Source organism: Mesorhizobium sp. Root157 (assembly GCF_001427385.1).
Classification (GTDB): domain Bacteria; phylum Pseudomonadota; class Alphaproteobacteria; order Rhizobiales; family Rhizobiaceae; genus Mesorhizobium.
In genome coordinates this window covers 81763-183338 of record NZ_LMGJ01000038.1, presented here as the reverse complement: position 1 = coordinate 183338, position 101576 = coordinate 81763, and the positions used below count along the sequence as shown (strand labels likewise).

111 protein-coding genes and 1 tRNA gene are annotated in these 101576 nt (G+C 62.5%); 63 read left to right on the top strand and 49 right to left on the bottom strand.

What is annotated here, in order from left to right:
* A partial coding sequence (locus tag ASD64_RS21515; RefSeq protein WP_210171817.1) for a hypothetical protein occupies nt 1-356 on the bottom strand: 356 nt, incomplete at its 3' end.
* Between ASD64_RS21515 and ttcA the strand changes: the two genes are divergently transcribed.
* Entirely contained in the window at nt 355-1215 is an 861-nt protein-coding gene (gene ttcA, locus ASD64_RS20075) for a tRNA 2-thiocytidine(32) synthetase TtcA (RefSeq protein ID WP_056109025.1), read from the top strand. The two genes, ASD64_RS21515 and ttcA, sit on opposite strands and share 2 nt — an antisense overlap.
* Before the next feature lie 19 nt (nt 1216-1234).
* Here the strand turns inward: ttcA and ASD64_RS20070 are convergent, their stop codons facing one another.
* The 10 genes from ASD64_RS20070 to purC form a co-directional block, all read right to left on the bottom strand.
* Nucleotides 1235-2476: a multidrug effflux MFS transporter gene (locus tag ASD64_RS20070; RefSeq protein WP_056109023.1), complete on the bottom strand. Its 1242-nt coding sequence runs from the start codon at nt 2474-2476 to the stop codon at nt 1235-1237.
* A gap of 103 nt (nt 2477-2579) precedes the next feature.
* On the bottom strand, nt 2580-2915 hold the full coding sequence (grxD, locus tag ASD64_RS20065) for a Grx4 family monothiol glutaredoxin (RefSeq protein ID WP_056109019.1): 336 nt from the start codon (nt 2913-2915) through the stop codon (nt 2580-2582).
* Nucleotides 2916-3057: 142 nt separating this feature from the next.
* Complete coding sequence (locus ASD64_RS20060) at nt 3058-3291, bottom strand: BolA/IbaG family iron-sulfur metabolism protein (protein WP_056109016.1); 234 nt, start codon at nt 3289-3291, stop codon at nt 3058-3060.
* Between the two features lie 14 nt (nt 3292-3305).
* Entirely contained in the window at nt 3306-5516 is a 2211-nt protein-coding gene (purL, locus tag ASD64_RS20055; RefSeq protein WP_056109013.1) for a phosphoribosylformylglycinamidine synthase subunit PurL, read from the bottom strand.
* Between the two features lie 119 nt (nt 5517-5635).
* Nucleotides 5636-5866, bottom strand: coding sequence for a hypothetical protein (locus tag ASD64_RS20050; protein WP_056109011.1), 231 nt, complete (start codon nt 5864-5866; stop codon nt 5636-5638).
* Between the two features lie 111 nt (nt 5867-5977).
* Complete coding sequence (locus ASD64_RS20045) at nt 5978-6397, bottom strand: hypothetical protein (RefSeq protein ID WP_056109223.1); 420 nt, start codon at nt 6395-6397, stop codon at nt 5978-5980.
* Nucleotides 6398-6540: 143 nt separating this feature from the next.
* Nucleotides 6541-7209, bottom strand: a complete 669-nt coding sequence (purQ, locus tag ASD64_RS20040; protein WP_056109009.1) for a phosphoribosylformylglycinamidine synthase subunit PurQ — start codon at nt 7207-7209, stop codon at nt 6541-6543.
* Nucleotides 7206-7460: a hypothetical protein gene (locus ASD64_RS20035; protein ID WP_056109006.1), complete on the bottom strand. Its 255-nt coding sequence runs from the start codon at nt 7458-7460 to the stop codon at nt 7206-7208. Before ASD64_RS20035 ends, purQ begins: the two co-directional genes overlap by 4 nt.
* A gap of 19 nt (nt 7461-7479) precedes the next feature.
* On the bottom strand, nt 7480-7722 hold the full coding sequence (purS, locus tag ASD64_RS20030) for a phosphoribosylformylglycinamidine synthase subunit PurS (RefSeq protein ID WP_056109220.1): 243 nt from the start codon (nt 7720-7722) through the stop codon (nt 7480-7482).
* Between the two features lie 30 nt (nt 7723-7752).
* On the bottom strand, nt 7753-8550 hold the full coding sequence (gene purC / locus ASD64_RS20025; protein ID WP_056109217.1) for a phosphoribosylaminoimidazolesuccinocarboxamide synthase: 798 nt from the start codon (nt 8548-8550) through the stop codon (nt 7753-7755).
* A gap of 284 nt (nt 8551-8834) precedes the next feature.
* Between purC and ASD64_RS20020 the strand changes: the two genes are divergently transcribed.
* A complete protein-coding gene (locus ASD64_RS20020; protein WP_056109003.1) occupies nt 8835-9155 on the top strand; it encodes a DUF1476 domain-containing protein in 321 nt (106 codons plus the stop codon).
* 120 nt (nt 9156-9275) lie between these two features.
* Nucleotides 9276-10055 (top strand): HpcH/HpaI aldolase family protein, encoded by a 780-nt coding sequence (locus ASD64_RS20015; RefSeq protein ID WP_056109210.1) that lies wholly within the window; start codon nt 9276-9278, stop codon nt 10053-10055.
* Nucleotides 10056-10101: 46 nt separating this feature from the next.
* Here the strand turns inward: ASD64_RS20015 and ASD64_RS20010 are convergent, their stop codons facing one another.
* Nucleotides 10102-10650, bottom strand: a complete 549-nt coding sequence (locus tag ASD64_RS20010) for an RBBP9/YdeN family alpha/beta hydrolase (RefSeq protein WP_056108999.1) — start codon at nt 10648-10650, stop codon at nt 10102-10104.
* A 158-nt stretch (nt 10651-10808) separates the two neighbouring features.
* Between ASD64_RS20010 and ASD64_RS20005 the strand changes: the two genes are divergently transcribed.
* A complete protein-coding gene (locus ASD64_RS20005; protein ID WP_413813621.1) occupies nt 10809-11711 on the top strand; it encodes a VOC family protein in 903 nt (300 codons plus the stop codon).
* A 68-nt stretch (nt 11712-11779) separates the two neighbouring features.
* Here ASD64_RS20005 and purB read toward each other — a convergent pair whose 3' ends face one another.
* From purB to ASD64_RS19990, 3 genes are read right to left on the bottom strand one after another with little or no spacing between them, the layout of a single operon-like run.
* The gene (gene purB, locus ASD64_RS20000; protein WP_056108996.1) at nt 11780-13087 is read right to left on the bottom strand and encodes an adenylosuccinate lyase; all 1308 of its coding nucleotides are present in this window, start codon (nt 13085-13087) and stop codon (nt 11780-11782) included.
* Between the two features lie 59 nt (nt 13088-13146).
* On the bottom strand, nt 13147-13695 hold the full coding sequence (locus ASD64_RS19995) for a hypothetical protein (RefSeq protein WP_320410215.1): 549 nt from the start codon (nt 13693-13695) through the stop codon (nt 13147-13149).
* Nucleotides 13692-14417, bottom strand: a complete 726-nt coding sequence (locus tag ASD64_RS19990; protein ID WP_056108991.1) for a DUF2259 domain-containing protein — start codon at nt 14415-14417, stop codon at nt 13692-13694. The genes ASD64_RS19995 and ASD64_RS19990 overlap by 4 nt, the downstream gene beginning before the upstream one ends.
* An 88-nt stretch (nt 14418-14505) precedes the next feature.
* Here ASD64_RS19990 and ASD64_RS19985 point away from each other — a divergent pair, with 88 nt between their 5' ends.
* Complete coding sequence (locus tag ASD64_RS19985) at nt 14506-14760, top strand: DUF2171 domain-containing protein (protein ID WP_056108988.1); 255 nt, start codon at nt 14506-14508, stop codon at nt 14758-14760.
* Nucleotides 14761-14827: 67 nt separating this feature from the next.
* On the opposite strand, the gene ASD64_RS19980 is transcribed toward ASD64_RS19985, so the two are convergent.
* Nucleotides 14828-15829 carry a P1 family peptidase gene (locus tag ASD64_RS19980; protein WP_056109205.1) on the bottom strand — a complete coding sequence of 334 codons (1002 nt, stop codon included), beginning with the start codon at nt 15827-15829 and terminating at the stop codon, nt 14828-14830.
* Nucleotides 15829-16902: a branched-chain amino acid ABC transporter substrate-binding protein gene (locus ASD64_RS19975; RefSeq protein ID WP_056108985.1), complete on the bottom strand. Its 1074-nt coding sequence runs from the start codon at nt 16900-16902 to the stop codon at nt 15829-15831. The genes ASD64_RS19980 and ASD64_RS19975 overlap by 1 nt, the downstream gene beginning before the upstream one ends.
* 169 nt (nt 16903-17071) lie before the next feature.
* On the opposite strand from ASD64_RS19975, the gene ASD64_RS19970 reads away from it, so the two are divergent.
* From ASD64_RS19970 to ASD64_RS19940, 7 genes are all read left to right on the top strand, one after another.
* On the top strand, nt 17072-17566 hold the full coding sequence (locus ASD64_RS19970) for a flavin reductase (protein WP_056108982.1): 495 nt from the start codon (nt 17072-17074) through the stop codon (nt 17564-17566).
* A 28-nt stretch (nt 17567-17594) separates the two neighbouring features.
* Nucleotides 17595-18524 carry an AAA family ATPase gene (locus ASD64_RS19965; protein WP_056108977.1) on the top strand — a complete coding sequence of 310 codons (930 nt, stop codon included), beginning with the start codon at nt 17595-17597 and terminating at the stop codon, nt 18522-18524.
* A 53-nt stretch (nt 18525-18577) separates the two neighbouring features.
* The gene (locus ASD64_RS19960; protein WP_056109203.1) at nt 18578-19780 is read left to right on the top strand and encodes a vWA domain-containing protein; all 1203 of its coding nucleotides are present in this window, start codon (nt 18578-18580) and stop codon (nt 19778-19780) included.
* A gap of 18 nt (nt 19781-19798) precedes the next feature.
* Nucleotides 19799-20140: an XdhC family protein gene (locus ASD64_RS19955; RefSeq protein ID WP_056108973.1), complete on the top strand. Its 342-nt coding sequence runs from the start codon at nt 19799-19801 to the stop codon at nt 20138-20140.
* Between the two features lie 132 nt (nt 20141-20272).
* On the top strand, nt 20273-20977 hold the full coding sequence (locus tag ASD64_RS19950; protein WP_056108970.1) for an XdhC family protein: 705 nt from the start codon (nt 20273-20275) through the stop codon (nt 20975-20977).
* Nucleotides 20974-22587 (top strand): NTP transferase domain-containing protein, encoded by a 1614-nt coding sequence (locus ASD64_RS19945; RefSeq protein WP_056108967.1) that lies wholly within the window; start codon nt 20974-20976, stop codon nt 22585-22587. Before ASD64_RS19950 ends, ASD64_RS19945 begins: the two co-directional genes overlap by 4 nt.
* A 145-nt stretch (nt 22588-22732) precedes the next feature.
* Nucleotides 22733-23569 (top strand): alpha/beta hydrolase, encoded by an 837-nt coding sequence (locus tag ASD64_RS19940; protein WP_056109199.1) that lies wholly within the window; start codon nt 22733-22735, stop codon nt 23567-23569.
* Between the two features lie 31 nt (nt 23570-23600).
* Here ASD64_RS19940 and ASD64_RS19935 read toward each other — a convergent pair whose 3' ends face one another.
* Nucleotides 23601-24641, bottom strand: a complete 1041-nt coding sequence (locus ASD64_RS19935) for a DUF1176 domain-containing protein (RefSeq protein WP_056108964.1) — start codon at nt 24639-24641, stop codon at nt 23601-23603.
* A gap of 139 nt (nt 24642-24780) precedes the next feature.
* On the opposite strand from ASD64_RS19935, the gene ASD64_RS19930 reads away from it, so the two are divergent.
* The gene (locus tag ASD64_RS19930) at nt 24781-25287 is read left to right on the top strand and encodes a DUF1993 family protein (protein ID WP_056108961.1); all 507 of its coding nucleotides are present in this window, start codon (nt 24781-24783) and stop codon (nt 25285-25287) included.
* Nucleotides 25288-25291: 4 nt separating this feature from the next.
* On the opposite strand, the gene ASD64_RS21430 is transcribed toward ASD64_RS19930, so the two are convergent.
* Nucleotides 25292-25456, bottom strand: a complete 165-nt coding sequence (locus ASD64_RS21430) for a hypothetical protein (protein WP_156460240.1) — start codon at nt 25454-25456, stop codon at nt 25292-25294.
* 249 nt (nt 25457-25705) lie between these two features.
* On the opposite strand from ASD64_RS21430, the gene ASD64_RS19925 reads away from it, so the two are divergent.
* A complete protein-coding gene (locus ASD64_RS19925) occupies nt 25706-26167 on the top strand; it encodes a hypothetical protein (protein WP_082550064.1) in 462 nt (153 codons plus the stop codon).
* 92 nt (nt 26168-26259) lie between these two features.
* A complete protein-coding gene (locus tag ASD64_RS19920; RefSeq protein WP_056108954.1) occupies nt 26260-27522 on the top strand; it encodes a cysteine desulfurase-like protein in 1263 nt (420 codons plus the stop codon).
* Between the two features lie 6 nt (nt 27523-27528).
* Here ASD64_RS19920 and ASD64_RS19915 read toward each other — a convergent pair whose 3' ends face one another.
* Genes ASD64_RS19915 through ASD64_RS19905 form a run of 3 tightly spaced genes read right to left on the bottom strand, consistent with a single transcriptional unit; the run spans nt 27529 to nt 30458 of the window.
* Complete coding sequence (locus ASD64_RS19915; protein ID WP_056108946.1) at nt 27529-28560, bottom strand: histone deacetylase family protein; 1032 nt, start codon at nt 28558-28560, stop codon at nt 27529-27531.
* A 10-nt stretch (nt 28561-28570) separates the two neighbouring features.
* Entirely contained in the window at nt 28571-29089 is a 519-nt protein-coding gene (locus ASD64_RS19910) for a GNAT family N-acetyltransferase (protein ID WP_056108943.1), read from the bottom strand.
* Complete coding sequence (locus ASD64_RS19905; protein ID WP_056108940.1) at nt 29082-30458, bottom strand: aspartate aminotransferase family protein; 1377 nt, start codon at nt 30456-30458, stop codon at nt 29082-29084. The genes ASD64_RS19910 and ASD64_RS19905 overlap by 8 nt, the downstream gene beginning before the upstream one ends.
* A gap of 171 nt (nt 30459-30629) precedes the next feature.
* Here ASD64_RS19905 and ASD64_RS19900 point away from each other — a divergent pair, with 171 nt between their 5' ends.
* The gene (locus tag ASD64_RS19900; RefSeq protein ID WP_056109197.1) at nt 30630-30878 is read left to right on the top strand and encodes a ParB N-terminal domain-containing protein; all 249 of its coding nucleotides are present in this window, start codon (nt 30630-30632) and stop codon (nt 30876-30878) included.
* Nucleotides 30879-31038: 160 nt separating this feature from the next.
* A complete protein-coding gene (locus ASD64_RS19895; RefSeq protein ID WP_056108937.1) occupies nt 31039-31275 on the top strand; it encodes a DUF1858 domain-containing protein in 237 nt (78 codons plus the stop codon).
* 265 nt (nt 31276-31540) lie between these two features.
* Here ASD64_RS19895 and ASD64_RS19890 read toward each other — a convergent pair whose 3' ends face one another.
* On the bottom strand, nt 31541-32245 hold the full coding sequence (locus ASD64_RS19890; protein ID WP_056108933.1) for a Crp/Fnr family transcriptional regulator: 705 nt from the start codon (nt 32243-32245) through the stop codon (nt 31541-31543).
* Between the two features lie 187 nt (nt 32246-32432).
* On the opposite strand from ASD64_RS19890, the gene ASD64_RS19885 reads away from it, so the two are divergent.
* Nucleotides 32433-32627, top strand: a complete 195-nt coding sequence (locus ASD64_RS19885; protein ID WP_056108928.1) for a hypothetical protein — start codon at nt 32433-32435, stop codon at nt 32625-32627.
* 12 nt (nt 32628-32639) lie between these two features.
* Here the strand turns inward: ASD64_RS19885 and ASD64_RS19880 are convergent, their stop codons facing one another.
* The 4 genes from ASD64_RS19880 to ASD64_RS19865 all read right to left on the bottom strand — a co-directional run bounded on the left by ASD64_RS19880 (nt 32640) and on the right by ASD64_RS19865 (nt 35654).
* The gene (locus tag ASD64_RS19880) at nt 32640-33524 is read right to left on the bottom strand and encodes an SUMF1/EgtB/PvdO family nonheme iron enzyme (protein ID WP_082550063.1); all 885 of its coding nucleotides are present in this window, start codon (nt 33522-33524) and stop codon (nt 32640-32642) included.
* Nucleotides 33525-33583: 59 nt separating this feature from the next.
* Complete coding sequence (nirK, locus tag ASD64_RS19875) at nt 33584-34702, bottom strand: copper-containing nitrite reductase (RefSeq protein ID WP_056108926.1); 1119 nt, start codon at nt 34700-34702, stop codon at nt 33584-33586.
* Between the two features lie 198 nt (nt 34703-34900).
* On the bottom strand, nt 34901-35254 hold the full coding sequence (locus ASD64_RS19870; RefSeq protein WP_056108924.1) for a YbaN family protein: 354 nt from the start codon (nt 35252-35254) through the stop codon (nt 34901-34903).
* Nucleotides 35255-35381: 127 nt separating this feature from the next.
* Nucleotides 35382-35654: a DUF2249 domain-containing protein gene (locus tag ASD64_RS19865; protein ID WP_056108921.1), complete on the bottom strand. Its 273-nt coding sequence runs from the start codon at nt 35652-35654 to the stop codon at nt 35382-35384.
* A 241-nt stretch (nt 35655-35895) separates the two neighbouring features.
* On the opposite strand from ASD64_RS19865, the gene ASD64_RS19860 reads away from it, so the two are divergent.
* The 3 genes from ASD64_RS19860 (at nt 35896) to ASD64_RS19850 (ending at nt 39805) form a co-directional block, all read left to right on the top strand.
* The gene (locus ASD64_RS19860; protein ID WP_056108919.1) at nt 35896-36090 is read left to right on the top strand and encodes a hypothetical protein; all 195 of its coding nucleotides are present in this window, start codon (nt 35896-35898) and stop codon (nt 36088-36090) included.
* A 264-nt stretch (nt 36091-36354) separates the two neighbouring features.
* Nucleotides 36355-37398 (top strand): GH25 family lysozyme, encoded by a 1044-nt coding sequence (locus ASD64_RS19855; RefSeq protein ID WP_056108916.1) that lies wholly within the window; start codon nt 36355-36357, stop codon nt 37396-37398.
* 511 nt (nt 37399-37909) lie between these two features.
* The gene (locus tag ASD64_RS19850; RefSeq protein ID WP_056108913.1) at nt 37910-39805 is read left to right on the top strand and encodes a bifunctional sugar phosphate isomerase/epimerase/4-hydroxyphenylpyruvate dioxygenase family protein; all 1896 of its coding nucleotides are present in this window, start codon (nt 37910-37912) and stop codon (nt 39803-39805) included.
* A 25-nt stretch (nt 39806-39830) separates the two neighbouring features.
* On the opposite strand, the gene ASD64_RS19845 is transcribed toward ASD64_RS19850, so the two are convergent.
* On the bottom strand, nt 39831-40514 hold the full coding sequence (locus ASD64_RS19845) for a TetR/AcrR family transcriptional regulator (RefSeq protein WP_056108910.1): 684 nt from the start codon (nt 40512-40514) through the stop codon (nt 39831-39833).
* 168 nt (nt 40515-40682) lie between these two features.
* Between ASD64_RS19845 and ASD64_RS19840 the strand changes: the two genes are divergently transcribed.
* The 5 genes from ASD64_RS19840 (at nt 40683) to ASD64_RS19820 (ending at nt 44985) form a co-directional block, all read left to right on the top strand.
* Nucleotides 40683-41591 carry a shikimate dehydrogenase gene (locus ASD64_RS19840; RefSeq protein WP_082550070.1) on the top strand — a complete coding sequence of 303 codons (909 nt, stop codon included), beginning with the start codon at nt 40683-40685 and terminating at the stop codon, nt 41589-41591.
* A 54-nt stretch (nt 41592-41645) separates the two neighbouring features.
* The gene (gene dctP / locus ASD64_RS19835; protein ID WP_056108907.1) at nt 41646-42632 is read left to right on the top strand and encodes a TRAP transporter substrate-binding protein DctP; all 987 of its coding nucleotides are present in this window, start codon (nt 41646-41648) and stop codon (nt 42630-42632) included.
* 80 nt (nt 42633-42712) lie between these two features.
* Nucleotides 42713-43234, top strand: a complete 522-nt coding sequence (locus ASD64_RS19830) for a TRAP transporter small permease (RefSeq protein WP_320410212.1) — start codon at nt 42713-42715, stop codon at nt 43232-43234.
* On the top strand, nt 43231-44532 hold the full coding sequence (locus ASD64_RS19825; protein ID WP_056108905.1) for a TRAP transporter large permease: 1302 nt from the start codon (nt 43231-43233) through the stop codon (nt 44530-44532). Before ASD64_RS19830 ends, ASD64_RS19825 begins: the two co-directional genes overlap by 4 nt.
* 15 nt (nt 44533-44547) lie before the next feature.
* Entirely contained in the window at nt 44548-44985 is a 438-nt protein-coding gene (locus ASD64_RS19820; protein ID WP_056108901.1) for a type II 3-dehydroquinate dehydratase, read from the top strand.
* Between the two features lie 833 nt (nt 44986-45818).
* On the opposite strand, the gene ASD64_RS19815 is transcribed toward ASD64_RS19820, so the two are convergent.
* Nucleotides 45819-46001 (bottom strand): YegP family protein, encoded by a 183-nt coding sequence (locus tag ASD64_RS19815; RefSeq protein ID WP_056108898.1) that lies wholly within the window; start codon nt 45999-46001, stop codon nt 45819-45821.
* A gap of 158 nt (nt 46002-46159) precedes the next feature.
* Here ASD64_RS19815 and ASD64_RS19810 point away from each other — a divergent pair, with 158 nt between their 5' ends.
* The gene (locus ASD64_RS19810; protein WP_056108895.1) at nt 46160-46447 is read left to right on the top strand and encodes a GIY-YIG nuclease family protein; all 288 of its coding nucleotides are present in this window, start codon (nt 46160-46162) and stop codon (nt 46445-46447) included.
* 260 nt (nt 46448-46707) lie between these two features.
* On the opposite strand, the gene ASD64_RS19805 is transcribed toward ASD64_RS19810, so the two are convergent.
* Both ASD64_RS19805 and ASD64_RS19800 read right to left on the bottom strand, forming a co-directional pair.
* Nucleotides 46708-47412 carry a hypothetical protein gene (locus ASD64_RS19805; protein WP_056108890.1) on the bottom strand — a complete coding sequence of 235 codons (705 nt, stop codon included), beginning with the start codon at nt 47410-47412 and terminating at the stop codon, nt 46708-46710.
* A 22-nt stretch (nt 47413-47434) separates the two neighbouring features.
* Nucleotides 47435-51277 (bottom strand): vitamin B12-dependent ribonucleotide reductase, encoded by a 3843-nt coding sequence (locus ASD64_RS19800; protein ID WP_056108887.1) that lies wholly within the window; start codon nt 51275-51277, stop codon nt 47435-47437.
* 776 nt (nt 51278-52053) lie between these two features.
* Here ASD64_RS19800 and cysE point away from each other — a divergent pair.
* Entirely contained in the window at nt 52054-52896 is an 843-nt protein-coding gene (gene cysE / locus ASD64_RS19795) for a serine O-acetyltransferase (protein ID WP_056109184.1), read from the top strand.
* 128 nt (nt 52897-53024) lie between these two features.
* Nucleotides 53025-53228, top strand: a complete 204-nt coding sequence (locus tag ASD64_RS19790; RefSeq protein ID WP_056108884.1) for a DUF3126 family protein — start codon at nt 53025-53027, stop codon at nt 53226-53228.
* A gap of 35 nt (nt 53229-53263) precedes the next feature.
* Here the strand turns inward: ASD64_RS19790 and ASD64_RS19785 are convergent, their stop codons facing one another.
* Complete coding sequence (locus tag ASD64_RS19785; RefSeq protein ID WP_056108881.1) at nt 53264-54004, bottom strand: hypothetical protein; 741 nt, start codon at nt 54002-54004, stop codon at nt 53264-53266.
* A 146-nt stretch (nt 54005-54150) separates the two neighbouring features.
* On the opposite strand from ASD64_RS19785, the gene ASD64_RS19780 reads away from it, so the two are divergent.
* Together ASD64_RS19780 and ASD64_RS19775 are read left to right on the top strand one after the other, a co-directional pair.
* Complete coding sequence (locus ASD64_RS19780; RefSeq protein WP_056108880.1) at nt 54151-54498, top strand: DUF6949 family protein; 348 nt, start codon at nt 54151-54153, stop codon at nt 54496-54498.
* Nucleotides 54499-54515: 17 nt separating this feature from the next.
* Nucleotides 54516-55043, top strand: coding sequence for a gamma carbonic anhydrase family protein (locus ASD64_RS19775; RefSeq protein WP_056108875.1), 528 nt, complete (start codon nt 54516-54518; stop codon nt 55041-55043).
* Between the two features lie 173 nt (nt 55044-55216).
* Here the strand turns inward: ASD64_RS19775 and ASD64_RS19770 are convergent, their stop codons facing one another.
* The 3 genes from ASD64_RS19770 to ASD64_RS19760 all read right to left on the bottom strand — a co-directional run bounded on the left by ASD64_RS19770 (nt 55217) and on the right by ASD64_RS19760 (nt 57518).
* Nucleotides 55217-55822 (bottom strand): transglutaminase-like cysteine peptidase, encoded by a 606-nt coding sequence (locus ASD64_RS19770; protein WP_056108872.1) that lies wholly within the window; start codon nt 55820-55822, stop codon nt 55217-55219.
* A gap of 321 nt (nt 55823-56143) precedes the next feature.
* Nucleotides 56144-56761, bottom strand: coding sequence for a PilZ domain-containing protein (locus ASD64_RS19765; RefSeq protein WP_056108869.1), 618 nt, complete (start codon nt 56759-56761; stop codon nt 56144-56146).
* Between the two features lie 118 nt (nt 56762-56879).
* Nucleotides 56880-57518 carry a PAS domain-containing protein gene (locus ASD64_RS19760; RefSeq protein WP_056108865.1) on the bottom strand — a complete coding sequence of 213 codons (639 nt, stop codon included), beginning with the start codon at nt 57516-57518 and terminating at the stop codon, nt 56880-56882.
* Nucleotides 57519-57912: 394 nt separating this feature from the next.
* Between ASD64_RS19760 and ASD64_RS19755 the strand changes: the two genes are divergently transcribed.
* Together ASD64_RS19755 and ASD64_RS19750 are read left to right on the top strand one after the other, a co-directional pair.
* On the top strand, nt 57913-58647 hold the full coding sequence (locus tag ASD64_RS19755) for a rhomboid family intramembrane serine protease (RefSeq protein ID WP_056109180.1): 735 nt from the start codon (nt 57913-57915) through the stop codon (nt 58645-58647).
* 237 nt (nt 58648-58884) lie between these two features.
* Entirely contained in the window at nt 58885-59316 is a 432-nt protein-coding gene (locus ASD64_RS19750) for a CBS domain-containing protein (protein ID WP_056108862.1), read from the top strand.
* Nucleotides 59317-59476: 160 nt separating this feature from the next.
* On the opposite strand, the gene ASD64_RS19745 is transcribed toward ASD64_RS19750, so the two are convergent.
* The 3 genes from ASD64_RS19745 to ASD64_RS19735 all read right to left on the bottom strand — a co-directional run bounded on the left by ASD64_RS19745 (nt 59477) and on the right by ASD64_RS19735 (nt 63370).
* Entirely contained in the window at nt 59477-61126 is a 1650-nt protein-coding gene (locus ASD64_RS19745; RefSeq protein ID WP_244480867.1) for an ABC transporter permease, read from the bottom strand.
* A gap of 70 nt (nt 61127-61196) precedes the next feature.
* Entirely contained in the window at nt 61197-62219 is a 1023-nt protein-coding gene (locus tag ASD64_RS19740) for an extracellular solute-binding protein (RefSeq protein WP_056108858.1), read from the bottom strand.
* Nucleotides 62220-62326: 107 nt separating this feature from the next.
* Nucleotides 62327-63370 (bottom strand): ABC transporter ATP-binding protein, encoded by a 1044-nt coding sequence (locus tag ASD64_RS19735; protein ID WP_413813623.1) that lies wholly within the window; start codon nt 63368-63370, stop codon nt 62327-62329.
* A gap of 154 nt (nt 63371-63524) precedes the next feature.
* Here ASD64_RS19735 and gatB point away from each other — a divergent pair, with 154 nt between their 5' ends.
* Entirely contained in the window at nt 63525-65024 is a 1500-nt protein-coding gene (gene gatB / locus ASD64_RS19730; RefSeq protein ID WP_056108853.1) for an Asp-tRNA(Asn)/Glu-tRNA(Gln) amidotransferase subunit GatB, read from the top strand.
* Between the two features lie 4 nt (nt 65025-65028).
* Complete coding sequence (locus tag ASD64_RS19725; RefSeq protein ID WP_056108850.1) at nt 65029-65517, top strand: GNAT family N-acetyltransferase; 489 nt, start codon at nt 65029-65031, stop codon at nt 65515-65517.
* Nucleotides 65518-65584: 67 nt separating this feature from the next.
* Here the strand turns inward: ASD64_RS19725 and panC are convergent, their stop codons facing one another.
* The gene (gene panC, locus ASD64_RS19720) at nt 65585-66433 is read right to left on the bottom strand and encodes a pantoate--beta-alanine ligase (protein ID WP_056108848.1); all 849 of its coding nucleotides are present in this window, start codon (nt 66431-66433) and stop codon (nt 65585-65587) included.
* A 2-nt stretch (nt 66434-66435) separates the two neighbouring features.
* Complete coding sequence (gene panB / locus ASD64_RS19715; RefSeq protein WP_056108844.1) at nt 66436-67266, bottom strand: 3-methyl-2-oxobutanoate hydroxymethyltransferase; 831 nt, start codon at nt 67264-67266, stop codon at nt 66436-66438.
* A 167-nt stretch (nt 67267-67433) separates the two neighbouring features.
* Here panB and ASD64_RS19710 point away from each other — a divergent pair, with 167 nt between their 5' ends.
* The 3 genes from ASD64_RS19710 to ASD64_RS19700 all read left to right on the top strand — a co-directional run bounded on the left by ASD64_RS19710 (nt 67434) and on the right by ASD64_RS19700 (nt 68988).
* Nucleotides 67434-67832: an NADH:ubiquinone oxidoreductase subunit NDUFA12 gene (locus tag ASD64_RS19710; RefSeq protein ID WP_056108840.1), complete on the top strand. Its 399-nt coding sequence runs from the start codon at nt 67434-67436 to the stop codon at nt 67830-67832.
* 112 nt (nt 67833-67944) lie between these two features.
* Entirely contained in the window at nt 67945-68388 is a 444-nt protein-coding gene (locus ASD64_RS19705) for a DUF2155 domain-containing protein (RefSeq protein WP_056108837.1), read from the top strand.
* Nucleotides 68389-68616: 228 nt separating this feature from the next.
* Nucleotides 68617-68988 carry a nuclear transport factor 2 family protein gene (locus ASD64_RS19700; RefSeq protein WP_056108834.1) on the top strand — a complete coding sequence of 124 codons (372 nt, stop codon included), beginning with the start codon at nt 68617-68619 and terminating at the stop codon, nt 68986-68988.
* A gap of 39 nt (nt 68989-69027) precedes the next feature.
* Here ASD64_RS19700 and radC read toward each other — a convergent pair whose 3' ends face one another.
* Both radC and map read right to left on the bottom strand, forming a co-directional pair.
* On the bottom strand, nt 69028-69789 hold the full coding sequence (gene radC, locus ASD64_RS19695; RefSeq protein WP_056108829.1) for a RadC family protein: 762 nt from the start codon (nt 69787-69789) through the stop codon (nt 69028-69030).
* Between the two features lie 51 nt (nt 69790-69840).
* Nucleotides 69841-70668, bottom strand: coding sequence for a type I methionyl aminopeptidase (map, locus tag ASD64_RS19690; protein WP_056108826.1), 828 nt, complete (start codon nt 70666-70668; stop codon nt 69841-69843).
* Between the two features lie 266 nt (nt 70669-70934).
* On the opposite strand from map, the gene ASD64_RS19685 reads away from it, so the two are divergent.
* The 17 genes from ASD64_RS19685 to ASD64_RS19610 all read left to right on the top strand — a co-directional run bounded on the left by ASD64_RS19685 (nt 70935) and on the right by ASD64_RS19610 (nt 86556).
* A complete protein-coding gene (locus tag ASD64_RS19685; RefSeq protein WP_413813622.1) occupies nt 70935-71198 on the top strand; it encodes a DUF982 domain-containing protein in 264 nt (87 codons plus the stop codon).
* A gap of 190 nt (nt 71199-71388) precedes the next feature.
* Nucleotides 71389-71724 (top strand): BrnA antitoxin family protein, encoded by a 336-nt coding sequence (locus ASD64_RS19680; RefSeq protein WP_200957855.1) that lies wholly within the window; start codon nt 71389-71391, stop codon nt 71722-71724.
* A 96-nt stretch (nt 71725-71820) separates the two neighbouring features.
* Nucleotides 71821-72174, top strand: coding sequence for a cupin domain-containing protein (locus tag ASD64_RS19675; RefSeq protein ID WP_056108820.1), 354 nt, complete (start codon nt 71821-71823; stop codon nt 72172-72174).
* Between the two features lie 239 nt (nt 72175-72413).
* The gene (locus tag ASD64_RS19670) at nt 72414-74117 is read left to right on the top strand and encodes a multiheme c-type cytochrome (RefSeq protein WP_056109178.1); all 1704 of its coding nucleotides are present in this window, start codon (nt 72414-72416) and stop codon (nt 74115-74117) included.
* A 13-nt stretch (nt 74118-74130) separates the two neighbouring features.
* Entirely contained in the window at nt 74131-75144 is a 1014-nt protein-coding gene (haoB, locus tag ASD64_RS19665) for a hydroxylamine oxidation protein HaoB (RefSeq protein WP_056108812.1), read from the top strand.
* Nucleotides 75145-75230: 86 nt separating this feature from the next.
* Nucleotides 75231-76760, top strand: a complete 1530-nt coding sequence (locus ASD64_RS19660) for a PLP-dependent aminotransferase family protein (RefSeq protein WP_200957854.1) — start codon at nt 75231-75233, stop codon at nt 76758-76760.
* A complete protein-coding gene (locus tag ASD64_RS19655) occupies nt 76753-78762 on the top strand; it encodes a heme lyase CcmF/NrfE family subunit (RefSeq protein WP_056108805.1) in 2010 nt (669 codons plus the stop codon). The genes ASD64_RS19660 and ASD64_RS19655 overlap by 8 nt, the downstream gene beginning before the upstream one ends.
* A complete protein-coding gene (locus ASD64_RS19650) occupies nt 78759-79319 on the top strand; it encodes a DsbE family thiol:disulfide interchange protein (protein ID WP_056108803.1) in 561 nt (186 codons plus the stop codon). The genes ASD64_RS19655 and ASD64_RS19650 overlap by 4 nt, the downstream gene beginning before the upstream one ends.
* Entirely contained in the window at nt 79316-79774 is a 459-nt protein-coding gene (locus tag ASD64_RS19645) for a cytochrome c-type biogenesis protein CcmH (protein WP_056108800.1), read from the top strand. The genes ASD64_RS19650 and ASD64_RS19645 overlap by 4 nt, the downstream gene beginning before the upstream one ends.
* The gene (locus ASD64_RS19640) at nt 79771-80739 is read left to right on the top strand and encodes a hypothetical protein (RefSeq protein WP_056108797.1); all 969 of its coding nucleotides are present in this window, start codon (nt 79771-79773) and stop codon (nt 80737-80739) included. Before ASD64_RS19645 ends, ASD64_RS19640 begins: the two co-directional genes overlap by 4 nt.
* A 4-nt stretch (nt 80740-80743) precedes the next feature.
* Entirely contained in the window at nt 80744-82033 is a 1290-nt protein-coding gene (gene hemA, locus ASD64_RS19635) for a 5-aminolevulinate synthase (RefSeq protein WP_056108794.1), read from the top strand.
* A gap of 32 nt (nt 82034-82065) precedes the next feature.
* Entirely contained in the window at nt 82066-82479 is a 414-nt protein-coding gene (gene ccmE / locus ASD64_RS19630) for a cytochrome c maturation protein CcmE (RefSeq protein ID WP_056108792.1), read from the top strand.
* A complete protein-coding gene (locus tag ASD64_RS21185) occupies nt 82476-82682 on the top strand; it encodes a hypothetical protein (protein WP_156460239.1) in 207 nt (68 codons plus the stop codon). The genes ccmE and ASD64_RS21185 overlap by 4 nt, the downstream gene beginning before the upstream one ends.
* Before the next feature lie 94 nt (nt 82683-82776).
* Nucleotides 82777-83907, top strand: coding sequence for a helix-turn-helix transcriptional regulator (locus tag ASD64_RS19625; protein ID WP_056108789.1), 1131 nt, complete (start codon nt 82777-82779; stop codon nt 83905-83907).
* Between the two features lie 213 nt (nt 83908-84120).
* On the top strand, nt 84121-84675 hold the full coding sequence (locus tag ASD64_RS19620) for a hypothetical protein (RefSeq protein WP_156460238.1): 555 nt from the start codon (nt 84121-84123) through the stop codon (nt 84673-84675).
* Entirely contained in the window at nt 84621-85175 is a 555-nt protein-coding gene (locus tag ASD64_RS21180; protein ID WP_056108782.1) for a transferrin-binding protein-like solute binding protein, read from the top strand. The genes ASD64_RS19620 and ASD64_RS21180 overlap by 55 nt, the downstream gene beginning before the upstream one ends.
* A 70-nt stretch (nt 85176-85245) precedes the next feature.
* On the top strand, nt 85246-86556 hold the full coding sequence (locus tag ASD64_RS19610; RefSeq protein ID WP_056108779.1) for a surface lipoprotein assembly modifier: 1311 nt from the start codon (nt 85246-85248) through the stop codon (nt 86554-86556).
* A gap of 280 nt (nt 86557-86836) precedes the next feature.
* Here ASD64_RS19610 and ASD64_RS19605 read toward each other — a convergent pair whose 3' ends face one another.
* From ASD64_RS19605 to ASD64_RS19590, 4 genes are all read right to left on the bottom strand, one after another.
* Nucleotides 86837-87565: an SEL1-like repeat protein gene (locus ASD64_RS19605; protein ID WP_056108777.1), complete on the bottom strand. Its 729-nt coding sequence runs from the start codon at nt 87563-87565 to the stop codon at nt 86837-86839.
* A 181-nt stretch (nt 87566-87746) separates the two neighbouring features.
* Nucleotides 87747-87821, bottom strand: a tRNA-Glu gene (locus ASD64_RS19600).
* A gap of 212 nt (nt 87822-88033) precedes the next feature.
* The gene (locus tag ASD64_RS19595; protein WP_056108774.1) at nt 88034-89230 is read right to left on the bottom strand and encodes a YcbK family protein; all 1197 of its coding nucleotides are present in this window, start codon (nt 89228-89230) and stop codon (nt 88034-88036) included.
* A gap of 214 nt (nt 89231-89444) precedes the next feature.
* Nucleotides 89445-91286: a PHA/PHB synthase family protein gene (locus ASD64_RS19590; protein WP_056108771.1), complete on the bottom strand. Its 1842-nt coding sequence runs from the start codon at nt 91284-91286 to the stop codon at nt 89445-89447.
* A 170-nt stretch (nt 91287-91456) separates the two neighbouring features.
* Here ASD64_RS19590 and ASD64_RS19585 point away from each other — a divergent pair, with 170 nt between their 5' ends.
* From ASD64_RS19585 to recJ, 7 genes are all read left to right on the top strand, one after another.
* A complete protein-coding gene (locus ASD64_RS19585) occupies nt 91457-91792 on the top strand; it encodes a hypothetical protein (protein WP_320410217.1) in 336 nt (111 codons plus the stop codon).
* A 46-nt stretch (nt 91793-91838) separates the two neighbouring features.
* Complete coding sequence (locus ASD64_RS19580; RefSeq protein ID WP_056108766.1) at nt 91839-93056, top strand: LL-diaminopimelate aminotransferase; 1218 nt, start codon at nt 91839-91841, stop codon at nt 93054-93056.
* Between the two features lie 145 nt (nt 93057-93201).
* Nucleotides 93202-94515: a homoserine dehydrogenase gene (locus ASD64_RS19575; protein WP_056108763.1), complete on the top strand. Its 1314-nt coding sequence runs from the start codon at nt 93202-93204 to the stop codon at nt 94513-94515.
* A gap of 108 nt (nt 94516-94623) precedes the next feature.
* Nucleotides 94624-94791 (top strand): Thivi_2564 family membrane protein, encoded by a 168-nt coding sequence (locus tag ASD64_RS21425; RefSeq protein WP_156460236.1) that lies wholly within the window; start codon nt 94624-94626, stop codon nt 94789-94791.
* Between the two features lie 62 nt (nt 94792-94853).
* Entirely contained in the window at nt 94854-95180 is a 327-nt protein-coding gene (locus ASD64_RS19570; RefSeq protein ID WP_244480865.1) for a hypothetical protein, read from the top strand.
* A 221-nt stretch (nt 95181-95401) separates the two neighbouring features.
* A complete protein-coding gene (glpX, locus tag ASD64_RS19565; RefSeq protein ID WP_056108760.1) occupies nt 95402-96385 on the top strand; it encodes a class II fructose-bisphosphatase in 984 nt (327 codons plus the stop codon).
* Nucleotides 96386-96443: 58 nt separating this feature from the next.
* Nucleotides 96444-98225 (top strand): single-stranded-DNA-specific exonuclease RecJ, encoded by a 1782-nt coding sequence (gene recJ / locus ASD64_RS19560; RefSeq protein ID WP_056108759.1) that lies wholly within the window; start codon nt 96444-96446, stop codon nt 98223-98225.
* A gap of 15 nt (nt 98226-98240) precedes the next feature.
* On the opposite strand, the gene ASD64_RS19555 is transcribed toward recJ, so the two are convergent.
* From ASD64_RS19555 to folE, 3 genes are all read right to left on the bottom strand, one after another.
* Nucleotides 98241-99212, bottom strand: a complete 972-nt coding sequence (locus ASD64_RS19555) for a patatin family protein (protein WP_056109176.1) — start codon at nt 99210-99212, stop codon at nt 98241-98243.
* A gap of 140 nt (nt 99213-99352) precedes the next feature.
* The gene (hisI, locus tag ASD64_RS19550) at nt 99353-99811 is read right to left on the bottom strand and encodes a phosphoribosyl-AMP cyclohydrolase (RefSeq protein ID WP_056108756.1); all 459 of its coding nucleotides are present in this window, start codon (nt 99809-99811) and stop codon (nt 99353-99355) included.
* 38 nt (nt 99812-99849) lie between these two features.
* Entirely contained in the window at nt 99850-100488 is a 639-nt protein-coding gene (gene folE, locus ASD64_RS19545) for a GTP cyclohydrolase I FolE (protein ID WP_056108754.1), read from the bottom strand.
* A 230-nt stretch (nt 100489-100718) separates the two neighbouring features.
* Between folE and ASD64_RS19540 the strand changes: the two genes are divergently transcribed.
* Entirely contained in the window at nt 100719-101165 is a 447-nt protein-coding gene (locus tag ASD64_RS19540; protein ID WP_056108748.1) for an iron-sulfur cluster assembly scaffold protein, read from the top strand.
* The last annotated feature ends 411 nt before the right edge of the window (nt 101166-101576 follow it).

The following is a 101576-nucleotide window of genomic DNA, read 5'->3' as shown; positions in this document are numbered from 1 at the left end:
CAGAAGCGATGCGAAGGATTATGGAGGCGGTGCGAAGGGGTGTGGAAAAAGGCGATGAGAGGTTTTGCAGGAAGTGAATGGGAACAAGGAGTTGGCGGCAGGGACGGGTGGCAGGTGCATGGATCGATCCCCATTCTCGGCCGCGGACGGGCCTTTTCCGGACCGCTGGCGTACTGCCGCCATGTCACGTCATCGATACCGGTTCGCTTCAGCGGTGACGCGGGTTGGAGTTCTCCCCGGCGTTCGGGAATTTCCACGCTGGCGCCCGGCATGCCTGCGAGCCGCGAAAAGCGCTTCGCATCACCGAGGCCGATGTTGTAGAGCGTTGCGCGACCAACCTGTGGGCCGAACGCCATGAACATGCTGTCCGAACCGATTGCCGACCCGGAAGGTGGATTTCATCCGCTGTTCAAGGACGCGCCGTCCTCCGTGGAGTTCAACAAGCTGCGCAAGCGGCTGATGAGGCAGACCCGGCAGGCCATCGAGGATTTCGCCATGGTGAAGCCCGGCGAACGCTGGCTGGTGGCGCTGTCGGGCGGCAAGGATTCCTACGGCCTTCTCTCCATGCTGCTCGATCTGAAATGGCGCGGGCTGCTGCCGGTCGAACTGCTTGCCTGCAATCTCGACCAGGGCCAGCCGAATTTTCCCAAGCATATCCTGCCGGATTACCTGAACGCCAACGGCGTTGCCCACCGGATCGAGTACCGGGATACCTATTCGATCGTGACCGGCAAGCTGGCCGAGAACAGCACCTATTGCTCGCTCTGCTCACGGCTGCGGCGCGGCCATCTCTACCGCATTGCCCGCGAGGAGGGGTGTTCGGCCCTGGTTTTGGGGCACCACCGCGAAGATATTCTCGAAACCTTCTTCATGAATTTGTTCCATGGCGGCCGGCTTGCCGCCATGCCGCCCAAGCTTCTCAACGACGACGGCGACGTGATGGTGCTGCGGCCGCTGTCCTACTGTGCCGAGAACGATCTGGAGCGGTTTGCGTCGGGCATGCAATTCCCGATCATCCCGTGCGATCTGTGCGGCAGTCAGGACGGACTGCAGCGCAACATCATGAAAGCGATGCTGGACGATATCGAAAAGAAGATGCCGGGCCGCAAGGACACCATGATCCGGGCGCTGACCAATGTGCGCGCCTCGCATCTGCTCGACCGCAAGCTGTTCGACTTCGCTGGCCTGGCGCTCGGCGCTGCCGCTTCGGAGTAACCCGGCGGGCCGTTGATGTTTAAACCGGCGGATTGTGCGGCTGGAACAGCTTGCCGCGCTCGGCGATCAGGACGAACAGGAGGCCGACCAGCGCGACGGCGAAGAAGCCGGCGCCGAGCGGCGTCGTGGTGCCGTCAAATGCCTGGCCAAGTCCCGCGCCGATCAAGCCGCCGCCGGCGGTGCCCATGAAACCCAGTACGGCTGAGGCCGTGCCGGCGACATGGCCGAGCGGCTCCATGGCCAGCGCATTGAAGTTCGAGCCGATCAGGCCGAACTGGAACATGGCCAGCGCAAACAGCAGCAGGAACAGCGCGAACGGGATGGTCCCGAACAGCGACAGGACAAACCAGGCGGCGCTCACCAGCATGAAGCCGATCAACGCGCCATGTGACAGGCGCCGCATGCCGAAGCGCCCGACGAGGCGGGAGTTGAGGTATGAGGCAAGCGACATGAAGGCCGCCACCGCGGCGAAGGCGACCGGGAACATCGTGCCGAGTTCATAGATGCCGACATAGATCTGCTGGGCCGAGTTGATGAAGCCGAACAGCGCGCCGAAGATGAAGGTCGAGGCCAGCGTGTAGCAAAGCGCGACGCGATTGGTGAGCACGATGGCGAAGGCCTGGCCGATGGAGCGGATGGTGAAAGGGCGGCGATCTGCGGGGTTCAGCGTCTCGGGCAGCCTCAACTGCATCCATATCACGACGGCGACCGCGGCAACCGCCATGAAGACGAAGATCAGGTGCCATTCGCCGAACAGCATGATGATCTGCCCGGTGCCGGGCGCGATGATGGGCACGATCATGAACACCATCATGACCAGCGACATCACTTCGGCCATCTGGCGGCCGCCGAAGACGTCGCGGATGATGGAGACGGTGATGACGCGTGTGGCGGCCGAGCCGACGCCATGGACGAAGCGTGCCAGAAGCAGCGCCTCGAAAGTGGGGGCGAAGGCACCGACAAGGGCCGCGACCACATAGATGCCGAGGCCGGCCAGCATGGGGGCCTTGCGGCCGAAGCGGTCGGCGAGCGGCCCATAGGCGAGCTGCGCCACCGCAAAGCCCATCAGGTAGGCCGAAATGACATACTGGCGATGGTTTTCGCTCTCCACGCCAAGGCTGGCGCCGATTTCCTGGAGGCCGGGCAGCATGATGTCGATGGCCAGCGCATTGAGGGCCATCAGCATCGCCATCATGGCGATGAATTCCATTTTGCCCATGCCGAGCAGGCGGGGCGGTGCCGTATTCGCGGTAGCGTCCATTTTTTCACCCGTAAGAGAGCAACAAAGGCGCTGGGGTGGCCAGCGCCTTCAGATGCGGTCCCGAACGGTGCCGGAACAGCGGAGGAAATAGGGCGGGGTGAGGTCAGGCAGTGCCTTTGACCTTGATGCCCTTTTCGTCGAAGAACGTTTGCAGTTCACCCGCCTGGAACATCTCGCGGATGATGTCGCATCCGCCGACGAACTCGCCCTTTACGTACAGTTGCGGGATCGTCGGCCAGTTGGAATAGTCCTTGATGCCCTGGCGCAGCTCGGTGGAATCGAGGACGTTGACGCCCTTGTAGTCGACCCCGACATAGTCGAGAATCTGGACGACCTGACCGGAGAAGCCGCATTGCGGGAAGCCGGGGGTGCCTTTCATGAACAGCACCACGTCGGTGTTCTTGACCTCACTGTCGATGTAGTCGTTGATGCCGCTCATGACTGATCCTTTCAAGGCCCGTGGGATCCAGGCCGCAAAACTTTGCCTTCAAATAACCCCGTGCGCGCTCTGAAACAAGACGTTTGCCGTCCGGTTTCGGAAATGGCGCATCGATTGGCCCGGCTTTGGGCCAAAGCCGACCTCAGTCTGGCGCGCTGGTCTGAAGCGCCAGCGCGTGCAGGACGCCGCCCATATTGCCGCCGAGCGCATCGTAGACCATCTGGTGCTGCTGCACCCGGCTCTTGCCGCGGAAGCTCTCGGCCACGACTTCGGCGGCATAGTGGTCGCCGTCGCCGGCAAGGTCGCGGATCGTCACCTTGGCGTCGGGGATGCCTTCCTTGATCAGCCGTTCGATGTCGCGCGCGTCCATTGCCATATCGTATTCCCCGTTCAGGTTCCCATGAATTTCGGGAACCACGATTCGTGAGCGGTGGTGAGTTCGCTTATGGATATGGCATGCGCCTCGCCAAGTTTCAATTCGCGCCCGCCGGTGGTGCCGATGCGGGCAGCCGCGACGCCGGCCTTCGTCGCCGCCTGCACGATTTCCTCTGCCGCCTCGGCCGCGACGGCGAGCACATAGCGGCCCTGGTCTTCGCCGAAGAAGGCCTCGGCGGGAGCGGCAGGGGGAGCATCGATGCGGGCGCCGATGCCCGACGCCATCGCCATCTCGGCCAGCGCGACCGCGAGCCCGCCGTCGGACACGTCGTGGCAAGCGGTGACGATGCCGGACGAAATCAGCGCGCGCACATGGTTGCCGACGCGCTTTTCATGCGCGAGGTCGACCGGGGGAGCCGCACCTTCAGCGCGGCCATGGATGTCGCGCAGGAAGACCGACTGGCCAAGATGCGTGCCCCAGGCTGACGGCGCGCCGACCAGAAGGATCGCTTCGTCCGCTGCGGCGAAGCCGATGCGGGCCATTTGCGACCAGTCTGCAAGCAGTCCGACGCCGCCGATGGTGGGGGTGGGCAGGATGCCCTGGCCGTTGGTCTCGTTGTAGAGCGAGACGTTGCCGGAAACGATCGGGAAGCCGAGTGCGCGGCAGGCCTCGCCGATGCCTTTGATGGCTGCGACGAGCTGGCCCATGATTTCGGGCCGTTCGGGATTGCCGAAATTGAGGTTGTCGGTGGCGGCAAGGGGCAGGGCGCCGGTGGCGGTCAGGTTGCGCCAGCATTCGGCAACCGCCTGCTTGCCGCCCTCGTAGGGGTCGGCTTCGCAGTAGCGCGGCGTCACGTCGGAGGAGAAGGCAAGCGCCTTGCTGGCGTGACCCTCGACGCGCACGACGCCGGCATCGCCGCCCGGCCGCTGCAGCGAATTGCCCTGGATCATGGTGTCGTACTGTTCCCAGACCCAGCGGCGCGACGACAGGTCCGGCCCGCCGAGCAGCTTGAGAAGCGCATCGGCGACATCGACCTTGGGCAGCGCGGAGACATCCAGTTCGGCCGGCTTCTTCGGCTCGACCCACGGGCGGTCATATTCGGGCGCCTCGTCGCCGAGTTCCTTGATCGGCAAGTTGGCAACCTCTTCGCCCTGGTGCAGCACACGGAAGCGCAGATCGTCGGTGGTCTTGCCGACGATGGCGAAATCGAGGCCCCATTTGGTGAAGATCGCCTCGGCCTCTTCTTCCTTTTCGGGGCGCAGCACCATCAGCATGCGCTCCTGACTTTCCGACAGCATCATCTCGTAGGCCGACATGCGCTCCTCGCGCACCGGCACCTTGTCGAGGTCGAGTTCGATGCCGAGGTCGCCCTTGGCGCCCATTTCGACGGCCGAGCAGGTCAGGCCTGCCGCGCCCATGTCCTGGATGGCGATGACGGCACCCGATGCCATCAGTTCGAGGCAGGCTTCAAGCAGGCACTTTTCGGTGAAGGGATCGCCGACCTGCACGGTCGGGCGCTTTTCGTCGATCTTGTCGTCGAATTCGGCCGAGGCCATGGTGGCACCGCCGACGCCGTCGCGGCCGGTCTTGGCGCCGAGATAGACGACCGGCAAGCCGACGCCCTTGGCTTGCGACAGGAAGATGGCGTCGGTCTTGGCGAGGCCGGCGGCAAAGGCGTTGACGAGGATGTTGCCGTTATAGCGGGCGTCGAAATTGACCTCGCCACCGACGGTCGGCACGCCGAAAGCGTTGCCGTAGCCGCCGACGCCGGAGACAACGCCTGCTACCAGATGCCTGGTCTTGGGATGATCCGGCGCGCCGAAGCGGAGCGCGTTCATTGCCGCAATCGGGCGCGCGCCCATGGTGAAGACATCGCGCAGGATGCCGCCGACGCCGGTTGCCGCCCCCTGATAGGGTTCGATGTAGGAGGGGTGGTTGTGGCTTTCCATCTTGAAGACGACGCAATCGCCGTCGCCGATGTCGACGACGCCGGCATTTTCGCCCGGTCCCTGGATCACGACATCGCCCTTGGTGGGCAGGGTGCGCAGCCATTTCTTCGAGGACTTGTACGAGCAATGCTCGTTCCACATCGCCGAGAAGATGCCAAGCTCGGTGAAGCTGGGTTCGCGCCCGACCAGATCGAGGATGCGCTGGTATTCGTCCGGCTTCAGGCCGTGCGCGGCAATGAGTTCGGGGGTGATTTGGCGGGTGTTGGAAATGGTCATCGAAAAGGTCGCGTCCAGCTTCGGTGTCGGCGTCCTATTAGCGCATGCACAGGGCGGTTACACCCCCGCCGGCCCGAGAAAAATAGCCGCAACTCAGCCTGTAGCCCGCTTTCGCCGATTCAACTGTTCTTGTGCATCCAGATGCCGAACGCGATCAGATAGAGATAGGCGAACAGCCCCAACGCGATCATCTCCGGCGTTTCGACCAAGCCGTTCTCGCTGAAGAGTGCGGCTTCCAGTTCAGGGTAGGGCTGATACCAAAGCCCTATCAGCAATCCGATGCCAAAAAGGATTGCCCCCGCGGCAAGCCACGGCAAAACTTTCGGATAGACGATCTGATTCGACTGCACCTTCAGCGATTCCCCTAGCCTGCAAACCCCGATGGAAGGTTTGCCCGTACGGGATTGATTCGAGAAGCCGGCAAAGCAGCTTATGCACGGGAGTGTCCCGTGCGCGGCAGGCTATCCCGTCGTGTTGCAGTCGCTGCTGCCGCCCTGCCATCGCGCAATGTCGGAACCGATGCGGGCACCGAGCGGTTCGCTCATCAGCGGCCCGAACGCATCGACGCGGCTGGAACTGCCGGTCGCCTGCACGACCAGAAGTGGCTTGCCACCGTAGTGCTTGGCCGGCACCAGAAGGAAGCGCGGCGTGCCGCCGAAATTGTTCAGCTCGTTGGCCATCTGGTAGGTCTTGAAGGCCGGATCCTTGCTGGCGATCCAGCATTTGTGGGCGGCGATGGCGACCTGTTCCATGGCGCGCAAGGAGGCGCTCTTGCCTGACGACGGGGCGGTGTTGCTTTTCGATCCCGACTGGCAGGAGGCGAGCGCAAGCCCGGCGAACGCAAGCATCGCGGCCCGGCTGATGAGAGATAGCTTTGTCATGCGCCCGTTCATCTCGTTTTGGGAGGAAGGTTTCGGACACGCGCCAAGCCGGAAAACGGCATGGCGGTTTAAGCCGGTTCTAGAGCGCGTCGCAATCTTTCAGATTCGCTGGCGCGCTCCAAGTGATTGTTTTTGTGCATGCATTAGGCAGCAATGCCAAGGGCGCTTTCGAACAAGCCGCGGCCGTCGCTGCCGCCATGAGCGGCCTCGATGAGGTTTTCCGGGTGCGGCATCAGGCCGAGCACATTGCCCTTGGCCGAGACGATGCCGGCAATGTCGTTGATCGAACCGTTGGGGTTGGTGCCTTCGGCGTAGCGGAACACCACCTGACCATTGCCCTCCAGCCGGGCCAGCGTTTCGGCATCGGCGAAATAATTGCCGTCGTGATGGGCGACCGGGCAGCGGATGATCTGGCCCGGCTGGTAGTTGCGGGTGAAGGCGGTGTTGGCGTTGGCGATCTGCAGCTTGACTTCGCGGCAGACGAATTTGAGCGAGGTGTTGCGCATCAGGGCGCCAGGCAGCAGGCCGGATTCGACCAGGATCTGGAAGCCGTTGCACACGCCGATGACCATGACGCCCTTGGCGGCCTTGTCGGCGACAGCCTTCAAGGCCGGCATGCGGGCGGCGATGGCGCCGCAGCGCAGATAGTCGCCATACGAAAAGCCGCCGGGGATGACGATGAGATCGACATCGGGGATTTCCGTGTCGGTTTCCCATACGGTGACGGGCGGCTTGCCGGAAATCTTGGTCAGCGCCGCGATCATGTCGCGGTCACGGTTGAGGCCGGGAAGAAGGACGACTGCTGATTTCATTTCGGCTCGTAAGGGTGTTGGGGTTCGGCGAGTTCGCGCAGTTCGAGGCGGTGTTCTATTCTTTCAAGGCGCTGATCGATGCGGCCAGTTATCGCATAGATGTTGCTGATGTCGGTCTGCGTGCTCAGGGCCTGCAGTCTCATCGCGACGATCTCGTGCTTGACCTCACCCAGACCGCTTTCAAGTCGATCCATTCGCTGATGAATTTTCTTCAGGAGATCATACATCAGTTCGTTGGTGACTTCGGTCATTCTGCCCTCCGGCACAACCCTAGATAAGCGTCACAGTATAATTCTCGATTACCGTGTTGGCGAGGAGCTTGTCGCACATCGCCTTGAGGTCGGCTTCGGCCTTGGCCTTGTCGGTCGCGTCGAGCTCGAGGTCGAACACCTTTCCCTGGCGCACGGAGCCGACGCCGCCAAAGCCGAGGCCGCCGAGCGCATGTTCGATCGCCTTGCCCTGCGGGTCGAGCACGCCGTTCTTGAGGGTTACGGTGACGCGGGCCTTGATCACGCTAGCCTTGCTCCGGTTCATGTTGATCGATCAGTGCGGCTTCGAGCCCTTCGGCGGCTCGGCCGAAGCGACCAGTACCGGCCCTGTCGGGCGCGGCGGCTCGTTCTCATTCATGATGCCGAGGCGGCGCGCGACCTCCTGATAGGCTTCGACCAGCCCGCCCATGTCGCGACGGAAACGGTCCTTGTCGAGCTTGTCCTGGGTGGCGACGTCCCAAAGCCGGCAGGAATCCGGCGAGATTTCGTCGGCCACGACGATGCGCATCATGTCGCCTTCGTAGAGACGGCCGCATTCCATCTTGAAATCGACAAGCTGGATGCCGACGCCGAGGAACAGGCCGGACAGGAAGTCGTTGACGCGGATGGCCAGCGCCATGATGTCGTCGATCTCCTGCGGGCTCGCCCAGCCGAAGGCGGTGATGTGTTCTTCCGACACCATCGGGTCATCGAGCGCATCGGCCTTGTAGTAGAATTCGATGATGGAGCGCGGCAGCACGGTGCCTTCCTCCATGCCCAGCCGCTTGGCCAGCGAGCCGGCGGCGACATTGCGCACAACCACTTCGAGCGGGATGATCTCCACTTCCTTGATCAACTGCTCGCGCATGTTGAGGCGGCGGATGAAGTGGGTGGGAATGCCCATACGGTTCAGATGGTTGAAGATGTGCTCGGAGATGCGATTGTTGAGCACGCCCTTGCCGTCGACCACTTCATGTTTCTTGGCGTTAAAGGCGGTGGCGTCGTCCTTGAAGAACTGGATCAGCGTTCCGGGCTCGGGCCCTTCATAGAGGATCTTGGCCTTGCCTTCGTAGATGCGGCGGCGTGACTTCATTTTCTTGTGTTTCTCTGGCTCGAGGGGCGGGCGTTGCAACCGGTCCCTTTTTCTCGCCGCAAAGGCGGCTACCATGGGGGCTCAATCGCGGTCTCTATCGCAATCGGACCTTTTTCTCAATCGGCAAAACCGGGCATTCACCTCTTTGGACGGGCAGGCTACCGCCGAAATGTCGCAGCGCTGCGATAAAACAAGCATATTGACCGGGCGGCGTCCTTTTGGTTTGTGCGTGGACACCACATATTCACCTTCACCGAATCGAACATCGACCTTGGAGGCACGGCATGACGAGCATGAAGGACCGGCAGGATGGGTTCGAACGCAAGTTCGCGCTCGATGAGGAACAGAAATTCCGTGCCGTGGCCCGCCGCAACAAGCTGCTTGGCCTGTGGGCGGCCGAAAAGCTCGGCAAGAGCGGCGCCGACGCCGATGCCTACGCCAAGGAAGTGGTGAACTCCGACTTCGAGGAAGCCGGCGATCACGACGTCTTCCGCAAGATCCGCAAGGATTTCGATGCGGCCAGCGTCGACCAGTCGGACCATCAGATCCGCCGCACCATGGACGAACTTATGGCGACCGCGGCCGAGCAGGTGAAGAACAGCTAAAGGCCTATCTGCCAAAGTTTTGGTCTGGACCAATCGACCGCCCGGACAATCCGGGCGGTTTTTCTTTGCCTTTCCATGCGTTTCCGGCTGAAACTGGATTCTTTCAATGAGGAAGTTGCCATGTCCCTGAAGGAACGGCTCGCAGCCGACGAAACGCTGATCACCGGCTGGTCGGGGGTGCCTGACGCGTTGACGGTGGAGATCATGGCGCGCCAGGGGTTCGATGCGCTGACCCTCGACATGCAGCATGGCGGCCACAGCGAGGACAGCGTGCTGCGCTGCATCGTACCGATACAGGCTGCGGGTAAGCCGGTGATCGTGCGCGTTCCGGTCGGCCGTTTCGACATGGCGAGCCGTGCGCTGGATTTCGGCGCCGAAGCGGTGATCGCGCCGATGGTGAACTCGGTCGCCGATGCCAGGGCCTTTGCCGCAGCGATGAAATATCCGCCGGTGGGGCAGCGTTCGTGGGGGCCGACGTTCGGCCATCCGCGCCACGGCAAGGGCGACCATCAGGACTGGCTGCGTGAAAACAACGCGCGCACGCTTTCCTTTGCCATGATCGAAACGCGCGCGGCGCTGGATGCCCTGGATGGCATTCTGGAAACGCCCGGCATCGACGCCATTTTCCTCGGGCCTGGCGACTTCTCCATCGCCTGGACGAACGGCGCGACGGTCAATTCGACGCTGGAAGACATGATGGAAACGGTGGCCTCGGTGGCCAAGCGCGCGCGGGCGGCCGGCAAGCATGCCGCCATTTATGTCACCGATGTGAAAATCGCCGGGCGTTTTGTGGAGATGGGCTATCGCCTGCTCGCCACCGGCCAGGAACAGCAGTTGATCGCCAGTGGCGCGGCCAGCCTGCTTGCAGGCCTCAAGGGGTCGATAGGGAATAGGGAATAGGGAATAGGGAATAGGGAATAGGATAAAATCCCTCTCCTGTCGTGCCCTATAGCCGCGTCATGAACTGGGCGAAGGTCAACGACCCTTCGGGCCACGGACCATGCCCGGATTTGGAATTGAGGTGCCCGACGTCTCCGGCGTCGATGAACAACGATCCCCATGCGCCTGCAATGTCTTCCGCGACATCGAAGGAGCAGTAGGGGTCGTTGCGGCTCGCGATCATGACCGAGGGGAAGGGCAGCGGATCGCGCGGGTAGGGGCCGAAGGTCATCAGGTGCTTCGGCCTGACCTTCGGATTGGCGACGTCGGGAACGGCGACGAAGAAGGCGCCGGCAACCGGCCTGGTGAATTTCGGCATGGCCTGGATGACGCTGGGGACGCCGAGCGAATGCGCGACGAAGACCACCGGGCGCTCGGCCTCGTTGACCGCCTTGGCGACCGCATCGGTCCAGTCTTCGCGCACCGGCTTCGACCAGGCCGCCTGCTCGACGCGCCGCGCCGTCGACAGCTTCGCCTGCCAGCGGCTTTGCCAATGGTCGGGGCCGGAATTGGTGTAGCCGGGGACGATGAGGATATCTGCGTCTTTAACTTTCATGACCCGCATTTAGCGGGATGGTATGGTCGCCGCAATGGCGGCCTTGCAGGGTGGGTGTCGAAATTGTGAACACGATGTTCGCTTTTTGCCTTCTTGTGTGAACGATCCCGTTGATCGATATAGCTGCCAAGACAGAAACAGCCGTGCCGGAGTTTGGTTTGACACTGACACGACGCACCTTGATCGGCGCTGCAGGAACCTTGCCGTTGGCATGCTGGGCAGAGGCCGGTCGGACGGAGACACTGATGAGCGAATTGCCCTTTGCCGCGACGGCGCCTGTGAGCGTTGCCCGTGTCGGCTTGCGCGCCCGCGATGCCGAAGGCCTTGCCGCCTACTACCGCGCCATTGTCGGGCTGGAAGAACTTGCCCGCGACGGCGAAACCATCACGCTGGGCGCTGCGGGGCGGCCGCTGCTGGCCATTGAATCCGACAAGGCGGCGAAGCCGGACGATCCGCGCAGCGCCGGCCTATTCCACACCGCATTCCTGTTGCCGAGCAGGGCCGATCTTGGCCGTTGGATCAATCACGCGATTGCTGAGAAGATCAAGGTCGAAGGCGCGTCCGATCACCTCGTCTCCGAGGCGCTTTATCTGACCGATCCGGAAGGCAACGGCATCGAGATCTATGTCGACCGGCCGCGCGAGGACTGGGCCTGGAAAGGCTCGCAGGTGGCGATGGCGACCGAGCGTATGGACGTGCCCGGCGTGGTGGGCTCAGTCCCGGCCGGTGACGCTGGCTGGCAAGGCGCGCCGCAAAACACCGTCATCGGTCACGTGCATCTGCGCGTCGGCGATCCGCGAGAGGCCGAAGCCTGGTGGAACCGCGAATTCGGTTTCGACACTGTCGCCAAATACGGTGCGCAGGCCGTATTCCTGTCGTCAGGCGGCTATCACCACCATATCGGCGCCAACACTTGGCAGAGCGCGGGCGCAGGCCATCGCGACAATGGCCGCACCGGTCTTGCCTGGGTCGAGATGCGCGCAACCGACGCGGACGGTGAGGTGAGCCGCGAAGACCCCTGGGGCACGGTGATCCGCACCGTTCCGGGCAAGCCGGTTTGACCGTCCCGGAAAGATCAAAACAAAAGGGCCCTCGCGGGCCCTTTTTCATGTCCAAGGCTGAGGCTGGATCAGGCTTCCCCGAACACCCGCTTGAAGATCGTGTCGACATGCTTGGTGTGATAGCCAAGGTCGAATTTCTCGCGGATTTCGGCCTCGGGGAGCGCGTCGGTGACCTCCTTGTCGGCCAACAGTTCCTCAAGGAAATCAGCGCCATGCTCCCACACTCTCATGGCGTTGCGCTGGACCAGCCGGTAGGAGTCCTCACGGCTGACGCCGGCTTGGGTGAGCGCAAGCAGGACGCGCTGGGAGTGAACGAGGCCGCGGAACTTGTTCATGTTCTTGAGCATGTTGTCCGGATAGACCAATAGCTTGTCGATGACGCCGGTCAGCCGCGACAGCGCGAAGTCGAGCGTGACGGTGGCGTCCGGTCCGATCATGCGCTCGACCGAGGAATGCGAAATGTCGCGCTCGTGCCACAGCGCCACGTTCTCCATCGCCGGCATGGCGTAGGAGCGCACCATGCGGGCAAGGCCGGTCAGGTTTTCCGTCAAAACCGGGTTGCGCTTGTGGGGCATGGCCGACGAGCCCTTCTGGCCCGGCGAGAAATACTCTTCCGCTTCCAGCACTTCGGTGCGCTGCAGGTGGCGGATTTCGATGGAAAGCCGCTCGATGGACGAGGCGATGACGCCGAGCGTGGCAAAGAACATGGCGTGGCGGTCGCGCGGGATGACCTGTGTTGACACCGGCTCCGCCTTCAGGCCGAGCTTTGCCGCCACGTGTTCTTCGACATGGGGGTCGATATTGGCGAAGGTGCCGACAGCGCCGGAAATGGCGCAGGTGGCAATGTCCTCGCGCGCATGGACAAGGCGCTGGCGGGCGCGCGAGAATTCGGCATAGGCCTCTGCCATCTTGACGCCGAAGGTGGTCGGCTCGGCGTGGATGCCGTGGCTGCGGCCGATGGTGACGGTGTCCTTATGCTCGAAGGCGCGGCGCTTGAGCGCTGCCAGCAGCGCATCGATGTCGGCCAGAAGCAGGTCGCTGGCCCGCGTCAACTGCACCGCAAAGCAGGTGTCCAACACGTCCGACGAGGTCATGCCCTGATGGATGAAGCGCGAGTCCGGGCCGACGAACTCGGCCAGATGGGTGAGGAAAGCGATGACGTCGTGCTTGGTGACGCGCTCGATCTCGTCGATGCGCGCCACGTCGAACTTGGCCGCGCCGCCCTTTTCCCAGATGGTTTTTGCCGCTTCCTTGGGGATGACGCCGAGTTCGGCCAGCGCGTCGCAAGCGTGCGCCTCGATCTCGAACCAGATGCGGAAGCGCGTTTCAGGCGACCAGATAGCGACCATTTCCGGCCGGGAATAGCGTGGGATCATCGGTCAATCCTGACTTATCTTGAAGGTTTGCCGCGTCCTAACAGAGCGCGGCCAAATGCTCAACGCGTTACTTGCGCAAACCAGAGGCTGGTCAACAGAAGCGCGACAAAGCCGATCGGCAAATAGAGCCGGATGCCGAGCACGGCGAATTGGTAGAGAGCGGCCGCTATGGTGAAGAACACTTCGCTGAACCAGAAACCTGAGAAGACGGTGGTGTGGCGTTCGGCAAGCAGCCAGTAGAGCAAGGCGTGCAGGCCGCTGGTGAACGCGATTGTCGTGGCGAGCAGGCAAACGAACAGCGCCGCGAAGGCCGCCTCCCGGCCGCGCCCGATGGAAACAAACCGCGCCAGATAAAGCGCGGCCGGGAAGGCCAGCGCGCCTCCGGCAACAAACATCAGCGAAATCTCGCGGATTTGCGCCGGTGTCACCCATTCAGCCAACAACAGGTCGGTGAGTGCCGATGCGCCCATGGCCAAGCCCCACCCTATGGCGCCGGCAAGTGACAGGCGAAGCGACGGCAAGGCCAGCCGGGCGCGTCGCGGTGCCGCAGGTTGCGCCATGCGGGACTGACGGGCGTTGTCGTGCTGGAATGCTGGCACGCTCGTCACGGCTTTCCGGTCACTGCGATCCAGCGGTAATCCGGCCCTTCGAAGCCGATACGGCGCACGGCAATCAGCACGGCATAGCGCTCAAGAGCGTCTTTCGTAAAAGTCTGCACCGCACCGATCGAGTAGCCGGTCGGGCAGCCGCGGCTTTGCGGCACCGATTTGTCTTCATGCAGGACTTGCGTCTGCCCGCCCGCAGTTCCGTCGACGCGCAGGAGGCGAAAACCGCTGGCTTCGCCAAGGCCATGGCAATTTTCCGCTTCGACCATCGGCAGGACTTCCAGCCGGAATTCAAGCGGCGGGTCGATGGCGGGAAACACCGGACGCGGATTGACGACAATGCGCAACGGGTCGGCGGACAATTCGGTGACCGGGTTGAACCCGGCGGTGAAGCCGTGATTGGTCGCAAGTTCCGATTGCTTGACGATCACCTCGCCTTGCTGGCGGGCCTGATCCCGCGCTGTTGCGAGGGTGGCAGCTTCATCGTCGATGCGCACCCGGATGGGTGTGCCTTTGGCGAAGGTGTCAGTCGCTGTGTCGATGTAATAGCGGTTGGCATATGGAAAGCCGGAACCGTCCTGGATGCCGTATTCCTCGAAGGCAAAGATGCCGCCGTCCTGGCTGAAACCGAGAATTTCAAGCTGGGCCGCGTCGCCCGCACTCGCAGCAGCGGGAACGGCAAGCGGTGCCAGCAAGGCCAGTACGGACAAGAGTTTCAATCGCATTCTACCTCGTCTCCGGTTGCCGGATGGTCATAATGCATCCAATTGCAGTTTCGCCCGTTGTGTCACGGAAATTCAACGGAGAACCATCATGACCGATACGTCGAATGTTCGCGAGCATATGGAAGTGATTGGCGCCGATGGCGTTCATATAGGCACCGTCGACCGTATCGAAGGCAACAGGATCAAACTCACGCGAAAAGACAGTGGCGAAGGCTCGCACCGGGGCCACCACCATTATATCCCCGCCAGCCTGATCGCCGAAGTCGAGGGCGACAGGGTGCGGCTGTCGGCCAACTCCGACGTGGCCGTATCGTTCGAGGAGGAGCAGTCGGACCCGACCTGACGCTTTTCTCCTTGTCAGGACCAAAATCCGGCTCGCGCCACGCCCGAAACCTGAATGTCGATTGGTCCTAGCGCGCAGCCCATACCGGAAAAAGATCGCCCTTGGCAGGTGTGGCGGCGTAGATGCCTCGCGCGATGGCACGCGCCATGGTGGCGCCGGCGGCGGCGCCAAGATCGATTGCCTGTTCGGGCGAAAGGGCAATGCCGCTCCTGCCGGTTGCCAGCGCGAACACAAGGTCGCCGTCGAAGGGCGTATGGCTTGGCCAGATGGCGCGGGTAAAGCCGTCATGCGCGGCGATGGCGAGGCGCTTGGCGGCTGCCTTGTTCAGCACCGCATTGGTGGCGATGATGGCGATGGTGGTGCTGGCCCCTTGCGGCTTTTCGTGGAATTTCAGGGCAATCCTGCGGGCATCGTCGGGCAGCGGGTGAGGGTAGCCAAGGCCGCCGAACTCATCGCCGATCTCGAACGGAGCAGCCCAGAAGTGCCGCGTCCGCCCGACCGTGACCGAACCAAGCGGATTGGCGGCGACAAGTGCTGCGACAGTGACGCCGTTGTCCAACACGGTCGAGGCGGAGCCAAGCCCGCCCTTGAGACCGGCTGTCAGCGCGCCTGTGCCGGCACCTGCCGAACCGATGGCGAAATCCAGGGCGGCGTTTTGCGCGGCCTCGTAGCCCAACTCACGATAGGGCGGGTAGCGGCCCCAATCCTTGTCGCCGCCATTGGCGAGGTCGAATAGGATGGCGGCCGGCACGATCGGCACGACCTGGTCCTGGACGACGAAGCCGACGCCTTGTTCGCGTAGCGCCGCCTGTACGCCCGATGCCGCGTCCAGCCCGAAGGCGGAGCCACCGGCGAGGACGACGGCGTTGACGGCTTCGACCGTATTGTGCGGTTCGAGCAAGTCGGTTTCGCGGGTGCCCGGCGCGCCGCCGAGAACCTGGACGCTGGCCACGGCAGGCTCGTCGCACAACAGGGCCGTAACCCCGGATTTCAGCCTGGCATCGGCGGCATTGCCGACGCGAAGGCCGGCCACATCGGTGATGAGGTTCTTGGGGCCGGTGCGGAACATCATTGCCCTTCGAGCGGGAGGAAGCGTTGCCCGTCGAAACGATAGGCGCGGTACGGATTTTTGCTGAGATCGCCTTTTGGATCGAAGCGGATCGTGCCGATGGCGGTGGCGAAATCCTGCCCGGCAAGGGCGTTCGCCACAGGCTTTCCGGCGGATTGGGCCGCTGACGAGGCGGCATTTGCAATCTCTACGGCGGCGTAGGCGGGCAGGGCGTAGCCCTCGGCGATGACATTGGCTGAAGCAAAGGCGTCGAGCACCGTCTTGTCGGCGGTTTCGGACCATCCCGGCAAGGCGATCATCAAGGTGCCGGTTGCAAACGGCACGTCGCCCGGCGCCGTGCGCAAGGCCTCGCCGCCAGCGAAGACGATGCCGGCGTCAAGATTGCCGGCGTCACGGGCCATGATGGCAATGTCGGCGCCGTCGCCTCCGGCGAAGACGTGGGTGGCTCCGGCCTTCTTGAGACGCCCGACAAGCGCGATCTGGTTGTCCATCTCGGGGCGGAAGGTGTCCATGAAGACTGGCTTCAGCGCAGCTTGCTCGACGGCGGCGCGCACCGTCTCGGCCATTTCGCGGCCATAGATCGTGCCGTCGTCGACGATGGCGAACAACTCGTCCTTCCATAGGCGGGTCAGGATCGTGGCGGCGGCGTTGCGCTCGTCGTCGCCGCGCGGGCCGAGCCGGAAAACCTGCCAGCCGGTCTTGGCGCGGCGGTCGGTCAGGCTTTCGGTGCGCACGCCAACGGTGACGGCTGGGATGCCGGCACCCTTCAGGATCGGCAATGCGGCTTCTATCGCCTCGGTGCACAGAAAGCCGATGACGACCTGCACCTTGGCCTCGGCGAAGGCGCGTGCGGCGGCGGCACCCCCTTCGGCGGTGCAGGCATCGTCGACGGTGTTTAGTTCCGCACCGGTGGTTCGGGCCGCGAGCGCGGCACCCGATACGATCTGCTGGCCCAGCAGCGCCGATGGTCCCGACAAGGGTGCGGCGACGCCGATGGTCAGCGTTTCGGCATGGACCACGCCGGCAATCAAAAGACTGCCGAGCATTGCCATTATGCCTGTCGCTGCGCGCATTGGGACCAAAATCCTCACTGCCGGCAAGACGCCGACCGTGCCAAGACCTAATCCGTGGCTGGCTCGGGCGCAACACGGCAAGTTCATGCTGATCTGTCAAGCACTTCGCTTGTGGCCCGATGCCTTGGGCCATATATAGCGATAAGTTCGAGATGACGGAAAATCGCTGGTGCTGAAGAAAAACGACATTGGGCCGCAGGCCTATCGCGATGCGATGGCCAAGTTCGCCGGCCAGGTTCATGTGGTCACGACGGACGGGCCGGGCGGCCTGCGCGGCGCGACAGTGACGGCCGCGTGTTCGGTATCCGATGCCCCGCCGATGGTGCTGGTGTGTCTCAACCGCGAAAATCCCAACAACGAAGCCTTTATCGTCAACGGCAATTTTGCGTTGAACACTTTGGCCGCGCATCACGAGCCGCTGGCAACCGCCATTTCCGGCCTGACCCGTCTTTCCGTTGCCGAGCGATTTGCGCTTGGAATCTGGGACACGATTTCGACCGGCGCGCCGACACTTGTGGATGCGCTCGCGGTCTTCGATTGCGAGTTGGTCGACACCAAGGATCTGGCCACGCACAGGGTACTATTTGGCAAGGTGACAGGCTTGCGTATCGGGGATAACCTGCAACCGCTGATCTATCATGATCGCGGCTATACAGTGCTTTAGGCGCGCGTAAGGCGCGCCAGGAGACGAAATGAAAGACCTTTCCCCGCGCGCCGCGCCGCGGACGATCGACGAAACGCTCGATCTTCTCAACAGCGCGGACTACGTCGCCGACCGGTCGTTGGCAACAGTGCTTTTCCTCAGCCTGCGCATGAAGCGTCCCTTGTTTCTCGAAGGCGAGGCTGGTGTCGGCAAGACCGAGATCGCCAAGGTGCTGGCCGAGACGCTGGGCCGCCGGCTGATCCGGTTGCAGTGCTATGAAGGTCTCGACGTTTCGTCCGCCGTCTACGAGTGGAACTATGCCGCGCAGATGATCGAGATCCGTATGGAGGAGGCGTCGGGCAAGGTCGACCGCTCCGACATGGAACGCAATGTGTTTTCGGAGAAATACCTGATCCGCCGCCCGGTTCTGGAGGCGCTGACCGGCAAGTCGGGTGCGGCCCCCGTATTCCTGATCGATGAACTGGACCGCACCGACGAGGCCTTCGAGGCGTTCCTGCTCGAAATCCTCTCCGATTTCCAGGTCACGGTGCCGGAACTGGGCACCATCAAGGCGGAAGAGCCGCCGCTGGTCATCATCACCACCAACCGCACCCGCGAAATCCACGACGCCCTGAAGCGGCGTTGCCTTTACCACTGGGTCGACTATCCGAACGCCGAGCGCGAACTGGAAATCGTGCGGCGCAAGGTACCGGAGGCCAATCGCCGGCTGTCCGCCGAAGTCGTCTCCTTCGTGCAGAAATTGCGCCAGATCGAACTGTTCAAGGCGCCGGGCGTGGCCGAGACGATCGACTGGGCCGGCGCACTGACCGAATTGGACAAGGTGGCGCTCGATCCGGAAACGGTTTCCGACACGATCGGCGTGCTGTTGAAATACCAGGACGATATTGCCCGCATCGGACAGGGCGAGGGCCGGCGCATCCTCAACGAGGTGAAGGCCGAGCTTTCGGCGGCGGAGTAAGTGCGGTGCCGAAACCTCCAAACGAACCGAGAGAGGCGGCGCCCGACGGGCGCATGGCCGACAACATCGTCTATTTTGCCCGCGCGCTGCGCAAGGCCGGCTTGAGGGTCGGTCCGGCTTCGGTCAAGGACGCCATCGAGGCTGTGCTGGCGGCCGGCATCGGCAACCGTGACGACTTCTATTGGACGCTGCATGCAGTGCTGGTGATGCGGCGCGAGGATCACGAGACGTTCGACGAGGCGTTTCGCCTGTTTTGGAAATCGCGCGAACTGATCGAGAAGATGCTGGCGATGTTTTCGCCGGTGGCGCCGGACAAGCGCGAGAAGGCCAAGCCTCGCGCTGCCGAAAGCCGCGTTGCCGACGCCCTGTTCGAGGGACACCGCAAGGATCAGCCGGTTCAGGAGATGCCGGAGATCGAGGTCGACGCGCGCTTCACCGTGTCCGGCGACGAGGTGCTGCGCGGCAAGGATTTCGCCCAGATGAACGCCGCCGAAATGGCCGGCGCCAAGCGCGCCATTTCCGAACTGAGGCTGCCGTTCGATCTGGTCCGCACGCGGCGCTTCAAGCCCGATTCGCGTGGCGGCCGTATCGATCCGCGCGCCATGATGCGGGCGGCCGCGCGCACCGGCGGGCAACTGGTGCTGCCGAAATTCCGCTCGGCCAGGCAAGTGCATCCACCCCTGGTGGTGCTGGCCGATATTTCCGGTTCGATGAGCCAGTATTCGCGCATCTTCCTGCATTTCCTGCATGCGTTGACCGAAAAACGCCGGCGCGTCCACGCCTTCGTCTTCGGCACGCGGCTGACCAATCTGACCCGCCAGATGCGCCACCGCGACCCCGATGTCGCCCTGGCCGATTGCTCGGCGGCGGTGAAGGACTGGTCCGGCGGCACCCGCATCGGCGATGCGCTGGCCGAGTTCAACCGGCTGTGGTCGCGGCGCGTGCTGGGGCAGGGCGCGATGGTGCTGTTGATTACCGACGGACTGGAGCGCGACGACGTCGGCGGCCTGTCGAGCGAGCTTGAAAGGCTGCACAAGTCCTGCCGGCGCCTGATCTGGCTCAATCCTTTGCTGCGCTTCGACGGCTTCGAGGCCAAGGCGCGCGGGGTTCGGGCCATGCTGCCGCATGTCGATGAGTTCCGCGCCGTGCACAATCTCGATGCGCTTGCCGATTTGTGCGCCTCGCTCGACCGGCGCTCCGCGACCTCGGTCGATCCGCGCCGATGGGTCGAGGCCGAGAGCAGGCGCGCCGCGTGACAGTCCGGGAGAAGGAAGATGGAAGCCAGTGCCTATATCGATGAAGCCCGCGATCCGTTGATCATCGCGGAAGGCTGGGTGAAGGACGGCCGCGAAGTCGCCCTTGCGACGGTGGTGGAGACCTGGGGGTCTGCGCCGCGCCCGGTGGGCAGCCATCTGGTCATCGATGCCGAAGGCAATTTCCAGGGGTCGGTTTCCGGCGGATGCGTGGAGGGCGCGGTGGTGACGGAAGCCATCGACGTGATCGAAACGGGTAAGGCAAAAATGCTGGAATTCGGCGTTGCCGACGAAACCGCGTGGCGGGTCGGCCTGTCGTGCGGGGGCAGGATCAAGGTCTATGTGGAACGGCTGGATAGCTAAAATGCTTGAGGACGGGCTGCAAATCGCGAGTTCTTCGCTTCCGGTGCTCACGTGCCTGAATGTACGCTCCGCTCCGGTTCTCGAACCTCACGATTTTCGCCTCGTCCTGAAGCATTTTGAGGGGGCGCTTTAGTGGACATCAAGATACTGGAAAAACTGAACGCCGAGCGTCGGGCGCGCCGGGCGGCCATTGTCGTCACCGACATGGACGAAGGCGGCGCGCGGCTGGTCCGGCAGGGCGATCCGGTTGACGGGGAACTGGCCACGGCGGTGGCGAGGGTGCTTCGCACCGGCAAGTCCGAGTTGGTGCAAGTTGAAGGGCGCACGCTGTTCCTGAACGCGCACCTGCCCAATCCGCGCCTGGTGGTGATCGGGGCGGTGCATATCAGCCAGGCGCTGGCGCCGATGGCCAGGATCGCCGGCTATCCGGTCGAGATTATCGATCCGCGCAGCGCTTTCGCGACGCCCGAACGCTTCCCCGAAATCATGCTCCATGCCGAGTGGCCGCAGGATGTGCTGGAACGCCAGCCGCTCGACAGTTACACCGCGCTGGCGGCAGTCACGCACGATCCGAAGGTCGATGACATGCCGCTGAAGGCGGCGCTCGACGCCGGCTGCTTCTATATCGGGGCGCTGGGAAGCCGTAAGACGCATGCCCGGCGCGTCGAACGCTTGCTGGCCATGGGTGCGACGCCACAGCAGATCGAGCGCATCCATTCGCCGATCGGCATCGATATCGGCGCGGCAAGCCCGGCCGAGATCGCGGTTGCCGTTCTGGCTGAAGTGGTTCGCGCTTTCCGCTCGCGCGGCCTTGAGGCGAAGGAGGCAGCAGCATGAAATTCGGTCCGGTACGGCTCGACGAGGCCGAGGGCGCAATTCTGGCGCACTCCGCCATGGTCGGCGAAAAGCGCTTCCGCAAGGCGCGCGTGCTGACGGCGGAAGATATTGCCGAGATGCGCGCCGCCGGCATGGCCGAGGTGATCGTCGCCGTCCTCGACGAGAGCGACATCGAGGAAAACGATGCCGCGACCCGTATCACCCAGGCGCTGCGCTTCACCGGCGCGGAGGCAAAGCCGGCGGCGACCGGGCGCGTCAACATTTTCGCCGAGACGGACGGCGTCTTCACCGTCGACAAGGCCTTGATCGACGCCGCCAACCGCGTCGATCCCGACGTGACCATCGCGACGCTGGCCGAATATGCGCCCGTCATCGCCGGCCAGATGGTGGCGACCGTCAAGATCATCCCGTTCGCCGTTTCGGCTGCGGTCATCGACGAGATCGTTCGCCTGGCCAAAGGCAAGACGGCCTTCGCCGTCAATGCGTTCAGGCCGCAGACGGTCGGCGTCGTCCAGACGACGTTGTCGACCCTCAAGGACAGTGTCCTGGACAAGACGATCAGGGTTACGGAAGCGCGGCTCGCGCGCTCCGGCAGCCGCGTTTCGGAGGAAAAGCGCACACCCCATGAGCCTGGCGCGGTGGCAAAGGCCATTGGCCAGTTGGCCGAGACCAGCGACATGGTGCTGGTGTTCGGCGCTTCCGCCATGAGCGACCCGGACGACGATGTCATTCCGGCCGCGATCCGCGCCTCCGGGGGCACGGTGTTCCGCTCCGGCATGCCGGTCGATCCGGGCAATCTGTTCGTGTTGGGGGAACGTCACGGCAAGCCGGTGCTGGGCGCGCCGGGCTGCGCGCGCAGCCCCAAGCCGAATGGTTTCGACTGGGTGCTGGATCGCCTGTTCGCCGGCATCGACGTAACCGGCGACGATATCGCCGGCATGGGTGTGGGCGGGCTTTTGATGGAGATTCCCTCACGCCCCGAGCCGCGCGAGCCGGTGCCGGTTCCCTTGCACCCTCAAGTGCATGTGGTGCTTCTGGCCGCTGGCCGCTCCAGCCGCATGGGCGGACCGAACAAACTTGTGGCGCTGTTCGAGGGCCAGCCGCTGGTGCGCCGCGCCGCCGAGCGCGTGCTAGCGTCGAAGGCTTCGGGCGCCGTTGTCGTCACCGGCCATCAAAGCGAGCGTGTTCATGCGGCACTGGCCGGGCTCGACCTTGCCATTGCGGACAATCCGCATTTTGCAGAAGGCCTGTCGTCTTCGCTGAAGGCCGGCATTGCGAGGGTGCCGGCTTCGGCTGCCGGCGCGATGATCGTGCTTGGCGACATGCCGGGCGTCTCGTCCGCCGACATCGACCACCTGATCGATGCCTTTCGCAAGAGCGGCGGCAAGGCCGTGGTGCGCGCCTCCTACGGCGGCAGGCGCGGCAATCCGGTGATCCTGCCGCGCTCGCTGTTTATGGCGGTGGCGCAACTGGAAGGCGACACCGGCGCGCGCCATCTGGTCGAATCTGAAGGCCTCGACGTGATCGATATCGAGATCGGGCCAGCAGCTGCCGTCGATGTGGATACACCGGAGGCGCTGGCGAAAGCCGGCGGCATTCTGCAAGGGTGACGATGGGCCGTTGACAAGCGCATGCCGGGCAACGCAATCGTTGGCCATGCGGTTTGACCTGTCACTCCTCTCCAGCCTGCCGGCCATCTCCCGCTCAAAGGGGGTGGCTTGGGGGGCTATCTTGCTGGCGGCGCTGTTGTTCGCCATGCCGGCTTCGGCACAAGCGCTGCTGAAACCCTTCAAGGACGATCTTTTCGCCTATCCGGCGCTGCTGTCGGCGGAACCGAACAACGTCTACCGCGTCGTTGACTACCGCGAACTGCGCGACATCAACGAACGCGATCAGGTGCCGGAACGGCGGGTGCGCGCCAATTACGTCACGACCGGCGTGCGCAAGGTGCAGCAGGATCTGGTGCTGAAGACGGATGCCGGCACGATCCACCACGTTGCCGTCGGGCGCACCGAAAGTGCAAAAGTAATCACGCTTTACCTGCACGGACAGGGCGGCAGCCGCAAGCAGGGCGTGGACGACTTCACCTTCGGCGGCAATTTCAACCGTCTCAAGAACCTGATGGCGGAGAATGACGGCCTCTATCTGTCGCCGGATTTTACCGATTTCGGCGACAAGGGCGCCACCGAACTTGCCTCGCTGATCGGTCACTATGCAGGCCGCTCGCCGGGCGCGCGCATCATTGTGGCTTGCGGCTCGATGGGCGGGGCGCTGTGCTGGAAGCTGGCCGAACGCAAGGATACCGGTGCCGAAATCGACGGTCTGGTCTTGCTCGGTTCGCTTTGGGACGAGGGCTTCCTTGCAAGTTCTGCCTTCAAGCGACGCGTCCCGGTTTTTTTCGGGCAAGGCAGCAAGGACCCGGTTTTCCCGATAGAGAAGCAGGAGGCATTCTTCCGCTCCATCCTTGCAAGATCAAAGGATTACCCGACCCGCTTCGTGCGCTTCGAGACAGGGACGCACGGCACTCCGATCCGCATGGCCGATTGGCGGGAGACGCTGAACTGGATGCTTGCCCAGGCGGTGCGAGACTGATTCCGGACAGGCTTGGACCCCAATCGGTGCGTCAAGGGGCGGTGTTGTAGTCGACCACCGTTTCGGGATTGATCTCGCCGTCATAGGATGCGTCGACATCGAATTGCACCAGTGAAAACGAGCCGCCGCGGAACAGCCATGTGCCTGACGACGATGCGTCGCCGGCACCGCGCCATTTGGCGTGGGAGGTTATGGTGTGGCTGGCCTCGTCGTAACCGGAATTGACCAGCCGGTCGTCGGTGCGGAAGCCGATGACATTGACGGCTTCCAGCTTGCCGTCGCTGTCGTTGTTCTCATAGTGGATGTCCAGTTCCGGCGCCGCGAACTGCAATTGCCGCACGCCTTCGACAGCGTCGCTCACATAGTAGACGGCATCCTCGTTGTAGGCGGCCATCGAACAGAAGAAGCGGAACAACCGGACTTCGCGCTCGCTCGAGTCGTCGTCCGCCTTGTAGCGAATTGCATAGCTGTCCGGCTCGCCGATCGGCTCTCCACCGGGGCGGGTCTGGTCGCACTGCTCGCCATAGGTGGCCGCGAAGACCTGCTTCGCCTGATCGAGTGCTGAATCCTGTGGCGGCGGCAGCGGGCCGTCGCCGCAACCTGCCGGCAATGCCTTGTCGAACGGCTCGGTCGTCGGCTTCAGCGCGCCCTTGTCGATGCGGATCGGCGTGAAGGGCGGTTCCTGCGCCTGGGCGTTGACTTGCCGCAGCGTATAGCAGCCGGAAAATATCTTCTCCGAGCCGTCGGTGCCGGTGGCGCGTATGGCCACGGGAACGCTGAAGAAGATGCTGCCGGCAGCGCCTTCCTCGCCGACCGAGCCCGTCTCGACCTCGACGGAAGCGGTGCCGTCATAGCCTTTGGTGAAGGTCTCGAAATCCTCGGCCGGCTTGGTGTCGCCGAAATAGTCCCAGGCGCGGGCATATTCGTGGCGATTGATGGCGTTGTAGAGCGATTGGACGACGTCAGCGGCATTGGAGCGATCGTCGAAATAGGGGCTTTCGGCGGCCAGTGCCGATGCGCAAAAGCTTCCCGCCAAGGTGAGTGCGAGCAGTGAGGCGAGGGCGTTTTTCATCGGCGAATCTCCGTCCCGGGGAGCCTCGAAGTCTAATTTCGAATGCGGCGCGCTCGTGGCGCACCGCCGCGCTTGAAAATCCGGCGCGGAAGGCGCTATCTCGCCGCGCGGCGGTTCCCGAAGCTTTTGGAGAAATATTGTGGCGATTTCGATGTATGACGTGTCCGTGCCGGTGTTTGCCTCACGGTTGAAGGCGCTGTCCGGTGTGCTTGGCGAGGCTGAACGGAATGCGACGGAACGCAAGATCGACCCGAACACGTTTTTGACCGCGCGCCTGGCGCCCGACATGTTCACGCTGACCCGGCAGGTGCAGATCGCCACCGACCATGCCAAGGGCGCGCCTTCGCGGCTCGCCGGCCGTGAAATCCCGAAATACGAGGACGATGAGCAGAGCTTTGCCGATTTGCAGGCGCGCATCGCCAAGGCGAGCGACCATCTGTCCGGCTTTTCGGCTGCGGACATCGACGGTTCGGAAGACAAGGTCATCGCGCTCAAGGCCGGCGGGCGGGAGCTTTCGATGAGCGGCAGCCAGTACCTGCTCAACTTCGCCATGCCGAACTTCTATTTCCACATGACCACGGCCTACGACATTCTGCGCCACAACGGCGTACCGCTCGGCAAGGTCGTGTTCCTCGGCGCCCGCTGAATTCTCAGCGGATCGCCATCTCGCGGGCGATGCGGGGAAAATCGGCAGGCTTGATGCCGATATCGGCGCGGTCGGCGTTGCTCATGGCGTGGAGCAGCGCCAGCGCCGCGCGATAGCGCGCCTGCTCCTGCGGGCGGGGACGGGCAAACAGTTCGGTGTAGAACCCCATGTCAGGCTCCTGAAATTGTCCTCCCGAAGCTGCAATATAGGTGGTTCATGACAATTGTGCAGTGCAGCATGCGCATGGCTGCCATGCCGGAGAATTTTCTGGAGCAGTGTCGGCCGCAGGAAGCTAAATTCCTTACAAAAGCGGGCATTTATTCTTAACCGAGCGACCTTATTGTGACGCCGTCGAGATTAGGCTCGGGCGTGCGGGGAGGCTGAAATCGGTACTGGCGCCAAGCGGGATTTCGCTTCATTGCTCGACGATCTGTTCGTCACCTCGAGCGTCGAGGACGAGGCGGCGCCCCAACCGGCGCCCCAACCGGCGAACGCGGTCGACTATCTGGCTGTCGTCGATGAACTGCACTCCGGCCGCATCAAGGTGTCGGAGGAAGCGCTGGCGGCACAATATCGCGAAACCGGGCACGATCTTGCCACGGAGTTCGCAGCCTTGCTCGATCAGGCCAGGCTGGCTTTGGCGGGCGAAATAGCGCAGCCGGAAAAGTTGCCGGCCATCGACCCCGAAACGATTGCCACCGAACTCGGCCTTGGCCGACCAGGGATCGACTACGGGCAACTGCGCCGCAGCTTCGCCTTTGCCAACCATCCCGACCGGGTGCCGCCTCATTTGCACGAGCGGGCAATGATCCGCATGCAGGTTGCGAACATGCTGATCGACGAAGCCAAGCGCAAGGCGCTGGCCAAGCGGAAACGCTGAACTGGCGGCTTGCCGCTCGACAAAGCCAAAGCCATATCGGATCGGGATAAAAGCGCTTGAGAGCCGGATACGGCCCGGCGCAAGGGGGACGGATGACGTTTGCGATCGATGCCGTGCGCGGCCATTTTCCGGCGCTGGGCCTGACCGACCAAGGCCGCCGCCGCATCTATCTGGACAATCCGGCCGGAACCCAGGTGCCGCAAGCGGTTGCCGATGCGGTGGCGCGCTGCCTTTTGACCACCAACGCCAATCTGGGCGGGTTCTTCGAAACGACAGTGGCGGCTGGAGAGATCGTTGACGAGGCGCACAAGGCGATGGCGGATTTTCTCGGCGCTTCGACGCATGAGGAAATCATCATCGGCGCCAATATGACGACGCTGACCTATCACATGTCGCGCACGCTTGGCCGCGGCTTCAAGCCGGGCGACGAGATCGTGCTGACCCGCATGGACCATGAAGGTAACGTCTCGCCCTGGCTGCAATTGGCCGAGGATCGCGGCCTGACGGTGCGCTGGGTGCCGTTCGACCAGCAAAGCTGGCAGGTCGAAGAGGAAACGCTGGCTGCGGTGCTGAGCGACAGGACGCGTCTTGTGGCGTTGACATACGCCTCCAACCTCACCGGCTCGATCAACAACGTGAAAGCGCTGACACGACTGGCGAAGCAGGCCGGTGCGCTGGTTTATGTCGACGCGGTGCAGTTCGCGCCGCATGGCCTGGTGGATGTGCAGGAGATCGGCTGCGATTTCCTCGCCTGCTCGGCCTACAAGTTCTTCGGGCCTCATCTTGGCGTGCTGTGGGGACGCCGCGAGGTGATCGACACGCTGACGCCCTACAAGTGCCGCTGCTCGTCCAATGGCCTGCCGGAGCGGTTCGAGACCGGCACGCCGCAGATCGAATTGTTGGCCGGACTGAGCGCGGCTGTCGGCTATTTCGAAGAATTGGGAAGGGCCGCAGGCGCGGGCGGTTCACTGCGGGCAAGGATCGCCGCCGCATTCAAGGCGTCCATCGCTTACGAAAATCCGCTGGCGCAGCAACTGATCGACGGGCTGTCGGATATTGCCGGCCTCACCATCCATGGGATCACGGACCCGGCGCGGCTTCAGCACCGCGTGCCGACCGTGTCGTTCACGGTGGACGGTATTGCGCCCGAATCCATCACGCGGCAGATGAATGCCGAGAATATTTTCCTCTGGTCCGGGCACAATTATGCATGGGAAGTGGTTCACCAGCTTGGCATACCTGCGCAGCAGGGCGTCGTTCGCATCGGCATCGCCCACTACAACACCGCTGGCGAGATCGACGAGACGCTGGAAAGCGTGCACCGGACCATCGCCATGCTGCGGCAGCAGCGATAGGTCGCGCTATCCTTTGATCCTTCCGCCGAAGCCGGTCAGGAAAGCTGTGAGGTTGTCGGCTAGCGCATCGCACAGATAGCCGCCTTCCTGCACGATGACGGCGGGCAGGCCAAGCCGGGCGATCGCTTCGCCGATTCGGGCAAAGCCGGGCGTCGAGACAGACAGCCCGCCGAACGGATCGCCTTCGAAAGCGTCAAGGCCCAGCGCAACCACCAGCGCTTCGGGTGCGAAGGCGCGGATACGCTGGAAGGCGGTTTCCAGGGTTTCAAGGAAAACCGCATCGCCGGATTTGCGCGGCAAGGGCAGGTTGAGATTGTAGCCGAGGCCGGCACCTTCGCCGCGTTCGTCGGCATAGCCCCAGAAAAAGGGGTAGAAGCGCACCGGGTCGGCATGCAGTGAAACGGTAAGCACGTCGGGACGTGCATAGAAGATTCCTTGCGTGCCGTTGCCGTGGTGCAGGTCGACGTCGAGGATTGCCACCCGCGCGGCGCTCTTGCGCAGTACCTGTGCCGCAACCGCCGAATTGTTGATGAAGCAGAAGCCGCCGGCGACATCGGCAAAGGCATGGTGGCCGGGCGGACGGCAGAGCGCATAGGCGGCAGGCGCGCCCGACAGCACGGCTTCGGCAGCCTCGACCGCGCTCCAGGCGCTCCACAGTGCGCTGTCCCATGTTTCGGCGGAGATCGGGCAAGCGGTATCGGCCATGTGATAGCCGGCCTGGCCGACGGCCGAAGCGGGATAGCTGCCGCCGCGCGCGATCGGGTGGATGTTGGGGATGACTTCGGCGGAAGCGCCGTCGATGCGCTGCCAGCGTTCGAAGATGTGCTGAAGGAAATCGAGATATTCCGGCGTATGGATCGCCGCCACCGGACCAAGTCCATGTTTGCGCGGGCGCTCAATGGAGCAGCCGGCAGCCCTGGCGCCGGCAAGCAGGCGCTCAATCCGTTCCGGCTGTTCAGGATTGGGCTTCGGCGCACCGCTGGACAGGAACGCCTTCGGGTCGTGGCGCTTTTGCTCTTCGGCATAGAAGGTTTTCATTGCTGTCCTCTCAGGCTGGACTGTCGCCGTCGGCGAACTGGAAAAAAGCTTCGCCGAGGATCTTGTGAACCTGCTCGCCGCGTGCGTGGCTGATGCCGAGCCGTTCGTAGAAGGCCTTCGCCTTTGCATTATCGGTGTCGACGGACAGGCGCAGATAGACGCCGCCGCTGTCCTTCGACAGCTTCGTCAGCCGGCGAAGCAAGCGCTCGCCTATCCGAAAGCCACGGAACCGCTCGGCCACGAACAGGTCCTGCACATAGACGCCAGGCCTGCCCATCCAGCTCGAAAAGATCGGGAAATACAGGCACATGCCGGCAAACTCTGAATCGATTTCTGCGATCAGCGTTTCAAAGGCCGGGTGTGGGCCGAAGCCGAAATGCCTGATGTCATCGACGGTGCTGGTTATCTTGTGCCGTTCGCCGACCGCATCGCCGATGCCGAGCAGGGCGCCATGGATCGCGTCGGCGTCCTCGATCCGACCGGGGCGGATCGAGACAGGTGCGGCAGGGCGGGCGGCGCGCTCAGCCATCGACCGGCAGGTCGAGTTCGCGGGCGAGGGCTTCGAGCGAATCGCCGAGAATCGCGGCCATCTCGCCAATCTGGTCGCGGGTGATGATGAGCGGCGGCGCCAGGATGAAATTATCGGCCTCGACGCCATCGCCGCGGATACGGCGTGAATAGATGATCAGCCCGCGCGCATAGGCGAGGTCGAGCAGGCGCTGGTTGGCGTTCAGGGCCTTGGGCAGCGGCGTGAAGCCAACCGGATCGGCGACCATGTCGGCCCCGATCAACAGGCCCTTGCCGCGAATGCCGGCGATGAAGGGAAAGCGCCTTGCCAGATTGTGAAGCTCGGCCATCAGCAGATCGCCCATCGCCGCCGCATTGGCCTCGCAGCCCAGCCGCTCCATCTCGCCAAGCACGGCGAGACCGGCAGCGCAGGCCAGCGGATTGCCGGCATAGGTGTAGCCATGCTGGAAGCCGCCCATGTCGAGCACCGGCGTGACGATGCGCCGGGAAGCCGCCATGGCGCCGAGCGGTGCGTAGCCCGAACCGATGCCTTTCGACAAAGTGACGATGTCGGGACGGCAGTTCCAGTGATCGCCGCCGAGATAGCGGCCGGTGCGGGCAGCACCCGACATGACCTCGTCGTGGATCAGGAGGATGCCGTATTTGTCGCAGATCTCGCGGATGCGGGCGAAATAACTGTCAGGCGGCACAAGGGCGGCTGTAGCGGCCCCGCCGATCGGTTCCATGATGAAGGCAACGACGCTTTCCGCTCCCTCAGCGAGGATTTTCTCCTCCAGCATGTCGGCATAGCGCAGTCCGCGTTGTTCCATCGAAAGATTGTCGCGGTCGCGATAGGCGGTGGGGGCGGGTATGGCCGGCATCGGCTGGATTTGCGGCGCGAAGGTTTCGGTCAAGGCAAGGTCGCCGGTCACGCCAAGCGCGCCGATGGTGCCGCCGTGATAGGAAGGAAAGCGGCAGATGACTTTCCAGCGTTTCGGCTGGCCGGTTGCAACGGCCCATTGGCGGGCCAGCTTGAGCGCCGATTCCACGGCTTCCGAGCCGCCCGAGACGAAAAAGATGCGGTCGAGGTCGCCCGGCATCTTCTGCGCGAGACGCCGCGCCAGTTCCTCCGTCGGCTCGTTTTCGAAATGCAGGCGATAAGCGAAGGTGGCCTTGTCCATCTGCCGTTTCATGGCCTCGATGACGGTGCGATTGCCGTGGCCGATATTGGACACCATCGGGCCACTCGAACCGTCGAGGAAGCGGCGGCCGTCCCGGGTCCAGAAATAGACACCCTCGGCGCGGTCAACGAGCGGCCGGCGCAGCCGCGTCACGTAGAACAGGTGCGACGGCGGACGTGCAGTTTCTGGAGGGATGGCTGCCTGCGACATTGGAAACTCTGCGAACTTGCCCGGTGATCGTTGCCATTTCGGCCATCCGCCGGCAGGCCGTCAAATGGAAACCATCGGACCAGAGTTTCGGTCCGGCCGATGCCGGAGCTTGCGTTCGTGCTGAAACGCACTATCCACTGTGGCGGGCATCTTTTCGCCGCCGGAGCCGCCATGCTGAGAGTGCAGAAGGTCAAGGTTGACGACATCTACGTGCCGAGCGCGCGCCGCAAGACGCTGCATCCCGAAACGGTGCGGCATCTGGCCGAGGACATCCTCGAAAACGGCATGAAGACACCGATCCAGGTACGCCATGACGGCAAGCGCTACGTTCTGGTCGAGGGGTTGCATCGGCTGGAGGCAGCGAAGTGGCTGGGCGAGGCCGACATCGACGCCTATCTGGTGCAGGCAAAGCGGCATTAGATCTGAGGTGATGGTGGCTTGCAGATGGCGGCTTCCTGCGCTTCCGGACCTGAATCCCGCCAGGCCTTAGGTATTTAAAGCCGGTCCTGTTTGCTCGCACGCAACGACGGCGTGGCGGGGTGCGGCCAATGTCGGTCCCATCACGGACGGATTGCGGGTGATGGAGCCGACACTGGACAGCACGACGAGCATGGACGAGATGATGCGGAAATGGCCGGCAACGGTTCGCGTCGCGATCCGTCATCAACTGTTGTGCGTCGGTTGCCCGATCGGGTCTTTCCACACGATCGCCGACGCGGCTCGCGAGCATGGGCTGGACGAGGCGAGGCTGCGCCGTGAATTCGAGGCGGCGATCATGTCGGCCGACAAGGGGCGGCGCGCGAAATTGGCGTGCTAGGACCAATCGATATTCAGGGTTTGAGGCGTGGTATGAGCAAAAATCGCTCAGTTCGAGGAGCGGAGCCGAAGGCGGTGTGGACCACCGTCGAGGCTTCGCGACGTGGAAATGGGCGACTTTTGCCATATCCCGGTGGGACGCGGCGCATTTCGGCCCTGAATGCGTCGAAAATGCTCAACGGTGGTCAACACTGCCTTGCGCTTTTCTCCTTTTCAGGACCGAAATCCGGCTCGCGCCACGCCCGAAACCTGAATGTCGATTGGTCCTAGGTTTTGTCCGCGCGACCTTCGGCAAGCAGCAGCAGGCGGTGAGGCTCGACCACGGTGACGCGCTGGCGGCCGCTCTTGACCAGGCCTCTTTCTTCCCACGCCGTCAAAAGGCGGCTGACGGTGTGCAGCGTCGTGCCGGTCATCTCGGCGATGTCCTGGCGCGAGATCGGGAAGTCGATCAGCAAGCCGTCTTCGGTCTTGCGGCCGGTCTGGTTGGCGAGGCGCAGCACCGTGTTGGCGACGCGTTGCTCGACCTGCTCGGTCGACATTTCGACGAAGCGGGTCTGTGCATCGTTAAGCCGCTCACCGACGGTGTTGTAGGTGCCGGTGCCGAAGCTTGGAAATCGCGCCGCGAATTCGGCCCACAACTGCCCCGGCCAGGCCAGCACGACGCAATCGACCACGGCAATGGCATTGGCGGGATAGGTCTTGCGGCCGAGCGCCTGGGCGATCCCCATCAGTTCGCCGGCGCTGATGTAACGCACGATGACCTGCTGGCCGTCCGGCGTCGTCTTCACCACGCGGGCATAGCCGTCGAGCAGGAGAAAAAACGAATGGGCGTCGCCCTCCTGCTCGAAGATCGCGTCACCCTTGGCTACGCGCAACGAGCGCGCCTGCTGCATGACGGCGTCGAGATCGGCGGGGGCAATGCCCTGAAAAAGGGGCAGGCCGGAAATCAAAGAGCGGTCGAGACGGCTCAAGCGGCTTCTCCTGATGATCTACGATCAGCAGATACACCAATAAGGTGCCGACGCCTACCGCACCAGTGTCACACAGGGTGAGCCAGGCGGGGGATATGGAGAAGGCTTTTCGTCCAACTTGCCGGGCAGCAAAGATTTCGTGCGGACGCGCGTTTAGTGAGTGGAAGGGAGCAAGCGGAGTTGTGCCATGATTTCACCCACCGACGATCGTGAACGCCGGGTTCTCATTGAAGCGGTTGCACGCGAGGCGTTCGACCGCTGCCATCCGGGCGACAGCTTCGACGACATGAAGCGGCGGGCACCCTTTTCCAAGGAAGACCGCTATCTGCTGGCCGACTGGCTGGCCTTTGCCGAGGCCGAGTTACGGAAGCGCACGCAGTAGGGCGCGCTGCAATCAGGCGATCCTGGCCGGCAACAGCTTCTTCAGCCGGGTCAGCAGCGAATCCGGCTCGCGCACAAGGCGGATGCCGAGATTGTCGGGCGCCATGCCGGCGGCACAGCCGCCGCTTTTGCCGTCGCGGATGAAGTAGGACATGTAGCCGCGATGCCTGCCGCCGACGATGCGCACACCGCAATTGTCCGTACTTTCGGTTTGCGCCACGCCGTCGGCGAGCCGCGTGCGGGTGTAACAGGTGGTGGTCCATTCCCACACATTGCCGGCGATGTCGGCTACACCCTTGGCATTCGCGCCGAAATGGCCGCGAGGCTTGGGTTGCGGGTCCGGCCCGGTCCTGTCGGCTTCGCTGCGATAGCGCGCCAGCCAGCGTTCGGCAGGGTTGCTGCCGTCGGCGGCGAGGAGCAGCGCGTCATCGGCATAGCGGTCGGCGGCGGCATAGGCCCATTCGGCGTCGGTGGGGAGCCGCCAGACAGAGCCCGTACGTTCGGACAGCCACGCGGCATAGGCGGTGGCGTCGCGATAGCTGACGCCGGTTAAAGGCATGGCGTCGCCTGCGGTCGCTGTAACGACGTCCGGCGCCTCGCAGGCGCCATCGGCGACGCAGCGCGCATAGTCGGCCGCGCTGACCTGGTATTTCATGATCGCGAATCCGCGCCGCATGGCGGTGGTCTGCAAGGGCGCATCCACCGGATAGTCGTTTTTCAGAAACTCGCCGGGTAGGCGAAATTCGAACGAACCCGGCGCGATCGCCACGGTTTCCGGTTCGCCCAGCAACTGCGCGGGCGATCTATGGGTAACGCTGATAGCGTCGGGAGCAAAGATGCCGGCCAGGGCGAGCATCGATGCCGCCATTGCCACTGAAGCCTGAACCTTGCGTTTCATGACCAGCCCTTGCAAATGGCCCGCCGGAATTCCGACGGGCCGCCCAGGGTACTATCCCCTTAGATCGCCCGGATCGGGCCGGGTGCGGAGACCTGCGCCATAAGATCGTCGTCCCACTCGCCTTCCACCGTGATATGGGCGGTGGCACCGAGTTCGGCCGCCTCGATCAGGTTGTGGTTGACGTAGGCATAAACACCCGGCTGCAGGAAGGTGTAGAATGCTGCCCCGGCGGATCCGCCGCGGATGAACCAGGTTTCGAGGTCCTTGGCAGGGGCGTTGTTGAACTTGCCCTGTTCCCAGACATAGTCGCCGTGGCCGCCGATCAGGTGCGGGCGGGTGTCCCGGTTGGCCTGGGCATGGACGATCAGCACTCGGTCGCCGACCTTGGCCTTCAGCGCGTTGTCGCCGGTCAAGGCGCCGACCTTGCCGTTGAACACCACATGGGTGGGGATCAGCCCGCGCATGACGTTCAACGTCTCCTCATAGCTCTCGCCGAGCGTCTCGTAGCTCTTGTATTTGCCGTTCTCGTCGCGCGGCACGTAGAAGTCGTTCTCGCCGATGTAGAACAGCTTGTCGTAGGTCAGCTGCTTGCCGTTCTCGTCCTCGAGGCCGTCGCGCGGCAGCACCATGACGGTGCCGCTCATGCCGGAGACGACGTGCCAGGGGATCATGCCTTCCGGCGCGCAGTGATAGACGAAGGTGCCGGTCCGCGTCGCCTTGAAGCGCAGCACGACCTGTTCGCCGGGGTTGACGTGGGTGAGCGCGCCGCCGCCAAGCGCACCGGTCGCCGCATGAAAGTCGATGTTGTGCGGCATTTCGTTGGTCTCGGGGTTGACCAGCGTGAGTTCGACATAGTCGCCTTCATGCACGACCATCATCGGCGCAGGAATGGAGCCGTTGTAGGTCATGGCCTGCATCGTGGTGCCCTCGCGGTCGATCACCACAGGCTGTTCCTTGACCGTGAGCAGGAATTCCACGACTTTCGGCCCGCTTGTTGCGACCTGTTCGTGCTCATGCACGAAGGGTGGGGCAACCAGCTTCACCTTCTGGCGCGGCAGGCTCCTGATGTCGGCAGCCGGCACCTGGGCCAGCGCAGGGGTGGCGGCCATAGCGGCCATGAGGACGGCACCGGCCGTACCGGCGGCGGTGCCCAAGAGTGCTTCACGACGCGTCAACATGGTCAAATCTCCTTCAGGACCATTCACGTTGCTGATGACCTGAAGTTTAGTTGCGATGCACAATAAGCTCTTTGTTGCAGTGCAAACGAAATGACGGTGCGAGCCACCATGGCCGGACCGCAATGCCTCTCGGGCCAATGCGCGGGTATGACGTCCGATCCGGTTAGTGCCGGCGCATTTGCCGGTCCTTGGTCAGGATCAAGCCGTATTGCGCGTCAGGATGAAGGTTGCCGCGCCGCACAGCGCCAGGGCCTGGATAGCCACGATCCTGAGATCGGTGCCAAGAACGAGCGACAGCACAAGCGTAAGCGCCATGGCGATGACAGCCGCGATCTTGCCTTTGCGGCTGATGGCGCGCTTGTCGCGCCAGTCGCGGATGGCCTTGCCGAATGTCCGGCTTTGCAGCAGCCGATCATGCAGCGCAGGTGAAGATCTGGCGAAGAAAAAGGCGGCAAGAATGATGAACGGCGTTGCCGGCAAGAGCGGAAGCACCACGCCAAGCCCACCCAGCCCCAGGCTGATGAAGCCGAGGATCAGAAAGACGATGCGCATGGCGCTCCGCCGGCATTCGGTTGGAGTGGGTGTGTCTGGGCCAGTGTCATCGCCGCCTTTGATGCCACCGCAGCGCCCGTAACGCCACTGCCATGTTGCTGGCGCAGCAGAGGATGGCGTCGAACCGTCAGTGACCGCCGCTGCCGCAGTCAGACGTATGCGGGCGGCTGATCTCGACGCGCCACAGGTCAGGGCCTTGCTGCAGATACTCCCACGAATACGCGCCCGGATGGCGCATCTCGATTTGCGCCCGCAGCGGGCGCGGGTCGTGATCGTTGACGATGATGAGCGAGCCGCCGTGGCTGAGCGCACCCAGCATGTCGAAGATGCGCTGGTGGCGCTCGAAGGGCGCGATCGTCCGCACGTCGATGAGGGGCGTGGTGCCCGGTTCTGCGGTCATGTTTCAGTCCCCGATGCCGCCGGAATGGAAGATGCCCGAGCGAGGCGGCAGGTTCGGCTCCAGCTGACCCCAGGCTAAGCGCCAGGCTGGCGCTCCTGCTTGTCAAAACGCAAATAAATGCGGAAATGCGGAACTGGGTCGAAATTTCTTGCTTTTGTGACCGCATTACCGCGCAGCCGTCATTGGCTAGCCATGATTGCGTTCCTATTTATGGGTCGCAGCATGAACAAAGAGGTGATCGATGAGAGATGAACACAGCAAGCTGGATGAACTGTTGAGCGACCCCATGGTCCAACTCGTCATGCAAAGGGACCGCGTCAATCCCAAAGGGGTGCGCTGGATGCTGGAACGCGCCCACGCCCGCACCGAAGACCCCTCGCTGCCGCCCGCTTACATGGTTGCGCGCGAATGCTGGGAGCACGGCCTCTGCAGCTAGGGGCCGCGTACCGCGAGCGGGACTATTGAATCTCGCGTTTGCGCCATTTGCTTTCGTATCGGATTTTCAACCAATCGACCGCCGTCCGGGTGCAGGCCCGGGCGGCGTTTTGGTTTTCTGGAGGCAGGCACCCGGCCTGGTCCTGGGCTGTGCCGGTATGGTAAAAATTCGATTCAATCTTTCTTGGTAATTCATCGTTCATAAACGGCCCGGATTCCCGGGGCGTCGCTGCTGGGGCTGTTTTGTTCTGCGTACAGGTCCTTGATGCGTTCCTCAGGCATTCTTGCTTCGCTGCTTCTTTGCTTCGGCCTTGCCGGGTGCTCGTCCAGCGCCGGCATCGAGGGCATGATGCCGAGGCCTTCGGCGGAAATCACCAGTTCGATCGCGCGACCCGCAACCGCTGTGCGATCTGCAGCAGCCATACGCCCGCAGGCAACGCTGCCGGTAATGTCTGCACCGGATGACGTCGAGCCGGAACTGGCGGTTCTGGTCGAACCCGAGCCGGCGCAGGACAGTGGTTTTTCGATGCCGCCCGTCGATGTCGCAGCACTTATCCCAGCGCAAAAGCCCAGCCGGGCGGCGCGCGCCATCGATGGCGGCGTCATCCACCCGCATCGCTTCCGCGACGCCAAGCCGATCAATTTCGGCAAGGTCAAGCCGAAACACTATGCGGTGCATGGCGTCGACGTTTCGCGCTGGCAGGGCAATATCGACTGGGCGAAGCTGCGCAGCCAGGGCGCCAATTTCGCCTTCATCAAGGCCACCGACGGCGGCGACCACCTCGACCCGATGTTCATGAAGAACTGGCGCGGCGCCGATGCCGCCGGCATCAAGCGCGGCGCCTACCATTTCTTCTACTGGTGCCGCGTCGCCAGCCAGCAGGCCGACTGGTTCATCCGCAATGTGCCGAAGGTGGAAGGGGCGCTACCGCCGGTCATCGATGTGGAGTGGAACGGCGAATCGAGTTGCAAGCGCCGGCCTTCGCAAGCCCAGGTCCGCGAAAAGATGCAGGTCTTCATGGACAGGCTGGAGCGCCACTACGGCCAGCGCCCGATCATCTACACCTCGCCTGACTTCTACGCCGACAATCTGCGCGGGGCATTTCCGAACCACCCGTTCTGGCTGCGCGCGGTGGCTCAGCATCCGTCCAAGGTCTATCCGGGTCGCAAATGGCTGTTCTGGCAGTATTCCGGCTCGGGCTTGTCGCAAGGCGTGAACGGCAGGATCGACCTCAATGTGTTTCACGGCAGCGAGGCTGAATGGCGGCGCTGGGTGGGCGGCGCGCAATTGATGGCCGACGCGCAATAGGCGACGCATCCCGCATCGCCGCCCGGATTTTCATCCGCCCGACTCCTGATCGCACCGCGGAATCTCCAGAGGAGAAGCCTTACAAGCCCGCCATCTCGCCGGCGCCGACGGCGGCTTTAGCCTTGCACCTGCCGACACCCAATGCATGTCGCCCGAAAATGGGAACCGGCTTCGGGATAACGACATGCATAGAAATAGATATAGAAATAGATACTTAGAGCGCGCCAGCAAATCTGAAGATCGCGACGCGCTCTAGGACCAATCGACATTCAGGATTTGAGGCGTGGTATGCCATATTCCAGTGGGACGCGGCGTATCTCAACGGTGGTCAACACCGCCTTGCGCTTTTCTCCTTTTCAGGACCGAAATCCGGCTCGCGCCACGCCCGAAACCTGAATGTCGATTGGTCCTAGGCCGAGCTTTGGCTCGATAGCGGTCGGCTTGCTCTTAGGAGGTATCTCCCGTAATAATATACGAACTGGTTCGTTCATTGTTACGGGAGAGAGGGCGCGTGAAAGCGTCGATCGCAACCGTCTCCATATCGGGCGACTTGCCCGAGAAACTGGCCGCGATCTCCGCAGCCGGCTTTGACGGCGTTGAGATATTCGAAAACGACTTTCTCGCCTTCGACGGTTCGCCCCGCGACGTCGGACGCATGGCCAGGGACGCCGGGTTGGCAATAACCCTTTTCCAGCCGTTCAGGGACTTCGAGGGTCTGCCCGAACCCCAGCGAAGCCGCGCCTTCGATCGCGCCGAACGAAAGTTCGACGTCATGCAGGAACTTGGTACGGACCTGATGCTGGTCTGTTCAAGCGTCTCGCCGATCTCGCTTGGCGGGATCGACCGGGCAGCGGCGGATTTTTACGCGCTGGGTGAACGCGCAGCCAAACGCGGACTGAGGGTCGGCTACGAGGCGCTCGCCTGGGGCCGTTACGTGAATGACCACCGCGACGCCTGGGAGATCGTCAGGCGGGTAGATCACCCTAATATCGGTCTCATCCTCGATTCGTTCCACACGCTCGCCCGCAACATCGATCTTGGCTCCATCCGTTCGATCCCGGCCGACAAGATATTCATCGTCCAGCTTGCCGATGCGCCCTTGATGGCGGTGGATCCGCTCTATTGGAGCCGCCATTTCCGCAACATGCCCGGAGAGGGCGAGTTGCCGGTGCGGGAATTCATGCAGGCGGTCGTGGCGACAGGTTACGACGGCTACATTTCTCTCGAAATATTCAATGACCTGTTTCGCGGCGGGTCGGCCAAACACATCTCCATCGATGGCAAACGATCGCTGGTCTGGCTGATGGACCAGGTCCGGCGCGAGGAGCCGGCCTCCAGCGACGCCGCCCCTGCAATCCCGGACCGGGTCGTTGTCGAGGATTTCGAATTCATGGAGTTCGCCGCCAACCGCGAGGGAGCCGACCAACTCAAGACCCTGCTGCAGCAACTGGGGTTCGTCGAGACCGGCAGGCATGTTTCCAAGTACGTGTCGCTCTACCAGCAAGGCGGTATCAACATCGTCGTCAACACCGAACGCGGAAGTTTCGCGCACTCGTCATTCGTCGTTCATGGAACCTCCGCCTACGCCTTGGGCCTCAAGGTCGAGGATGCAGCGGCTGCCGTCGCTCGGGCGAAAGCCTTGGGAGCTGAGATATTCCACCAGACTGTCGGACCCGGCGAACTGCCGATCCCGGCCATTCGCGGTGTCGGTGGCGGCCTGATCTATCTTCTCGATGGCAAGACGGACCTGGCAAGGCTGTGGGATATCGATTTTGTGCCGCTGCCGGCGCAAAGTTCGGACCGGGGCGTCGGGCTAACCCGTGTCGATCATGTCGGCCAGACTGTGCTCCAGGAAGAATTGCCGAGCTGGCTTCTCTTCTACACGTCGATCCTTAAGACGACCAAGACACCCATGGTCGACGTCGTCGATCCGGCAGGCATTGTCCAAAGCCAGGTGATCGAGGGATCGGACAAGCGCTTTCGCCTCACGCTCAATGGCGCAGGAAGCCGCCGTACGCTGGCGGGCCACTTCATCGCGGAAACATTCGGTTCGGCCGTTCAACATCTTGCGATGGCGACCGGCGATATTTTCGCGACCTCGCGCCGCCTTGAGCAGGCCGGCTTTCAACCACTTCAGATTTCTCCCAATTACTATGACGATGTCGAAGCGCGCTTCGGCCTCGACCCGAAACTGGCGGACCAGTTGCGAGACTCCAATATCCTTTACGATCGGGACGAGAACGGTGAGTTCTTTCAACTCTATGCGCCGACATTCGGCGAAGGCTTCATCATCGAGATCGTCGAACGGCGTGGCGGCTACGCCGGATATGGCGCGCCCAACGCGCCATTCCGCATCGCTGCGCAAAGACGCTTGATGAGACCCAAGGGGATGCCACGGGTTTTGTAGCCGCTAGTTGTAGCGGCTGGCCATATCAGAGTGCGGGCGCATCCGCTGCGGCCACGAAGCGAAGCAACATCTCGACGGTGTTGCGCTTCAGCCGTTCGAGTTGCTCGGGCGCGCCGAAGTCGCGGCCGAAGATCATCGAGAATGTCGTGCGATTGGACACGTTGAAGAAACACAGCGCGCTGACCTGCCAGTGCAATTCGACGGGATCCAGACCGGGCCGGAACACGCCTTCTTCGACGCCGCGCGAATAGATCCGGGCGATATGGTCGATCGCGGTCACATTGAGTTCGCGTATTTCCTTGGACTGCTCCAGGTACTGGCCGTTGTGGATATTCTCGATCATCACCATGCGAATGAATTCCTCGTGCCGGTGGTGATGCTCGAAGGTGAATTCGACCAGCCGGGTCAGTGCGGCAATCGGGGACAGCCCCTCGATATCGAGATGCGCTTCGCCCTCTCTTACCTCGCGGTAGGCATTTTCCAGCGCGCGCAGATACAGGCCTTCCTTGTCGCCGAAGTAGTAATAAATCATGCGCTTGCTGGAGCGGGTGCGCGCTGCGATTTCATCGATGCGCGCGCCGGACAGGCCGTTCAAAGCGAATTCTTCGGACGCCACTTCGAGGATGTTGCGCCGCGTGCCTTCGGGATCCTGGGCGCGGGTGGCCTTCGCTTCCTGCTTGGGCTTCCGCTTGGTTTCCGTCACCGCCATGCCAGTTCCGATCCGCTGACTGCAATAGATATTTGACTAAACTAACCAGTTCGTACATTATCCCGAAATCGAGCTGCTCATTTATCCGCTGTGGCCGATGAAACACAAGTGCGGCGTCAGAAAGCCGCATGCGGACCGGGAGGCGGCCCGCGGGAGGACGTTAACGAAATGGGCGACAAGCTTGTCGACCTCCTCAACCGGCTTGCGGCCGGCCACGAAGGCGCAGCCGTAGCAGGCGCAGATACGATCACGATCGGCCTGATTGGACGCGGCATTCAGTCTTCCCGCACGCCGCGCATGCATGAGTGTGAGGCGAGGCGCCTTGGCATTGGCTATTCCTACCTCCTTCTGGATTTCGATCGGTTGGGGCTGGGCGACGAGGCGATTGGAGATGTTGTTGGTGCCGCGCAGGCCGCCGGCTTCCACGGTCTCAATATCACCCACCCATTCAAGCAATCCGTCATTCCGGTGTTGGATCAGCTATCTTCCGACGCTCAGGCCATAGGTGCGGTCAACACGGTCGTTTTCGATGGCAAGGCAAAGCACGGCCACAATACCGACAGTTGGGGTTTTGCCGAAAGTTTCAGCGACGCGATGTCCGATGCGCGCATGGATCACGTTGCAATGTTCGGCGCGGGGGGAGCAGGCGCTGCCGTCGCCCATGCGTTGATCAAGATCGGCGTTGGCCGCCTGTCCATAGTCGATAGCGAGGCATCGCGCGCCGATGAATTGGCGGCACGCATGGCGGCCATGTTCGGGACCAGGGTGGCGTCGAGTCTGGGAACGGAAGAGACGATCCGCGCCGTTGACGGGATTGTCAACGCGACGCCTGTCGGCATGGAAAAATATCCCGGCACCCCGTTCGATACCGCGCTGCTTGCGTCCGATCAGTGGGTCGCGGACATCATCTATTTCCCGACCGAAACGGAACTGCTGCGCAAGGCGCGCGTCGCCGGCTGCCGCACGCTCCCGGGGACGGGCATGGCGATCTACCAGGCCGTACGGGCCTTCGAACTGTTCAGCGGCCGTGAGGCGGACCGCAGCGCCATGGCCGGTCATTTCGAGGCCGCCGCGTGAACTCACACAAGAACGGAACTGCAAGATAGACTGAAAACCAAGGGAGGAAATGAAATGAAACTCGATCTGACACGCCGCCAGTTCATGGCCGCAACCGGCGCCGCTGCAGCACTTTGCACGTTCCCGGCATTGGCGCAGGACAAGCCGAAACTGCGCTTCTCGGCCGTGTTTTCCGAGCAGGACATCCGCGCCGAGATGATGAAGATGTTCTCCGATGCCATTGCTGCGGACTTCACCTTTGAAGGCTACTACGGCGGCAACCTGTTCAAGCAGGGCACCGAATTGGTCGCGCTGCAGCGTGGCAATCTCGAGATGGGCAACATCGCTCCTCAGGACATTTCCAAGCAGATTCCGGCATGGTCGATCCTGACGGCTGGCTACCTGTTCCGTGATGCCGCGCACCTCAAGGCCTTCTTCGCCAGCGAAGCCGGCGCGGAGATGAAGAAGATGACCGAGGACCAGCTCGGCGTGAAGGTGCTCGGCCCGACCTATTTCGGCGTGCGCCAGGTGGGCCTCAAGTCTGACAAGGAAATCAAGACGCCCGCCGACATGGCCGGCATCAAGCTGCGCATGCCCGGTGGCGACGCCTGGCAGTTCCTCGGCCAGGCGCTTGGCGCCAACCCGACGCCGATGGCTTATGCCGAGGTCTATACCGGGTTGCAGACCGGCGCCATCGACGGCCAGGACAACCCGCTGCCGAATGTCGAGAACATGAAGTTCTACGAGGTGATGACGCAGATCGTCCTGACCTCGCATCTGGTCGGCTACGATCTCCTCACCGTTTCCAAGAAGGTGTGGGACGAGATGGGGGCTGACAAGCAGGCGACGTTCCAGGCCGCGGCGGACAAGGCGATCGACTTCTCGACCGAAAAGCATCTCACTCACGAGAAGGAACTGGTCGATCTGTTCAAAGGCAAGGGCCTGAAGATCTACGAGCCGGACGTGGCCGCTTTCCGCAAGCACGTTCAGGACCAGTATCTGGCCTCCGAGCAGGCCAAGGAGTGGCCTGCCGGCATGGTGAACAAGATCAACGCGCTGTAAGGCTTCAGACATTCGGCCGGGCGGTTCCGCCGCCCGGCATGCCGCCGGGAAGTGAAGGCTGCGGCCTCGAGGAGGAGGGCATGATGGATCCGAGGCTGCGCGGGGTGGGCCGCTGGCTCTACGCTCGGGCGGAAAACGTGTTGGCGGCGATGCTTGCCGTCATGTTCTTCGCCTTCCTGCTCCAGATATTCTTTCGCTATGTGATGAACTGGCCGACCGGCTGGACCAATGAACTCAGCGCCATCCTGTGGATATGGATCGTGCTGTGGGGCGCTGCCTTCGTCGTGACCGAACAGGAGGAAATGCGCTTCGATCTCATCTACGCATCCGTCCCGCCAAAGGTCCGGGGCATCATGTTCCTGATTTTCGCCTCTTCGCTGATCGTGCTCTACGCGATCTCGCTGCCGGCTGTGATCGACTACGTGACCTTCATGAAGGTCGAAAAGAGCGCCTATATGAAGATCCGCTTCGACTGGCTGTTCTCCATCTACATCGTTTTCGTGGTCGCCATCATCGTGCGCTACGTCTGGCTTTGCTGGCAGGTTCTGCGCGGCTCCGCCCCGGAAGAATTCGACCCCACCAAGGCGAGCTCGGGCGTATGAATTTCGCAAGCCCTTTCTCCATTTCCATAGTCGCAATCACCGTGCTGGCGTTGCTCGGCCTGCCGGTCGGCCATGCGATGATCGCAGGGTCGATCCTCTATCTTCTGGCGGCCGGGCTCGACATGGGCACGGCGGCGGAGCAGTTCCTCAACGGCATGTATTCCAACTACATCATCCTCGCCGTGCCGCTGTTCATCCTGGCGGCGGAACTGATGAATATCGGCTCGATGACCGACCGGCTGATGAGCTTCTGCAACGCCTTCGTCGGCCGATTCCGTGGCGGGCTGGCGCAGGTCAACGTGCTGCAATCGATCATCTTTGCCGGCATGAGCGGCTCGGCCATCGCCGATGCCGCCGGTTCCGGCAAGATCATGCAGAACATGATGACGGCCGACGGCAAATACCCGGCGAGCTACGCCGCCGCCCTGACGGCGGCGACCGCCGTGATCGGGCCGATCATCCCGCCGTCCATCCCCATGATCATCTATGCTTTGGTGTCGGACGCCTCGATCGGCTACCTCTTCCTTGGCGGCGTCGTTCCTGGCCTGCTGATGGCCGCTTTCCAGATGATCCTGGTCGCGGTTCATGCGCGCACGAGGAACTTTCCCGTCGAACCGCCGACGCCCTTGCGCGAGCTTCCGGGCATCACTTGGCGCGCATTGCCCGCACTGATGATGCCGGTCGTGCTGCTGGGCGGCATCTATTCCGGCGTCACGACGCCGACCGAAGCCGCCGCCGTCGCGGCCGCCTATGCGCTGCTCATCTCAATCGTTCTCTACCGCAGCGTCAGCTTCGCGGATTTCTATCGCTCGATGCTGGCCAGCGCGCGCACGACCGCGTCGATCGGCATGCTCATCGCCGGCGCACTGGTGTTCAACTATGTCGTGACGATCGAGAACATCCCGGATTCGCTGCGCGTCCTGTTGACCAACTGGGACCTGTCGCCGACCGGGTTCCTCATTCTGGTCAACGTCATCCTTCTGCTGCTCGGCTGCATCCTCGAGGGGACGACGATCATCCTCGTCATCTTGCCGGTGTTCATCCCGACCGCGCATGCGCTCGGCATCGACATGGTGCATTTCGGCGTGATGTGCGTGGTCAACATCATGCTGGGGCTGGTCACGCCGCCCTACGGCCTGTTGCTGTTCATCATGACGCGCATTGCCAACGTGCCGCTGCGCGACATCGTGCGCGACGTGCTGCCGTTCCTCTACACGATGGTCCTGTCGCTGCTCGTCATCACCTTCTTCCCCGACACGGTGCTGTGGCTACCCAGGCTGTTCGGCTACCAGGGCTGATTGGAGGCATTTGTCGTGAAACCGATCTTCATCCTCAACGGCCCGAACTTGAACAGGCTGGGCAGGCGCGAGCCGGGAATCTACGGCACCACCACGCTGGCCGAGATCAAGGTGATGTGCCGGGGCGCCGCCGGCGCCTATCCCGTGCGCTTCCACCAGACCAACGCCGAACATGAACTGGTCGAATGGGTGCACGAGGCGACCGACGAGGGGGCAGGCATCCTGATCAATCCGGCCGGCCTCAGCTTCCGTTCGATACCGCTGCTCGACGCGCTCAAGATGTTCCCCGGCCCGATCGTGGAATTGCACATCTCCAACATTCATCGGCGCGAGGAAATCTATCATCGCTCGCTGGTGTCGACGGTGGCGACAGGCGTGATTGCCGGGCTGGGGGCGAAAGGCTATCCGCTGGCCGTCAATTGGCTTGTGGAGCTCGTCGAGGCCAGCCGGTAGCCGAGGCGCAGGCTCGTCGCTGGCGGGTACGTCCTGTGCCCCTTCCCTTTGGCGGCAGAAGGGAAGCGTACTCCTTTCCACTTCGTCATCCTCGGGCAAGAGCACAGCGAAAGGCGCGACCCGAGGATCCATGCCGCGACGGCGGCTGCAAGGTATAAGGCGGTGCAGAATGGGGCCTTGTGCACCGTACCACGCTGCCGCTTCGTCACGGCATGGATCCCAGGGTCTGCGCGACGGCCTTCGGCCTGCTCCGCCCTAGGATGACGAAGGATGGATGTGTTTCTCGTTGCCACGCTGCCTTTTCGGNCCCCGCCTTTAAGCTCGCTCGCTGCGCTCGTCGCTGGCGGGGACCCCGGATGGCCAGACGGCTATCGGAGTTCGTGCTGTATGGTTGCCACGCCCGGCATTGCCGTCTGGCCATTGTCAAAGAACTGACCTCGGTTGAGAGGTCGGGAAGACGGGCGGCCGTTCGGACGCTCGTTTAAGTAAATATGCGACCTTGCGGCCGCCCGTCCGGTGGCTTCCCTCAACCGGCGCAACGGCCATGCGGTGGATAGATACCCGCCGGCACACGATGCCCGGTTCGAGGGCCGAACTTGGGGGCTCATCACCCAGCCGCCTACCGCAGACGACCAGCCCGGCACCGTCGCCCTTCCCTGATACCCGGTGCGCACTAGGTCTCCCGCAAGGGCGATGGGGAGAGTATGCGGGAGGCGCAGAGGGTGGGGATAAAAATTTTTGGAAAAGTGAGAGGAAACAGAGGGGGTAATTGAATTCCGACAACAGACCCGTGCACGTTTCAGCCACACGGGTCAGAGCCCAACGATCAGTTATCACGCCGGATTGCAGGTCATGCCGTTGCGGCGGGCATTGTCGATGCAGTCCTGCCTGTTGGAATAGCCCTGGGTGGCCGAACCGAAGATCCGGCCATTGGCGGCGGTGCGCCGCCAGCGCCAGCCGTCGGTTGCGGAGTAGATTTCCCATGTGTCGCCGTTCGTGCTCTTGCAACTTGCCATTGTCGTTCTCCTGTTGAGAACACAGGCGTATGGCGAGTCGGGCAGGGACTCTACGAACCAGGTGCAACTGGAAGGTGGTGGGATTGGGGTGAGTGGTTGTGAGCGTGTCCCGGCTTCAGGGAATTTGCTTTTGGGCGGGGCGGGAATAGCATTCGGGTATGACCGGCTATGTCTACATGACCGCAAGCCAGATGCGCGGCATCATCTATATCGGGGTGACAAACGACCTCGCTCGCCGCATTCCAGAACACAAGGAGGGGAATGGGGCCTGGTTTACGGCCCGCTACGGCGTACAGAGGCTCGTCTGGTACGAGGAGCATTTCGATATGCGCGATGCCATCCAGCGCGAGAAGTCGCTCAAGCGTTGGCGGCGGCAATGGAAGATCGATCTGATCGAAAAGATCAACCCTGAATGGCATGAGCTTCTTCGAGGGCTTGACTGGTAGCGGCTTGGGGAACCTCCGTGTCCCCGTTGTCAGACGGCGACCAGTCAGTTTCGTCATCCTCGGGCAAGCGAAGGCAACGCCGAGCGCGACCCGAGGATCCATGCCGTGACGATCATCGTTCATGGCAGCTTTGGCGGTTGTTGTGCGTGTTACCACCCGCGAGTCCTGCCGATAGGGTACGGCATGGATCCTAGGGTCTCCACCTCGCTGCGCTCGGCTCCGCCCTAGGATGACGAAGGAGGGAGGACGATTTGGGTGGCTTAGTCGCTATTTTGCGGACATCTCTCTGAGCTGATTCCAAGCTGCGGTGAATCGTTTGTTTTCAGCGGGGAAATTGATTTCCGCGTCAAGCTCAAATAAAGATTGGTAGGTTCGACCGCATATATGCGTGCATGGGAAACTAAAATGGCAAGGTGGTGATATGATTTCACGTAGACGTTTCCATTGTAGTGCGGTCCAATTTGAAACATATTATTTTCAACATGAAAATAAATGGATTCCGCAGACGGGTGTGTTCCAAATTGGGAGAACGCATCAAAGTAATAATCAAAGAATAAAAATTCAACTTCTCCCCCAAGTATCTTTTTAATTGAAGAGCGGCCGAATTCTCCATGTCTCCTTTTTCCCGCCTTTCTCCACTCTCGCAATTGTTCCGGCTTTTTGGAAAAAAGGAGCGCAAGCATGCCGATTTCGGCAATATCCCTGAATAAGGCGCTTCCCTGTGCAAAGTATCCGCAGTCGATCAGCTTTGTAGCTGCACCGATATCATTCACAACGCGGTAACCCAACACTGAGCCGGCAATAAGGTCGCCAGCGCGCTCGGCGTCATTCGAACTGGTGGGAGCCAGAAGCAGGGCCTTGCGGATTAGATCAGTAGCTGCGCAAAGCGCTTCCACATAGATATGAATGGAAGAGGCGAGCCGCTTATGGCTCGCCTCGATATCGCTTTCATCAAAGATACCCATTTGTATCGGTCGCGGGTGCCTCTCAGCTGCACCCGCTCGTGGCGCCGCAAGTATCGCACTTCTCGCAGGTGCCGTTGCGCACCATGGTGAAGTTCTGGCACTCCGAGCAGGAATTGCCGGTGTAGCCTTGCAGCAGCGACTTGGCGCGGCGGTCGGCGGCGACCTTCTTGGCGTCGGCCGCTTCCTGGGCGGCGGCGTCGGTGAACAGGGCGTCGGCGTCCGCGGCCTGTCCGGCCTTCGCCTCCTCGGCTGCTTCCTCGCGGGCACGCTCCTCGAAGTCGCGTTTGAAGGCAACCGCCTCGTCGCTGGCGGCTTCGGCCTTCAGCGCCGTTGCCGTGGCCGTGGCCAGCGACAAAACGTTGCCGGCAAAGGCGGTGGGCGCTGTGCGGGCAGGGCGGTCGCCCGGGCTGGTCGTTCCGGAGGGGTTGGAACCACCGGCAAAGCCCTTCGGCTCACTGGCTGCCGACACCAGCTTGACCGGCGAGACGCCGCGCGTCAGGCCCTTGGAGAAGGCGAACGCCTTGCCTTCGGTGATGCCCTTGCCGAGCGAGGTGTTGGAGAAGTCAGTATCGACATGGGCGAGGTCGTTGCGGCCGAGATAGCTGATCGCCAGCTCGCGGAACACATAGTCGATGATCGAAGTGGCGCTCTTGATGGCGTCGTTGCCCTGCACCATGCCGGCCGGCTCGAACTTCACGAAGGTGAAGGCCTCGACATATTCCTCCAGCGGTACGCCATATTGCAGGCCGAGCGAAATCGCGATGGCGAAGTTGTTCATCATGGCGCGGAAGGCGGCGCCTTCCTTGTGCATGTCGATGAAGATTTCGCCAAGGCGGCCATCGTCGAACTCGCCGGTGCGCAGGTAGACCTTGTGGCCGCCGACGATGGCCTTCTGGGTGTAGCCCTTGCGGCGGTTCGGCAGCTTCTCGCGGTCGCGCACCACTTTTTCGATGATGCGCTCGATGATTTTCTCGGTGACCTGCACGGCCTTGGCGGCGGCGGGTGCGGCAATCAGCGCCTCGACCGCGTCGTCCTCGTCCTCCTCGTCATCGGCGATCAGCGAGGCGTTGAGCGGCTGCGACAGCTTGGAGCCGTCGCGGTAAAGCGCGTTGGCCTTCAGCGCCAGCTTCCACGACAGCATGTAGGCGTTCTTGGCGTCCTCGACGGTCGCCTCGTTCGGCATGTTGATGGTCTTGGAGATGGCGCCCGAGATGAAGGGCTGCGCCGCCGCCATCATGCGGATGTGGGACTCGACCGAGAGGTAGCGCTTGCCGATCTTGCCGCAGGGGTTGGCGCAATCGAACACCGGATAGTGCTCGACCTTGAGGAAGGGCGCGCCTTCCAGCGTCATCGCGCCGCAGACATGGATGTTGGCGGCCTCGATCTCCTTGCGGGTGAAGCCCAGCGCCGGCAGCATCTCGAACGAGAAGTCGGAAAGCTGCTCGTCGGTGAAGCCGAATGTCTCCTTCACCCAGTCGGCGCCGAGCGTCCACTGGTTGAACACGAACTTTATGTCGAAGGCGGACTTCAGCGCGGCGTTGAGGGCTGCGATCTTCTCGTCTGTGAAGCCTTTTGTCTTGAGCGTTGAAGGGTTTACGCCCGGCGCTTGATTCAAATTGCCATGGCCGACGGCGTAAGCGTCGATCTCGGCGATCTGGCTTTCTGAGTAGCCGAGCGAACGCAGCGCCTCCGGCACCGCGGCGTTGATGATCTTGAAATAGCCGCCGCCGGCGAGCTTCTTGAATTTCACCAGCGCGAAGTCCGGTTCGATGCCGGTGGTGTCGCAATCCATGACCAGGCCGATGGTGCCGGTCGGCGCGATGACGGTGGCCTGCGCGTTGCGGTAGCCATGCTCCTCGCCAAGCTCGATGGCGCGGTCCCATGCGGCGCGGGCGTGGGTGACGAGATCCTTCTGCCAGATGTGGTCGGCATTGAGCGGAACCGGGTTGACGGCAAGCTTCTCATAGCCGTCCTTGTCGCCATAGGCGGCGCGGCGGTGGTTGCGCATGACGCGCAGCATGTTTACGGCATTGCGGTCATAGTCCGGGAAAGCGCCGAGTTCGGAAGCCATTTCCGCCGAGGTGGCATAGGCAACGCCGGTCATGATGGCGGTGAGCGCGGCACAGATGGCGCGGCCCTCGTCCGAATCATAGGGGATGCCGGAGGTCATCAACAGGCCGCCGATATTGGCGTAGCCGAGGCCGAGCGTGCGGTAGTCGTAGGACTGCTTGGCGATCTCCTTCGACGGGAACTGCGCCATCATCACGGAGATTTCGAGCACCATCGTCCACAACCGCACCGAATGCTCATAGGCGGCGATGTCGATGGTGCCGGCATCTTCCGGCCGTGAGCCTGGTTCCCGGCCCGAATTGCGGTAGGGCAGGAGGTTGATCGAGGCGAGGTTGCAGGCGGTGTCGTCGAGGAACATGTACTCCGAGCACGGGTTCGAGCCGCGGATCGGGCCAGCCGCCGGCGAGGTGTGCCAGTCGTTCATGGTGGTGTTGAAGTGCAGGCCCGGATCGGCGGACGCCCAGGCGGCGTAGCCGATCTTTTCCCACAGGTCGCGCGCCTTCATGCTCTTCATGACGCGGCCGTCCTTGCGGGCGGTCAGGTGCCAGTCGCTGTCCTGTTCGACGGCGCGCAGGAAGTCGTCCTTGAGCGAGACGGAATTGTTCGAGTTCTGGCCGGAAACGGTGAGATAGGCCTCCGAATCCCAGTCGGTGTCGTAGGTCTTGAACTCGATCGAGGTGTAGCCCTGGCGTGCGAACTGGATGACGCGCTGGACGTAGTTCTCCGGCACGGCGTTCTTCTTGGCCGCCTTGATCTCGCGCTTCAGCGCCGTGTTGATGGCCGGATCGAAGCAGTCGTCGTCCTGACCTTCGCAGTTGACGCAGGCCTTCATGATTGCGTCGAGGTGCTTGCGCACGATCTTGGAACCGGTGACGAGCGCCGCCACCTTCTGCTCTTCCTTTACCTTCCAGTCGATGAAGGCCTCGATATCGGGATGGTCGGCATCGACGATGACCATCTTGGCTGCTCTTCTGGTCGTCCCTCCGGACTTGATGGCGCCGGCGGCGCGGTCGCCGATCTTGAGGAACGACATCAGGCCGGACGAGCGGCCGCCGCCGGAAAGCTTTTCGCCTTCGCCGCGCAGCATGGAGAAGTTCGAGCCGGTGCCCGAGCCGTATTTGAACAGGCGCGCCTCGCGAACCCAAAGGTCCATGATGCCGCCTTCGTTGACGAGGTCGTCCTGCACGCCCTGGATGAAGCAGGCATGCGGCTGCGGATGCTCATAGGCCGACTTGGACTTGGTGATCTTGCCGGTGAAGGGATCGACGTAGAAATGGCCCTGGCCGGGGCCGTCGATGCCATAGGCCCAGTGCAGGCCGGTGTTGAACCACTGCGGCGAGTTCGGCGCGACGCGCTGGGTGGCCAGCATGTAGGCAAGCTCGTCGCGGAAGGTCAGCGCATCTTCCTCCGACTTGAAGTAGCCGCCCTTCCAGCCCCAGTAGGTCCAGGTGCCGGAAAGACGGTCGAAGACCTGGCGCGCGTCGATTTCGGAACCGTAGCGCTCGGCCTCGGGCAGTTCGGCAAGGGCGGCCTCGTCGGGAACCGAGCGCCACAGGAAGGAGGGGACGTCATTCTCCTCTATTCTCTTGAGGCGCGCGGGCACGCCGGCCTTGCGGAAATACTTCTGCGCCAGGATGTCGGCGGCGACCTGGGAGAACTGGGTGGGCACGTCGATGTTGTCGAGGCGGAACACCACCGAGCCATCCGGATTCTTGATCTCGGAGAGCGTCTTGCGGAACTCGATCTCCGCATAAGGAGACTGGCCTGCCTTGGTGAAGTGCCGTTCGATGCGCATCGCGTCTGTCCCTTTGTCTATATATAGCGCTTTTTCGGCGGGGTTGCCTCAACCCATTCAAAAAGCGCGCATCTACCAGATCCGGTCACGCTCAAGCGCGCCCGGTGTCCCTCTCGCTTCGTCCCTGCTTTGGCTGGCAAATCCCTTTCAGAACTCGCTACCTGCTTGCCGGCGACGTCGCTGATCCCTCAAAAACTGAAACTTGGTGCAAATCCCTCGGAGAGGGCAACTCACATTATCTAGCGTCGAACCTACCTGCAAACACTAAATATAGTATTAACAGACAATTTATGCGAGTCCGACAATTCTCCTTTTCGTCATTTCAAACGACCTCGAGCCCAACGCTCCCGCCGGCCTCGTAAACGGGCGGTATGCGGGCAAAACGCACAAAATCCGGAAAAAAGGACCGGGCTCGAAACTTACCGGTCGCGCCCGCAACAGGAGCGCATGGCCTATAAAAAGCGACTCGGTTTGCGTCGTCAAGGGTTCGTTTCTGTAAGTTTTGTGACCCCAACATCTTGTGTGTCACTTATGTGGATAACGGGGAGAAGTAGCCGCCCTTTGACCGGCGCCTGCGCGGGAGCGCCCGAGCGGGTTCATTGTTCCTCGCCGGTTGAATTTCGGGCAAGCGCTCCCAATTGAAAGTGCGATAAGGAAAATTGAATTCACCCGTGTTATCATCTGGCCTATAGAGCGACCTACGAAACGGCAGGAGCCGGAGTTCGGTTCGTTGTCGCTCAGGACCAATGCGGCAGCAGGGTGCCGGAGATGCTTCGATGAACAGTATTGCGCGTCAAAACGCGATTGAGCCGGTCGATCCGATCTGGCGCTCCATACGCGACGAGGCGATGGAAGCGGTCAACCGCGACCCGCTGCTGGCGGCCTTTCTCTATTCGGCCATTCTCAATCAGGAAAGCCTTGAAGATGCCGTGATCCACCGGTTGGCCGAACGGCTCGCGCACCAGGATATCGGCTCCGACCTGATCCGCCAGACCTTCGACGCCATGCTGCAGGACGATCCGACATGGTCGGCCGTGGTGCGCGTCGACATCCAGGCCTACTATGATCGTGACCCGGCCTGCGACCGCTTCCTGATGCCTGTGCTTTACTTCAAGGGGTTCCACGCCATCCAGACCCATCGCCTGGCGCACTGGCTGTGGAAGCGCGGCCGCAAGGATTTTGCCCTCTACCTGCAAAGCCGGTCTTCGTCTGTCTTCCAGACCGACATCAATCCTGCCGCGCGAATCGGCAAGGGTGTGTTCCTCGACCACGCCACCGGCCTCGTCGTGGGCGAGACGGCCGTCATCGAGGACGACGTGTCGATCCTGCACGCGGTGACGCTGGGCGGCACCGGCAAGGCCGGCGGCGATCGCCATCCCAAGATCCGCCGCGGCGTGCTGATCGGCGCCGGCGCAAAGATCCTCGGCAATATCGAGGTCGGTCATTGCTCGAAGATCGCGGCGGGATCGGTCGTGCTGTCGCCCGTGCCCCACAACAAGACGGTGGCCGGCGTGCCGGCCCGCATCGTCGGCGAGACCGGTTGCGACGAGCCGTCGCGCCAGATGGACCAGTTGTTGCCGTCGCAGGCGATGGAACACGTCATCACCTTCGATATCTGAGTTTTTGGCAGGCCCGCAGGGGCTGACTTGCACCGGCGGGCTATCGGCCACGCCGGCTTTGCCTTTACAGTGCCGTGACTGCCGTGCCAGAAGCGCGTTCCTGAAGTAGCCGTTCCCGGAGAGATGCCTTGAAACCCGAAGAAATCCGCAAGCTCGACGCTTATTTCAAGCGCCTCTTCCAGAATCCGCGGCTGGAAGTGAAGGCGCGCCCGCGCAAGGAAGATTCGGCGGAAGTCTACGTTGGAGACGAATTCCTCGGCCTCGTCTTCAAGGATGAGGACGACGGCGACTATAATTTCTCGATGGCGATCCTCGACATCGATCTCGCCTGATACGGCGGGCCGGTCGACAGCAACAGGCCGGTTTTCTAGCGCGCCTGCACGGCGGACGTCTTGACCATGGTGGCGGCTTCGGCCGCGACCGCCGCGTCCAGTGCCTGCCACTCGCCCAGAAACTCCTTGGGGAACCGGTAACTCAGGCTTAGGCCGTCGCCCACGAGCATGTCGCGCTCGCAAGGCGCCAGCGATTCTTCCGCTTTCGGCCCGCTGAGACAGCGCGCGACGAAGGGTTCGCGACCAGGGCGCTCGGCAACCGCAAGCATTTCGCCCAGATAGCCCGACTTGTCGGTGAAGTCGTAGAGCGTGGTGCCGCCCGGTCCCGGCTTGCCCGGCCGCACGATGAGGGCGCTGTAGATCGGCGCGAAGCGTCCGCTCATGTCGCGCGACATCATCTGGTCCTCGAAGGCCAGGAACAGGATGTTCCTGCTGCCGTGCGCATTGTTGAAATCGTCCCGGGCCGCCTCGCTGTAGCCGTCCATCTGTGGATAGCGCATGTAGAGGTCGAGCCGTGCGGCGACGCCATCGCGCCGTGCCTGCTCGAACCGGATCATGTTGGATGAAACAGCGATGACGTTGTTGCCGATGACGATCTCGCGAACGGTGGTGTCTTCGGTGTGCCCGCCCATGGCGATGTCGTGGCCGAACCACTTTCCGGCCAGTGTGATGACGAGCGACAGCAAGGCCACCGCGGCGAAGGCGTAGAACACCTTCACCATCAGGGAGGAATCGACCACCCTGAAGTCCGGCTGGGCAGCGTCTGCCTCTTTCATCGCGATCCTCGAACTGTCTCATTACGGAACATATTCAGATGGCGGCGGCTCGCCCTGACCTGAATATCGACGCACCTGCCGGCACGACTCTTGCGTGTTGCCACTGGACCGCGACTGTGCGGTTTCATGGTAAATGGAGAGTAAAGATGACCGCTGTGCAGTTGGGCGCCTTTGCATTTCTTGTCGGGCTGACGCTTTGCGGGCTGGGCGGATCGATCATGGAACTGGTGTCTGGCCGCAGGCTGGCCTTCGCCGCACCCTATGTCACGCCTGCCCATGTCGTCCGCTCGCTGGCGATGACGGTTGCGGCGGGGCCGTTCATGCTGGTTAACGACGCTTTGGATGCGCACGGCGAGCAGCGCCTGTCCGGCGCCGGCCTTGCCTCATGCATGTGCACCGCCGTTATCTGGTTGATGGCGCTGGGCGTCGTGACGATCACGGTTGCCTCGATGATGGGCTCCCTACTAAGTATGCCGGTGGATTTGCCGCGCTGAACAATGGTGGAGACCAGATGCCGATTTATGCCATCGACGGAGTTGAGCCGCATTTCGAGGACAGGGACAGCAACTGGGTCGCCCCAGACGCGACGTTGATCGGCAACATTGCCGTCGGGCGCAATGTCGGCGTCTGGTTCGGCGTCGTCGTTCGCGGCGATAATGATCGGATCTCCATCGGCGACGACAGCAATGTGCAGGAACACACCGTCATGCACACCGACCCGGGCTTTCCGCTCACCATCGGCAAGGGCTGCACCATCGGCCACAGGGCGCTGCTGCATGGCTGCACCATCGGCGACAACAGCCTGATCGGCATGGGGGCGATCGTGCTCAACGGCGCCAGGATCGGCAGGAACTCGCTCGTCGGGGCCGGTGCGCTGGTGACCGAGGGCAAGGAGTTTCCCGACAATTCGCTGATCGTCGGCTCGCCTGCCAAGGTGGTGCGCACGCTGGACGATGCGGCGCAGGAGCGGCTGCGCAAATCCGCTGCCCACTATGTCGCCAACGGCAAGCGCTTCAAGGCAGGCTTGAAGCCCGCCTGAGGCGGCTCACGCTTTTCCCATCGATCAAAAAGGGTGGAGTTGGCCCGGGGACTGGGCCGGCCCATCGACGAAAAGGGTGGAGCCGGCCCGGGGACTGGGCCGGCTCCGTAAACCCGGTCGTTGGGGACGGGGAGGGTGGGGGACTCGACCGGGTTTCTCGTTGCGCCGCGAAATTAGCGGACGCTGGCGACCGCGTCGGCGCGGCCGTCATTGATGGTGACCCATGCGCCGGAGTTCCTGTCGGACTGGCGCTTGAGGTAGGTGTATTCGGTTTCCGACCAGGCCAGGACCCTGGACTCCAGATTGTCGAGGATGAAGTCGCCCATGGAGGTGTGGACCGTCAGCACGGCATGACCGTCGCCGCTGGGCTGGCGCACCACCGTGACTAGGAGATTGCCGGCAGGCACGCCGGCCTGCATCAGCTTGCGGCGCTTTTCGAGCACATAGTCTTCGCAGTCGCCTTCGCCATTGGCGGGGTAGGACCACACTTCCTCGCGGCCCCACATTTCCATGTCGGTGCGCGGCACGAGCGACATGTTGACGGTGTTGTTGACGGCGACGATCTTGTCCCAAAGCTTGCGGGTCAACTCGACGGGCGCCTGCTTCGGCGTCGCCTGACGGCATTCCTGCGGCAAGCTCTGGCAGAATTCGTAGTGGCCGACAGGCTGCGTGGTGCGCCCGCCGGTGTGCATGAACGACGCGCCGGCGAAGGCTGTTCCCCAACAGCCGAACTGCAGTGCAATTGCCGCGAGCAGCGACACGCCCCACTTGTTGTTCATTGTGATGTCTCCCCGTTTGAGGAGACATTGACAGTTCCGGATTTATTTGACGCAAAAGGCCGAAGTAGATATTAAGTAAAACGTACAGAGACTTAATATAAATATCTACGAAAAATAGAATAGAATCATCGATTGATTTGATTCGAATTTTATCGAATGGATTTTGGCAGATGAATGCCCGAAACGGGCGCGGCATATGCGTGCGTGAAATGGCAAGCCCGCGCCGGAGCAATCCGGGCTCAAGAAGGGGACGTCTGCAAATGTTCGCAATGGGAGCGGTTCAAGCGCCGTCCCATGCCGTCAGGTCGATGAAAGGGATATTCAGGCGCGTGGAGCGTTGAATTCCGCGTCGAGCGTTTCGGGTCGCTGGATAACGGCGAACTCGATCGCCACGCCGTCCTCGAAGTGGCGCACCACCTGGCCGCGCATGGTGCCCAAAGTGACCTGGATGCCGATTGCCGGCTTCACGTCGATCTCGATGGCGGCGCCCGACAGCGACAGGTCGATGATGCGGCACTGGTATTGGCGGCCGTCCATCAGTTGCAGCATGCTCATCGGGTTGCGCGGGGCGACGCGCTCGTGGCGGCGGTCCTCCGGCAGGTCGAGTTCGTGCTTGTTGGCAAGCCAGGTGAGCTGGGCTGCAAGCTTGTCGCGCTTGCGCTCTGACGCGATCACCGTCATGGCGAAGCCGTCCTGCAAGGTACGGGTGACGACGCCTTCGACGCGGCCGATATGATCGATGTAAGCGATGATCTTCTCGCCGGGTTCACCGATGCGCTCGGCGCGCAGGGCTACGTTACCGGGCGACATTTCGACGACCTGGCAAGGGTGTTCGGAGCGATCTTCCAGCATGAACCGCCCGTAGATCTTCACACGGACGCGTTGAAAGTTACGCCTTTCAACCTTGGACGGCGCATAGTCGACCGCCGTTGATCTCATCACTGCCTACACCCCGTTGGCCGTCCCGCGTTTTGGCGCGCGGATTTTCATCCCAAACGTTAGGCCGGGAAGGTTAACAAACGGGAAAATACGGGGTCGAAAGTTTAGGCGATTGGTCCTATTCCTCGCGCCCGCCGTCCAGCACGACGAGATGGCGGATGCGCCGTGCCCGGCCGTAGCCGGCCAGGGTCTCGGTCGAGTCCAGTTCGGTGGGCGCCAGTTCGGGCACGCTGATGGCCGGACGGTTGCCGAGGAAGACGTGTTCCTTGTCCGGATCGATGATGCGCACCGAATCGATATACGCATCGATGATCGGATCGGCCCCCAGCCAGAACGGCTTTTCCGCAGGCGAGACGACGCCGAGGCAGCGCAGGTTTTCCGCACCGCCGTCGAGCGGCAGCGCCAGCAACTCCAATTCGACGCTGCGCTTGTTGCGGCTCGTGCCGGCATAGGTGATCAGGACGACGGACCGCTTCTCGAACACGCCGTCGATCAGCCGGGAAACGATGCGCTGGTCCTTGCTGCGCCACAGCGAAGGAAACGAAAACCCCTTGAGTTCGCGGCCATAGGTGGCGCAAAGCCGCGTGCCGGCCAGACGGAACACCGCCTCGCCGCGGGTGTCCTTTTCGAGGATGAAAGTATCGGCCAAAAGCGTCTTGATGTCGGCCGGCTCCACTTCGGTGCGCCGTGGAGCGGGGCGTCCATCGCGCAGCCGGTTCCAATACTGGAACAGTCCGATCGATCCATTCAGGTTCATTTCCGTTCCGCTCCGCGCAATCTGCCGCCTGATGTCCCATCGGTGCACAGAAGGACGCCTTCCCGATGGTCTACATGCTGCGCGCAGCACGATGCGTGCCAGTCCGTATCTGGCTTGTTCACGCCTCGGGGCCGTTAAGGTTAAGGAAAGGTTTACATTGCCGGCCAAGTTGGAATGTGAAACGTTGAAATCACTCCAGAAAGTCGGTTGGCCGCAAAACGGCGGCGGGCTTTCAGTCAAAAGTTCAGGGGAGCAATGGGGGCTCGGCCGGCCGTCCAGGGGAGACCTTGGACGGCTTTTTTCTGATTCGCCGCCAATGATTCGGCTGCCGCGATTCGGCATTTGTGAAACGCCGGGCAGTGCACTACATGGCCCGGTAATGGAACCGACCCGCATGAACGAGCCGGATGGCATGGCCGAGGACGACGAGACAAAGTTTGAGGCCGCGCCCCGCCGCGAGCCGGTGTTCAACCTGCCTGCCGTGGTGCTGGCCGTGATGGGGCTTTGCATCGGCATCCATCTGGTGAGGACTTATGTCCTGACGCCGGATCAGGACTTTGAAGTTCTGGTGCGGACGGCCTTCGTTCCGATCCGCTATTCGGGCCAATACGAAATTGACGTATGGGCCTTCACCAGCCCGTTCACCTACGCCTTGCTGCATGGCGGCTTTGCCCATCTCATCATCAACATGGTGTGGCTGGCCGCCTTCGGCTCGCCGTTGGCAAATCGTATCGGTGCCTTGCGCTTCGCCGTCTTCTTCGCCGTGACCGGGCTTGCGGCAGCCGCGCTGTTTTATGTCATCCATCCGCTCGGGCAGGCTCCGCTGGTCGGGGCGTCGGGATCGATCTCGGGCATGATGGGGGCGGCGGCGCGCTTTGCCTTCCGCATCGACCGCTCGTCGGGGCGGGCGGCGTTCGCCGGCGCACCGCTGCCGATGCGCGATGTGTTGCGTTCGCGCGGCGCCATGACCTTTTTGGCGGTGTGGATGGTCGTCAATCTCGCGACAGGGCTGATCGGGGTGGTGCCGGGCGAGGAAAGCCAGATTGCCTGGGAAGCGCACATTGGCGGCTTTGCGGCCGGATTTTTCGGATTGAGGCTGTTCGAGAAAAAGCCGCGGCCTTTCGCCTGAGGCGGCCTTGCGTGCATGCGCGCCGGCGATTGGCTGCCGCGCTCCGTGGCACTTGAAATGCACGCACGCACAGCGCACCATGCTCCAGCGATTGTGAGGCTGCGGGGGCTTCGGAGATCGGACCGAAAAGTGGAATCCGGTTTTCGGGGTCAATCCGTTGCTCAAACAGAGAGTTGGATAGCCATGCGCCCATGGGGACGCATGGCTATCCAACGGGCAACCGCAGAGGAGGACGCCATGACTGTAAAGGCAATTCTCGACAAAAAGGGCCACGACGTTTTCACGCTCGGCCCCAATGAGAAGCTTTCCGAGGCCATTCGCCTTCTCGCCGAACACAGGGTCGGCGCACTCGTCATCACCAATGGCGACCGCAAGATCGTCGGCATCCTGTCGGAGCGCGATATCGTGCGGGTCGTGGCCAAGGAAGGCGCTGGCGCGCTCGACATGGCGGTGCGCGCGGCGATGACGCCGAAGGTCAAGATCTGCAACGAGAACCACACGGTGAACGAACTGATGGAGATCATGACGACGGGCCGTTTCCGCCACCTGCCGGTGGAAAAGGACGGCTTGCTCTACGGCATTATCTCCATCGGCGACGTGGTCAAGCGCCGTATCGAGGACGTTGAGCGCGAGGCGGAACAGATCAGGGCTTACATCGCCACGGCATAGGATCTGCCGCTGCATTCAAGCCGCGGCAGGCGTCATAAAAACAAATACTTAGAGCGCGCCGGGGAATCTGAAAGATCGCCACGCGCACTAATTCGCTGGGCATCCTGACGGATGCATAGGGGCGACCTACCTCTTTGTTTGAGCATCGGGTTTCGATGCCCTACCGGTTTCCGCCGCGTCCGACCCTTGCCAGCCAGATCACCGGCAAGAGCGCGACAAACACGATCATCAGCGCCGAGATCGAGGCTTCCTCATAGGTGCCGCGTGCGGCCTCGCCATAGAGATGGGTGGCGAGCGTTTCGACGTTCAGGGGTCGCAAGAGCAATGTTGCAGGCAGTTCCTTGATGCAATCGACGAAGACGAGCAGGCCGGATGCCGCCAGTGCCGTCTTCGACAGCGGCAGGTGCACGCGCCGCAGCGTGCCGGAAGCGTTTTCGCCAAGCATCCTCGAGACATCGTCCAGGGATTGCGGGATGCGGCTGAGGCCCGCGGCCATTGCGCCGGCCGATATGGCGAGGAACCTTGTCGAGTAGGCGTAGAGCAGGGCGGCCCCCGAACCGAGGAACAAAAGGCCGGTCGAGAAGCCGAGCCATGACGAGGCGACCTTGTCCGCCGTCCTGTCGAAGGCTCCGAGCGCGATGAGCAGGCCGATCGCCACCACCGTTCCGGGTGCCGCATAGCCGATGGTGGCGAGCCGGTAGAGCCAGGCCGAGGACGTGCCGGAATGAAGGCGCGCCGCATAGGCGACCGCGGACCCGAGCACGAGGGTGATCAGCGTGGCCCCCGCCGAGAACAGCACGGTGTTGGTGATGTCGGACAGGAAACGGGCCGGCAGCCCGGCAAAGCCAAGGCGCGCATAGGCTTCCATGGCAAGGTGGGCTGCGGGCGCGACGAAGCCGACGAGCACCGGAACGAGGCAAAGGCCAAGCAGCAGCAGGCCTTTGGGCAGGGAAACGCGCTGCCGTTCAAGCCCGCCGCCACTGCGTTGGGCATTCGGCGCGAAGCGCTGCCGGCGCCGCGCATACTGCTCTGCCGCAACGATCGCCACCACGACGGCAAGCAGCGCCAGCGCCAGTTGGGATGCGCCGGGAAGGTCCGAGCGCGTGACCCAGGTGGTGTAGATGGAAACGGTGAGGGTGCGCACGCCCAGGAACTCGGATGCGCCGATGTCGTTCAGCGTCTCCATGAGCGCCAGGCTGACGCCGACGACGATGGCGGGGCGCGCCAGCGGCAGGGCGACCCGCCGGAAGACGGCGTTGCGCGAGACGCCGAGCGTGCGCGAAACCTCGATGAGGCTGGCCGGCTGGGTCAGGAACATCGCGCGCGTTGCGACATAGACGTAAGGGTAGAGCACGAAGCCCAAAAGCACGATGCAACCGGTCATGTTGCGGATGTCGGGCAGGCGGAATTCGCGCGGGCTGGAATAGCCGAGCAACCAGCGAACAGCCCCCTGCACGGGGCCAATCGGGTGCAGGATGTCGAGATAGGCGTAGGCGACGATGTAGGTCGGCACGGCGAGCGGCAGCAGCAGCGCCCATTCCATGGTGCGGCGGCCGGGAAATTCGTAGGCCGTGACCAGCCACGCGGCCCCTGTGCCCATGCTGGCGACGAGGATGCCGACGCCGACAAGAAGGATAGCGGTATCGAATATTGCCTTGGGCAGGACGCTGGCCGCGAGATGCGACCACAGCCCTTGCGAGCCTTGCACGGCTTCGAACAGCAAGGCCAGAAACGGCACGCAAACCAGCGCTGCCGTGAGCGCGGCAAGCTTCAGCCAGCGGCTGCCCGCCGCCTGCTTTCTGCCTGTCATATGGGTTGAAAGCGCCAATGTCATAGCTGGAGAAAAGGAGCGCCTTGCGGCGCTCCCTTCATCTCTTGGATCAGTTGTCGAAGCCGGCCTTGTCGACCAGTTCGCTGACCGTCTTGCGATGGCTGACGATCTCGGTGAGCGGCTTGGAATCGATCTTCAGTTCACCGAATTCGGCGATGATCGGGTCGGCGGCTACACCGGCGCGGACCGGGTACTCGAAGTTGGCTTCGGCGTAGATCTTCTGCGCTTCGGCGGAAACCAGGTACTCCAGCAACTGGACGGCTTCGGCCTTGTTCGGAGCGTGCTTGGCAAGGGCTGCGCCCGAAATGTTCACATGGGTGCCGTCGTCCTTGAAGGTCGGCAAGATGACCTTGATGGCATCGCCCCACTGCTTCTGCTCGTCGCCGCCTTTGCCCGACCGCATCAGGCCGACATAGTAGGAGTTGGCAATGGCGATGTCGCAGATGCCGCCGAGGATGTCCTTGGCGCCTTCACGGTCGCCGCCTGCCGCCTTGCGGGCGAGATTGTCCTTGACGCCGGCGAGCCACTTCCCGGTTTCCTCCGCGCCGTAATGCGCGGCGTGATCGGCAAAAAGGGCGGTGTTGTAGGGATGCTGGCCCGAGCGGATGCACAGCTTGCCCTTCCACTTGGGATCGGACAGGTCCTCGTAGTTGAAGGCGGTCAGGTCGAGATCCTTGGCCGCATAGAGAACGCGGGCCCGCATGGAAAGCGCGTACCAGTGGCCATTGGCGTCGCGCAGCTGCTCCGGCACCGCTTCGTTGAGCGCCGCGGATTCCGCTGGCTGGGTGACGCCCTTTTCGACGAGGTCGACAAGATTGCCGGCATCGACGGTCATCAGGATATCGGCCGGCGAGCTTTCGCCTTCCGAAGCGACGCGCTCGGCAAGCCCGTCCTTGAGAAATACGGTATTCACGGTGATGCCGGTGGATGCCTTGAAGGAATCCAGCAGCGGCTGGATGAGGCCTGGCTCACGGGTGGTGTAAATGCTGACTTCCGCTGCCGACGCCGCGCTGGCGGCCGTGACAAATGAAAGCGCGGTGAACAACGTCTTTGCGATCGTGGCGTTGCGCATCGAAAAACCTCTCCTGTTTGAATGCCAGGATGCAGCAACATTTATGAGTAAGTTAGTCAAGTTTAATTTTGCGGCTGACGGGCGCTCTCAACATCCCCTGAGCGCCTTCACACGGCGAATGCCAGAACCCGTGCCGGGTCGATTGCGACGCGGATGCGATCGCCATCGGCAAAATTTGCCTGGGTGGTTCGCATGACCAATGCGGTGTCTGCTCCCTCGATCTCCAGTTCGATCTGTTCGATCTCGCCGCGAAAGCTGCGGCGAACGATCCTGCCGGCAATGGCGTCCTTGGCATGCGAGGGGGTGATCGCCTGCGGGCGGATGAAGGCGACGGCAGGACTGCCGTCGGCAATGTCCAGCCGGCAGGGGAACGATCCGAAGGCGGTTTCGAGGCTCCCGTTGCGATAGGTGGCGGGAACCTTGTTGAAGGAGCAGAAGAACTCGGCCGCATAGCGGTCCACGGGCCTGTCGTGGAGATCCCGGCCGGTTCCGGCCTGCACGATCAGCCCGCTGTTCATCAGCACCACCCGGTCGCCGCTCGAAAGCGCCTCTTCGGGGTCGTGGGTGACGATGATGGCGGTGGTGCCGGTCTTGCGCAAAAGGTCGATCGTGTCCTGGCGGATGCGGTCGCGCAGGTCGCGGTCGAGGTTGGAGAAGGGTTCGTCCATGAGAAGCACCGCGGGTTTTGGCGCAAGGGCGCGAGCCAGCGCCACGCGTTGCTGTTCTCCGCCGGAAAGCATGTGCGGATAGCGTTTGCCAAGCGCCGAAAGGCCTGTGAGGTCGAGCATGCCGGCGACCCGCTTCAGCGCTTCCGGACGGGGCAGGCGGCGCAACCCGAACAGGATGTTGTCCTCCACGGTGAGGTGTGGAAACAAGGCATAGTCCTGGAAGACGAAGCCGATCTTGCGCTCTTCCGGCTCGACGAAGGTGTGCGGCCCGGCAAGTTCGACGCCATTCAGAAGGATCGAGCCGCGTTCGGGCCTGTCGAGACCGGCAACGAGCCTCAGAAGAGATGATTTGCCGCAGCCCGAATGCCCGACAAGGCAGATGATTTCTTCGGGCGCGATGGCCAGCTCGATCGGTCCCAGCGCAAACTCGTCGCTGAAGCGGCGGAAGGCGCCTGTGATCTGCAGCATGGGATCTGCGGGCAGGGGTCTGTCCAAGGTCGGTCTCCGCACTCGTTCGGTAAGGCCATTGTGGCAGTTTGCGCTTGTCTCGGCATGTGCTTTGCACTAGCCAAGAGCAAATCAACTAAGACTTGAAATTCAATTTTTCGGTCGAAATCTATATCCTCGATAGGCCCTCATGACCATCATCGATACCCGCACGCCCGACGCCAAGCGCATGATCCCCGGTGCAACCGGAGACTGGGAAGTCATCATCGGCCTGGAAGTTCATGCGCAAGTGACGTCCGAGGCAAAGCTGTTTTCCGGCGCTTCGACCGCCTTCGGCGCGGCTCCCAACGCCAATGTGTCGCTGGTCGACGCGGCAATGCCCGGCATGCTGCCGGTGATCAATGAGGAGTGCGTGCGCCAGGCGATCCGCACCGGGCTCGGACTGAAGGCTCAGATCAACCACAAGTCGGTGTTCGACCGAAAGAACTATTTTTACCCGGACCTGCCGCAGGGCTACCAGATTTCGCAGTTCAAGCAGCCGATCGTCGGCGAAGGCACGGTGATCGTCTCGGTCGGCCCGGACAAGAAGGGCGAGTTCGAGGACATCGAGGTCGGCGTCGAGCGCCTGCATCTGGAACAGGACGCCGGCAAGTCGATGCACGACCAGCATCCGACCATGTCCTATGTCGACCTGAACCGTTCCGGCGTGGCGCTGATGGAGATCGTCTCCAAGCCGGATATGCGGTCGCCCGACGAAGCCAAGGCCTACCTGACCAAGCTGCGCACCATCGTGCGCTATCTCGGCACCTGCGACGGCAACATGGACGAAGGTTCGATGCGCGCCGACGTCAACGTCTCGGTGCGCCGGCCGGGAGAGCCGTTCGGCACCCGCTGCGAGATCAAGAACGTCAATTCCATCCGCTTCGTCGGCCAGGCCATCGACTATGAAGCGCGCCGGCAGATCGCCATTCTGGAGGAAGGCGGCAAGATCGACCAGGAGACGCGGCTGTTCGATGCCGTGAAGGGCGAGACCCGCTCAATGCGCTCCAAGGAAGAAGCGCACGACTACCGCTATTTCCCCGATCCGGACCTGTTGCCGCTCGAGTTCGATCAGGCCTATGTCGACGCGCTTGCCGAGCATCTGCCGGAACTGCCCGACGACAAGAAGGCGCGTCTGGTCGAGAATCTCGGCCTGTCGGCCTACGACGCCTCGATCCTCGTTTCGGAAAAGGCGATTGCCGATTATTTCGAGAAGGTGGCGGTCGGCCGCGACGGCAAGCTGGCGGCGAACTGGGTCATCAACGACTTGCTGGGCGCGTTGAACAAATCCGCCAAGGACATTGAATCGACTCCGGTTTCGCCCGATCAGCTTGGCGCCATCCTCGACCTCATCAAGGAAGGCACCATTTCCGGCAAGATCGCCAAGGACCTGTTCGAGATCGTCTGGAACGAGGGTGGAGATCCGCGCCAACTGGTCGAAAGCCGCGGCATGAAGCAGGTCACCGACACCGGCGCGATTGAAAAGGCGGTGGACGAGGTGATCGCCGCCAACCCCGACAAGGTCGAGCAGGCCAGGGCCAAGCCGACCATGGCCGGCTGGTTCGTCGGTCAGGTGATGAAGGCGACCGGCGGCAAGGCCAATCCGCAGGCGGTCAATGACCTCGTGAAGGCCAAGCTCGGCATCGAGTAACGCCATGTTCGTACGCACAGCCAGCGATCGCGACTTGGAAGCGGTCAAGGCGCTGCTGGTCGAAACTTGGCACGCCACCTATGACGCGATCTACGGCGCGGAGGGCGTGCGCGAGATTTCCGGCCGCTGGCACTCGGTCGTCTGGCTGAAGCAGCTTTTGCGCCGGCCCCGCTCGGAATTCATCGTTGCCGACACCGGAACCGAACTTGCCGGGATGGCCTATGCGGCGATCAAGGAAAACGAGAGCGACGTGGTCGAGGTGGAAGAACTCGACGTGCGTCCTTCCATGCAGGGCAAAGGCATAGGCCGCCTGTTGCTTGGCGAACTGGAAGATTCGTTCTGGGGCTGCCGGCTGATGCGGCTGGAAGTCGAGGAGAAAAACAGCCGGGCGCTGGATTTTTATCGGGCCAACGGCTTCGTGGAACTGCATCGGCGCGCCGCGACCCGCTGGGTCGACGCCACCATCGTCACGCTGGAAAAGCGCTTGAAGTAGGCTTGAAGTCCTTGGTTTTACGCATGTCTTGATCCCGAAACCGGGTTGACTTTCGGGCGACATGCCTTCAGGCCGGTATCTCCACATTGTCGATAAGGCGGGTCTTGCCGAGCCAGACGGCGGCGAGCAGGCGCCCGGAACGGCCGGCTTGCCACTCCCTGAGGGTCTGGCTTTCGCGGGCCGCGACATAGTCGACGCCGTCGAAGCCGATCTGTTGCAGCGCGCGCCGCGCCTTCACCGTTTCGCTATCGGCATCGCCGTGCCGGGCAATGGCGGTGGCCGCATCGCGCAGAATCCTGTTCAATTTCCGCGCCACGGCCAGCCCGGCCTCGTCGAGATAGGCGTTGCGCGACGACATGGCGAGGCCGTGCGCGTCGCGCACCGTTGGCGCGCCGATGATGTCGACGGGAATGTCGAGGTCGCGGCACAATTGGCGCACCACGCAAAGCTGCTGGTAGTCCTTCTCGCCGAAAACGGCGCAGTCGGGCGCGGTTTGCAGGAAAAGCTTGGTGACGACGGTGGCGACGCCATCGAAGAACTGCGGCCGGAAATCGGTTTCCAGCCCGGCGGACGGGCCGCCGATGGACACCTTGGCGGCGAAGTCTTGCGGGTACATTTCCGAAGCGGAGGGCGTGAAGGCCAGGTGGACGCCTGCTTCGGCGAGGCGGTCGAGATCGCTGGCAAGCTGGCGCGGATATTTATCGAGGTCTTCGGTCGGGGCGAATTGCGTCGGGTTGACGAAGATCGAGACGACGCAGCGCTCGGCTTTTTCGAGCGCGATCTTCATCAGCGAGACATGGCCGTCGTGCAGGGCACCCATGGTTGGGACCATGGCGACGCTCAGGCCCTCACGCCGCCATGCCCGCACCTTGGCGCGAAGATCGGCGACGGTTTCAGCGACTTCGGGATGCGGCATCGTCAGGTCTTGTCCTTGGGCTGGAAGACGTGTTCGGGCGCCGGAAAGGCGCGGGCCTTGACCTCTGCCGCATAGCTCATCGCCGCCGTGGAGACGGCGCTTCGCAGTTCGGCATATTCCTTGACGAACTTCGGCACCCGGTCGACGGTGAGTCCGATGGCGTCGTCGATGACCAGAACCTGTCCGTCGCACGCGGCACTCGCCCCGATGCCGATTGTCGGGATCGACAGGCGGCGCGTGATTTCGGCTGCGACCGGCTCCATCGTGCCCTCGATGACCACCGAGAAGGCTCCGGCCTTTTCCACCGCATCGGCGTCGGCGAGAAGCTGCCTGACGCTCTCGTCGGTGCGGCCCTTGATCTTGTAGCCGCCGTCCTTTTCCACCGACTGAGGCTGCAGGCCAATATGGCCCATCACCGGAATGCCGGCCTCGACGATGGCGGCGATCTGGTCGGCGACTTCGGTGCCGCCTTCGAGTTTGACCGCATGGCAGCCGGTTTCCTCGAAAATGCGCCGTGCGGAGGCCAGCGCCTCAGCGGCGGAGGATTCGTAGCTGCCGGCCGGCATGTCGACGACGACGCAGGCATTGCGTGCGCCGCGCATCACCGCCTGGCCGTGCAGGATCATCATGTCCATGGTGGCGCCAAGCGTGGTGGCGTGGCCGTGCAGCACCATGGCGACGCTGTCGCCGACCAGAAGCAGATCGACATGCGGATCGAGCAGGCTGGCAATCGGGTAGGTATAGGCGGTGAGGCACACGATCGGATCGCCGCCCTTGCGCTGCCTGATGGCTTCGGTGCTGGCTCGTGCGTCGGCGGATGCGGCAGATACCAATCTATCCCTCCCTGTCGGCGGGCAGTCGCGATGCTGGCGGAGCATTAGAAAGTCCAAAAGTGTTTTGCAAGGCGCATGCTGTGATGTGCGTGAACGCAAAATGCTTGCCAATGCCGGGTCGTGCCGCCATAAGCTGCACGGTAGGCAGTTGCCCCGCGAGGACTTGGATGAAGACGTTCTTTGTGCAGCTTTTTACCTGGTGGAACAGCCAGACCCTCAACACGCGCTTTCATACGTGGCGACACGGCACGCGGGTGGGCGAGGATGATGTCGGCAACGTCTACTATGAGGGCGGCATCGATTCGGAAGGCCGCACCCGCCGCTGGGTGATCTACAAGAACTATTCCGAGGCTTCGTCGATCCCGCCGGGCTGGAATGGCTGGATCCATCATCGCGTCGATGTTGCGCCTTCGAACGAAAACTACCAGCCGCGCGATTGGGAAAAGCCGCACCAGCCGAACCTGACCGGCAGCGCAGCCGCCTATCGACCCAAGGGCTCGATCCTGGGCACCCGGCACCGGCCGCAAGTGACGGGCGACTACGATGCCTGGACGCCGGGTTCCTGAGAAACGATCGCCCGCGGCATTTCTTGCCACATTTGGCATTTAGCTGGTTGCCGAACTTTCATTGGCAGCTAGCTTGGCGAATCATCGCGGGCGCAACCTTCGGTATTTCTGCATGAGGATTTTCAGCCGACTTTCGACTGGCGCAGCTGCAGCAGCCGTGGCGGCGATTGCCTTGTCCGCAGTTGCCTTCGCCGCCGAGGAGAACAGCGTCGGACGGGTCAAGAACCCGGTGGCCGAGTTCGCCGGGCTGGACAAGATCACCGGCCGCATTATCACTTTCGACGTCTACATCAACGAGACGGTGCAGTTCGGCGCGCTGCAGGTGACGCCGCGCATCTGCTATTCGCGTCCGGAAGCCGAAGCGCCGAAGACGGATTCCTTCGTCGAGGTCGACGAGATCACGCTCGACCGCAAGATCAGGCGCATCTTCACCGGCTGGATGTTTGCCGAAAGCCCCGGCCTCAACGCCGTCGAGCACGCCGTCTATGATGTGTGGCTGAAGGGCTGCAAGCAGAAGTCGGACGTGCCGGCACCGGATAGCGCCAAGACCAACTGAATTTCTCCGCATAGGCTCCGCGCCTGGAAACTGATGGTTGCTGGGATCGCGGAGCGGTCACCTAAGCAGCCAGGGCGAGCCGCCGGAGTCGACCTTTAACGACCTTCGCGAACCACAGCCCGTGCCCGCAACCGGGGCGACGCCCTTGACCCCTCCGGTCCCCGATGATCCTATTTAGGACATCGACGCGCACAGAAATATCAAATCCGACTGCACGGAGACGAGGCGATGGACACCAGATCGACTCTGACAGAGCTATGTGGGGCTTTCAACGCGCACGATCTTGATCGCATCATGACGTTCTTTGCTGACGATTGCATCCTGGAGATGCCGAGGGGGAGCAATCCTTGGGGCTCTCGTTTCGAGGGCAAACGCAACGTTCGAGAAGCGCTGGCGACACGATTTGAAGGCCTGCCTGATGTCCACTACGGCAACGACGAGCATTTTGTGGACTCGTCTGCCGATACCGGCATCTCAAAATGGACCCTTACCGGCACCACCCGCGAAGGAACGAAGCTGGAGGTGCGCGGCTGTGACTTCTACACATTTCGCAACGGCAAGGTGATCCGCAAGGACTCATACTGGAAAATCGTCGAGTAAGGATCGTGGCTTGCCTCAGGACCAATGGTCCTGCTGTGGCTAGATCAGCAGCAATCCCTTCATCGACACGTGGCCCTTCTTGCCGATGATGATGTGGTCGTGCACGGCGATGCCGAGCCGCTTGCCGCTCTCGATGATTTCCTTGGTCATGTCGATATCCGCCCGCGACGGCGTCGGATCGCCGGAAGGGTGGTTGTGGACGAGCACGATGGCGGTCGCCGACAGTTCCAGCGCCCGCTTGACCACTTCGCGCGGATAGACCGGCGTGTGATCGACCGTGCCGGTTTGCTGGACCTCGTCGGCGATGAGGGCGTTCTTCTTGTCGAGGAACAGGATGCGGAACTGCTCGCGCTCCTCGAACGCCATGGCGGCCTTGCAATAGGCGAGCACCTGCGTCCACGACGACAGGACTTCGCGGCCTTTCAATTCGCTGAATACCATGCGCTGCGCCGAGGCGGCGATGACCTTGAGGTCGAGCGCCACCGCGGGGCCGATGCCCTTGACCTCCTGCAACAGGTTGACGGGCGCGCCCAGCACTTCGGCCAGCGTGCCGAAGCGGGCAAGCAGGGCCTTGGCGATCGGCTTGGTGTCCGAGCGCGGGATCAGCCGAAACAGCAACAGTTCGAGCAACTCGTAGTCGGGCAGGGCGGCGTGCCCCGAGTTGACGAAACGCTCGCGTAGCCGGTCGCGATGCCCGAGATAGTGCGGCTTTTCGTCAACGGCCCTGGCTTTGGCAAGGGCGAGCGCCGGCTGTTCCGCCAGGAATCCTCGCGCCTCGTCGTCGCTACTCTTCTTGCCCATACGCCCCCGCAACGAGCCTTGCCGGACGGAAAAGTCGCCCGCCGCAGTATACTATGCCGTCAGGCCGGGGCGATCGAGACCTTTGGGCGAGAGGGTGAAGATTTCGCAGCCGGTCTCGGTGACGCCGATGGTGTGCTCGTATTGCGCCGACAGCGAGCGGTCGCGCGTCACCGCCGTCCAGCCGTCGGACAGCACCTTCACATGGGCGCGTCCGAGATTGATCATCGGCTCCACCGTGAAGATCATGCCCGGCCGCATTTCGACGCCTTCGCTCGAATTGCCGTAGTGCAGGATGTTCGGCGCGTCGTGGAAAAGCTGGCCGACGCCATGGCCGCAAAAATCGCGCACGACCGAGCAGCGCTCGCCCTCGGCATAGCTCTGGATGGCAGCGCCGATGGCGCCCGTGCGGGCGCCGGGCTTGATGGCGGCGATGCCGCGCATCAGGCACTCATGCGTGACTTCGAGCAGGCGTTCGGCGGCGCGCTTGATCTGGCCGACCGGGTACATGCGGCTGGAATCGCCGTGCCAGCCGTCGAGGATATAGGTTACGTCGATGTTGACGATATCGCCTTCGCGCAGCGGTTTGTCGTCGGGAATGCCGTGGCAGACGACATGGTTGATCGAAGTGCACGACGATTTGGTGTAGCCGCGATAATTGAGCGTGGCCGGAATGGCGCCGTGATCCATGCCGAACTCGAACACGAAGCGGTCGATGGTGTTGGTGGTGACGCCGGGATGGACCTTGTCCGCCAGTTCGTCGAGGCAGCGCGCGGTCAGGTCGCAGGCCTTGCGCATGCCGGCGAATCCTTCCGCGCCATAGAGGCGGATCTGGCCGGTGTTTCTTAGCGGTGCGGTGTCGGCGTCGAGATAGGTAACCATGAGCTTCGGGCTAGAGGGGTTAGGCGGCGGCAATTGCTGCATCATGTGACACCGATTGCGCCCTTCTTCAACCTTTCCTGTGAACGAGAGCACAAAACCACGGCTTTGATCCGGCTACGCCACCGGGCAAAACCGCATTGGTGACACAATTGCGCGGCATCACGGGCCTGCGCGTTTTCAGCATCGTGGCCGGATCGGTCCGGTTTTCCGCGCAAAATTCGATGAGGCATGCAATGCACAAACTGCAATTCGCGGTGCCGGTTCGCATTTCGCCGTCCGTCGGCCAACCCGTCGAGGAAATCTACAGTGTCGAGCAGGCGCTGGATTTCCTGCAGAACTGGCCGGTGGGACGGCAGGGGCCGATCTACCAACTGGCCTTCGACGCTTGCTTCGGCGCCAGCGTCGATGTCGTTTCGACCGATGAAGCCTGCAAGGCATTCACAGCTTTCTGCCGTGTCTGCGGGCTGATGGCGAAGGACATGATGTGGCCGGAAACCGGCAGGAAACCTAGCGCAAAGCGCTTGCATTAAAGGTTTTTCGAGGCCGCCGCCGCTGCCTTTCCATTAATCGGTCGTTTCGATAAAAATTTAATAAAAACAATATCTTATTTAGCTTTTATCCTCCTGTTTATATTAATTTTCCGGAGATCAGAATCACCAAGTTTCGCTGCAGACCAGTGTTGGGAAGCAGGAAACGGTGCGCGAGAAGCGGTTCAGCCTCATGTTGGAGCCTACGGACCTTTGGGCCGTATGGGATTCCGTTGAGGAAACGCCGGCGGTGTTCGGCGACAGGATGCTGGCCGGCTTGAGCGAGGCCGAGGCACTGTCGGCCTGTGAGGTCCTGAATGGCATCCACGAGCATCGCCGCTGGATACGCCCGACCCGGCCGGTGCCCGAAGCGTTTCGCAAGCCGCCGCCGGAACCGGTTCGCCGGCCCGTCCCGGAGCGTGTGCGCTTGGAGGTTTCGCTCGAACCGGAGGTGGTCGCCAAGTTCATGGCCATTGGGCCGGGCTGGCAGGCGCGCATGAACGACGTGCTGAAAGACGCGAAGCTATAGTTTACCTATAGGAAACGAATTTGCCTTTGCGTCACCTATCGGCTATTCGATCTGGCGGGCGTCCTCGCCCGGCTATGAAAATGGGAGAGCCTTATCATGACACGCAAGAGCATTCTCAAGTTCGGCAAGGTGGAGAACGCCAATGCCGCCGACCTTCCCGGATGGGTGGTGGTCGACGGCAAGCCGACGATGAAGACCGCCGTCCAGCACACGACCGAGAACGGCAAGGTGCTGTCGGGAACCTGGCAGGCGACCCCCGGCACCTACCACGCCACCTATACCGACTACGAATTCGTGCACATGATCTCGGGTCGCATCATCATCACGCCGGACGGCGGCGAACCGGTCGAAGTGGGGCCGGGCGACGCGTTTGTCGTGGAAGCCAATTTCAAGGGCACCTGGAAGATCGTCGAGCCGGTGACCAAGCACTTCGTCGTCGCCCTGGGGTAGCGCGCCGGCGAATCTGAAAGATCGCGACACGCTCTAAGCGAAAATGCGACGTAAAATCATGGGGTCGGCATCGCGCCGGCCCCATTTTGCATGCGGGTGCCTCGCGGGCGCGCAACTCGCGAAATCCTGAAACGGCTTGGTATTCCCGGCCCCATGGCTTTTGCCCATGATGGACCTACGCTTGTTTGGAGGTTGTGCGAGTTTGAGACGTGATCGGAAAGCCGGATCAAGGATCGACCATGCCTCGCCATCTGCTTCACCTAATGTTCGGACTGCTTTGCGCAGGCCTTCTCGCTATTTCCCTGCCGGCGCGTGCCGACATTCCCGATGAAACCTACAAGGCGCTCGGCCTGTCGAAGGACGTGGCCCCCAAGGATCTCTACGACGCGCTGGTCAAGCGCTATCACGATCCCAAGCAGGGGCATGGCAAGGGCGCATTCGCGGATCTGTGGGAGCCGACCCCGTTCACCCGGTACCTGGAGCCCAAGACCCTCTACGTCGCGCCGGACATGGACTTCGAGGCAAAGCGCGACGAATGCGTGGAATGCCACACCAGCGTCACGCCCGGCTGGGTCCACTCCTGGCAAAACAGCGTCCATGGCGACCTGAACGAAATCCGCAACCTGCCGGCCGACGATTCGCGCGCCTACAAGAAGGAACTGATCGACCAGGTCGAGGCCAACCTTCACTCGATGGGCGTCCTGCCGCAAGGCCAGACGCTTGGGGATGTCGGCTGCATCGACTGCCACATGGGCGTCGGCAAGCAGGCCGGCAATCACAAGGCCGATCTCCACATGCCGGATGCCGCCAATTGCGGCCAGTGCCACGTCCAGCAGTTTGCCGAACGTGAATCTGAACGCGACACCATCACCTGGCCGCAGGACCAGTGGCCGGAAGGCCGGCCTTCGCATGCCCTGTCATGGCAGGCCAATGTCGAGACCGCGATCTGGGCCGGCATGGCGCAGCGTGAGGTGGCCGATGGCTGCTCGCTCTGCCACACCATGCAGAACACCTGCAATTCTTGCCATACCCGCCATGAATTCTCGGCTGCCGAAGCGCGCAAGCCGGAAGCCTGCTCGACCTGTCACAACGGTGTCGACCACAATGAATTCGAGGCCTTCAGCCTGTCCAAGCATGGCGTCGTCTATGCCACGCAAGGCGCTTCGTGGGATTGGGAGCAGCCGCTGGCGGCAGCGCTCGGCGAAGGCGGCCAGACCGGCCCGACCTGCCAGACCTGCCACATGGAGTACAATGGCGAATACGGCCACAACCTGGTGCGCAAGGTGCGCTGGGGCTTCGAGCCCAAGCCGGAGATCGCCGACAATCTTGACCATGAATGGTTTGCCGACCGCAAGGAATCCTGGGTCCAAACCTGTTCGAACTGCCACTCGCCGTCCTTTGCCCGCTCCTATCTCGACATGGTGGACAACGGCACCAAGCAGGGCATCGAACTGGTCAAGGAAGCCCGTGGCGTCATGAACAAGCTCTACGAGGACAAACTTCTCGTCGGCCAGACCACCAACCGTCCCGCACCTCCCAAGCCCGACGCCGACAGCGCGGGTGCCTTCGCGGGCCTGTTCTTCTCTGCCGGCAACTTCCCGACCGCGATCGATTACGAGTTCGCCGAGATGTGGGAGCAACACGTCATGCAGCACTTCAAGGGATTGGCCCATGTGAACCCCGGCGGCTTCACCTATTCGCAGGGCTGGTCGAAACTGATCCGCAGCCTGGCCCGCATCAGGGACACCGACACGCAACTGCGTGAGAAGGCTGCGCTGATGCAGCGGGTCGAAGCTTTGGAGGCTGCCGGGGGCAAGCAAGGCTGGTTGGATCTCGACACGCCCATGAAGCGGGCGGCAGCCGGTGGCGCCGGTGTCACGCTCGCCGGACTTGGGCTGGGTCTCATGCTCCTGCCGGCCTTCCGTCGCCGCAGGCGGGACTAGAGGAGAACGGGCCATGGCCAGACTGTCCGCAATCCGCACCGTTCCCGGCCTGGTGGCCGGGATCGGAGCCGCGATGCTGATAGCGGGCGGCTTGCTGACGGCCTATGCCTTCCAGGGCGAAAAGCTGCCCACGCCCTATATCTACGAACTGGCGGAGACGCCGAAGCCGGATGACGCAAGCGCCGCGCTTGTTGAACTGGTTCCCGGCGCGAAGCTGAAGTCCGTCAGCCTCAAGACAGCAGCCACCGGAAAGCTTCTGGTCAGCGGCAATGTTCTGGCGCGGGAAGGCAAGCCCGATCTCATTGTCGGCTGGAAGAGCGAGATTGGCGAACCTGTGCTGCGCTCCGATATATTGCCGGAAGAGGAGCAGAAGCTCGCTCTGGCGCTGAAGAAGCATCTGCCCGCCGATAGCCTCGTCTTTGCCATGCCGTCGCTGTCCACGAGGTTTGCGGCGATGGTGCCGGCCCGTTTTCCGCTTGCCGGAGCGGACGACAGTTCAACGATCCGCTCGCCAGATCCGTGGCTGAGTTCGAAGCAGGCGATCGCCGAGACGGAGAAGCGGTGGCGGCCGGCGCCGGACGCGAAAGCGGACGAACTGTTCGGCTCGTTCCTTGACGCGCTTGGCGCGGAAGACAAATACGGCATCGCCCGCTTGCAGGTGATGGCCGATGCGCAGGAGAGCTATCTGATCCTGCATGTGCGCGATGCCTTCGACATCGGTGTCGCGCAACCCGACCGCTTTTCGGTCGGCCTGCGTGACTTTCCAGGTTCCAACGACGTGCACGACGTCACCAAACTGGTGAAGACCTGGGTGAAGGACGAAGGCTTTGCCGCCTACGCCGTCATTCCGCGCGACGAGAACGCGGTGCGCGCCTATTACCTTGCCGATGCCACCGGCAAGTCCTCGCTGCTCGGGCAGTTGCTGCCGTTTAATTCGGCGCAGATCGGGCAGGTGCCGGATGCCAGCCTTGTCTTCCAGGACGGCGGCTACTGGGTTTATCGGATTCATGGCGTCCGGGCTGGTTGAGCGAGGTCAACGCTAAGCCGACGGGTTTCATCCGGCCTCAGCAAAATATTTGCCTGTGGTACCATGCATCGCCCGGATTTCAGCTAATGTATGGAACCAGGGAGGGGCTCGCGATGCAGGTCGTGCTGACGATCAATCCGAGTGATTCCCGCACGCTGCAGCGACAGTTATTTGATCAGATCAGGGGACTGATCCTCGAAAACAAGCTGCGCAGCGGGGATCCTGTACCGGCTTCGCGTGCGCTCAGCGAACAGCTTGGCGTATCGCGCAACACCGTCATGCTCGCCTACGAGCAGTTGCTGAGCGAGGGCTATATCGAAAGCCGTCCCAATGTCGGCACGTTCGTCAGTTCCAGCCTGCCTGAAAATGGCATGTCGATCACGCTGCGTGCCAGCGCCGGCGAAGAACTCCAGGCCAACGACAACAATGGCGACATCCATCCGCTTTCCTGCCGGGTGAGGGCGCAGACGGTGATCAGCCCGAACCGAGGCAGGTTCGAGCATGATTTCTGGATCGGGCGGGTGGACGCCTCGACCTTTCCGGTCAACGAATGGCGGCGGATCCTCGACGCGAAGGTGCGCTATGGCGGCGCGCGGCTGGCCGAGTATCAGGACCCGCAGGGGCTGCCTGAACTCAGGCAAGGCATCGCCGACCATATCGGGCCGGCGCGCGGCGTTTCGGCGAAACCCGACGACATCGTTGTCGTCAACGGCTCGCAGGACGGGCTGGACCTCATTGCCCGGACGCTGAGCGGCTATGCGAAGAATTTCGTCCATGAAGACCCCTGCTATCAGGGCTCGCGCTTCCTGTTCGAAAGCTGCGGCTTCAAGCCGGTCGCCGTTCCGGTCGACCAGGACGGGATTGACGTTGCCCGCCTTCCCGAAACCAGGCGGAATCTGCTTTATGTGACGCCTTCTCATCAGTATCCGCTCGGCGTGACGCTGTCGCTCGAACGGCGGCTGGCGCTGCTGGATTGGGCGGCCCGAACCGACAGCTTCGTGATCGAAGACGATTATGACGGCGATTTCCGCTACGAAGGCGCGCCGCTGACGGCCTTGCGCGGCCTCGATTGCCGCGGGCGGGTGCTTTATCTGGGCACCTTCTCCAAGTCGCTGGCGGCGGGCCTCAGGCTTGGCTTTATCGTTGCGCCGCCGGCGCTGGCGCGGGCGCTGCGCGAATGGAAATCGCTGACCAGCAACGGCAATCCGTGGCTGGAGCAGTCGGCAATGGCCGAATTCATGAACAGCGGCGGCTTCATGCGCCACCTGCGGCGCATCCGCGCCATCTACAAGCTGCGCCGCGACGTGCTGGTCGAAACGCTGCGGCCGACTTTCGCGGGTGCGGAATTCAAGGGAATGCGGGGCGGCATGCATCTGTCGCTTCGTTTGCCGCCGCATTTTGGCGATGCGCGCGAGATCGAGCGGCGCGCGGCTGAGCGCGGCGTCGGCGTCTACGTGCCGGGTTCGGGCGGGGCGTTCATCACACCGGATAATCCGCGCGTGAAGGACACGCTCCTGTTCGGCTACGCGGCCCTTTCCGAAAAGAGCATCAGGGTCGCCACCGGCCGCCTCGCGCAGGTGGTGGCAAGGGACGTCAAGGAAGAAGCGGATGGTTGAGTCCCTCATCAAGCTTGGCCAACTTGCAACCAGCCTGGCCCTGGTGCTCAGCCTGTGTGCGATTGCGGCGGCCGTGCTTGTGGCGGCACGTTCCGCACCCGCCTGGCTGCGCGCGGCGCGCAACGCGCTGTTTGCCAATCTGGCCCTGGTCGCTTTCGGCTGTGCAACCTTGATCTGGTCGTTCGCAACGCTGGACTTCTCCGTCGCTTATGTGGCGCAAAACAGCAATTCGCAACTGCCGATGATCTACCGCATGACGGCCATGTGGGGCGCGCATGAAGGCTCGCTGATGCTGTGGCTGTTCTATCTGGTCCTGTTGTCCGCGATCGCGGTCAAGGTCCACTGGAAGGACCATCCGCTTTCCATGCCGTGGATCATCGCGACGCTGGGCGCGGTCCAGTTCGGCTTCCTCGCCTTCATCGTCTTCTTGTCCAACCCGTTCCTGACCATCAGCCCGGCGCTGCCGGATGGACAGGACCTCAATCCGCTGCTGCAGGACCCCGGCCTCGTCTTTCACCCGCCGGTGCTCTATCTCGGCTATGTCGGCTTCGCCATTCCGTTCGCCTTTGCGGTCGCCTCGCTGGTGCGCACGCATTCCGGTGCCGAATGGGTTCGTGCCGTGCGGCGCTGGACGCTGTTTGCCTGGACGATGCTGACCAGCGGCATCCTGATGGGCGGGTTCTGGGCCTATTACGAATTGGGCTGGGGCGGTTACTGGGCCTGGGACCCGGTGGAAAATGCCTCGCTGATGCCGTGGCTGACCGGAACGGCGCTGCTGCACTCCATGATGGCGCAGGACAAGCGCGGCCTGTTTCGCACCTGGAACGTCTTCCTCGTGGTGACGACGTTCCTGCTCACGCTGATCGGCACCTTCCTGGTGCGTTCCGGCGTGCTCACCTCCGTGCATGCCTTTGCCGTCGATCCCGGGCGGGGCGCCTATATGCTCGGCTTCCTGACGGTGACGATGGTGTTCGGCTACGGCCTCATCCTGTTCCGCTCCGATCGCCTTCTGGGCGATGCGCTGGTCGAGAGCCCGTATTCGCGCGAAAGCGCAATCCTCGCCAACAACGTGCTTTTGCTGGTTGCCGCCGCAACCGTGTTCCTCGGCACGCTCTATCCGCTGTTTGTCGAGGCGGTGTCGGGCGAGCGGCTCAGCGTCGGCGCCCCCTATTTCAACAAGGTCGTGGTGCCGCTGATGCTGGCGGTCGTCTTCCTGCTCGGCATCGGTCCGTCCGTTCCCTGGCGCAAGGTCGATGCGAGGCGGCTTGCCGCGATGCTGCGCAAGCCGTCCGTCGGCGCGGTGCTTGCATTGGGCGTCGCTCTCGTTGCCGGCGTGCGCGATCTGTTGACGTTGAGCGCAATCGCGGCAGTCGCCTTCGCCTTTTCCGCCACGCTGACCGACATCGCCACCGGCATTTACGCGCGCCGTCGGGTCACCGGGGAATCCTGGCTGCGTGCGGCCCGCAACGTGCTTTCCTTCGGGCGCCAGCGCTTCGGCGGTCTGGTCGTTCATCTCGGTATCGCGCTGATCGGTGCCGGCATGATCGCTTCGGGGCTCTTCCAGACGGCTGTCACCGTCTCGATGAAGCCCGGCGACAGCTTTGAACTGGCTGGCCGCGTCATCACCTTGCGCGAGGTCGCCGACGCCAGTTCCTCCAACTATCAGGGCCGCGCAGCTATCCTCAGCGTATCGCAGGACGGCAGGCCGCTCTATGAGATGCAGCCGGAAAAGCGCTTCTACGCGGTGCGTTCCATGGCCACGACCGAGATTGCCATCCGCTCTTCGTTCAGTGGCGATCTCTACATGATCATCGGCGAGGAAACGCAGCAGGGCGGCGTCACCATTCGCGGCTACTGGAACCCGCTGGTGAGCTGGATCTGGGCCGGGTGGCTGGTCGTGGCCTGCGGTTCGCTGCTGTCGCTCTCGGGCACGAGCCGCCGCAAAGTTGGACGCAAAGCCGCTTCAGCGGTTGCGACTGCAACGGGGGTCCCAGCCGAATGACCCTGCTTGCCTCGCAAAGACCCGCTATACCGCGCTGGAAATGGCTGCTGGGTGCCGCCGTGGTCGCAATCCCGCTGCTGCTTGGCATCGGGCTGACCAAGGACCCGTCCTTCATTCCCTCCATGATCGTCGGACGGACCATGCCGGATTTCTCGCTTGAGCCTCTTTCGGGCGAGGCGAAGGTGGCTTCCGAAAAGCTGCTCGGCAAACCGCTGGTCATCAACTTCTGGGCGTCGTGGTGCGTGTCCTGCCGCGAGGAGCATCCGCTTCTCGTCCAGCTTGGCGACCGCGCCGACCTGTTCGATGAGTTCGAGATCGTTGGAATCAATTATCGCGACAGTCCGGTCGCTGCAGCACAATTCCTCGACCGCCAGGGCCATTTTCCCTATCCCTCGGGGCAGGACAAGCGCGGCCGGCTCGGTATCGATTTCGGCGTCTACGGCATGCCGGAGACCTTCTTCGTCGATGCACAGGGCGTCGTACAGGCGCGCCAGGTCGGGCCGCTGACGCCGCAAGCGATCGAGCAGAACCTGAAGCTGATTGGGGCGCTGCGATGAGACGGATTGCGGCAGCCGCCTTCATTGTCCTCGCCATGGCGTGGCCTTCGGCTGCGGCTCCGTTCCAGACCGAGCAGCCGCAGGAAACGCTGGTGCGCGAGATCGGCGCCAGGCTGCGCTGCCCCGTCTGCCAGAGCGAGAACATCCTCGATTCCCAGTCCGGGACTGCGCGCGAGATGATCGTGATGCTGCGCGAGCAGCTTGCGCAAGGGCGCACCGAAGCTGAGATCGTCGAGTATTTCCGCAGCCGCTATGGCGACTACGTGCTTTTGTCGCCGCCGGTTTCAGGCTTCGGCGGCATCATCTGGATCGTGCCGCCGATCCTGCTTGTGATGGCCGGCGCGGCGTATCTTCTTCTCGTGCGCCGCAGTGCCGACAAGGCAGGCCGCGTCGCTCACGATGCGCAACCTCATGAACCTCTCAACGAGCAAAGCCTTCGGAGGCTGGAGCTATGACGACAACCATGATCGCTTTCCTGCTCACCGTGACGGCTGTGGCGATCACGCTCAGCCCGCTGTTGCGCAGGCGCGCCAACCTTCCGCTTGGCACCGGCCTGGAGGACGCCAGCCCGGTCAGGCGCTGGCAAGAGGAAAAGGACAGGCTGACGGGGCAATTGCGCGACAACGACCTGGCGCTGGCGGAGGGCCGCGTGGACGCCGCCCAGCACTCCTCCATAGCCACGAGGTTGGCGGGAGAGGCCGAGCACGCCTTGTCTCGCCTGCGTGAAGTGCGCGGCGCGCTGCTGCCAGCCTATCCCACGACGCCAAGGAGCGAACGATGGTGGACGGTCGCTCTCGTCGCCGGGCTTGTCGTCGCGGCGGCCTATGGCGTCCATGGCTTCGCTTCAATGGGCGATATCGACATGACCCGGTCCCCTCATGGCGATGAAGTGCCTGTGGCGGATGCCGGTGAAAGCGGTGCTGCCCCGGCCGGCATGCCTCTCGGCGCGGATGGGGCTCCCGACATTGGCGCCATGGTGGCACGGCTCGAAGCCCGTGTCGAAAGCGGCGACTATTCGCCGGACGACGTTGCCATGCTGTTGCGCAGTTACCGCGTGCTGGGGCGCGAGGACAATGGCGACCGGCTGCTGGACACGGCTGCCGCGAAATTTCCCGGCGATGCCCAGATCAAGCTCGCCTTCGTGGATGCAGCGCTGGGGGGGACCGACCCGGCCCGTCTCAAGCGCGCCGAAACGATGGTGTCCGAATTGCTGGCGCTCCAGCCCAATCTCGCCGAAGCGCGCTGGTATCACAGCCTGTTCCTGGTCAGGAATGGCAAGCTTGATGCCGCCCGCAAGGAATTGCGGGTTCTCGAGCCGCTGGTTGCCGACAATCCGCAAGCGGCGGAAGCGGTGCGCACGCTGCTTGCCCGCATCGACATTCCCCAGCACGACCAGGCTCAGCCGCATAACCAGGAGTGAGGACATGGAACGTCGCCTCGGCGAGACGCCCGTCATCGATGAACGATCCGCATACGCTTCATGGGGCGTCGGGCCGGATTACGATGATCTGCTCCACATGTCGCTGATGGAACTGAAGCAGGAAGGCCGTTACCGGGTTTTTCAGGAGCACCGGCGCGTTGTCGGCGAATTTCCGCGTTCGGTTGCCATGACCGCCGAGGGTGAGCGCACCGTCACCGTCTGGTGCTCGAACGACTATCTGGGCATGGGGCAGCATCCCGGCGTGCGCGCCGCCATGCGCGACGCCGTCGACCGCTACGGGGCGGGCGCCGGCGGAACCCGCAACATTTCCGGCAACCACTCGCCCATCGTTGAACTGGAGCGCGAGCTTGCCGCGCTGCACGGCAAGGAGGCGGCCCTGGTCTTCGGCTGCGGCTACCTTGCCAATCTCTCGACGCTTGCCGCCCTCGGCCGTCTTTTGCCCAAGTGCATCCTCGTATCGGACCAGCTCAATCATGCCTCGATGATCCAGGGCATCAGCGCCAGCCGTGCGGAAAAGCGCGTCTTCCAGCACAATGATGTGCTTCACCTGGAGGAAATCCTGCGATCCATCCCAAGGAACCGCTGCAAGGTGGTGGCCTTCGAATCCGTCTATTCCATGGATGGCGACATCGCGCCCATTCGTGAAATCGTCGAATTGTGCGAGCGCTACGGCGCCTTGACCTATCTGGACGAAGTCCATGCCGTGGGCATGTACGGTCCCACCGGCGCCGGCGTTGCCGAACGCGACGGTCTTGCCGGCCGGATCGATCTCGTTCAGGGCACGCTTGCCAAGGCCTTCGGCGTCGTCGGCGGCTATGTCGCCGGGTCCGCAGTGATGATCGATGCGATCCGCAGCCATGCCAACGGCTTCATCTTCACCTCCGCGCTGCCGCCGGCTGTCGCCATGGGCGCGCTGGAGAGCGTCAGGCATCTGCGCTCCAGCGATGTCGAGCGCGCGAAGATGCATGACAACGTGCGAAAGCTTCGCGCCCGCCTGCTCAAGGAACGTATTCCGTTTCTGGATTCGCCCAGCCACATCGTTCCGGTGATGGTGGGCGACGCGGCAAGGTGCAAGGCGGTCTGCGACCTCCTGTTCGAGCGCCATTCGATCTATGTCCAGCCGATCAACTATCCGACGGTGCCTTATGGCAGCGAGCGCCTGCGCATCACGGCTTCGCCCGTCCACACCGACGCGATGATCGACGATCTGGCGGCGGGCCTGGCAGATGTGTGGCGCGACCTGCAATTGCCGTTTTCAAGGAGGGCCGGCTGACCTTGGCCAGAAGCAGGAAATCGAGGCGGCTGATGCTTGTCGGCGTGGGCGGGCTGGCGCTCGGCATCGCCGCGGCACTTGTGCTGAGCGCGTTGCGCGACGACATCGTCTTCTTCCGTTCTCCCACCGAGATCGCCAGCGGTGTGGTCGCCGAGGGCGCGCAGATCAGGCTGGGCGGCATGGTCGAGGAGGGCTCGATCACGCGCTCTTCCGACGGATTGCGGATTGCGTTCCGTGTTACGGATGGGTCGCAGTCGCTGCCTGTCTTCTATCACGGCATCCTGCCCGATTTGTTTCGTGAGGGGCAAGGCGTGGTTGCCGAGGGGCAGTTGCGCAACGGAGCCTTCGAGGCGGCGACGGTGCTTGCCAAGCACGACGAGAATTACATGCCGCGCGAGGTGCAGGCTGCGTTGGAGGAGGGCGGCTATCAGAGCCCCGGACAATGACAGGAACCCGCATCGAGGGTGCTGTCTCGCTGAAACCTCTGGTTGAGCAATTGAAGACGGTCCGGTCGCGCCGCATCGTGCAACACGGCAGACGATGTGCCCGCATTTCGATCCGCCGTCGCGCCGATGGCGTCAAGGTAAGCTTTGACGCACAATTGATGCTGAAATTATTTCATAAAAGGTATGAAAATAATCTGTTTTGAATATTAAAAGTTGCGGTTATCCTGTTTCCAAATAGATCCGGTGCAAAATCTGCGGTGGTGATCGTGTTTTAACGGTTGGATAGGGAAATCCCTGATGGGAAACCAACTCCCTCGCAACATTGCTGGCATGGTGCAGGATGTCTCGGCGCAAATCGAACGGATATGCTTTGACGAAGGCGATTGGCATACCGCCGCCGAGATCATTGGGGCCGCATTCCCCGAGACGTTTGTGGCGATTATTAATGCAAATCTCAAAAAAGGAGAGATGCAGTATTCGGCGACATATAATATTGAGGAGGAATTTTATAATTCATACAAAGATTATTATGCAGGATGTAATCCGTGGAATGAGACTTGGATGTCCATTAGAGGAAATATTCTGATAACGGAAGATATTTCTCCTGCGTCGACGTTTAAAAACAGCGAATTCTATAACGACTGGATGGGGCCACAGAAAGTATTCGATGCCGGCGCTGGGATGCAAATACATTCAAGACCAGATGAATTAATCTATGTCTCGATCCACTACAACCCGGCTGTGCATGCGAGTTACGGTCCTGCATTGGAATCACTTTATACGCATCTGAGTGGCAATTTCCATCGCACCCTGCGCCTCGCCCAGATGCGTTCGAAGGTTGCAGAACAAAGTGCCGCCAAAGGCGCGCTCGTCGATCATTTCGACGAGGCCGCGCTGGTTGTGTCCAGCGAGCTGCAAGTGCGTGACGCCAATGAATTAGCGGTTGACGAATTCAAGGCCGGCATTTTCTTCTCGAATGTCGGTGGAAGGTTTACGATGCGCGATCCTTCCCATCAAAGGCGCATGTCCGATGCGGTAAGGAATTTGTTGGGCGGCAACCCGGATGCTCACTCGACGCTGTACTTCCGCACCGATCGCACGGCATGGATCGCCCATTTGGCTATCGTGCGGCCGATAATCGATAATGCCCTGCTGCGGCTTTGTCCCCCGGCGCCTCAGGTGCTTTTGGTGCTGCGCGACATCCACAAGGTGGTCGAGGTGCCGCAGGAGTTCGCAACACTTTATGGCCTTACGCCCTCGGAACAGCGCTTGTGCGGCTATCTCGCATCCGGAAAGTCGCTGGCCGAGGCAGCGCATCTTCTGTCCGTGACGGAAAACACCGCGCGCGAAAGGGTCAAGAGGGTCTTTTCGAAAACGGCGACGAACCGGCAGGCCGAACTCGTGCGGCTGATATTGATGTTCGTTTGATCGTAGCGGATTTCGGGCTTTCCTTCTTCTTGCCGATCATCGTGTGCATTCGCGGCGCGCAACTTTGACCCGTCGAAAAGGCAGTTGTGAACCGACTGCCGGCGGACGAATTTTTCTGCAATTTCTGCGCCGCACCCCCCAAATGGCAGTTCTGGCACACGCGGGACGTGCGCTATGCAGCCGGTATCTTGGTTCATTTTGCAGGGGGAATTGATGAAAACGGCAAAGTTGATGCTTGCCACGACTGCCTTGCCGCTGGTGCTGGCATTGGCAGCTTGTTCGCATAACTCGGATACGGCTGGCGGCCCGGGAAGCCCTGCGCTGACGCCGGGCAAGACGATCGCACAGAGCACTTCCGACACGGCTTCCAACCTGCTGAGCGGTGACGGAGACACCGCAGGCGCCACGCTGGAGACGACGGCCGTTACGTCGTCCGCTTACCAGACGACTTTCGCGGATGGGACGGAGGAAAATCCCAATACCGGTCAGGCGATTGCTCCACCGACTTTCTCGATCAAGAAAAACGGGAGTGGTGCGGTTGATATGACGGTCAACGGCCAGACTGTCAGCTTTGCCGCGTCGGGTCTGGTCGACAATGAAGGTTGGGAAAAGTACACGGATCCCGACAATACTTATGAGGGGAGCCTGTGGACACATTCGGCCAACACAGCCTCCGAAGCGATCGACGGGACCGACACCAATTACCTTCAGGTATGGAACTACGACGCGAGAAGGACGGCAAGTCGATTCAGGGCTATGCAGTTGTAGGCGCTGAAACGGACCCCGAAATTGTCAAGGCTCAAACAGCTCAGGCGACATACAAGGGGTGGGCACGCGCCGATCTGGCTTTGGCTGCCGACACGGACCTGCGAGTTGGCGTCCGAACCAACGGCGGTTTGACCATGAATGCCGATTTTGTGGCGAGAGAAGTGTCGGGTACATTGGAAAACCTCCAGGTTCGGTCTCGCGACCATTCCGATACCTGGACTCCGTGGACCGACACCGGCGGAACTGTGCTGATGGGCACATCAAGCATCAGCAGCAACGGCTTTTCCGGTGGCACGCTCTCGGCAACCGATCTCGAACTGCCGGACCCGACCACTCCAGGCGACGTGCTGGCGTTCGATCCTTCGGGCAGCACCTATTCCGGCCGCTTCTATGGGCCCGCTGCCGAGCAAGTGGGCGGCGTATTCGACATCAAGGGCAATGTGGGCGCAGCCGGTGCCGTTGTTGGCGCTGGCTACTTCGCAGGCGACAAGCAACCCTGACGAACCGCCGAATGCGGCAAGTGAAGGCCGGACGCCGCAACGCGTTCGGCCTTTTACTGGAGAATGAAGCATGCTTGCGCGCCTTCTCTTCTGCGCCCTCGTCACACTCGCCTTGCCGGCAGGCGCATCGGCCGCGCCGGTGGCAAGCCTTGGCAAGGAGGCCGCCCAGGCTACCGTGCTCGTGGCACGAGGTGATTTTGCCGCAGCGCGGGAAAAGCTGCGCGCAGCCGTTGCCGGGCGTCCCGACGCGGCTTTGCATCTGGCGCAACTCGAAGGGCTGATTCTGCGCAGGCAAGGGCTGAACCGCGAGGCGGTGCAGGTGTTTCGTTTCATACTCTCCCGGGAGCCGAACTTTACGCCTGCCAGGATAGAGCTTTCTCGGACACTTGCCGAGATCGGCGACGCCGACGCCGCCATCCATCAGCTTCAGATCATAGAGCTTGGCTCCGATGACCCCGAGATAAGGCGGCAGGCGCGCGCTTATTCCGGCGACGTCCGCAGCCAGCGCCCCTATGGATTTTCAGGATATATAAGCATCCTTCCCTCAACCAACGTCAACAAGGGTTCGGGCAAAGAGACATTCACCCTGGGTGGGATGGAATTCGTCATCGATGATGAGAGCCGTGAAGCCAGTGGAGTGGGAGTGGGGGTTGGCGGGCAAGCCTACCGGGCATTCACTATCGATGCCTTGACCCGTCTCACCTGGACCGGGGCCGTCGACCTCAAGAAATACTCAGGCGGCGACGACTACGATGAGATCGCATTCTCGACCAACCTGTCGCTGGCGCGTCGTTTCGGCAGGATTCAACTGGAAGCTGGACCGACGATGGATTACCGCCTGATGGCGTGGACGCCCTACGCTTTGCGCTACGGGCTGACCGTTGGCGGGACGATAGATGTCGCGCCGCATACCAGGCTTTACGCGGGCGGCACGGGCCTGGTGCAGGATTTCCAGGCAGTCTCATACCGCGACGGCTGGATATTCCTCGGCTATGCCGGTGTTCGGCACTCCTTTTCGCCCGCGCTGGCTTTGTCGGTGACGGGCAAATATACGGTCGAGCGGACGAAGGACCGCACCGACCTCGACCATGACGACATGGAGCTTACGGCGCAGATCGACCGCGAATGGCGCGGCGGCCTCGTTACCGGATTGGCTCTGGCCGCTGGCGAGCACCAGTACAGGGATGAGTTTGCCCCGGGATCAGGGATCGCACGCGAAGACAGCTTCTGGTCGGCGGGTCTGACGATACTGAACCGGAACTGGAGTTTCTCCGGCTTTTCACCGCGCCTCAGTTATGAATACACCCGCCAGAAATCAAATATCAGTTTTTACGACTATGACAGTCACGACGTGAATTTGTCCCTGACCAAGCTGTTTTGATGAGCATGGGGAGCGCACCGTAAGAGAACGGGATAGTCCCAAGGGCCGCATCCGGCCGGCTTGTTGTTGCCTTGGCGCAAATTATCTCGACTTGGAACCGGTCTGATAACAGCGTGCCGCCTTTGCCTGCGGCACGCGACGGGCAGTTGCGCGGGCCATCCTGCTACCCTTCGCTCAAAGACTGTAAACTGAGGCGCTGTCCCTCCTCAGGCGGCGCGAGGCCCGCCCGTGTAAACGGCCGCCTCTATCCACCGTTTCGGCTCAGGGCAGGCGCTTTAGCCTAGTTGCAGCCCGCCCACGCAGAGACACTTGGACCGCCAGACTGGTAGAATTGGCAATTCTGCCGCTCGATCTCCTTGCGCTGTTCGGCTTCCTGCCGTTGCACCTCTTCCAGTGCCTCGTTGTAGGTCTGCCCATTGGCATCGACGGGATCTTGTTCTGCGGCAAGTTCACTGAGAAAGGCCGATAGATTGTTAGAGCCGAGTTCGTCTCCATTCTCAGCAGCCGACTTCTCGTGATCTATGGCAGCATCCCGGTCTACAGGCCCTCCGAGGCCGTACCACTCCATATAACCTAGGGAGGCTTGTGCGGGGGGATACCAATATGCGGCCTGCGTCAGCCAATATCGCCCCGCCACGTAATCATGTGGCTCGTCACCCTCAAGAAGCTCTCGGGCGAGCTTATACTGTGCAAAAGCGTAGCCCGCCGTGGCGGCGGCATTCAAAGCCAGGTTCGCGGTGCTCTTCGTCTGTCCGGACGCCAGATGAACCCGATAAAGATGGTACATATCTTTGCCGAGTGCTTTGTCTGAAAATGCGGCTGCCGTGCACGGTGCCATAGCCGCGGCAGTGTCGATCTTCTCAATATATACGCCTTTTCCTTCGTATCCCGGCTCGTCCGGATGAGCAGCAAGTCGAGAGCAGGAAGCCGAAGCGCTGTCGTAATCTTCGGCGTAAGAATTGACAGTTGAAAGTGCGAGGCCGGCCAAAAGCAGCGTTGAAAGGCGCATGGCTGTGTCCCTCCATCAGCCGAATGATATCAGGTGACGAGGAATGATGGTGACTCGGCAATTCGATGTAGAACCACCAACGCGAAGCCAGCGCCTCAAGCAAAATAGCCCTGCCAGAAACCAAATAATTGACGAATAGTTGGCGATTTGCGGGATGAGGTAGCTAAGTTCTTGAAATTGCTGGTACGCCCAAGGGGAATCGAACCCCTGTTACCGCCGTGAAAGGGCGGTGTCCTGACCGCTAGACGATGGGCGCGCTCAGATGCAGGCGCCTTATAGTGGGGATGCGCGAAACGGGCAACCCCATCAAGCGAGCGAGAGGCGAACTTTTTCGCGCTGCCGTCCGCCTTTCCTCTCCGTGTGCTGTCCGCGGCTGAATAAGATCCTTGCATCGGCCAGGAATTGGAACGTTTCTGCCACACGAACGGGGCAATCTGCCGAGAAACGCTCTGAGGTCGGGCAGGGGGCTTATTTGCGGCGCCGGCAGCGCCAGTTCCAGTCGCGCTCGGGGCCTACGTCCACATGCACCGAATCGGTGTGGCAATAGGTGCCGACGCCGCCGCGGCCAGGCATCGAGCGCAGATAGTTGGCAAGTTCCCACTTGCCGACGCCGGGCACCTGGATATCGGCAGCCGCGCAATACATGTGCAGCGAGTTCTTGGCGCCGCGCGCACGGCGGTTGCGGGCCGGGTCGCGATACCCCGAGGTGACGATCATTTTCTTGCCGTAGTGGTTCTCGATGACCTTGAGGACGCGGACCAGCGATGGCTTGAGGCAAGCGACGTCGACACGCTCCGTCTGCTTGAGCAGGCCGTTGGGTGCGAGCCGCGCCAGGCCGGCAGCGGAGGCGACCTGATAGGCGCCGAACTCCTCGTCCTCGTTGAGGTCGATGTCGCTCTCGTCGTCGAGGCCGGACTTGCGCTTGATCTCGAACAACGCGTTCTGGCGCACGCCCGGCAGGGCATTTTCGGAAGTGTCGTGACTGCTTGCGCCGGCTGACGCGATGATCGGCTTCGCAGGTTCGACCGACGCCAGCGTGATGATCGGCTTGGCGGGCTCTGCCGGAGCGGCAACCTTCGGCTTCGGCTTCGGCGCCGTTGCGGCGGAAGCCGGCGTGGCGCCGAACAGCGAAGCGAGGAAGCCTTTCTTCTTTGGAGCGACTTCCTGCGCGGGCGGTTCGGTCGCGGTCACATAGAACTCGGCGGTCTGCGCTGCCTCGGCAGGCAGGGGCGCGGTCTGTTCGGGCGTGGCCTCGGCGACCTGAATGTCGGCTGCCTGCGGGGCATCCGGTTTTGCCGCCGTTGTCGTTTCAAGCTGCTGTGGGGTGGCGCCGGCAATATCGGAAGCGGCGACCGGCACGGGGATCGACAACTCGCTGCCGGGCTTGGTGGTCGGCATATAGGCGACCTGCTCGGGCAGGGCGGTGTCGCCTTCGCTGCTCATCAGGGCCTGCGGGACAACCGCGATGGAATCACCAGCGGTTGCATCGGCAAATGCTGAAACTGCGGTCGTGTCGGACGCGGCGGCATTGTAACCGGGCATGGCGACCGAGAGCGTCGGATCTGTCGTGGAGGTGCAGGACGCCAGCAGTACGGATAGCAAAGCCGCCACAATGGCGCGGCGTTCACCTTTTGCTGGGCGCGATCCCTTCGACTGCAAACTCAAATTCCCCCTCGGGTTCCGACCGGTAAGTCATTGGCGTTGTTTGTCACTTCAACGCTCCGATGATCGTGTCTCCGGCCCGGAAACGAGACCTGTGTCGAATCAGCAACGCTACTGAAAATCAGGCGGATATCGACAAAATAAGCTTACTGCATGGTTGACGCGGCCATTTCACCTGCTTTGCGCCATCCGTCAACTCACCACACATTACAGATTGTTACACGCGCACCTTCACGTAGGTGCCCGGCGCTTCCCCCAGCGCTTTCAACTGCTTGCCGGGAATACGCGCCTCGATACGCGTGTTTTCCCGCGCCTCGATCCAGCTTTGCCAATTCGGCCACCACGCACCGGCCGTTTCCTTGGCATTGGCGAACCAGTCGTCGAATTCGCCCACCGGCTTGCTTCCGGTCCAATGCTGATACTTGTTCATGTGCGGCGGATTGATGACGCCGGCGATGTGGCCCGAACCGGCCATCACGTAATCGACGTTGCCGCCGAAATATTTGCAGCCCAGAAACACCGAGCGTGCCGGCGCGATGTGGTCTTCCTTCGCCGCGAGGTTGTAGACGGGGATGGTGACGTCGGCCAGCGACACGGTGCGGCCGGCAAGTTCCATGCGGCCCTGCGACAGGTTGTTCTCGAGGTAGCAGTTGCGCAGGTAGAAGGAGTGGTTGGCCGCCGCCATGCGCGTCGAATCGGCATTCCAGTAGAGCAGGTCGAAGGGCAGGGGGTCCTTGCCGCGCATGTAGTTGTTGACGACATAGGGCCAGATCAGATCGCCCGAGCGCAGCATGTTGAAGGCGGTCGCCATCTTGGTGCCGTCGAGATAGCCCTTCTCGGTCATCGAGCGCTCGACCGCGGAGACCTGGTCTTCGTCGACGAACACCTTGAGGTCGCCGGCATAGGTGAAATCGACCTGCGTGGTGAAGAAGGTGGCGGAGCGGATGCGATCGTCGCCCTCCTGCGCCAGCAGCGCCAGCGCCGCGGCCAGAAGCGTGCCGCCGACGCAATAGCCGATGGCGTTGACTTCGCGTTCGCCGGTCGCCTTCTCGATGGTGTCGAGGCCATATTGCAGGCCTTCGCGGATATAGGCCTCCCAGTTCTTGGTGCCATGCCGCTCGTCCGGATTGACCCAGGAGATGACGAACACCGTGTGGCCTTGTGCAACCGCCCAGCGGATGAACGATTTTTCCGGGTTGAGGTCGAGGATGTAGAACTTGTTGATCCACGGCGGGCAGATCAGGAGCGGCCGCTTCAGCACCGTCTCGGTCGTCGGCGCATACTGGATGATTTCTGCGACTTCGCTGCGGCCCACCACCTTGCCGGGGGTCATGGCGACATTCTTGCCGATCTCGAACTTGGTCTGGTCGGATTGCCGAAGCTTCAGTTCGCCCTTGCCGGCGGCAATGTCCTCGGCCAGCATCTTCATGCCCTTGACGAGGTTTTCGCCGTTCGAGGCGACGGTTTCGCGAAACAGTTCCGGGTTGGTCAAGATGAAGTTGGAAGGCGAGATCGCGTTGGAAACCTGCTTGACGTAGAAGCTGGCTTTGTGACGGGTGTGCTCGTCCAGCCCGTCGGCGCGCTCGACAAGGTCGTTCGCCCAGCGCGAGGTGATGAGATAGGCCTGCTTGATGAAGTCGAAAAAGGCGTTCCGGCTCCATTCGGGATCCTGGAAGCGCTTGTCGCCGCGCTCGGGCGCAATCGCTTCGCCGGTTGCCTCGCCGCCCGCTGGCGTGGAGGCCCTGGTTACCGCATTGGCCCACACGTTCATGTAGCCGGCGAAAAGCTGTGTCTGCGCCTCAAGCGCGCGCTGCGGGTCGGAAAGCCAGTATTCGGTGAGCTTGGAGAAGGTCTTGACCATGTCGACCACCGGCTCGGCGACGTGGTCGCGCACTTCGCCTTTCTCGCGCGGTTCCACCCATGCCGATGCGGCCTTGCCGGCCTGCTCGACCATGCGCGCAAGGTTGAGCGCGAAGCGTTCAGGATCCTTCACGAGATACTGTTCAGCAGCGGAAGGGCCTTCGCTTTCGGCTTTGCCTTGGCCTGATTTTTCGGACATGGTTCTTGCAGTTCTCCCGAGGCCTTTGTTGACATGATACCATGAGACGACTGATAGGGTCCAAGGTCTACCGCGCCTTTCACGGATGCAAGATGACACATAGTATCGCGAAGGTTGTTTTTTTTGGCGCCGGCCGTCTCGGCCGTGGCGCGGCGTTGGCGGCCTTGCTCATGCTGGCCGCCTGTTCGACGGCCAGTATCGAGGACGCAGCGCCGGCCGCCGCTGCCGCACCGGCGCAGCCCAACCTGGTTGGCCCGCGGGATACCGGAGCCTTCCCGAATCTCAACATTCCGGCCCAGCAGGCCGCGCCCCAGTTCACCGATGAAGAGACGAACGCGAAGCTCGCCGCCTTGAAGGCGGACCAGGCGGCGGCGCAGAACCCGGCTCGCGCCGGTGCCAGAAATGACAGCGCATCGCTGAATGCCTTGGCCAGGAGCCACGGCAAGGACACGCTGAAACAGATCGAAGGCAAATGCGATCCCGCCCTCGACCCGACCTGCAAATAGGGGTATATCGCGCCCGACTTCGCGCCATTCGATTGCTGGAAATGCCATGGAAGAGTTTCACAAGGTCCGCCGCCTTCCGCCCTACGTTTTCGAGCAGGTCAACCGGCTGAAGGCCAGCGCCCGCGCGCGCGGCGCCGATATCATCGACATGGGCATGGGCAATCCGGATTTGCCGACGCCGAAAGCCATTGTCGACAAGCTTTGCGAAGTCGTGCGCGATCCGCGCACCCACCGCTATTCCTCCTCGCGCGGCATTCCCGGCCTGCGCCGCGCCCAGGCCAACTACTATGCCCGTCGCTTTGGCGTGAAGCTGAACGCCGACACCCAGGTGGTGGCGACGCTCGGCTCCAAGGAAGGCTTCGCCAACATGGCGCAGGCCATCACCGCGCCCGGCGACGTTGTTCTGTGCCCGAACCCGACCTATCCGATCCATGCCTTCGGCTTCATCATGTCGGGCGGTGTCATCCGCTCCATGCGCGTCGAGCCGGACGACAGTTTCATCCCGGCGCTGGAGCGCGGCATCCGCCATTCGATCCCGAAGCCGCTGGCGTTGATCCTCAACTATCCGTCCAACCCGACGGCGCTGGTCGCTTCGCTCGACTTCTACAAGGACGTCGTCGCCTTCGCCAAGAAGAACGACATCATCATCCTGTCCGACCTTGCCTATTCGGAGATCTATTTCGACGGCAACCCGCCGCCTTCGGTCCTGGAGGTTCCGGGCGCCATCGACATCGCGGTCGAGTTCACCTCGATGTCGAAGACTTTCTCCATGCCCGGCTGGCGCATGGGCTTCGCCGTCGGCAACGAGCGGCTGATTTCGGCGCTGACGCGCGTGAAGTCCTATCTCGATTACGGTGCCTTCACGCCGATTCAGGTGGCGGCCACGTCCGCGCTGAACGGTGACGGAACAGACATTGCCGAAGTGCGCGAGGTCTACCACAAGCGCCGCGATGTCATGGTCGATGCCTTCGGCCGCGCCGGTTGGAGCATTCCGGCACCGGCTGCCTCGATGTTCGCCTGGGCGCCCATACCCGAGCAGTTCCGCCAACTCGGTTCGCTGGAATTCTCGAAGCTGTTGATCGAGCATGCCGACGTGGCGGTGGCGCCGGGCGTGGGCTTCGGCGAGCATGGCGACGACTACGTGCGCATCGCGCTGGTGGAGAACGAGCACCGCATCCGCCAGGCCGCGCGCAACATCAAGCGCTTCCTGTCGACAAGCGCGAAGCAACCCAACAACGTGGTCCCGCTCTCAGCCCACCGCTGAGCGCTTCACCGCGTTTCACCCGGGCATCGGATCGAAAGGCGAAAGCCGGTTTCGGGTTTCGATGCTCAATCAGAATGTCAGAGCGATCGTTTTGCGTCCGGTCGGACGCACGTCGTTCTAGGTCGAGAGAGGGACGCCGCCAGTCATGGCTGAAGCACTGCGTATAGGAATAGCCGGTCTCGGCACAGTCGGGGCATCGGTGGTTCGGGTGCTGGCGGACAAGGCAGCGGAACTGACCCGCCAGTGCGGCCGCGACATCGTGGTCACCGCCGTGTCGGCCCGCGATGCCGGGCGCGACCGTGGCGTCGATCTCGGCGCCACCAAATGGTTCGACGATCCGGTGGAACTGGCCCAGAAGGCCGACATCGACGTTTTTGTCGAACTGATCGGCGGCGACGAGGGCCCGGCGCGATCCTGCGTCAAGGCGGCTCTTGAGGCCGGTCGCCATGTGGTGACTGCCAACAAGGCGCTACTGGCCAAGCATGGCGTGGCGTTGGCCGAGGCTGCGGAAAAGCGCGGCGTCCTGTTGAACTACGAAGCGGCTGTCGCCGGCGGCATCCCGGTCATCAAGACCATGCGCGAGGCCATGGCCGGCAACACGGTGACCCGCGTCTTCGGCATTCTCAACGGCACCTGCAACTACATCCTGACTCGCATGGAAGCGGAAGGCCTGTCCTTCGAGGACTGCCTCAAGGATGCGCAGCGCCTGGGTTATGCCGAGGCCGATCCGACCTTCGACATCGAGGGCAACGACACCGCCCACAAGCTTGCCATCCTGACCAGCCTTGCCTTCGGCAGCCGGATCGCCGCCAACGATATCTATCTGGAAGGCATCTCCAACATCACCCAGGCCGACATCCGCGCCGCCGGCGAACTCGGCTACCGCATCAAGCTTCTGGGCGTCGCCCAGCGCACTGAAACCGGTATCGAGCAGCGTGTGCATCCCACCATGGTGCCGACCGCCTCCGTGATCGCGCAGGTCAACGGCGTCACCAATGCTGTAGCGATCGAGACCGACATTTTGGGCGAATTGCTGCTCTCCGGCCCCGGCGCGGGCGGTAACGCCACCGCTTCCGCCGTCGTCGGTGACATTGCCGACATCGCCAAGAGCCGCCCCGGCTTCCAGCACGGCCCTGTGTTCGGCCGCCCGGCCAAGGAATTGACGCCCTACAAGAAGGCGCAGATGCGCAGCCACGCCGGTGGCTACTTCATCCGGCTGACCGTTCATGACCGCATCGGCGTGTTCGCCGCGATTGCCAAGCGCATGTCCGACAACGACATTTCACTGGAATCGATCGTCCAGCATGCGAACGGCACGGAGACGCATGCGCAAAAGACGGTCATCCTCGTCACTCACGAGACGACGGAGGCTGCGGTGCGCAAGGCCGTCGAAGGCGTGACCAGGGACGGTCACCTGACGTCGAAGCCGCAGGTCATCCGCATCGAGCGGGCAGGGTAGCCGACCGCTTTCATTTCTTTGGCGCTGGCCTCGCGGGGATGGAACCTTAGCGAGGCCAGCGTCGTTGTCCCCCCGTGCGGTTGCGCACTCATCAACGAGGGACAATCTATGGCTGGAAGTGTTTTAATCAGCATCCTGATCACATTCCTGGTGATCGTACTCATCCTTTATCTTGTTCAAAGGTTGCCGCTGGACGGGCGCACGCGCCAGATCGCGCAGGTCGTCGTCATCATCATCGGCATCATTTCGATGTTGAAGTATCTCGCTGTCTTTTAGGCGGATCGACGTTGCGGCCGGTCCATGGCCGCTTGTGACTCTCTCCCGGAAAGGAACTCGAAGTGGCTGACGCAGTGAAGGCAGAAGATATCCAGGACGCGATGAAGAAGCAGATTGCCGATCTTCGCCGCGAGATGAACAAGATCAACAAATCCCTGGCCGAACGCGCCGAGGAGGCTGCGGACCAGGCGGCGGGCTGGTATGACGCTGCTTCGGATCGTGCATCACGCACCGCCCGGCAGTTGAAAAGCAGCGCCCAGAGCGTATCGGAAACGGTGCAGCAAAATCCGGGCACGGTGTCAGGCGCACTGGCTTTGGGCGGTATCGTCGGCTTGCTGATCGGGATGATGATCGGCCAGTCCGGTTCCCGCGATCGCCGCTGGTACTGAGGCAAATTTGCGGTTGGCGTGCTGGCGCATGCGCGCGACCGGCATTGCAGGCATGTCCACGGCCCCGCTGACCCGCAGTGGGGCCGTGGCACTTTCAATCGATTGATATTCTTGATTTTTTGAGAAGCCCGCTTGAGGGTCTTGCCGTCGTCATGAGCCTTTGACAAAAGGAAGCCGCGTTCCCGAGGGTGGTGCGTGGAAAACAGGGTTTTGTAGACATCATGAATGCGGCACAGAAGATCAGCGCAGGCCTCGACCGGGTTCTTACCATGGAGTTGGTGCGTGTAACCGAGCGCGCGGCGGTAGCCGCTGCCAGGTTGCGCGGGCGCGGCGATGAAATGGCTGCCGATCAGGTCGCCGTCGATGCCATGCGCAAGGAACTGAACCATCTGGCCATCAAGGGCACGGTGGTGATCGGCGAAGGCGAGCGCGACGAAGCGCCGATGCTCTACATCGGCGAGGAGGTCGGCACCGGCAAGGGTCCGTCCGTCGACATCGCGCTTGATCCGCTGGAAGGCACCACCATCTGCGCCAAGAACCTGCCCAACGCGCTGGCCGTGGTCGCGCTGGCGGAAAAGGGCAGCCTGCTCAATGCGCCAGATGTCTACATGGACAAGATCGCCATCGGCCCCGGCTATCCGGAAGGAACCATCGATATCAACGCCTCGCCGGCCGAGAACATCGCAAGCCTGGCAAAGGCCAAGGGCGTCACCATCGGTGAAATCACCACCTGCATTCTGGACCGGCCGCGTCACGCCAAGCTGATCGAAGCGGTACGCGCGACCGGTGCTGCCATCCGCCTGATCGGCGACGGCGACGTTGCCGGCGTCATCCACACCACCGATCCCGAAGAAACCGGCATCGACCTCTATCTCGGCACCGGCGGCGCGCCGGAAGGCGTTCTGGCAGCGGCGGCGCTGCGCTGCACCGGCGGCCAGATGCAGGGCCGGCTGATTCTCGACACGCCGGAAAAGGTCGCGCGCGCGGCCAAGATGGGCATTTCCGATCCCAACAAGGTCTATCGCACCGACGAGATGGCCCGTGGCGACGTGCTGTTTGCCGCGACCGGCGTAACCGACGGCAACATGCTGGATGGTGTCAAGTTCGGCCGCAACTATATCACCACCCACACCATCGTGCTGCGTTCGTCTTCGCGCACCGTGCGTGAAATCAAGGCGCGGCATCAGGATCTGGACAAATTCTGATACCGCTGCTGCCGACGCTGCCTTACAGTCGCGCCGCAATGTGCGGGCGTAACTGACAATGGCCGATAAGCGGCTCTTTCTTGATGTGAGGCGCTCTGCGACGGGCGTGCTTTGGGAACACCGGCTGAACGAGCGCGAGGACATGGCGGCGCTCGCCATCGCGCAAGGGCTTGGCGTTTCCGACATCGTCGCGCGCGTTCTGGCCGGGCGCGGCGTGCAGGCTGCCGGCGCCGCGCGCTTCCTCGACCCGACCATTCGCGAATTGCTGCCTGACCCGGCCTCGCTGACCGACATGGAAAAAGCTGCCGGGCGGATCGCCGCTGCGGTGGTCGCCAACGAACGGGTGGCGATCTTCGGCGACTACGACGTCGATGGCGCGGCGTCGTCGGCTCTGCAGAAGCGCTTCCTCGACCATTTCGGCGTCGCCTCGGAAATCTACATTCCCGACCGCATTTTTGAAGGCTATGGCCCCAACCCGGACGCCATGCGCGAACTTGTCGGGCGCGGCGCAACGCTGATCGTTACCGTCGATTGCGGCACCAACAGCGCTGCCGCCATCGACGCGGCACGGGAGGCCGGCGCCGATGTTGTGGTCCTCGACCACCATCAGGTGGGCGGTGCGCTGCCGGAGGCGGTGGCCATAGTCAATCCGAACCGCGACGACGATCTGTCCGGGCAGGGGCATCTATGCGCCGCCGGCGTCGTGTTCCTGACGCTGGTCCAGACGGCGAAAGTCCTGCGCACCCGCCTGCCGGGCCGCGCGCAGCCGGATTTGCTCGGCCTTCTCGATCTGGTTGGCTTGGCGACCGTATGCGACGTGGTGCCTCTGGTCGGCGTCAACCGGGCCTTCGTGGTCAAGGGCCTGCAGGTGATGCGCCAGCAATCCAATGTCGGGCTGGCGGCACTGGCGCGCGCGGCCCGCATCGGCGAGCCCGTCGGCGTCTTTCACCTGTCGTTCCTGCTCGGCCCCCGCATCAATGCCGGCGGGCGCATCGGCGATGCCGCACTTGGCAGCCGGCTTCTGGCGACAGACGACCCGGTCGAGGCCGGTACCATTGCCGAAACCCTCGACCGGTTGAACCAGGAGCGGCAGGCGATGGAGCAGGAGATGCTGGCCGAGGCCCGCGCCGAGGCCGATGCCGAACTTGCCGGCGGCAACGGACCGGCCATCATCGTCACCGCCAGTTCCAGTTGGCATCCCGGCATTGTCGGCCTGATCGCCTCGCGGCTGAAGGACCATGCGCGGCGGCCGGCCTTCGCCATCTCGTTCAATCCGAACGGCGTCGGCACCGGCTCGGGCCGCTCGGTTCAGGGCTTCGATCTCGGCCGGCTGGTCAGGGACGCGGTTTCGGCCGGCCTCATCGTCAAGGGCGGCGGCCACGCCATGGCGGCCGGCATCACCGTCGAGCGCGAGAAACTCGGTGCCTTACGCGCCTTTTTCGAAGAACGGGCCGCAGCCGAGGTGTTCCGGCTGCAGGATCAGGAAAGCCTGATGATCGACGGCGCGCTCAGCGCCGAGGGCGTCACCCTGCAATTGCTGGATTCGCTTGAAAAGGCGGGGCCGTACGGCACCGGCCACATCGCGCCGGTCTTCGCCTTGCCGCGCCATCGCCTGGTCGATGCGCGCGCGGTCGGCACCAACCATATCCGCGCCGACCTCCAGTCGGACAGCGGCGGCCGCATCCAGGCCATCGCCTTCCGCGCGGTCGATACCGCACTTGGCGAGTTCCTGTTCAAGAACAGGGGTTCGTCCGTGCATGTGGCCGGCTCGCTGTCGAGTAATTACTGGAACGGCAATCGCCGCGCCCAATTCCGCATCATGGATGCGGCTTCCGCCTGAGCGGCGCGCCCGGCCCTATGCCAGAACGGTCTGGAGCCGGGTCAACTCGCCGACATGGGCCTTGGTTGCATCATAGCCAAAGCGGATGGCTTCGTCGGCGCGGTGGAATTCGGCCATGCCGATATGGCCGAGTTTCGGCTGGATCGAAAGGTCGGGCGGATCGCCGGCAAGGCGGGCGCGCGAAATGCGATCCTGGATGATGTTGAAGGCTTCGACCATGACGCCGGTGATGCCGAGGCGGCTTTCCTTGGCGTGGGCCGCATCGTTCGGCCGGCGGTCGGCGGGCGCGTCGTGTTCGACCGGCAAGTCGCCGGCGTTGTGCCGGATGACGGCGGCGCGGCCGAAATTGTCGGAGCTCAGATTGACGGCGACGACGATCGGCTGCTCCTGGGCGCGGCACACGGAAACCGGAACCGGATTGACCAGCGCACCGTCGACCAGCATGCGGCCGTTGCAGTTGACCGGCTCGAACACGCCGGGCAGCGCATAGGAAGCGCGCATCGCCGTGATCAGCGAGCCGCTCGACAGCCAGATCTCATGGCCGGTGCGGATTTCGGCAGCCACGCTGACGAACGGTTTCGGCAGGTCCTCGAAGCGCACGCCGGCAAGATGTTCGCGCAACCGCGCGTCGAGCCGCATGCCGCCGAACAGGCCGCTGCCGCGCAGATTGATGTCCAGCAGGCCGAAAATCCGCCGCTTGGTCAGGCTGCGGGCAAATTCCTCCAGTTCGTCGAGCTTGCCGGCGAGATAGCAGCCGCCGACCAGCGCACCGATCGACGTGCCGGCGATCATGGAGATTTCAATGCCGGCTTCGTCCAGGGCGCGCAGCACGCCGATATGCGCCCAGCCGCGTGCGCAGCCGCCGCCGAGTGCCAGAGAAATGCCTGTCTTGTTGACTGGTTTGAGGTCGGACGGACCAGCCGACGAAGAGAGGCCGTTGGCTTCCCGAACGTCTGTCCTTCCATACAATGACGCCCAGTCGAGCATCATGATCCATCTTTCTGTTTGAGCATCGGATCACTCCAAAACCGGATTCCACTTTTGGTCCGATGCCCGTTCCCAAAACGAGCCTATCGCTTGCCCGTATCGAAATGGTGAATGCGCCTGAAAGCAAGACACCAATTGGTTCAATCGGCCTTTCGATAGGTGGCATCGGCATCGAAAAGCGGCGTACTTCCGTCGCCGGCAAGCCTGGCCTCGCCGCCGCCGATCTCCACCCTCCGGTAGAAACAGGAACGCCGGCCGGTATGACAGGTTGCATCGTGGCCTGCGACTTTCACGCGCAGCCACACCGCATCCTGGTCGCAATCAGTGCGGACTTCGACCACCTGTTGCAGATTCCCCGAGATCTCGCCCTTCTTCCACAGCGCCTTGCGCGAACGCGACCAGTAGTGAGCGACCCCGGTCTCCAGCGTCAGCGCCAGAGCCTCGGCGTTCATGTGCGCCACCATCAACAGCATGCCGTCGGCAGCATCGGTCACCACAGCCGTGACAAGGCCATTGGCGTCGAAGCGCGGCGTGAAAGCCGTGCCCTCCTCCAACGCATGCTTGTCGGCCGCAGCCGCAGGAAAAACGAGCCCCGACATTGCCGGTCCCTGTGTTTGGAGAAGCGGGGAGGGTGGCGTTACGCCTTGTGGCCGCCCCGCACCATGGTCATGAAACGGATTTGCTCTTCCGGGTTGTCCCGGAAGCTGCCGGTGAAGGTCGAGGTAAGCGTGGTCGAACCCTGCTTGCGGATGCCGCGCATGGCGATGCACATATGCTCTGCTTCGATCACCACCGCCACGCCGCGCGGGTTGAGCACGTCCTGGATGATTGCGGCGATCTGCGCGGTCATCGCTTCCTGCGTCTGCAGGCGATGCGCGAAGATATCGACGACGCGGATGATCTTCGACAGGCCGACGACCTTGCCGTCGGGCAGGTAGCCGACATGCGCCTTGCCGATGATCGGCACCATGTGGTGCTCGCAATGCGAGTGGAACTCGATGTCCTTGACGATGACGAGATCGTCATAGCCGGCCACTTCCTCGAACGTGCGGCCAAGCTCCTCGGCCGGGTCCATGTCGTAGCCGCCGAACATCTCGCGATAGGCCTTGGCGACGCGCTTGGGGGTATCGAGCAGGCCTTCGCGGTCAGGGTTGTCGCCGGTCCAGCGCAACAGCGTGCGCACGGCGGCCTCCACCTCGGCCTCGCTCGGGCGGTTGGCGACCCGCTTGTCGGGAACAGGTATGTTGGGCATGAGTTTCTTGATGACGGCGTCCATAAAGGCGTCTCCCGTAGTCCCTCTCGAAGGAGGAACGAGTTGAACGGACCACAGCCTTATGCGGATCGTCAGGAAACGGCCCGAAGCGGCGTGACGTGGTTCCGAAAACATAGACGCACAACTCGCCTTGCCGTTCCCGGAACACGAGCATTATATATTCATTCAGCGCCGCGATTGAAAGTGCAGATACGGCAATCGCTGTTCGCGAGACGGCGATAGATCGGAAAATTATGATTGATGACGTCTACAATATGAAAATTCTGGCTTTTGCCGGAAATATCGACCGTATCGGCAGGCTGGAAACCCCGGATGCCACGGCCACCGCCCACTCCAAGCTCTGCGGCTCCACGGTTACCGTCGACCTCAAGATGGATGATGGTGTCGTGACCGACTTTGCGCATGACGTGAAGGCGTGTGCGCTTGGCCAGGCGTCGTCGTCGATCATGGCCCAGCATGTTGTCGGCGCCACCTCGCAGGAATTGCGCATCGTGCGCGAACAGATGCGCAAGATGCTGAAGGAAAACGGCGCGCCGCCCGATGGCCGCTTCGCCGACTTGAAATATCTGGAGCCGGTGCGAGATTACAAGGCGCGCCACGCCTCCACCATGCTGACCTTCGACGCTGTCGTCGACGCTATCGACCAGATCGAGAAGAGAAAGGCCGAACAGGCAGCTTGAAACCGGATTGTCTCTCCGAAGCTGCGGGCATATTGAAAGCTGCGGCGAAGAGCCAAAGTGGCGTCGTCGCTTAGTAAGCTTCGTCATGCCGGCCAAGGGAGCGCAACCTCTCCGCTTCGTCATCCCGGAATTCTCTTTCGAGCGGAGCGAGAGAGGAATATCCGGGATCCATGCCGTGACATTGCGGCAGCCTGTCAACGGTCCGGAATGGGGATCAAACAGCCCACCTGCCGCCCATCTCTCCTATCAACCCGTTGATCCTGCTCACTTCGAGCAGAAATCTTCCACCGTCCTTATCCACGCCCTCTCAGCCTCTTCCATAATCCGTGCCATCGCTTCTGCGGGAAACTCGGTGCGCACCGGGTATCGAGGGGAAGCGTCGGTGCCGGATTGGTCGCATGACGGTGTGCG

What these genes read in the sequence shown, in the direction of transcription:
- map (WP_056108826.1), bottom strand. Translation starts at nt 70,668, where the DNA reads ATGGTTACCTATCTCGACGCCGACACCGCACCGCTAAGAAACACCGGC.
- folE (WP_056108754.1), bottom strand. Translation starts at nt 100,488, where the DNA reads ATGGACGCCGTCATCAAGAAACTCATGCCCAACATACCTGTTCCCGAC.
- grxD (WP_056109019.1), bottom strand. Translation starts at nt 2,915, where the DNA reads ATGAGCGGCATCAACGACTACATCGACAGTGAGGTCAAGAACACCGAC.
- ASD64_RS19760 (WP_056108865.1), bottom strand. Translation starts at nt 57,518, where the DNA reads ATGAACCTGAATGGATCGATCGGACTGTTCCAGTATTGGAACCGGCTG.
- ASD64_RS19840 (WP_082550070.1), top strand. Translation starts at nt 40,683, where the DNA reads ATGGGCGACAAGCTTGTCGACCTCCTCAACCGGCTTGCGGCCGGCCAC.
- ASD64_RS19860 (WP_056108919.1), top strand. Translation starts at nt 35,896, where the DNA reads ATGAGAGATGAACACAGCAAGCTGGATGAACTGTTGAGCGACCCCATG.
- ASD64_RS19645 (WP_056108800.1), top strand. Translation starts at nt 79,316, where the DNA reads ATGAGACGGATTGCGGCAGCCGCCTTCATTGTCCTCGCCATGGCGTGG.
- ASD64_RS19940 (WP_056109199.1), top strand. Translation starts at nt 22,733, where the DNA reads ATGCCGGCTTCGGCACAAGCGCTGCTGAAACCCTTCAAGGACGATCTT.
- ASD64_RS19625 (WP_056108789.1), top strand. Translation starts at nt 82,777, where the DNA reads ATGGGAAACCAACTCCCTCGCAACATTGCTGGCATGGTGCAGGATGTC.
- ASD64_RS19800 (WP_056108887.1), bottom strand. Translation starts at nt 51,277, where the DNA reads ATGCGCATCGAACGGCACTTCACCAAGGCAGGCCAGTCTCCTTATGCG.
- ASD64_RS19605 (WP_056108777.1), bottom strand. Translation starts at nt 87,565, where the DNA reads ATGCGCCTTTCAACGCTGCTTTTGGCCGGCCTCGCACTTTCAACTGTC.
- ASD64_RS20015 (WP_056109210.1), top strand. Translation starts at nt 9,276, where the DNA reads ATGTCCCTGAAGGAACGGCTCGCAGCCGACGAAACGCTGATCACCGGC.
- ASD64_RS21185 (WP_156460239.1), top strand. Translation starts at nt 82,476, where the DNA reads ATGACAGGAACCCGCATCGAGGGTGCTGTCTCGCTGAAACCTCTGGTT.
- ASD64_RS19775 (WP_056108875.1), top strand. Translation starts at nt 54,516, where the DNA reads ATGCCGATTTATGCCATCGACGGAGTTGAGCCGCATTTCGAGGACAGG.
- ASD64_RS20060 (WP_056109016.1), bottom strand. Translation starts at nt 3,291, where the DNA reads ATGGCAATGGACGCGCGCGACATCGAACGGCTGATCAAGGAAGGCATC.
- ASD64_RS19640 (WP_056108797.1), top strand. Translation starts at nt 79,771, where the DNA reads ATGACGACAACCATGATCGCTTTCCTGCTCACCGTGACGGCTGTGGCG.
- ASD64_RS19705 (WP_056108837.1), top strand. Translation starts at nt 67,945, where the DNA reads ATGAGGATTTTCAGCCGACTTTCGACTGGCGCAGCTGCAGCAGCCGTG.
- ASD64_RS19655 (WP_056108805.1), top strand. Translation starts at nt 76,753, where the DNA reads ATGGTTGAGTCCCTCATCAAGCTTGGCCAACTTGCAACCAGCCTGGCC.
- ASD64_RS19700 (WP_056108834.1), top strand. Translation starts at nt 68,617, where the DNA reads ATGGACACCAGATCGACTCTGACAGAGCTATGTGGGGCTTTCAACGCG.
- ASD64_RS19885 (WP_056108928.1), top strand. Translation starts at nt 32,433, where the DNA reads ATGATTTCACCCACCGACGATCGTGAACGCCGGGTTCTCATTGAAGCG.
- ASD64_RS19980 (WP_056109205.1), bottom strand. Translation starts at nt 15,829, where the DNA reads ATGTTCCGCACCGGCCCCAAGAACCTCATCACCGATGTGGCCGGCCTT.
- ASD64_RS20070 (WP_056109023.1), bottom strand. Translation starts at nt 2,476, where the DNA reads ATGGACGCTACCGCGAATACGGCACCGCCCCGCCTGCTCGGCATGGGC.
- hemA (WP_056108794.1), top strand. Translation starts at nt 80,744, where the DNA reads ATGGAACGTCGCCTCGGCGAGACGCCCGTCATCGATGAACGATCCGCA.
- ASD64_RS19750 (WP_056108862.1), top strand. Translation starts at nt 58,885, where the DNA reads ATGACTGTAAAGGCAATTCTCGACAAAAAGGGCCACGACGTTTTCACG.
- ASD64_RS19675 (WP_056108820.1), top strand. Translation starts at nt 71,821, where the DNA reads ATGACACGCAAGAGCATTCTCAAGTTCGGCAAGGTGGAGAACGCCAAT.
- purC (WP_056109217.1), bottom strand. Translation starts at nt 8,550, where the DNA reads ATGAAGTCACGCCGCCGCATCTACGAAGGCAAGGCCAAGATCCTCTAT.
- ASD64_RS20020 (WP_056109003.1), top strand. Translation starts at nt 8,835, where the DNA reads ATGACGAGCATGAAGGACCGGCAGGATGGGTTCGAACGCAAGTTCGCG.
- ASD64_RS19920 (WP_056108954.1), top strand. Translation starts at nt 26,260, where the DNA reads ATGACGTTTGCGATCGATGCCGTGCGCGGCCATTTTCCGGCGCTGGGC.
- hisI (WP_056108756.1), bottom strand. Translation starts at nt 99,811, where the DNA reads ATGTCGGGGCTCGTTTTTCCTGCGGCTGCGGCCGACAAGCATGCGTTG.
- ASD64_RS19710 (WP_056108840.1), top strand. Translation starts at nt 67,434, where the DNA reads ATGAAGACGTTCTTTGTGCAGCTTTTTACCTGGTGGAACAGCCAGACC.
- ASD64_RS19910 (WP_056108943.1), bottom strand. Translation starts at nt 29,089, where the DNA reads ATGGCTGAGCGCGCCGCCCGCCCTGCCGCACCTGTCTCGATCCGCCCC.
- panC (WP_056108848.1), bottom strand. Translation starts at nt 66,433, where the DNA reads ATGCCGCATCCCGAAGTCGCTGAAACCGTCGCCGATCTTCGCGCCAAG.
- nirK (WP_056108926.1), bottom strand. Translation starts at nt 34,702, where the DNA reads ATGTTGACGCGTCGTGAAGCACTCTTGGGCACCGCCGCCGGTACGGCC.
- ttcA (WP_056109025.1), top strand. Translation starts at nt 355, where the DNA reads ATGAACATGCTGTCCGAACCGATTGCCGACCCGGAAGGTGGATTTCAT.
- ASD64_RS21425 (WP_156460236.1), top strand. Translation starts at nt 94,624, where the DNA reads ATGGCTGGAAGTGTTTTAATCAGCATCCTGATCACATTCCTGGTGATC.
- purB (WP_056108996.1), bottom strand. Translation starts at nt 13,087, where the DNA reads ATGATCCCACGCTATTCCCGGCCGGAAATGGTCGCTATCTGGTCGCCT.
- ASD64_RS19845 (WP_056108910.1), bottom strand. Translation starts at nt 40,514, where the DNA reads ATGGCGGTGACGGAAACCAAGCGGAAGCCCAAGCAGGAAGCGAAGGCC.
- ASD64_RS19915 (WP_056108946.1), bottom strand. Translation starts at nt 28,560, where the DNA reads ATGAAAACCTTCTATGCCGAAGAGCAAAAGCGCCACGACCCGAAGGCG.
- ASD64_RS19660 (WP_200957854.1), top strand. Translation starts at nt 75,231, where the DNA reads ATGTATGGAACCAGGGAGGGGCTCGCGATGCAGGTCGTGCTGACGATC.
- ASD64_RS20045 (WP_056109223.1), bottom strand. Translation starts at nt 6,397, where the DNA reads ATGACAAAGCTATCTCTCATCAGCCGGGCCGCGATGCTTGCGTTCGCC.
- ASD64_RS19580 (WP_056108766.1), top strand. Translation starts at nt 91,839, where the DNA reads ATGGAAGAGTTTCACAAGGTCCGCCGCCTTCCGCCCTACGTTTTCGAG.
- ASD64_RS19935 (WP_056108964.1), bottom strand. Translation starts at nt 24,641, where the DNA reads ATGAAAAACGCCCTCGCCTCACTGCTCGCACTCACCTTGGCGGGAAGC.
- ASD64_RS19960 (WP_056109203.1), top strand. Translation starts at nt 18,578, where the DNA reads ATGGCCGACAACATCGTCTATTTTGCCCGCGCGCTGCGCAAGGCCGGC.
- ASD64_RS19905 (WP_056108940.1), bottom strand. Translation starts at nt 30,458, where the DNA reads ATGTCGCAGGCAGCCATCCCTCCAGAAACTGCACGTCCGCCGTCGCAC.
- recJ (WP_056108759.1), top strand. Translation starts at nt 96,444, where the DNA reads ATGGCCGATAAGCGGCTCTTTCTTGATGTGAGGCGCTCTGCGACGGGC.
- dctP (WP_056108907.1), top strand. Translation starts at nt 41,646, where the DNA reads ATGAAACTCGATCTGACACGCCGCCAGTTCATGGCCGCAACCGGCGCC.
- haoB (WP_056108812.1), top strand. Translation starts at nt 74,131, where the DNA reads ATGGCCAGACTGTCCGCAATCCGCACCGTTCCCGGCCTGGTGGCCGGG.
- gatB (WP_056108853.1), top strand. Translation starts at nt 63,525, where the DNA reads ATGACCATCATCGATACCCGCACGCCCGACGCCAAGCGCATGATCCCC.
- ASD64_RS19575 (WP_056108763.1), top strand. Translation starts at nt 93,202, where the DNA reads ATGGCTGAAGCACTGCGTATAGGAATAGCCGGTCTCGGCACAGTCGGG.
- ASD64_RS19725 (WP_056108850.1), top strand. Translation starts at nt 65,029, where the DNA reads ATGTTCGTACGCACAGCCAGCGATCGCGACTTGGAAGCGGTCAAGGCG.
- ASD64_RS19785 (WP_056108881.1), bottom strand. Translation starts at nt 54,004, where the DNA reads ATGAAAGAGGCAGACGCTGCCCAGCCGGACTTCAGGGTGGTCGATTCC.
- ASD64_RS19810 (WP_056108895.1), top strand. Translation starts at nt 46,160, where the DNA reads ATGACCGGCTATGTCTACATGACCGCAAGCCAGATGCGCGGCATCATC.
- ASD64_RS19955 (WP_056108973.1), top strand. Translation starts at nt 19,799, where the DNA reads ATGGAAGCCAGTGCCTATATCGATGAAGCCCGCGATCCGTTGATCATC.
- ASD64_RS19590 (WP_056108771.1), bottom strand. Translation starts at nt 91,286, where the DNA reads ATGTCCGAAAAATCAGGCCAAGGCAAAGCCGAAAGCGAAGGCCCTTCC.
- ASD64_RS19585 (WP_320410217.1), top strand. Translation starts at nt 91,457, where the DNA reads ATGCTGGCCGCCTGTTCGACGGCCAGTATCGAGGACGCAGCGCCGGCC.
- ASD64_RS19815 (WP_056108898.1), bottom strand. Translation starts at nt 46,001, where the DNA reads ATGGCAAGTTGCAAGAGCACGAACGGCGACACATGGGAAATCTACTCC.
- ASD64_RS19945 (WP_056108967.1), top strand. Translation starts at nt 20,974, where the DNA reads ATGAAATTCGGTCCGGTACGGCTCGACGAGGCCGAGGGCGCAATTCTG.
- ASD64_RS19555 (WP_056109176.1), bottom strand. Translation starts at nt 99,212, where the DNA reads ATGCTCGACTGGGCGTCATTGTATGGAAGGACAGACGTTCGGGAAGCC.
- purQ (WP_056109009.1), bottom strand. Translation starts at nt 7,209, where the DNA reads ATGAAATCAGCAGTCGTCCTTCTTCCCGGCCTCAACCGTGACCGCGAC.
- ASD64_RS19745 (WP_244480867.1), bottom strand. Translation starts at nt 61,126, where the DNA reads ATGACAGGCAGAAAGCAGGCGGCGGGCAGCCGCTGGCTGAAGCTTGCC.
- ASD64_RS19620 (WP_156460238.1), top strand. Translation starts at nt 84,121, where the DNA reads ATGAAAACGGCAAAGTTGATGCTTGCCACGACTGCCTTGCCGCTGGTG.
- ASD64_RS19765 (WP_056108869.1), bottom strand. Translation starts at nt 56,761, where the DNA reads ATGAGATCAACGGCGGTCGACTATGCGCCGTCCAAGGTTGAAAGGCGT.
- glpX (WP_056108760.1), top strand. Translation starts at nt 95,402, where the DNA reads ATGAATGCGGCACAGAAGATCAGCGCAGGCCTCGACCGGGTTCTTACC.
- ASD64_RS19895 (WP_056108937.1), top strand. Translation starts at nt 31,039, where the DNA reads ATGGAGCCGACACTGGACAGCACGACGAGCATGGACGAGATGATGCGG.
- ASD64_RS19870 (WP_056108924.1), bottom strand. Translation starts at nt 35,254, where the DNA reads ATGCGCATCGTCTTTCTGATCCTCGGCTTCATCAGCCTGGGGCTGGGT.
- radC (WP_056108829.1), bottom strand. Translation starts at nt 69,789, where the DNA reads ATGGGCAAGAAGAGTAGCGACGACGAGGCGCGAGGATTCCTGGCGGAA.
- ASD64_RS19540 (WP_056108748.1), top strand. Translation starts at nt 100,719, where the DNA reads ATGATTGATGACGTCTACAATATGAAAATTCTGGCTTTTGCCGGAAAT.
- ASD64_RS19650 (WP_056108803.1), top strand. Translation starts at nt 78,759, where the DNA reads ATGACCCTGCTTGCCTCGCAAAGACCCGCTATACCGCGCTGGAAATGG.
- cysE (WP_056109184.1), top strand. Translation starts at nt 52,054, where the DNA reads ATGAACAGTATTGCGCGTCAAAACGCGATTGAGCCGGTCGATCCGATC.
- purL (WP_056109013.1), bottom strand. Translation starts at nt 5,516, where the DNA reads ATGACCATTTCCAACACCCGCCAAATCACCCCCGAACTCATTGCCGCG.
- ASD64_RS19880 (WP_082550063.1), bottom strand. Translation starts at nt 33,524, where the DNA reads ATGAAACGCAAGGTTCAGGCTTCAGTGGCAATGGCGGCATCGATGCTC.
- ASD64_RS20010 (WP_056108999.1), bottom strand. Translation starts at nt 10,650, where the DNA reads ATGAAAGTTAAAGACGCAGATATCCTCATCGTCCCCGGCTACACCAAT.
- ccmE (WP_056108792.1), top strand. Translation starts at nt 82,066, where the DNA reads ATGCTTGTCGGCGTGGGCGGGCTGGCGCTCGGCATCGCCGCGGCACTT.
- ASD64_RS19990 (WP_056108991.1), bottom strand. Translation starts at nt 14,417, where the DNA reads ATGCGATTGAAACTCTTGTCCGTACTGGCCTTGCTGGCACCGCTTGCC.
- ASD64_RS19900 (WP_056109197.1), top strand. Translation starts at nt 30,630, where the DNA reads ATGCTGAGAGTGCAGAAGGTCAAGGTTGACGACATCTACGTGCCGAGC.
- ASD64_RS19755 (WP_056109180.1), top strand. Translation starts at nt 57,913, where the DNA reads ATGAACGAGCCGGATGGCATGGCCGAGGACGACGAGACAAAGTTTGAG.
- ASD64_RS19830 (WP_320410212.1), top strand. Translation starts at nt 42,713, where the DNA reads ATGATGGATCCGAGGCTGCGCGGGGTGGGCCGCTGGCTCTACGCTCGG.
- ASD64_RS21180 (WP_056108782.1), top strand. Translation starts at nt 84,621, where the DNA reads ATGGAACTACGACGCGAGAAGGACGGCAAGTCGATTCAGGGCTATGCA.
- ASD64_RS19965 (WP_056108977.1), top strand. Translation starts at nt 17,595, where the DNA reads ATGAAAGACCTTTCCCCGCGCGCCGCGCCGCGGACGATCGACGAAACG.
- ASD64_RS19680 (WP_200957855.1), top strand. Translation starts at nt 71,389, where the DNA reads ATGTTGGAGCCTACGGACCTTTGGGCCGTATGGGATTCCGTTGAGGAA.
- ASD64_RS19985 (WP_056108988.1), top strand. Translation starts at nt 14,506, where the DNA reads ATGACCGATACGTCGAATGTTCGCGAGCATATGGAAGTGATTGGCGCC.
- ASD64_RS19865 (WP_056108921.1), bottom strand. Translation starts at nt 35,654, where the DNA reads ATGACCGCAGAACCGGGCACCACGCCCCTCATCGACGTGCGGACGATC.
- ASD64_RS19805 (WP_056108890.1), bottom strand. Translation starts at nt 47,412, where the DNA reads ATGGGTATCTTTGATGAAAGCGATATCGAGGCGAGCCATAAGCGGCTC.
- ASD64_RS19975 (WP_056108985.1), bottom strand. Translation starts at nt 16,902, where the DNA reads ATGCGCGCAGCGACAGGCATAATGGCAATGCTCGGCAGTCTTTTGATT.
- ASD64_RS20035 (WP_056109006.1), bottom strand. Translation starts at nt 7,460, where the DNA reads ATGACCGAAGTCACCAACGAACTGATGTATGATCTCCTGAAGAAAATT.
- ASD64_RS19740 (WP_056108858.1), bottom strand. Translation starts at nt 62,219, where the DNA reads ATGCGCAACGCCACGATCGCAAAGACGTTGTTCACCGCGCTTTCATTT.
- ASD64_RS19770 (WP_056108872.1), bottom strand. Translation starts at nt 55,822, where the DNA reads ATGAACAACAAGTGGGGCGTGTCGCTGCTCGCGGCAATTGCACTGCAG.
- ASD64_RS19670 (WP_056109178.1), top strand. Translation starts at nt 72,414, where the DNA reads ATGCCTCGCCATCTGCTTCACCTAATGTTCGGACTGCTTTGCGCAGGC.
- ASD64_RS19855 (WP_056108916.1), top strand. Translation starts at nt 36,355, where the DNA reads ATGCGTTCCTCAGGCATTCTTGCTTCGCTGCTTCTTTGCTTCGGCCTT.
- ASD64_RS21430 (WP_156460240.1), bottom strand. Translation starts at nt 25,456, where the DNA reads ATGGGGTTCTACACCGAACTGTTTGCCCGTCCCCGCCCGCAGGAGCAG.
- ASD64_RS19610 (WP_056108779.1), top strand. Translation starts at nt 85,246, where the DNA reads ATGCTTGCGCGCCTTCTCTTCTGCGCCCTCGTCACACTCGCCTTGCCG.
- ASD64_RS19780 (WP_056108880.1), top strand. Translation starts at nt 54,151, where the DNA reads ATGACCGCTGTGCAGTTGGGCGCCTTTGCATTTCTTGTCGGGCTGACG.
- ASD64_RS19825 (WP_056108905.1), top strand. Translation starts at nt 43,231, where the DNA reads ATGAATTTCGCAAGCCCTTTCTCCATTTCCATAGTCGCAATCACCGTG.